Source organism: Candidatus Accumulibacter sp. ACC012 (assembly GCF_907163155.1).
Lineage (GTDB): Bacteria > Pseudomonadota > Gammaproteobacteria > Burkholderiales > Rhodocyclaceae > Accumulibacter > Accumulibacter delftensis.
This window is the reverse complement of the sequence record NZ_CAJQUC010000019.1, coordinates 171639-286981: the sequence shown is the minus strand read 5'-3', so window position 1 is coordinate 286981 and position 115343 is coordinate 171639. Positions and strand designations below refer to the sequence as shown.

The following is a 115343-nucleotide window of genomic DNA, read 5'->3' as shown; positions in this document are numbered from 1 at the left end:
TGTCCCGATGCCGGTGCCGGCAAGCAGGTTGTTCATGTCGTTGTTGGCCTGCGACAAATCGCCGACCTTGGCTTGCAGCTCGCTGTTGACCGTCGCCAGTTCCTCGTTGAGCGATTGCAATTCTTCCTTGGAGGTCTCCAGTTCTTCGTTGGTCGATTGCAGCTCTTCGTTGACCGACTGCATTTCCTCGTTCGACGAGCGGAGCTCCTCGTTGGCGGTCTCGAGTTCCTCCTGCATGCTCTGGAGGTATTCGTCCTTGGCCCGGAGTTCCTCTTCGATGGCCGCGATGCGGGCGTCGCTGTCCGCTTCGCTGTGCTCGCCTGCCGCTTCGGCGCGCCCGGCGCCGGCGCCGATCGGCAGGGCCGCCTGCGGCGGCACTTCGGGATCGGCCGCGGCGGCGTCCACGAAGAGGAGCAGGTACAGGGGCGCCTGCGCTGTCGCGGCCGGGCCGGTGGTCAGCGGGTGAATGCTCAGGTTGACACGCGTAAAATCGCCGTTGCTCTTGACCTGCAGCCCGGTGGCGCGGACGGCGGCCTTGCTGCAAATCGCCTGATGCAGGCCCTTGCTCAGTTCGTGTTGCAGCCCCTGGCGGGCCATCTTGATGACGTTGTTGACGCCAGATTCACCGGGCTGCGGCTCGAGGTAAGCGCCGCAGCGGCCGTGCAGGTAGAGAAGGTCGCCCTGCGCGTTGACCAATGCACAGGCCGGCGCGACGTGCTGCAGGATGGCTTGTTCGGTGACCTCGCGCAGCGGCACCTTCATCGGAAAGGCCGCCCGTGCAGCGCTACGGTAGCGTGCCGGCCGGGACGGCAGAAACCAGCCCAGGCCCGGGCGTGCCGCGCCAGTAAACCCCTCCTTGCGCTGGTAAAGCTTCGCCTTGCTGTCCACCACGGCAAACAGATCGGTGAAATTGCCGATGCTTTCCGACGTGCCGAGGAACAGGACGCCGTCGGGATTCAGCGCGTAATGGAACAGGGGAATGACTTTCTGCTGCAACTCCTGGCCGAAATAGATCAGCAGATTGCGACAGCTGATCAGGTCCAGCCGCGAGAACGGTGGATCCTGGCAGACGTCCTGCTCGGAAAAGATCAACAGGTCACGCACGCTCTTGTTGATCACGTAAGCACTGCCATCCGGTTCCCGGGTAAAGAAACGCGCCAGGCGCTCCGGCGACACGTCGCTGGCGATGCTCGCCGGATAACGGCCAGCGCGCCCGGTCGCCATCGCCCGGGCGTCGATGTCGGTGGCAAAAAGCTGCACGGCGTACCGGCGCTCGATCGCCTCCATCTGTTCGAGCAGCAGGATGGCGATCGAATAGGCCTCTTCGCCGGTAGAGCATCCCGGTGCCCAGACGCGGACCACCTCGCCATCGGGCTTGTTGGCGAACAACGGCGGGATGATCCGTCCGGCAAGGACCTTGAAGGCCTCCGGATCGCGGAAGAAGCTGGTCACGCCGATCAGCAGGTCGGCAAACAGCGCCTCGATTTCTTGCGCTGTCTTCTGCAGGTACTGGACGTAGCCGTCCAGCGCCTCGATCTGGTGCAGGCTCATGCGGCGCAGAATGCGGCGGTGGATACTGCTCATCTTGTATTGCGAAAAATCGTGGCCGGTCTGCGCGCGCACCAGGACGAAGATTTTTTTAAGCGCGTCCCGGATCTTGGGTGCCGGTTCGGCAAGCAGCGGAGCCAGCCGGCCAAAGGCGTGCGTCGCGTAACTGATGATCTGGGCAGGCATCTCGGCCGGCGGCAGCTGCCAATCCACCAGGCCGGTGGCGATGGCGCTGCGCGGCATGCCGTCAAAAGTGCTGGAGCCGGGCTCCTAGGCCATGACCATGCCGCCTTCGGCCTTGATCGCCCGGACCCCCAGCGTGCCGTCGCTGCCGGTGCCGGCGAGCACGACGCCAATGGCGTACTCGTGCTGGTTCTGGGCCAGCGAGCGGAAGAAGAAGTCGATCGGCAAACGCTGGCCGCGTGGTTCGGACGGCGGCAGCAATTCCAGCCGGCCATGGAGGAACGCCATCTGGCGGCTCGGCGGAATGACGTAGACGCAGTTTGGACGTACCTCCATGCCGTCGGTGACCTCGACCACCCGCATGCGCGTGTAACGCTGGATCAGATCGGGGAGGATGCTCTTGTGGTCCGGCGCCAGGTGCTGCACGAGCACGAAAGCCATGCCCGGGTCGCTATCGGCCGGCATCCCGGAGAAGAAGGCTTCGAACGCTGCCAGCCCGCCGGCCGAGGCGCCAATGCCGACGATCGGGAAGGGAGTGTCCGGGGTGCTCTCGGGTGAATCGGAGTCGCTCGGTGGCGTTACCGAAGCTTGCGGCTTGGGCTTCCCCGTCGCTTTTCCACGTTGCATCCGCCGTGCCTCTTGTGTGCTTGTTGTCGCGCCGGAAGATACGCCACCTAACGGCAAAGTCAAACACGCATCTCCTTCAAGCTCATACCAAGGTGGACAAGGCTGCCCCTATTCGGTTGCGGAGCTCCTCGCTAGAATGGCTGGATGCCAAAACAGCTTCCTCCCGCGATCCCGGAACTCAATCGTCGCCGCGCGACGGCTGGCCTGATCCCCATCTATACGTTCGTCGCCGGCCGGCGGCAGTACCGGCACGAAGCGCTTGTTGCCGAGCCTGTCGTCGTAGAGCGCCGGCGTGATGTGCTGCGACTCCCAGCCTCCCACGATGATTCCTCGGGACGAAATTGCCGCTCGCCCGGATCGGGATGATTGCTTCCTTGTAAAGCGAGTTTCCTCACGCTGAACGGTACCGGCCATCCAGTCTTCGTGAGACAAAAAGCAGGCGGCAGATTCTTCCGCCCCTCTCGCGAGCTGCACTTTCTCAAGCAGGCCAATCGCCTAACGATCATGGCAGTCGAGATACCCCGGATGATGAAAGTCATGACCCTCCCCCCTTCCCCCGGCCCTTCTCCCGCAGGGGGAGAAGAGAGGTTCGTGAGTCGCATACGCGACTTTCACGATAGACTGATTGGCCCAAAAGGCGGCAATGAGGAGTAGACAGAAGCAGGTCGCCTCGAAGCGATCTGTCGAGCCATTACCGGCGTTACCCATCGATGCGACTTCAACAGCCTGTTCAGGCTTGCCCCGCGTGGCCATTTTCTTCGCGATGATCTCGTGCAAGCACGTGCAGCCTGTGAAATCACAAGCCAGCAGCGTCGAGCGAGCCAACAGAGAGGTGCTGGAAGCGTCAGGGCCCTCCCCTGACCATAATGAAGACTCGTAGACGGTTCATGGTGCCCCTGGATTTGATGCTTTTCCGGGGCTGCTGCCGTAGGCCGGTTGTTCGGCTCGTTTTGACAGGATTTTCGCTCGCCATCCGCGTGGAGGAAAGACGATGAATTTCAAGGACAAGACCCCTGTCCAGTTCGCGAAGGAAGTGCTCGGTGGCCGCGAGATCTCGGCCGCCGAGTCGCGCAATCTGGTGAAGCAACTCAAGGACGAGCACGCCTTTGGGTACGCGCGCAAGGTCCTGGCGCGCGCGCGCAAGAGCCGGGTCGACGATGCGCAGCTGGCGATCTGGCTGCGCCAGCAACACGCCCTCTGCACCTACAAGGACCCCGACCTGCCGGCGTCGACGCGCTTCGACCTCGCACTCGAGATTCTCGCAACGGGCGAAGACCTCGGCGCGACGAAGGACCAGGAGACGCTGGGGCTTGCCGGTGCGATCCACAAGCGGATGTGGGAGGTCGACGGCCAGCGCGACCACCTCGAATGGTCACTCAGCTTCTACCGCCGCGGCTACGAGCTTGGCGTCGAGCCGGATGCAGGCTACACGGCGATCAACGCCGCCTACGTCGCCGACCTGCTCGGCGTGGAGTCGGCGGCGGACGCTAAAGGCGGGCTGACCTCGCAGGCCGCCGCGGCGTATCGCAAGTTGGCGCGCACCATTCGCGAGGACATCATCCAGACCCTCGTGCCGCTCGCGGAGGAGCCCGCAAACAAACTCATCACTGGGCAGTGGTGGTTCGTCTGCACCATAGCGGAGGCCTACTTCGGCCTTGCTCGCTACGACCAGGCGAGCGAATGGCTGCGCGAGGCGGCAGCGATCGAGAATGTCTCGGAGTGGGAGTTCCAATCGACGGCCCAGCAGCTCACGAAGCTGGCGCGGCTCCAATCCGCGGGCGAAGTGGACAGCGGCGAAACGTTCCGGAGTTCCCCGGCCGGCAGGACCTTGCTCGCCTTCCTCGGCAACGACGCGCTCGGCCTGCAATCGGCATACCTCGGCAAGTTCGGTCTCGCCCTCTCGGGCGGTGGCTTCCGCGCTTCCCTCTACCACATCGGAGTCCTCGCGCGGCTCGCGGAGCTCGATGTCTTGCGCAACGTCGAGGTCATCTCCTGCGTCTCGGGGGGTTCGATTCTCGGCGCCCACTACTACCTCGAGGTCCAGAAGCTGCTCGAGTCCAAGAACGACCTCGACATCACGCGTCAGGACTACATCGATATCGTCCGACGCGTGGCGCGGGATTTTCTGGCGGGTGTTCAACGGAACATCCGTTGGCTTGTCGCCGCGTCCTTTCTCACCAACCTGAAGATGATCTTCCGCCCGAGCTACTCGCGCTCCGACCGGCTGGGGGAACTCTACGAGGAGTGCCTCTACGCACGCATTCAGGACGGCAAGGGGGGGAGCGAACGCTTCATGAAGGACCTGTTCGTGAAGCCGAAGGGCTGCGCGACGGACTTCAACCCAAAACGCGACAACTGGCGTCGCAAGAACAAGGTGCCGACGCTGATCCTCAACGCGACGACGCTGAACACGGGTCACAACTGGCAGTTCACGGCGTCGTGGATGGGAGAATCGCCCTGGTCCGTCGACCCCGCGGTCGACGGGAACTACCGGCTGCGTCGGGTGTACTACGACGACGCGCAGGGCATCGAGATGAAGGATGGCGAGCGACGCGGCGTCCGACTCGGAACTGCGGTGGCGGCTTCGGCCTGCGTTCCCGGCCTGTTCGAGCCGATCGTGCTGCGCGGCGTCTACGCGAACAAGACGGTGCGACTCGTCGATGGCGGCGTGCACGACAACCAGGGTGTCGTCGGCCTGTTGGAGCAGGATTGCAATGTGCTGCTGGTGAGTGACGCGAGCGGGCAGATGGAGTCGCAGGATGAGCCGAGCAACAGCGTCATCGGCGTCCCCCTGCGCTCGAACAGCATCCTGATGTCGCGCGTGCGCGAAGCGGAGTACGACGATCTGGTTGCGCGCCGAAGCACGTCGCTGCTGCGCGGCTTCATGTTCGTCCATCTCAAGAAGGACCTCGACGTGGAGGCGGTGAACTGGGCTGGCTGCGACGAGCCGATCGAGGCTTCGGACGACGCCCGCCCGGCCGAGCTCCGCGGCCCACGCACGCGCTACGGTATTCGCAAGAGCGTGCAGCGGCGGCTGGCGGCCATCCGAACCGACCTCGATTCGTTTTCGGATAGCGAAGCCTACGCGCTCATGGTCAGCGGCTACCGGATGACCGAATTCGAGTTTCCGCGCACCGTGTCGGGCTGCGAAGCACCTGCGGAGGAAGCCGTGCAGTGGCCGTTTCTCGCGGTCGAGCCGGCGATGGACCGCGCCGACGACTCCGGCAAGCTGATGGAGTTGCTCTCGGTGGCTGACCAGGGAGCATTCAAGGTCTGGAAGCTGTACCCGCCACTGAGGATTCTCGCTTGGATCCTTGTTGCTGTCCTCGGTGCCTGCGCCGCGTGGTGGCTGTGGGAGAAGCGCGACGAGGCGGTGATCACCTACCAGACAATCGGCGTTTCGCTGCTGGTCCTGATTGCGAGCACGGTTCTCGGCAAGAGCGTCATGCGCATCGTGCGCTTCCGCGAGACGGTGACGAAGATTCTCTTCGGCATCGGGATGGCGCTCATCGGCTTCTTCGTGGCGAAGATACACCTGGCTTTCTTCGACAAACGCTTCCTGAAGCTTGGGCGCATCAAGCGCTTGCTGCCGTAGCCCGGATTCCTCACCAAGGAGTCGATCAAGCCTTTGCCAAGGGAAAGAGAGTTGCATTCACCGGGAAGAGTGTGCACTTTGCGCACGATCATCGGCGCCCTATCCGTAAAACCGCCTCTGGATCGCCCCCGTGCAAAGCAGCATTTCTTGCACTTTGTAACAGATCAGGGAGAATGCGCGGTTCGCCTGTGAAATAGCGCCCTGCCTTCCAGTGGTAACGGCCACGGGTAAAAGACGTAACGTGTCTAGGCACGAACACCACGAGGGAGCATGACCATCATGCGCCGCCAAACGACCTATCATTCGCAGAACATACGTTCTCAGCTCTGGGCTAATCAACCATGAAAAAAACCATCCACGACAGGAAAATCCGCATCGGCGTTGTCGGTTGCGGCCGCATCGCCAAAAGCCATTTTTCGTCCATCGAAGCGCATTCTGAAAATATCGAACTGGTGGCGCTCTGCGATAGCAATGGCGTAACCCTCAAAGCCCACCAAGAGCAATATCAGGTCCCAGGTTACCGGAGCCTTGAAGAGATGCTCACCTCCGAGCAACTCGATCTCGTCTCCCTTTGTACGCCAAGCGGCCTCCACCCGGAACAGGCCGTTGTTGCCGCCCGACTCGGGGTGAATGTGATGACCGAAAAGCCCATGGCGACGCGCTGGCAAGACGGCATGCGCATGGTCAGGGCGTGTGACGAAGCGGGAGTGCACCTCTTCGTGGTCAAGCAGAACCGCCGTAATTCAACGCTACAGCTTCTCAAACGTGCCGTAGAAGAGAAGCGCTTCGGCAAGATCTATATGGTCACAATCAATGTCTTCTGGACCCGCCCTCAAGAGTACTATGATTCCGCAAAGTGGCGCGGCACATGGGAACTGGACGGAGGGGCGTTCATGAACCAGGCCAGCCACTATGTGGATCTCATCGACTGGCTGATCGGCCCGGTAGATGCCGTGCACGCCATGATGGCAACGCTGGGACGCGACATCCAGGTCGAGGATTCTGGCGTTATCAACATCCGCTGGCGAAGCGGTGCCCTCGGCTCGATGAACGTGACCATGCTCGCCTACCCGAAGAACCTTGAGGGTTCGATCACAATTCTGGGAGAGAAAGGCACGGTCCGCGTCGGCGGCGTCGCGGTCAATGATATCCAGATCTGGGATTTTGCCGAGGGCCGCGACTACGATGAGAAGGTCATGGATGCCAACTACCAGACCACGTCCGTCTACGGTCTGGGCCACCCCCTGTATTACAAGAACGTGGTCGACGTCATGCGTGGCGAAGCAGAACCAGAAACCGATGGCCGCGAGGGTTTGCGCTCGCTGGAAGTATTGATCGCTGCCTATCTCTCGGCTCGCGATGGCCGAACCGTTTCGCTCCCCCTGGAATACTGAGCGCCGGACTGGCGCTTGGCGGCTACCGGAATCGCCGGCGGCCCCAGGCCCAGGCCCAGGCCCTCACCAACCTACTAAAAAAGGAAGCTGCGCAGCAAAATGCATGCACAAATCCATCCTACCGCCATCGTCGACGATGGCGCTGAAATCGGCGAAGGAACCCGCGTCTGGCATTGGGTTCACGTGTCTGCCGGCGCCCGCATCGGCAAAGCCTGTTCTCTGGGGCAGAATGTCTTTGTCGGCAACCGTGTCGTCACTGGCGACAACGTCAAGATCCAGAACAACGTTTCTGTTTACGACAATGTCACGCTGGAAGACGACGTGTTCTGCGGCCCGAGCATGGTTTTCACGAATGTCTACAACCCACGCTCCGCAGTTAATCGGAAAGATCAGTATCGCGATACGCTCGTCAAGCGCGGCGCGACAATTGGTGCCAACAGCACGATCGTCTGTGGCACCACAATTGGCGAATACGCTTTCATAGCTGCCGGCGCTGTCGTCAATCGTGATGTGAAAGCCTATGCGCTCATGGTCGGGGTCCCCGCCCGCCAAGTTGGCTGGATGAGCCAGTACGGTGAACGACTCGATTTGCCTCTCGCGGGCAACGCAAGGATCACCTGCCCGAATACTGGCACGACGTATGAACTAATCGACGGGATCTGCACCTGTCCCGGCCCCTGAGCACACGCGGCACGCAGCGCGCGACCGCGTAACTGCTGCGTACCGCCCTCATCGAGCAGTCTCCGCTTCAGTCTTTCCGGAACAACCGGCCGATCATGCGTTGCCACACCGGCTGCAACAGCGCACGCTCGGCTCGCCAGGCCAGCAGTTCATCGAGCGCCCTCTCGGGTGTCGTGAACCGGCCCGTGGTTCGTGATACGTAGGTGGGATACAGGACGAGCACGCCCGCCACCAGTTCGTCAAGCGTCAAGCGGCGGCTACGGCGAGCCGGCGGCAAATGATCGACCGTCAAACCCCAACCGGCGTAGAACGGTTGCCCGTAGCAGACAACCACCCTGCCCCGCAGGAGCGCTTCAAAACCGGTCAATGAAGTCAGGGTATGTACCTCATCGACTTCTGACAGCAACTCGCCCATGGCCACGTCAATCACCACCTCGTCGCACCAGCGCTTGGCCTCACCCTCCCCCTGTCCCTGCAGGCGAAGCCCGGCGACGACATCGGGGTGTGGTTTGTAGATCACGTAGGCATCCGGGTTGGCGGCGCGCACGGCACTCAACAAGTCAACATTACGGCGAATGACCGGTGCACCATACGCGAGCGAAGCATCCGACTCGACCTGCCCGGGCACCAGGATCACCCGCCGCCACGTCTGCGACGGCTGATCCTGCCGAGCACTGGAGCCGTCGCCCCAACGAGGGTTACCTGCAAGTTGCCGATGAGGCGTCGCTACGGCGATACTCGGTGGCCGCAGCCAGCGGGCGCTGCCAACGTTGTACTTAGTCAGTCCGGAGTTCACCAGGCGCTCGCGTAACGCGCGCGCCCGCACCAGCAATGCTTCGTCAAACGCCGTACTCTGCAAGAGGACTTCCAGGTCCGACGCACAGGTCGCATCGTAGTAGATGCCACGCTGGTCCATCACCCAGGACAGCGGGCGGATGAGATCGGCTCCCAGGCCGACCGAACGCAGGAAGCCGTCTTCCAGCCGGACAAGCTTGTTGCTATTCGGGGCGAGACCTGCCGGTTGTTTTCGCCCCCACACCGCAAGTAGCGCTCCCGCTGCGACCGAATCCGCCGCTCGCGGAAAGTGCACTTCTGATCCCTGAAAAAAACTCCGCACGATCGGCGTCTTCCAGCGCGAAAACTCGAACGCGACCACCTCATTGGGAAAGCGCTCGCGCATCCGGCGCTGCAGTCCCAACCATTCGAGCAGGCGTTCAACGGCACAGCGTGTGCCCGTTTCAGGGTCAATGTAGCGCGGATAGGCAATCAACGCACCGAATACCAGATTCTCGAGGGGCACCGAGCGGCGCCGCTCCGGCGCCACCAATTCGTCATCGGTCAGCCCCCAGCCGGCGTAGAACGGCATACCGAAGGTTCGCACGCGTTTGCCCCACAACAGGCCTTCGAAGCCCATTTGTGAGGTCACCGTGTACACCGCCTGCGCGTGTTCGAGGAGAGAAACCGGGTGCACATCCTGCCCGAGGACCTTTATCCGCGGGTCGATCGAGAGCGCCGCGAGATCGAAATGGCCGCGCTTGTAACCGGCCATCACCTCGGGATGAACCTTGAGCAGTACCAGACAGTCGGGGTTCTCGGCCAGTGCGGCGTCAAGCATGCGCTGAAAGCAGGCTTCGTCGCCCATGCCGAAGCGAATCGAGGCATCGCCCGCAGTCTGGTCCACGACCAGAACGAAGGGACCAAGACTGCTGGGTTCCGCGGTCTCGGATGCGGCGAAATACTCTCGCGAGTGGTTGTATTTCGATACCCGCGCCGCCCGCCACTTCGACAGCAGAACCCGTGCCCGTGCGCTCTGCTCGCTCGTCAGTTCAGTGGCAATCAGACATTCAAGCCGCGAAGCTTGATGCGCATCGTAGTAAATCCCGAGATCGTCAACCACCACTGACAAGGGCGGCTCGTTCCGGCCAAGTCCGAGCGAGCGCAAGAAGCCGTCTTCAAGGCAAATGAAAGGAATCATTCGCCCCTCGGCGACGCGGATGGCACGTCGGGCAAAGCGGCTCCTGCCCCAACCCACGGTCGCCGCCAGTTCAGCCGGCGCTCTGAAGACGCAACGAACCACGGCCCCACCGAGAAACTCCTCCAGACCACGCATTTTTCGCAGTCCGCGGTTGAAAACCCCGTACACGCGCCTAGATCCTTAGCAAACCGGCGGTCAGGCCGAAGCGAAAACGGCGGACGGAAGCCAGCTTGTCTGCGAAATCAGGACTCTGTATTCCGCGCACTACCTTCTCCAAATCACGCCCGTCGAAAACAAACCCGAGATCGTGGGTTCTGACGAGATCCGCCAAGTAGCTGCCATCCGCCGCGACCACGGGAATTCCCACTGCCAGCGCCTGAAAGAACTTGTTCGGCAAGGCTAAGCGATAGCTCAGGCAGACATCGTCCACGCAACACCACATCACACATCGATGTACGGCCACCAGTGAAACGAGCGCGCTTTCGTAGTCGCGTGGGCCAATCACCCAACCGGCGGCAATAGCGAGTTCCGGAAGCTCACCGATAAAGAAGGCGTGCACCGGGACACCGAGCCGCTTCGCCTCGCTCGCCAGCCGATCAAGCTGTCGCCCCCTGATGCCGGCGCCGACGTAGACCAGCGCCAACCGGCCCGGCTCCGGTACGTCAAACGAGCGCTCGCGACAGCGGTTCACGAAATGATCGTTGAGCACGACGCGTATCCGTTCGCGCGGCACGTCGTGCACGTGCTCATAGAGAGCCGCGATCGGGGCATTGACCACCCGCAGTTCGCGTGTTCGATCGAGCACGCTTCTTTCGACTACCACATCGAACGCCGTGCGCAGCCAACTGTTCCTGCGGTTTCGATGAAACTCGACCTCGTGAGCATCATAAACCAGCTCGGCGCCTGAGCACTTCGACAACTCCGCACCGACCACGCCGCAAAAGAGATCGTGCGCATGGACCAGGCGCACGCCGTCAAGCCGGCCGAGGAGGCTTGCGGCCACGCCCTGCGCTCGGACAAAACTGCGCAGAGAAACAGACCAGCCACCGGCAGCGTTCTTGGGGCTCAACCCGTAGTGTCGCCGGAGCAACGACCACAGCCCATGGCCGCGCGACAAAGCCTTCAACAGCATCAACAACGCCCGTAAGCAAACCAAGAAGCCTAATGGCGGGTCGGCAACGTCACCATTTACAAGGTCGACAATTTCGACCAAGGGATAGTCGGCAAGGGAAGCCAGCACTCTCTTGTCGTGCTCGAGTTCCTCACTGATAAGTACCAGAACTCGACCCGCGACCAAACCAGACGCCCCGGTCAAGATGCTAAGTTCCAATCGCAGAAAGCCGGCAATGTGGCAAACGTGTAAGCAAGCTCCAAGATCATGACGGAATCCCTATGTGCCTTTTGCGATGTGATCCCGCCATTCGATCCTTCCCGTAAAGCAAGGGATGAAGTCGAGGCTCGAGGAGAAAACCCGGGCTGGTCACTGTCCACAATTGGCAAAGCACTAACACGAAGACGTGCTCGTGCTGCCCATGTACATCTTATGTTTGCCAAGCGACTTGCCGCCAGGAGGGTGGTCTTCCACAACAGGCGGCACGCCCGACGACTCAGTCAGTCCGAAGTGTGGGCCACCCGCAGGGATTTCCGTGCCGTACACGCACACGCCAGCTAGGCAGCTACGCGCTTTCGGCACGCTTGACAAAAACCCGTTTGAAGTAGCCCTTGCGGTCGTCGCCAATGTCGTCAAAGACCGCGGCTGCGCCGAAGACGTCAGCTGCCAGACTCAGCCAATCTTGATCCCAGTCTCGGTAAACCCGCACCATCAGATCGCTTTGATAGTAGTGCTTCGAAGCCACGTAGCAGTACGCTCCGCCAGGCGCCAAAGCCTCATGAATTGCGCTCAATATACTTCTCGCGGCATTGTAATCCTCAATGAATACCGTTCCTGTCTTATCCAAAACCAGATCAAACAGCCCTGCAACGCTGCTAGCCGATGCCGCTCCGCTCCTCCGCCAGTCCATGAACGCTTCAATCGAATCGGCAACCCAACGACACGCCGGATAGCGCGCAGCGCAGACCCAGATGCCCTCCACCGAACCGTCGACCCCGATACACAATGGAGGAGTGTCCTTCGGTCGCTTCCGAACAACCAGTGTGCGGACGAACTCGAGGAAGTCGCCTTGCCCGCTACCCAGTTCGAGAACGCTGCCAATCGACGCAGCGTTTTGAGACACGTACTGCCCAATAAAGGATGCCACGGATGGAGCGATCGTATACAACTGCGAAGTGCTGCCATACTTCTTGTCATAAAGGTCAAAACGCGGGTTTGCTTTGGCATAGAGGATGTTCTCCCGCCGTTCCAGATGAAGCGACTTGGCGTCCAGCACCTTCGCATGGTAGGCACTGTTGCGGCGCGCCTTGCTCGCCGCAAGCGCAGCTGGATTGTAGTTGGCTAGTGGACTCCAATGACAAGCATGCACCAAACACTGGACATTGCTGGAGACGTCGCGAGTCAGCAGATACTCTTTGACGGCAGCGAGCATCTCGGTGCTTTCAGCGAATTTGTCGAGATAACGCGTCTGGTCGTTCTGCAGAAAGAACCAGCGAGCGGAGCTATCCGAGAGGTATAGTCCGTGTGGCGTAAAATTGGCTTCATACGCAAGACCATAATCAGCCATGGGGAGCGAGAACTTCTCAACGGTGTGTGCGCCGCACATAACCAGCGATGCAAAGAAGCGTTCATGATCGGGGCTGTTCAAGTACTCCTGAAACAACTTTCCTCGCAATTCTCTAAATATCTGATAGTTAAGATAACCGTCGATACGACACCGGCGTGACCCATGGGCAACCGTGCCCCTGATCACAATCCCGTTCTTCTGAAAACTCTCGAGGATCTGTTCCAGGAACTCGCCCGGCTGCCGCAAGGTATTCAGGCTCAAGGTAATCAAGTCGTTGTGCAGAGCCACCTCATGCCCGAGGTCGAGCAGTTGTTTGGCGTAGGAAAAAACCTTCGGGTCGATGTGCAATTGCCCCCCGCTGACGTGACCAAAGTAGTTCGCAGGTAAGTACTGACCGTCAGGATGGAGCAGGAAGTATGACGACCGCACACCAAGCTGCGACTCCAGTGCGGCCATTGCCAGGGCATTTTCGATAGACCAATCGACATCGTGTCGCAGGACGACATGCGGGGTAGTCACTGACAGTGAGTCCAGCACCGAACAAAACGGCAGGCCAAAAGCAGCCAGAAGATCTTCGACGTACCGTGTCCGATCGGTCCACAGAACTGCCTCATGCACATGCGGTAGCACGAGCCCCCCCATGGCGCTCGATGGCATCCCGGGATCGATTCCGTCGACCTGCGCCACGAAACCGTCAACGCCGCTCCTTTCGCCAGCCTCGCGCGCATCTGAAGACCGTTTCTGGCCACGAAACAGCCATATCGTCGAAGTCGGCGACAGGGCTATCGGAGTCACCTGGAAGCCAAGGAAGAGATGCCCGTAGCGTTGCGCAACCTGAGCAGCACTACGGAAATAACGAACGTGACCGAAAGAATCAAAGTTCGGAACGGTCCCAAAAACTTCAACCCCGGTAGGAATCGACTCAAGCAGCAACAGATCCTGATCGATATGCTCCAGCACCTCTGTACACACCACTGCATCACAGTCGAACTGCTGCACAGCCCTCGGATTCGGGAGCGAAACCACTTCAAAGCGATAGTCTGGGCAGCGAACTCTCGCCTGCTGAATTGCAACTTCACTGAAATCGATGCCGGTGTAGGCGAGATTTGCAATGTTCTCGTGCAGGTACTCGGCGAATTGGCCTGGACCGCAACCCAGGTCCAACGCCCGCCGAGTCCCTGCGGAAATCAGCAAGTCGGCCATCGCTCGCCATACGCAGGCATATTCGGACACGCTCCCGTGCTGTGCATACTTGCTCGACGCTCTGAAGATGGCGTCGTAGTAGCTCGCCGAGGCTTCGCCGGCTTCCGCACGCCCGGCGGCATGCTGCCGCTGAACTTCCATCAGAGCCGCCAGTACCGCGAAATCCTCTTTTAGTGCCAAGGAACTGCTGTACGCGTCCACTGCCAGTGACAGCTCGCAAGCGAGGGTAGCGCTGCGCGCCAGGCGATTCCACCAGGCGACCTGCGAGCCATCGAGTAGCAGAGCTGCCTGGTAGCTTTCAATTGCTTCGCGATACCGATTTTGGGCGTAGAGAACCGCGCCACTCGCGGCATGATGTGCTGCTACATCCGGACCTAAGGCAGCGGCACGCTGGAAACCACGCAGCGCCGAATCATGATCAGCCAGCTTTTTGTACAGGCGCCCGCTGAGCGAATGATAAGCAGCAACCCCGGGTGCCGCGATCAGGGCCCGCTCGATGAATTCACGCGCCTCCGTCAGTTCTCCGAGTTGCACCGCCGCTTTGTGGGCCGACGAAAGCAGGAAAGGGTTCGACGGAAAAGCAACAAGGGATGTCCGGCACAGGGCGGCGACACCCGTCCAGTCGGACGCGAGCAAGCTTGCCCGGACGTCCGCAATGATGTCGGCAGATAACTTCGCGTCCATGCCGGGGGCTTCGCCGTCATTCAGCATCATCAACTCACAAAACGTTGGACATCACAACACCTCCTGTTCCGTGCGGAAACCAGAGGCAAGGGCTGGTCACTCGGCCGTCGCACCAGGCAGGCAATTCTTGGCCAGACAACGGCCCGACCCCAGGCGGCCAAGCGATCGTCCATTCCTGACCTGATTCCGCACGTCCGATCCGCTATCCAGCAACCGCACTTTCGGGCCGCGTGGGCATCGATCTACTGGCTCGTACCGCCGACAATGGTCGCCCAAAGCCCAAAAGGCGGGAGCGAACTGGCGCGCGACAAATACTCGCCGCATTGGGAACTGGCCAGCGGGGATTTCTTTCGGAAGGCACAGTGTGCGGCGGTCAGCGTCGCCTGGCATTTTGAAGCATCGCCGCCCCAGAACCTGCAGTTCGCAGTCCGGCACCTTTTATTGTCGCATGTGGCCCATTTCTCCCAAACCCCCAAACCGTGGTCGCGAAACTCCTTCGAAGCAAGCAGAACGCCAATTTGATCGGAGAGCACAGCCATCGCGGCGGCGTGGTTTTCGACATTCTGCGAAGCGTCGGCCTGTTTCGATATCCATTGTGGATCGAGTCGTCCCAGATATCCCTCATTTCCGGCTCGCCGCTCATCGAGTTCCGAGCGCATGGCCCGTCTGGCCAGTTGTGTTGCTGCAGGGTCGCTGGCGGCAATTCCCAACACCGCCGCCCCATAAGCCATGAATACGTTGATATTTCGCACGTAACGCCCGCTATCATTCGAATGGTCGCTATAGAGATAGTAGGCACATCCCGTGCAAGGAACAGCCGCGAGAGTGTACTGCTGCCAGAAGGACAACACCTGCCCCGCCATGGTGAGAAACTCCTTGTTCCCCAAGAAGTCTCCCGCCGTGGCCAGACACGCGATTCCCAGCCCCGTCTGGAACGAGTAAACTGTGTTCGGGGTGTTGCACGTTCCATCGCCAAACGCATCGAGACCACCGTGCGGACAACTGTCGGGACTCTTGCCTTGGTACCTCCAGCCTTTGATTACCCCCTTCGATCTTACGGCCGTGTCGGCAAGTAACTGGGCCGTGGCGCGCAGCTTTGCTCCCGCTCGCTTGTCGCCTGCTTCGAGCAATGCGGCTGCCGCCAGGCAATCCCAGCCCAGGTCGCCAGCGTCCCGGTTTGCCATCGACCGGGTACTGTTCAAGAAGCCCTTGATGAAGGCCACTACCTTGCTCTGGGCGACACCGGGCAAATCGCTGACTGCCGCCGGGCGAAAATCCTCAGGCTTCGCGGAGGGTTCTTCGGCCGCGACTGCGCCGTTCATAAAAATTATGGCTGCCAGCACCAGGCTAGCGACGCACACCACCAAGTGCCTGATGTTCATGTCCATCCTCTCCCTCCTCTCCCGCCTCTCCTTCCAACCTCGTTAATGGCCTTCCGATTGCCGATTGCAAGTCGAAAAGGCTGCTCCTGACCGACAAGCCCGCTGCCGCGCGGCTTATTGTCCTTCGCTCAATCTGGCCAAGGAAGCGCTCGGCAGGGTGCGAGGAAGGTTTACTCATCGAGCCGTTGCCTCGTCTCCGACATAAAGCGGGCAAGGGCCATCGATCCCACCGAGCCGCCAAACCACCCCCTCGGAAACCAGTCCGGACGGCGACCAAACAGCCGAACCAGCTTGCCTCGAATCTCCGGGCGAACGGAGTCGAGCAGGCTGAAGCCCGCTATGAGCATGTACAGCGTCGAGTGCTTCTGGGCCACTTCTCCCGCTGGGCGGATCTTCCGACTGCTAATGTACAGGTTGAGGTCATCGTCCGGCTGTAAGACGTTCTTCAGGAACGAGTCCGCAATCCGCTCCAGGTCCTGCGTTGAAAGGCCCAAGTCAGACCCGTAGGCCGCCGCGGGAAACTCGATGGTGACCGCCGCCTTGTAGAACGCCTCCCCGCCGACACCGTGCTTCAAATTTCTTTCAGCCATCGACATCGGAGGATGCTCTTCCCTCAAGTTGCCCGGAGACGGTGCATAGGCCCACGAATAGCTGCCATTCTCCTCGGCAGCGCACGCAGCCAAAAAGTATCGGGCGATACTTTTGGCATCACGGCGGTATTTCTCGTTACCAGTCAACTGATAAGCCTTCACCAGGGCGGCAGCAAAGGCATGGGTGTGGTTGAGCCCTTCGATCGAATTGTCAAAGGGCGCCCGGAAGTAGCCGCCTTGCACGGTCTCTTCAAAAAGCATTTCTCCGTCAAATTCGTCCAGGCAATCCGTGATCGAGAGTAGCAGCCTCTCGCGCTGCTCACTCGACAAGGCGTCACCCGCCTCACTCAGCAGCAGATCGCAAATGGGAAGAAGTATCAGGCCTGTCGTGGTAACCTCGCAGGCACGCACATGCCCCTCTTCCGGAGTGAACACTCCCCAGCACTTGGTGACTCGCTGGCGCAGGTCATCCACCATGTCCAGACTGTCGTCCCGCTCATTCAACAGCCTTTCGTAGACGTCCACGACAATATCCGCAAAACGCTGCTCACCGGTCGCGCGGTAGGCATAAACCGCACTCCGCCCCCAATAGGTCCATCCCCACGCGAAGACGCGGCCTTTCGTCCCAGGCGTCTTGTCCAGCCGTGCCTGCGTCAAGTCCGTAGCGCACCCCGCCAGGAAACTGTACAGCACGCCACTCCGTGGACGGGAGGCGATGAAGGCAGCGTAGGCTTCTCCCCAACCATTTTCCACGCCGCTTTCGGCGCCGGATAAAGCTAACAGGAAATCGTTGGGATACTCCAGTATGCTGAACACGCTGGCCTGCTCGGCTGCCGCCGAGGTGTCCCGGGCGAGGACGCGCTTGCGGCAGGCCTCATACGCCGTGTACAACGATGCCGCCGGCTCGGGCGGCGGCTGACAACGGCCGAAGGTTTTCCAGCGGCCCGCCCTTCGCAAATCCCGGCCGACTGCCGGCACGCAGTTCTTGGTCCAGGTTTCAACAAATGGCAGCGCATAGACAAGGCCATACCGCGACTTCTCTTCCTTGCCGACTACCTCAATCCTGATCCTTGACTGCTTAGCCCACTCGCCAATTGCCGCTCGCGTGGCGCCGACCAGGCTTTCCTGACTTTCCACCGGTTTGTTCCAGGGCAAAATCCACATCCAACCGGTCGGCTTCAGGGATTTCGCAATATTACCGAGAAATTCCCGCAGGGGCGCGTCATCCTCGGCTATGGCGAACCAATAACAATTGATCGATGCGCGGCAGAAAATGCCATCAAACTTCACACCCTTGAACGGCCAGTCTTTGCGCAGGTTGCAAGAGGTCATGTTGTGCCCACGCATCTCACCAAGCTTCAACACCGCTGGGTCGTAGTCAACGCCAAAGGTAATTGCGCCCTTCTTTTTGACAATATCAAGAAAATCGCACTGCCCCGGTCCTATGTCCAGAATACGCTGCCCATGAAAGTCGACGTGTCCCAGATAAGAGTCCGCGATAGCGCTAATGCCTCGATACACTGCCGGGCTTGATGTTCTCATGTTTGCCTGGATGGCACTGGCCATCACTTCCCGCTCGATGTCGTTATATAACACAGTGATGCCTCGGTCTTGTCAGTAAAAATAACGTTGCTCGTCGCCCTGGCACCAGGAGCTCAGTGCCCAGACAAACTGCGCTGTAGGACCTCCCGGAAAGGAACCCAGTACTCAGCGGCCCGCCCACTCTGGTATAAGTCCCAGAACTCCCTCAGCCATGGGTTGTTTGGAAAGTATTTCTCCGCAGCTTTGCTGTCTTTGGCGAAGTAGTATTGGGGATGAATCAGCACAAAATACCGGTACGTCAGCGGGCGGTCCCTTGTGGACAGATTCGTCATCAGAAATTTCCGCAAATCGAGGCTCGCGTCGCCGCGACTGATCCGTAAGCCCCACCCGCCATCAGAGTAGCGCTGGGCGCTGGGCGCGAACCTGTTGTGAGTCCAGATCAGCCGATGCTGACTAAATGACGGGTAGAAAAAACTATAGTTATTTAACCCATTTGGGCTAGATGCGCCCCCATGCGGAGAAAAATAACGGATATCAAGGCCGTGCGAGCGCAGAAATTCCACATCTTCATTGAAAGCAATAGCGACGTCTGGCTCATGGTATCCGCCTAGTTCGCCGGCATTGCAATGGTACGCAAAGCACATTCCTTTCTCATCCTGCAGGCGCCTGAGAAGAGCGTAGTCAATGTCGTACCTGCGTACCGTGCCATCGTCATCTATTTCGCGACAAAAAATTGCCGTCGTCGACTTCATCCCAGACTCCGCTTCGAGTTCGCAGATATATTGTGTCTCGCGAGGTGCACTGTCCGAGTCGTGCTGAATAAGCAAGTTTAGCTTCGGAACGTCGACACTGCTCAAGCTCTTCTTTCGCCAAATACGGTATTCGTCAGCGTAAAGACTCACCAAGCCCTCTTCTGTGCGGACATCTCTATCGGTTGCAAAGATCAAGTCGTTAAAGTCGAGAAATTCTACCCTGTCACTCTCCAACAAAATCTCGTAAAAACCACGGACGTATTCAAAAGGCAACATCGCGATGCCCGGACGTGGATTCGACGGCAAAGGATTCCGGTCAAGGAAGCCTCTCGCCGCCGCCAGTGCCTCGCTCCCCCGTTTCGGCGCGGAATTAGTCGCGCCAATCACCTTTTTTTCAACAGCAAGGTCACTCGGTAGCCCGCCTGCGTCGGCGAACTCGGAACGATCCAACTCGGCGTCATTGAACTTGCCTTCATGCGTGTAAGCCTCGGTTAGCGCGGACGGGGTATCCTGCGAAGCCGCGGCCGCGGCAGTAGCAGTGGCCGCCGTGGTGCTACACGTTCCCTCTTCAATGGCGCGCAAGCCAAAGGTCCACCAATTCGGATGAACCAGGGCCATACAACGTGCGCCACTGACGCCTTTCAATATGGCAATCAGATTCTGGAAGTCATCATCCGCGGCCAAAGTCAAATCGTCGGCGCGATATCCCTTCGGGCCAGCCAGAACCACGCGCTTGCTGCTATCCGAATAAGCGAAGTCACGTGCCAAGAAATAGGCCTCGTACGAAAGCCCCAAATCGCCCATATCCAGTTGATGCAACTTCGTTTGCCATTCTCCTTCCGAGACAGTTCGACCCGCTTCATGACCACGTCGCTGACAAGCGCTGAACATCTCGTAATTGACGAAGGCGTTTCGTTTGGCGAATTCACTGCCGTGAGAAGCCGACCCAACCACCTGAATGTGATGCGACCGGAACCACGCGAGTTCCTCCCGAAGAAGCGATTCCACTGACCGCCCGGTAATCCATGAAAGCTGCGCGAAGTCATTGTGCAAGCCGACCTCGTGACCATAACCCAACAGCCGCCTAACCGCCGTGAGCAGTTTCCTGCTGTGCCAAACGCGCCCAAAGGCGATTCGCCCGTAATAGTTTGACTTGTGTCCATAGTCCCCGGGCGGGAGTAGGAAGTAGGTAGCCCGCACGCCCATTTGAAATTCGATGGAGGCCATGTTAACGGCAGCATCAAGGTCAGAGTCCACGTCATGGCGTAACAGAAGAATGCTTTTCATGTCGCTTTTGGCCGCGTACTCACGGTGCAATACCGGCGCGAGCCCCGCGTCAAGCAGGGCTTGGAGCAACAGCCGATAGCTGGCGACACGCCCATCCGAAAAAACAGCGTCGAATACCGGCGCATTATCAGTCATGTGAATTCGCCCTAGTTGTTTGGATCGTTGGAGAGGGGCGAGAACCACGGCCACCGGCCCACATCGTAGACAACAAACTGAAAGCGTCATCAATCCATCCGCACCGGGCCTGAATAGCTTCCTCTTGCGGCCGGAAATCAGTTGTTGCGGGGTCCGGTTTCAGAATTCGCAATCCTTCGCCCCATTGCCTCCACTCCACAGGCACGACTGCCAACACTACTGCGATCGGCGTGGCCCGCTTGTAGCTCAGCCCGAAAAATTCAACAACCTCTAACCGAGGGGCATCCGGATTCCCGATCAAACCCAAAAAATAGAGATAGCCAATTGTGTACACACCAAGCCTCATCGTATGAAATAAATCGTCTCGGGACAGCACCTACTGACTCAACCGAAAACTAGTTTCGAGGTGCCTACGGGGTGCGCCTCTGTTCTAAAATAAATATAGCTGGCTGCGTCACTTTTGCGAACAATGCTCTTCACGAGGGTCGTTGCTCATAAGCCAAAAATATCTTATTCACTATCGTACTCTTTTGTGGCAGTCAATTTAGTGGCGATGAACCTCCGCGTAAACACGCACGAAGGTGATTAAACTCAGTATGATTTTGCACCATGGAGTCGATGAATTGCAGCCCAATAAGCGCAACCACTCCAAACTGAAAAATCACCGGGGAGACATCGCCCCGGGGCGATATTGACCTGCAATCAGTCGGATAAACCCTCCGATTGTGAAAGCGCTTTGGACCTCCGAGACACGATGTCCTCGTAAATTTTGTTCAGCTTCTGTACCTGCGCTCGCCAGGAATACTTCTCGTCAAGAACGGCCAACCCCCCGTCCCGCATCTTAAGGCGATCATTTTCTCTGAGCATGCGCGAAATTGTGTAAGCCAGTGACGTCTTGTCTTCGAAGTCAACGATCTCCCCATTTCCATTCTCAACTAGAAACTCCCGAATCTCATCCAGCTCATTGGAGACAATGGGCACGTCGGCAAACGACATTTCGAACAGCTTGTTCGGCATACAGTATTGATACGATAGCGTCACCGGTTCGACAGAAATAATTCCAATGTCAGCGCCACGAATGTAGTCGACCACTTGATCAAATGGTACCGGCAGCATCATTCGAAACCGCTTCCCGACCCCCAACTTGTCTGCCTGACGATGAAGCATGGCATGCGTCTTGACATCGCATGGGCCTACGGTGGCAAAAACGACTCCCTCAAGCTTGGGCAAGAGCGGCAGTATCTCACTAACACCTCTGCCCATCGTTACCTTTCCCACGTAGATAAATAATGGAACTTCAGGGCCAATACCAATTTCACCGCGAATATGCCGCTCGCAGGGATTTATAATGGGAGAGTTGTATAGAATATTGATGTCGGTACGACCCAAGTGGCTAGCCAGGACTTCACCCACTTTCCGCCCGACCGTATTCACTGCAGCCGCCCGCCGTGCGTACTTCTTCTCGACATAGGCCACCCAACGCTTTTGCAGGAACGGGTGCGGCGGGTTCCGGTGCACCTCAAGTTCGTGGGCGTCGTAGACAACTTCAGCGCCGCACTCTTCCGCGGCGTCTTGTGCCGCTGGCAAACAAATCAGGTCGTGCGCGTGAATGATGTCAGGCTTGATGGCCGCCACATGCTTGGCAAACACCCTGCTGAACATGGCGTACTTGGCATACGCCGCCAAGCGTTTGGCGATAAAAGTGCCAATTGGCTTGACGAACCGGTGGCTAAACAGGCTCAACGGGAAAACCCCCATCAGCACCTGAACTGGCCTCCAATCCAGCCGATGGTAGCTAACTGCGCCGCTGTTGTCGAAAGGTTGCGTATCGGACGCGAGCGTCCCGAAGACGTGAACCTCGTGTCCCGCATCGGCTGCGGCGCACGCCATCTTGATGACCCTGGCATCACTAACGCACGGGTTGGAAACGATAACTGCTATTCTTGCCATAGTTCTTGCACACCCCAAATTCTAGTTTGACTGCTCGGACGCAACGTCCGTATTCAACAGCAGTCCGCGCACCGCCTCAAACGTATTGTTCACATTGGACTGTTTGGCATTGATCTCAAAATCCACGTGTTGGGAGGCCACCAAGACGGCGATCCACTGGAATAGTCGGTCCCGTCGTGCGACCCAGTGCGAGAGCGGCTGAACGAGCCTTGATGCCAGCCACAAAGACATCACGCCCGCGGTAACCAGAAGTAGTTCCATTGCCAACCCGTAGCCAAGTCCAGCGATTAGCGCACCGAGTGACACTGCAGCAGTCTGCCGAGCCAACTCTTGAATACCATCATTTCGCATCAAGTCGAAAGCGACGCGCACAATGGCCAGTCCGAGAAAGGCAACACCAAAGCCAGAGATCAGCCAATACCATGCTCTCAGTGAGTTAATATGCCTGGTCAGCGGCGCTACCGCAATCTTCAAACCGTTCACAGCCAAAGTCACTCTCGCCCTCAGTTCCTCCTGCTGCTTGCGCACCGTCTCATGCTCGCGCTTGATCTGTGCTTCGATGAGCGACCGTTGGTCTCTTAGCTGATCAATCTCCGCCTGAGTAGTATCGAAGTCGCTCTCGATAACTGTCTGCCCGCCCCTCGGTTGGCGCCGAAAACGTTGTTGCAGCGCGTCCGATTTGTTGAGCAAATCCTGGAGTTGCGCTTCCAACTCCGGGGAATAGCCAACTCCTGTCGCTCCGCCATCATAAACAGAAGCGTGTGCTGCAATAGCCGCCCATTTCCGTTGCTTGAATAGCCAGCCTCTTTGCTTAGCTGTTAATTTTGCTTTGACCAATCCAGCATAACGTGCAGCATTTTGATCAGTCTTCGCACCGATCAGATTAGATGACTCAAAATCAACGGCGGTGGTTTGGGCCTTTCTGAGGTCTGCCCCACGAAATGAGCAATTCTCCACCGTCGCTCGGGAAAAATTTGCCCCGCACAGGCTAGCACCGTCGAAACGGCTGTTTACAAGGCTGGCTTGGATTAGCGTTGCGTATTCAAGATGCGACAAAGCAAACTTGCTTTGTTCGATCACACAATCACTGAGATCAGCACGGTTGAAACTAGTTATTACGGCGTGCGTATCGCGTAGCGATACCTTGCGTAGCACCGCAGAGTCAAAGCTCGCCCCGTCAAGAATCGCGCGATCCAGCACCGCGCCCTCCAGATTGCTGGACCCGAGCTCCGCCGAAGCCATATTGGCTCCCGAAAAATCAGAGCCCTCCAGCATTGCGTGACGGAATTCCACGCGCTGCAAAGAGGCCCCTTTAAAATGGCAGCCCGAATATTTGACACGTTGCAGATTAGCGCCATCGAGAATGGCTTTTTCAAAGCTAAGCACCGCCGCCGTATCCGAGAGGTTCGCGCCGGCCAGATTCGCACCGGAAAAATCTGTCCCCGTTATGTCGGCAAGGCTAAGGTTGGCGCGCTGCAAGGAGGCTTCAAGAAACTTGCAGCCCGCAAGAGAGGCACGTTCGAGATTGGCTTCGTCAAGAATGATGCCACTGAGGTCCAGACCTGAAAAATCAACAAAACTGAGATCTTTGCCACTCAAATCGGCCGCCCCCCCTTCTTTGCGGTTCGATTCCAGCCAAGTCTTGTGGGCATCCAGGCTCAACAGGATGTCATTAGGGATTTGTACCATAACCTCTCTCTTCAGTCTCCAATTCGGTGGATCAATCACAACCGGCGTAGCCATCCCGCCGCGGCAAGCCAAAACGACGCCACCACCATCACATGCTTATGCGTTCAACATCGATGCCTGCGCTCAATGCCGGCCTGATGACCCTTCTTGAGTCATCTCTCTCCGGCGCGCCTATCCGGGACAGCAGCGGCACTGTTCAATTGGGCATGTGATCACTGAATGCTTGCCGGATTGTCGTGGCTCGACAGCGAAAAGGGACGGCTAACTGCCATGGCCCTGATCACCAGTGAGCGCGCTCCAACGGGGACTACAACGGCGGCAACGCTCTTGCGGCTCATGACGAGGTCGCCCCGGTAAGAGCCGCGATGATCCTGGCCTGAGCGGAAGATGTCAGATACGGGTGCATCGGCAGGCTAACGACACGATTGGCCACGGCCTCAGAAATCGTCAGGGACCCGGAAATCTGGCAAGCGCTTCGATACGCCGCCTGGCGATGAAGCGGCACTGGATAATGCACCGCGCTCGGAACGCCAGCCGCCTTTAGTCTTTCGAGGACAGCTACACGATCATTCACCTGGACGGTAAACTGTCCCCATACGCTGCTACGATCAGGCCGAACCACGGGGGCAACGACTGCGCGGTCGGTGCGACCAATCAGTTCCAGATAGCATTCGCCAGCGAGCGCACGCTGCCCAAGCTCCCATTCGAAACGCTCAAGTTTAGCGAGCACAACCGCACACTGGAGAGTATCCATGCGCCCACCAACACCTACACGGGTATGGTGATAGCGCTTTTCCTGGCCATGCACACGAATCTCGCGCATGGTCTTGGCCAGAGTAGCGTCGTTCGTTAAGATCGCGCCGCCATCACCGTAGCAACCCAGCGGCTTGCTCGGAAAGAAACTGGTGCAACCGATGGTCGACAGATTACAGCTTCGCGTACCGTTGTACCGAGCACCAAAGCTCTGCGCAGCGTCTTCGATTACGGGAATATTGCCGTGCCGAGCAGCAAGCGTGTTGATCTCGCTCATGTCGCACGGTTGGCCATAGAGGCTTACCGGGATGATGGCTTTAGTTCTAGGTGTGATGGCTCCCTCAATCAAGGCCGCGTCAATATTGCAGGTGTCCGCTTCGATATCGACGAATACCGGGGTGGCTCCCAGTAGAGCGATGACTTCGGCCGTGGCAACAAAAGTGAACGGAGTTGTGATCACTTCGTCGCCCCGCCCTATACCAAGCGCCATCAGGCTGATCAGGAGCGCCTCTGTTCCCGAAGAGACCGTGATGCAATGCTGAGCGCCCGTGTAGCTTTCAAGGCTATCCTCCAGTTCGCGTACCTCCGGCCCCATAATGTACTGACCGTGATCCAACACGCGCTGAATGCGCGAATCGATGCTCGCTTTCAGCGCCTGATACTGCGATCCGAGATCGATAAATTGAATGTCCATCCGCGTCATCATCTATTCCTGTTTGTTTACCTAATCTCCAATTGTGTGTCTGCAGAATCACACAACGCCTTTCTACTACCTCATAACGGAGCTATCTCGACCGTCGCACGGGGGGTTTGCGTTACGTCAACGGTAACTCACAAAGAACACCGTCCACCGTCTCCAAAGCAAGCCCTGCGTTTCGAGGAAGCTCCTTCTTCTAAGCGAATTCCACTTCTAGTTGCTCGGTAGGCTCAGAGCGATTCGTCCTGTAGCCGATTAGTTGGTTGCAATCCCGACGATCACCGCAATACGGAACAATGCCTCCACCACATCTCTGAATATTTGACGAGACTTCACGTCAATTTTTGGCAACACCATGATCCGATCGCCAGGACGTACCGTAGGCTGGCTGCCACCAAAAAAGCCGCTCGTGGCCTCGTCAAAGCTGCCATCGCGGTGGGCAACGACCACTCTCGATGCATCGGCATTCTGGGTGTAACCACCCGCGTTCTGGATATAATCCGCAAGCGTCAGAGACGGATCGTAGGCAATGGTATTGGGAAAGATCACCTCGCCGCCTACCAGCACCAAGCCATCCTTCGTCGGAACCCGAAGCCTGTCCCCATTCTCCAGCAGCAGTTGGTCGCGATCAGCCGCTTGGGCTATATACACCTGCCCAGACGGCTCGACCTTCTTACCTCGTTCCACCCACTGAAGCAGCAGCTCTGCCTCTTCCTTGCGTAGTTGCGCCTCTTGGTTAGTTCCCGAGCGCGCCGTCAAGGCTGCATTCTCCAGAAACTGGAGCGTCGTTTGCAGGGCTTCACGCTGCCGTTCCTTCGCACTCAGGCGGAAGAGTTGCAGGTTCTGCGAGTCGGAGCGCTCGGAAAACTCGATCTGGCCGACGAGTGCGCCGAGCTTCGTCCCGTAGGGCAATACGTATTCCTGAACGCTCTGATGTTCGCCCTCGACCCGAACAGCTATAGTGCCCGGCCTCTGGTCGGAAGTGAACTCAAGTCCGTCACCATTGTGTAAGCTGACCACCCGGGCATCGGCAAGCGGAAAATACTCCGTATTCCTTACCGTCCCGGTATTGCGCATCACCCGCACATGAGTAGCCTGAGGGGATGGTTTGGCAAGTTTGATGAGCTCGAAAACCGTCAGCGAATTTGTGCTGAACTCGAACCGCTTCGCATTTTCAGCCAAGCCGCTGACCATCACCGTGTTTAGGCGCGGGCCAACGAAGATGACGTCGCCGTCAGTGAGCTGGATCAGCGGAATCCGCCCCTCGAGCAAGAAATCGTAGAGGTTGATCGAAGCGCGGGTCTGGCTTCCCCGCTTCACCTGGATATTAAGGAAAGACCCTCGCCTGGGGTCGATGCCGCCCGCCTGATCAACATAGTGCAGCAGGCTGTCCATGCTCGTGCCACTGTAGAGGCCCGGGCGATTGACAAAGCCACTGACAAAAATGCGCACCGGTTGCGCAGCGGCCAGGCTCGCATAACTGTACACATTGGCACGAAAGACCTTGCCCGCGCCCGATGCGACTACGCGCTGCAAATCCTGATTGCGCACACCCAATACGTGGACCGGGCCAACGTGCGGGATGAAGACATTTCCCTTTGGATCAACGGTCAACGGTGCATCGAACTCGAAAGCCCCCCACAGTCGCACCTGAATCTTGTCGCCGACGGCTACGGCGTAATCAGGGTTGAACTGCGTCGCACCTTCACGCGCAAAAGCGCCGCTGAAAAGGTTTGCGCCGAAAACGTCACTTTGCACATTCGACGAATAATCAAAGAACTGAGGTGTCGCAGTGCGGATGTCCGGGACCACTGCCGCGGGTACAGCAGTCAGAGGTTGTGACATGGGTACAGGTGTTGCCGTAGATTGACTCCCAGCCGTGCCAAAACCAAGAGCGTCGGTATCGGCAGCAAAAGCCGTCGACCGCAAAGTGCCCAGAAGGAGCATTACCAGAATGAGCAATGACAGCCATCCACTCCAGCACTCCCGCTGGTCCCTGAGCTGTACGGAGGCCTTTGCGGTCGGCGTCTTGGTGATCGGAAAGCTAACAGGCAGCCGCATCATGGGTTTTAGTCCTGGTGGTCGCGAATAATGGCGGAAAGCAGCTGCAATATGCCGGCCAGTACAAGCACGGAGAGAGCAAAAACAATTATGTTGTATATCCTGCGCGGCTCGAGCGGATACTCCGGTAAGGTCGGGCTTTGCACAATGGAGACCTTTTTCAGGTTGCGTGCCGCGTCAATACGCCCTTTTTCCAGCGCTGTCAGCGCAGTCTTGTATACGTCTTGAGAAAATACAGTCTGCATTTCAAGGAGCTGGTATTCCTCTACCGTCCTGTTGAGAGCACCGCCTGTTGGCGAAGTTAGCCGTGCTTTCTCTGCACGCACCTGGCCTTTGATCGCGGCAATCTTGAGGTCGATCTGGGCGACGTCTGGTGCCTTAGCGCTCAAGTAGCCGAGCATCGCTTCTCGGTTAGCCTCAAGCTGAGCGAGCTCACCTTCCAGTCGGCCGATGATTCCGGCAAGGGTTTCAGCGGCCGCCTGCGGAGAAATAAAGCCTTTGGCATTCTGAAAATCAACCAGAGCGCCGCGTGCCTTGAGCACGCGCTCGCCCATATCAGCCACCTGTTTTTCGAGAAACTCGACTTGGTCACGCGCTAGACGGTGGCCGATATCGTTCATGAAGCGCTCGCCCTCTTCAACCAGAGCGTTGCTAATCGCATACGCTTTCTCGGCGGTGTAGGCCTGTACCTTGATTCGCAAGACGCCCGCAATTTCGTCCACTTCGATGCCGACTCGTGCCAGATAGTGCTGATAAAAAAACTCTTGTGGAGCGTCTTCAAACCACATCCGCGAAAGAGGGTCATGCTTCCAGTCGCTGTAATGCGCGCGCAGTTGTAGCTTGGCGTCAAGCTTCTCCAGCATGTCCACCGAAAGCAGGTGGTCTCGCATCAGCCGCAAGTCGCGATCACTTTTGCCGCCAGCGAACAGCGAAGCAAGACTTCCGGCCTGACCGCCAGACATGTCCGTACTGTCCACGACCACATCTGCCTGCGAGACGTAGCGATCCGAGGCAATGACACCCCAGTAGACGATCGCCATGACAATGGCCACCACTGCAAACCGCAAGGCCCGGCGGCGAACCAAATGCGAAGCTAATCGGCCATGCACGCTCCCAATGAGTCGCGGCAACGGATGTTGACGGATGCGGTCTATCACGTGGCGATGCTTTCCTGGTATGCCTTCAGCGCGTCGTCGATGCTGTCGAACCACTGCGCCTGGCCATGATGTAGCCATATTCCAGCTGAACAAAATTGCTTCAGCGTCCCTTCATCGTGAGAAACCATGATCAAACCTGCGTGGCTGGCCAAATTCTTGAAGGCTGTCGCAGCCTTCGCTCTGAATGAGGCGTCTCCCGCAGCGGTCACCTCATCGGAGATGTAGACGTCAAAATCAAAAGCCAATGAGAGAGCAAACTGCAACCGGGATTTCATCCCCGAAGAGTAGGTTTTGACCGGCTCATCAAACGCATCACCCAATTCGGAAAAGTCCGCCACATAGGCGAGGCGATCGGGAATATCGAGCTCGTGACCATGAATCCGAGAGACGAACTTGGCGTTCTGCCGCCCCGTCAGGGAACCTTGCAAACCTCCACCAAAACCCATCGGCCATGACACTCGACAACGGCGCTCGATCCGTCCCCTGTTAGGAGTATCAACCCCGCCAATCAAGCGCAGCAAAGTGGATTTACCGGCACCATTACAGCCTACCAAACCGACGCTAACCTTAGGCTGAATGGTGCACGAAACACCCTGCAGAACCCACTTGCCTGCGCCATGCTCGGTTTGGTAACGCTTATGCACATCTTCAACGATGATCATTGCATTAGTAGCCGGCGAGAAAAGCGAACGTGGAGCGCCAATCCAAAGAAAAGCGACACAAATGCGAAAGCCATCAGATAACCAAGGCCGAGGCCTGTCACCTCTTGGTAACTTGGCGAAAACGCCCCGCGAGCCAATTCCAGCCCTTGCATGATCGGGTTGAGCAACAGCCAATCACGCAGCGCAGGAGGTAACATGGCAGGAGAAAACAACACTCCGGAAAGGAAGTACAAAGGTATAAAGCACAGGTTAGCCACTCTGCCGACTTCAGGGATGAGTGTGCTTCCCACGGAGAGGGCCAACCCAACCCCGGTACCGAAAATCCAGAAAAGAGTGTAGACGAGCATAACCGTTAGGGGGTCGTGCGGAAGTGCGTCGAAACCTGCAAGCGACATTCCAGAAAACATGATAAGCCCGACAAACAATTGAATAACACCTTCAAGAAAAGCACGCACCAAAACAACATCTACCGGCTTGACCTGGCGGTAGGCAAATAATGCACGATTCGCCGATATGGCGGCCATCGAACGCATCGCCGAATGTCGGAAGAGATTGTACCCGAGGATACCAATGGCCAAAAAAAGCGCGAAGTCGAAACCAGGCATAATGCGATGGCGAATGCTGGAAAACATCACCATGAGAATCGTCAAGTGCGCTACTGGCTCCACCAACAACCATAGCCAAGCCGCACGGCCTGCAGATACGCGACTGACCGCTTCCCGTAGAAACAGGGCGCTCCAAGTGGAGAGGGTAATGCTAACTGATGAGCGAGTGCTGTACATGGACCCAGTCATGATTCGCGCCACGGCGCTTTCGATGCATCCGTCTTTCCAACCTTAGAGCCTCATCATCCAAGCAGACTTGACCCTCGCACTAACCGAATATCATAAAGCCGTGTGCCGGCAAGCGTTTGCAACTAGCTGGAAAGCCGAGACCCAACCGTGACTGAGTGGAATTCGTTGCTCCAGCGCCCGTCGTCAAGGGTGTCGTTTAGGCTGACCAACTGCGGGCGGGCGAAGCTCTGGATTCTAGCGACATGCACATTATTGGTCAATTAGATCGGCGACAAATGAGCTGCATCTTCCGGGGCACGAGCAATTGCTAGAGGCAAGAACCACCGTGATACCCGCCCCATAGTCTGGGAGCGCCGCTCGGCCTCACCTCACGTGAAACATCCGCCAAGAAAGTGCCGATGACCGCTGTGACCATCGCCCAGCAGTGCGAACCCGTGCTTGCCTTGTTTCGGAGCCTCAGCGCCCTCGGAGCCATCCCGAGCCCTGACAACGATGGGCCAGGCATGCAATCACGGAATCGAAACGCGAACAGGCCCTGCACTGGTGGATATCGTCCGGGCTGCGTCAGGGGGAGCCAACCCCCTTCGCAAGCGCTCGCCTGCGCCTGACCCACCTCAACGGCATTAGAAGTCAGCCCTGAAGCATGAATGCTGCAGCCCGGTATTTTCAAGGCCTGGCGGTGCGTCGCAAGAAAAAACCTTCGCACAAGGGGGCTAGACAGCCGGGCGGACTTCTGGCCGGATAGGTGGAGCGTAATCAATCTGCGCTTCAGTCGGAGGTTTTGCGATGCTTGCAACGAGTGCGGGGGAATGGGTGCACTGCGGTCGCGTGTTCAGCGCTGCGGAGATTGCCGAGCTCTGCGCGACGGTCGCGTGGCTGCCGGGATTGGCACGCAAGGAGCTGGCGGCGACGGTGTGCGAGCACCGGGGCTGGACCACCCTGACGGGGACGGCGAAGATCAGCGCCTGCCTGGACTTCCTAGAGCGTTTGCAGGCGGCCGGGTTGCTGGTACTGCCTGCGTTGAGGCCCTCGCCGCCGCGCCGTTGCGCGCCGCCATCGGCGTCCGCCGCCCCAGTCGCCCCCGTTGCCGAGCCGGCAGTGCACTGCGCCCTGTCGGCGCTCGCGCCGGTGTCCCTGGAAGTGGTTCGCGACGCGACCCGGGTGGCGCAGTGGGATGCGCTGGTGGCGCGTTGGCACCCGCTGGGTTTCCAGGGGGCCTTCGGCTACCGGCTGCGCTACTTCATCACGGCGGGCGACCGGCGGCTGGGCTGCGTCCTGCTGTCCGGTGCTGCCCGCGCGGTGGCCGTGCGCGATCAGTGGATCGGCTGGACGGCCCAGGCCCGCCGCGAGCACATGGCGCGGGTGGTGAACAACAGCCGCTTCCTGATCTTTCCGCACGTCCGCGTACCCCATCTGGCCAGCCATGTGCTCGGGCAACTCGCGCGCCGCACACGCGCGGACTGGCTCGAGCACTGGGGCTTCGAGCCCCTGCTGCTGGAGACCTTCGTCGATCCGCGTCACTATGCCGGCACCTGCTACCGTGCCGCCGGTTGGCACTTGCTTGGGGCAACCAGCGGGCGCGGGCTGGCCCGCCCTGGCCAGTCCTATCACAGCACGCCTCGCCAGGTGTGGGTCAAAGCGCTGACCTCGGATGCTTGCGCCGCGCTGTGCGCCGCGCCGGGGAGCCCTCGGTCATGAGCAAACATTGCCGCCGCCCGACACGCGTTGCCATCAAGAAGCTGCGCGCAACGGGACAAGTCCCCCACTCAGCCGCTCCCTTGCCCAACAGACGCTCGCTCTTCGCGACCGTCGACGAGGAACACCGCGAGGACGCCGTGAGCAAACAGATGCGTCTCCTGCGCAAAGAGCTGCCCGCCTTGCTCACTAAACTGGAACAAATTCCCGACCCGAGAGACCCCAAAAAGCGCCGGCACAAGCTGACCGTGCTTCTGCTCTACGGCTTGCTGATGTTCGTCTTTCAGTTCTCTTCCCGGCGCGAGACCAAGCGCGAAATATCCCGTCCCCAGTTCATGACCACCCTGCAGCTGCTGTTCCCGGAGATCGACGCCCTGCCACACGCCGACACCCTGTTTCGGCTGTTGCGCGACATGGACCTTGGGCACCTCGAACAGGCCCACGTCGATTTGGTGAAGCGGCTGATTCGCGGCAAGAACTTTCGTCGCTATCTGATCGACCGCTGCTATCCGATCGCCATCGACGGCTCACAGAAGCCCGCTGGCGACACCCTCTGGACGGAGGAACTCCTGTAACGTACCGTCGGCAAGGACGAAACCCGTCACACTCAGTACTTCGTCTACGTCCTCGAGGCCAGCCTGGCCTTCCACAACGGCCTGGTCATCCCGCTGCTCAGCGAGTTCCTCGAACAGGCCCTGGGCGAACCCGAGGTGCAAAAGCAGGATTGCGAACGGCGCGCCTTTGCGCGCTTGAGCGAGCGCCTCAAGACCTGCTTCCCCCGCCTGCGGATTCTGCTCCTGCTCTACGGACTCTACGCCAACGGGCCGGTGATGCAGCGCTGCCGTGACTACCACTGGCCGTTCATGATCGTGCTCAAGGACCAGGATTTGTCCACCGTCTGGCAGGAGTTCCGCGCGCTCCATGCCCTGAAGCCGCAAGCCATGCAGCGCTGCTGGGGACGACGCCGACAACGCTTCCTCTGGGTCAACGCCATCGACTATGCCTTTGGTTCGAACGGGCGTCAGCGTCTCAAACTGCACGTGGTGGTCTGTGAGGAAAGCTGGGAGTGGATCGATCAACAGGCCACGACCGTGACCAAAACCGGGCGCCACGCCTGACTCTCCAGCCAGCCGCTCAGCCAAGACAATGTCCATGAGCGCTGCAACCTCGGCGCCCGCCAGCGCTGGGGCATCGAAGCGGGCTTCCTGGTCGAAAAGCACCAGGGCTACCACTACGAGCATGCCTTTGCCCTCGACTGGAATGTCATGCAGGGCTATCACCTCCTGATGCGCCTGGCGCATGTGTTCAATACCCTGGCACGCTTCACCCGACAGCTACGCGACCTCTATCAGGAACTCGGCGTGCGCGCTGCCATCGCCTTCATCCGAAGCTCCTGCGCCGCCCCCTGGCTCGCGACCCAGCACGCCTTCGCGTCCTTCTCGCCGAGCCATCCCTGCTTCAACTTGAGTGACTTCGCTCAGGCGTCACCGAAACATCCTCTCAAGCGCGGCGTACGCAACCGTCCGGAAAGGCTCGCCTAGCGATCGTCCCGCCGTCCAAAAAACCTTTCGACATCCTCATGACCGACTCCATCCCCCCGTCCCTTGCCGCCAGCCAACCGCAATCTGACCGCCTCGGCCGCAAAAGTGGGCGTTACCGGCAAACCGGCTCGATTCGGCTGGGTCATGCGTCAGGGCTGATTAGAAGTGCTGGCGGTTGCCGCACTGCCTTCCCGCCCAATAGAATGTTTGCGTCCGCGCCGCCGACGCGGCGCCCCAGCCCACCAGGAGCATCCACATGAACCGCCCCCGCGTATTCGCCATCGACGGCATCGTCCCGGTCGTCGACCCCAGTAGCTACGTTCATCCATCGGCGGTTCTGATCGGCGACGTGATCGTCGGCCCTGGCTGCTACGTCGGGCCCTGCGCCAGCCTGCGCGGCGACTTCGGACGCCTGATTCTCGAACGTGGGGTCAATGTGCAGGACAGCTGCGTCATGCACGGTTTTCCCGGCAGCGATACGATCATCGAGGAGAATGGCCATATCGGCCACGGCGCCGTACTGCACGGCTGTCGCATCGGCCGGAACGCGCTGGTCGGTATGAATGCCGTGATCATGGACAACGCCGTCGTCGGCGAATCGTCGATCGTCGCCGCCTGCGCCTTTGTCAGAGCGGGGATGGACGTTCCGCCGAACTCCCTGGTCGCCGGCGTTCCCGCCAAAGTCATGCGCCGGCTCAGCGAGCAGGATATGGCCTGGAAAGTCGAGGGAACACTGACCTATCAGGAACTCACCCGACGCTCGCTGGCAACGCTGGTCGAGACCGAGGCGCTGACCGCCGTGGAGCCGGACCGCAAACGTTTCGACATGCCCGGCGTTAAGCCGCTGATCGAGCTACGCAAGCAGGCGCAAGACGGCGCCGAGCGCGAGTAGTTGGAGGATGGCACTGGATTGCCGCGTCGGCTGCGCCTCCTCGCAATGAACCTGAACCTGCCAGCCAGAGCTCCGACGCCCCCTGTGCCAAAATGGACCTCGATAGGGACGCCCGCACGCACATAAGTGCGAACCCGCATGCGACCACCAATGCGCGCACTATGCGCACAATGCGGACGCCGCGCTGCTGCTCGCCGAACAGACAGCGAGCGCAATTTACAGCCGTGACGCAGCGAGCCAACCGATCGACCTGCAACTGCTCGGCGCTCGCCCCGCTTACTCGCGATTGACGATGCGCGTTCGACCAGATATGGTCGACGGCCACCCCATCTGTCACGGTGCTTATCTGTTCACTCTCGCCGACTCGGCTTTTGCCTACGCCTGCAACAACGACAACCGCAGCACGGTTGCCTCGGCGCGCCATGTCGACTTCCTCAGCCCGGCACGCGCGGGCGAACTGCGCGCAGCCGAGGACAGCGAAGTCGGCTCATCAACCAGTACCGCCGACCTGATGGCGGATACGGTTGAAGGAAACCCGCAATGAGGCCTCGACCTCGACGGTCGCTCCCGGCCCTCCCCCCGCAGCACAGCAGGTCGACGATACACAGCGCAGCACCGCGGTGCGCGCTCGCCTGCGCAACCCCGTACCCCCAGTCGACACCAGCGCGCATTTGTCATGCACGCCCGCAGGCGCTCGACCACATCAAGGAATACCCGTAAATGAACGAAGCTTTTATCTGCGACGCCGTCAGGACTCCGATCGGCCGCTATGGCGGCGCGCTCTCCAGCGTGCGCGCCGATGACCTCGCCGCACTGCCGATTCGCGCCCTGATCGACCGCAACGCCGGTGTGAACTGGGCGCTGGTCGATGATGTGATTTATGGCTGCGCCAACCAGGCCGGCGAAGACAACCGCAACGTCGCGCGCATGGCCGGCCTGCTCGCCGGCCTGCCGGTCGAGGTGGCGGGGATCACGGTCAACCGCCTCTGCGCCTCGGGCATGGATGCCGTCGGTATGGCCGCGCGCGCGATCAAGGCCGGCGAAGCCGAACTGATGATTGCCGGCGGCGTCGAGAGCATGTCGCGCGCACCGTTCGTAATGCCCAAGGCCGACAGTGCTTTCTCGCGCAGCACCGCCATCCACGACACGACGCTTGGCTGGCGCTTCGTCAATCCGCTGCTGAAGAAACTCCACGACACGCACTCGATGGCACAAACCGCCGACAACGTCGCTGCCAAATTCGGCGTCTCGCGCAGCGATCAGGACGCTTTCGCCCTGCGCTCGCAACAGCGCTGGGGTGCTGCGCACGAAGGCGAGCGCTTTGCCGACGAAATCATTCCCGTCCGCCTGTCACAAAAGAAAGGCAGCGCGAACGTCATCAGCACCGACGAACACCCGCGCCCGGACATGACCCTGTCCCGATTGGCAAAACGCGAAGGCATCAACGCTGCGGGCCTCACCGTCACCGCCGGCAACTCGGCGGGCATCAATGACGGTGCCTGCGCGCTACTCATGGCCAGCGAAGAAGCGGCCGTCAAGCACGGCTTGACGCCGCGTGCCCGCATCGTGGCCATGGCCACCGCCGGCGTCGCGCCGCGCATCATGGGCGTCGGTCCGGTACCCGCGATTCGCAAACTGCTCGCCAAAACCGGGCTGCGCCTGGATCAGATGGACGTCATCGAGATCAACGAAGCCTTTGCCGCGCAATGTGTCGCGGTGCTGCGCGAACTGTCGATCCCGATCAACGCCGCGCACGTCAATCCGAACGGCGGCGCAATTGCCGTCGGCCATCCACTCGGCATGACCGGCGCCCGGCTGATCACCACCGCCACCTGGGAGCTGCGTCGACGCTCCGGCCGCTACGCGCTGTGCGCTCTATGCGTCGGCGTCGGCCAGGGCGTGGCGATGATCATCGAGCGCGTCTGAGCCAGCCAGCTAGTTGAACTGCCCGGTGTGTTCAATCTTCCGCATTCAGGTCCGTCATCAGGTCCTTGACGGTGGCGAACGACTTCAGACCACGACTGCAGAAAGGGTAAGTTTTGCGATGGTTTCGCGCGCCAAGGAAATCAACCGCTTGCGCGTCGCAAATGTCTGTTGCAAAACGAGCCGATGAAATACGCCAGGTGCGCGGATCGACCACGGCCGTTTAGGCGACCGTTAGGCGAACCCAAGCCAAACGGCTAACGCGCGATTGACCGCCAGCATGGTTTTGTCATCAACGTGTCCGAAGATGTCACCGACTTTCTCGCAGGGCACGGTCTGAATCTTGTCAATCATTACTTGCGACAGGTGTTTAACCCGTGTTTAACATTCTCAAAAAAACCTCTTGCATAATCAACTGCTTGCAAGGCACTTGAATCTCTAATGGCACAACAAGCGCGTAATTTCGTGTCAGGCGACCAGTTTTCGGGTTCCTCCGGGGTCTGAGTTGACGCCCAAGGCGCGATAGATCGCCATCAGCTCGGGCTCGGCGGCAGTGGCCTTGCGGACGTGCAGCGTGCGGCCATCGCGTTGCCGGAAAGTCGTCGTCACCCGGCGCTGGATCGAGAGGGTTTCGCGCAGGGTCGCCCAACTGTCGGGAATGCCCGCCGCCTTCAGCTTTAGGCGAAGGAACTGCACACACTGGTAAGCCAGCACGGTAATGAACAGATGGCCGTCGGCGCGCTCTTCCTTGTGATGAAAGACCGGCCGCAAGCCCAGCTCACTCTTGAGGCTGCGAAACACACTCTCCAGGTCAGTCAGCAGGGTGTAGGTGCGCCAGAGCCGCTCCTCGTCCCAGTCGAGTTCATTAGTGCGCAAGCAATAGACGCCCGGGTGCGTCGCTTGGCTCCCCTCGCGCGGCACCTTCTGCCAGGTGATCCCGGTGACCCGCTTGCCCGATTCGTCCGTCACCAGGTCCACCGTGTAATGCTGGCTGGTGCCGCGACTCTTCTGCTTCAGCCGGCCGAGTCGTTCGTGCAATTTGTCGGGGCGCTTCTCGGCACGTGGTTTGGCCAGGCCGTCCTGCATTTGCTGCAGTCCGGCTTCGAAGCGCTGGCTGAAGGATTCGAGCATGGCCTCCTCCTTGAGCTGCCGACCCGGTGAATGGCAAAACAACTGCAGCTCTTTCCCGTCTTCACTGAGCGCCTTTTGCAGCCGCAACGGTTGCTCGTCGGCGGTCTCGATCGTGACCGCCTGTGTTTCATCGAACTGCCGGGTCCCCCCGCGACGAACGACCAGGTAGCGATAGCCATGTTCGACCAGCCAGGCGATGTTGGCTTCGGTAGCGATGCCCGCGTCCATGATCACCAGCGCCCCTGCCGGGGCGTCCAGTCCGGTCAGCATGCCAGCAAGCGTGCCGGCTTCGCTGACATTGCCTTCGAAGGTCTGCGAGCGGCGCACAAAGCCACTGCCGTCGAGCACCAGGCCGAGCGTCACCAACGGGCAGTCGCTGCGCTTCTCCTTGGAACGGGCACGCTTGGCCTTGCGATTACTCGGAACTTCGCCTTCAAAATACGTGTTGGTCAGGTCGTAGAGCGTGATCGTCTCTTCCAGGCCAAAGAGCGTGCGAACGGTGCCGAACAAGCGCGCTTCAATCACTTCCCGATGCTTCATCAGGACGTCCGAAGCACGGTAAAGACTCATGTGCGACATCGACAGGAAGTCGACGTCGATCAGCTCGCCCAAGGCGCTCTGCTTCTGCAGCCAGCTCCAGGTCGCCCGCTCGGAGCCCGGGCGGCCCATTCTCCCGATCAGGTTGCCGATAATCGACGCCCGCAGCACGCCATTGACGCCCAACTCTCGCAATTGGTCGATGATGCCCAGTTCGGTCAGCGCATGCAGACCGACGTGCTCGACGCCAACCGAGCGCGGCTGCATCACTTGCAGCGAGTCAATATCGACTTCCTCGAACGTCACCGGCGGACGCGGCTTTCCGCAGGGCTCACTGGCCTCCGCCGCCGGCGGCGAGTCGCTCATCGGCGACCGCACGATCAGTTGCCCCGCGTAGCGCTGGGCTGCGCTTTCGATAGGGCCCGTGCAGGGCAGTGGCAGGAGCGCTTCCTGGGGATGCAGAAGCTGTTCGATGCGACGACACAGCACCGGCCAGTCCTCCTGCTTGATGGCGAAATTACGCCCGAGATTCAGCAGGGTGATCTGACGGACCTTGCCTGCGACGCGTTCGCCCCGCACCAGCCGAAAGGTGAAGTAGCCCTCGCCGGTGACCTTGTTGTTCGTTCGTGTCTGTCGGATATACATGCCCACGATCGTACAAGAAATGCAAGGGGAAAAACTAGGCTTGAAAAACTATTATGGCACAACATTGCGCCTCAGAAATGCGGCCTATTGAGAATCAATGACTTACAATCGCCGCAGCCCGGAAAAGGCCGCAATATGACAAAGAGTTGTTAAAGAGGGGTTAAGGCCGTTTTCGGCGGTCGGCTTGATTTCGACCCGAAATAGCGGGGTCTCCCGCAACTCGCTCGTTACCGGCAGGATGGTGACGGACGGATGCGTTGCAAACAGGTCGGATTGCACGACGAGAGCCGGTCGCGGCTTGCCGTAGGCTCCCTGCAAGACGATTGTCACCAGGTTGCCGCGCTTCATGCCGACCAGCCATCACGGCTGGCGGCTTCGTCGAGGAACTCCAGAATGTCCTTTTCCTGCGGGTCGTGTTTGAGGAGCGCGGATTGCCGCACGCACTCCTGGGCGAAACCGGCGCTGCGCGTATCGGGAACCCAGATTTGAACCGGCCGCAAGCCGCTCTTCCGCAAATTTGTCCTGTGCTTTTGCACCCGTTCGATAACACCTGCCATTTCGCGCCCCATTTGTTACATGCAACACTATACCAAAAATGATGTTACATGCAACAAATTGCTTCTCGAGCCCCCGCCGTAGCGTCTCGCCTCTGCCGTCGGGCGGTCCCTAGTTCTATTGAGAACGGCCACTATACTTGCAGCGCAATGCTCTGTTGGCTCTGTTGGCGGCAGGCGTTGATGCCCGGCCATCTGTACGAGGATCGTGCCTCCGGTGCCAAAGATGATCGGTCTGGCTTGGCTAGGGCGCCCCGCCAGACCCTTTGGCCAGAACCGGCGCAGCTTGCCCGCCGTCGTGTTGCGGCACCAGCAGCGCCTCGATTTCAGCGACATCCTTTTCCGAGAGCACCCCGGCAGCCGTTTTCAGGAGCAAGGTACTGGCAAGGAATTCATAGCGCGCCTGCACGAGATCACGCTGGGCAAAGAACATCTGCCGTTCGGCGTCGAGAACGTCGGTATTGGTGCGGATTCCCGCCCTCATTCCGCGCTTGGTTCCTTCGACCGCGACGATGCTGGCGTCAACTGCCTTGCGATAGGCGGCGACCTTGCCAACCCCGGTCTCGACAGCCAGAAACTGGCGCTTGACTTCGACCATCACCTCATTGGTGGCCAGATCGAGTTCGGCCATCGAGCGCCCACGATTGGCCACCGCCTGCCCGGTCAGGGCATTCACCCGGCCACCGGCATAGAGCGGAATGTTGAGTTGCACACCGACGGTGTTGATCGAGCTTTTCTGGTTGAGGGTCGAGAGCGTCTCGTTCTCCGCTTTCATCGCCCGCGCCACCAGGTCCAACTGTGGCAAATGGCCGGCGCGCGCACGTTCGACTTCCAGGCCAGACAGCTCGACGACCTTCCTGCGTGCCCGGATCTCCGGGTTGTGCTCCTGTGCCAGCGCAGACCATTCATCGAGTTGGCTCGGCGTGATGCCCGTCGGCATGAAATCCGGCCGCAGCACCCACAGATCGCGCAGCGGCGTACCGGTCATGCCTTCCAGCACGCGCCTCGTCACGGCCACCCGGTCGAGCGCCTCGGCACGACCGGCGCGGGCAAACTCGAGCCTCGACTCGGCCTCGGCAATCTCGGTAATCGTCCCTTCGCCGCCGCGCCGCATACGCTCGGCAAGCTCGCGCTGGGCGCCATAGGCGGCAATTTCGGCATCGGTCAGGGTCAGGCGCTCGAGCGCCAGCAGTGCCTCAAAGTAGGCGGTCGACACTTTGCTGGCCAGTTCCGCTTCCTTGCGATCAAACACGGCGTTGCTGTAGGCGGCCTGCACGCCGCCTTGTTGATAGCGCACGTAGCTCTCGTAGTTGAAGAGCGGCTGGCGCAGGGTAATCGCCGCCTGCTTGTCCTTGTAGTCGAGGTCCTGCGTCACATTGGCCAACGTCGACTCGCGATCGCCGGTGTTCTGCGCATAGCTGCCGGTAATCGAAATCGTCGGCAGCAGGCCGGCGCGCCCGATGTCGATCGCGTACTGGCCAGCGTCGCGCTCGAAGCGAGCCGCCTGGAAGGCCGGGTCGTTCTGGCGTGCGGCTTGATAGGCATCGAGCAGACCCACGGCAAAGGCGCCCGAAGACAACAGCGCCAGGCTGCAGGCGCTCAGTGCAGGCAGGCGGTTGCGCATACTCACTCCTCGGTCAGTGCTGCATTCATACGGTCGACCAGCGGCTTGAAGAGGTAGTTGAGCATTGTCCGCTCGCCCGTCTTGACGAATACCTGCGCCGGCATTCCAGGCTTGATTTCATGCATCTTCAGTTTCTTCATGCCGGCTTCGGTAACCAATACCTTGCCGCGGTAGAACGGCGGCAACCTGCCTTGCGGATCGGTTGTTGCGTCGGCGTCGACCTGCACGAACTCGCCGGGTATCTGTGGCGTGGTGCGCTGGTTAAAGGCCGGAAAGGTGATCTCGACCGGCAGGCCCGGGCGGACCTTGTCGATCAGATCGGTGGGAATCTGAACCTCGATGCGCAAGGGCTCATTTTTCGGCACGAGGTCCATCAAGGGCGTTCCCTGCGCCAGAACACCACCGACGGTGTGCACACTCAGGCCAACAACGATGCCTTCACTCGGCGCATGCACGGTGGTGTTGTCCAGCTCAAAAGCCAGGCCTTCAAGGCGACTCTCCAGCGAGCTGGTTTCCTTCTGCACCTCCGACAGGGCGTTCTCGACCTCCTTGTGGTATTCCTGCTGCCGCGCCACCAAGCGCATCCGTGTCTCGCCGATGCTCTGCTGGGCGCGCCCGAGATTACCGAGATCCTCGGAAATGGCTCCATTGAGCTGCGCCAGCAGGCGTTCCTGCTCGGACAGGCGATTGCGCGGCAGATAGCCTTCGGCCGCCAACTCGCGCAACCCCTTCAGTTCTTCAAGGAGCAAGCGCGACTGTTGCTCTTTCGAGCGCCGCGTCGCCTCGAGTCCCTTGGCGTACGACTGCAAGCCCGCCAGCATATTCTGCATGGCAGCCAGTTCGGCTTGCAGTCCCGCCTGCCGCGACCGCAGAAGCTGCGTCTGCACGGCCATCGCGCTGGCCGCTCGCGGATCGTCCTTGTTCTTCAACAGTTCTTCGGGAAAGACGATCTCCGACTGCCCCGCCACATCGGCCAGCAAGCGCGCCTCGGTCGCTTTCGCCACCAACCACTGACTATGCGTCACCTGATGTTGCGAGCGCGCCGTCGTCGAGTCGAGCCGTAGCAGAACGTCGCCTTTACTGACTTCGTCACCGTCCTTGACCAGGATCGCCTCGACCATTCCCGGGCCCAGATTCTGTACGGTCTTGCGATTTCCCGTAACCACCACCTGCCCGCTGGCCGGCACGCCCTGATCGAGCGGCGCCAGCGCCGCCCACAGCATGAAGCCACCGAAACCAAGGGCCACTATCAGCCAGCCGATCCGGGAAACGCGGCGATGATTGATGTCCACACCGCTGGCAGCGGCCTTGGCCGTTTCGGCCGAGACGTCGGTCAGTTCAGTGATTTCGCTGTCGGAAGCGTTCTTGCGCTCGAACAATTTCTTTGCCATCGCCCTCTGCCTGGTAAATCAGACGCCGACGACGGGCGTCGATGGAAGACCACTGGCCGCCGCCGCAGGTGTCGCCGGTCGAGCCGTGCCTGCGCTACGCCCGGCTGGCGGTGACGTTGGGGCATTTGCCGCATTTGCCGCATTCGGTACATTCGGCGCGTTGGCTGAGCGCATCGCCGCCAGGATCTGGTCGCGCGGACCGTGTGCCTTCACCGTCCCCTCGTGCATCACCAGAATGCTGTCGGCAACCGCCAGTGTGGTCATCCGGTGGGTGACGATGACCACCGTCCGCTTTTTCGCTTTCAGGCGCCGGATCGTGTCGGCCAGGGCGGCCTCGCCGAGATCGTCGAGGTTGGAATTCGGTTCATCGAGGACAATAAAAGCCGGGTCCCCGTAAAGTGCGCGCGCTAGACCGATGCGCTGCTTCTGGCCACCCGAGAGCGCGCTCCCCCCATCTCCGAGCGGCGTGTCGTAACCGTTGGGGAGCAGCAGGATCAATTCATGGACACCGGCGGCCTGCGCGGCCGCCAGGACCTGGTCCGAATCGACTTCGCCAAAACGGGCAATATTCTCGGCGACCGAACCGCCAAAAAGCTCGATGTCCTGCGGCAGATAACCCAGATACGGACCCAGCTCGTCCTTGTTCCACTTGAAAATTTCCGAGTTGTCCAGGCGCACCGATCCAGCCAGCGTTGGCCAGATGCCAACCAGCAAACGCGCCAGCGTCGACTTCCCGGAAGCGCTGGGACCGATCACGGCGACCACCTCACCGGCCTGCAGCTTGAAGTTCACATTCCGCAGGATCAGCGTTTTGCTCCCCGGAGCCCCCGTCGCCGCGTTCTCGACGGCCACTTCGCCAAGCGGCCGGGGCAGCGGCATTCCGGCAATGCGCGCCGGGTACATGCCCAGCAGTTCGCTCAAGCGCTTGTAAGCCGAACGTGCCGAAACCAGTTGCTTCCAGTTGCCGATCAGGGCCTCAACCGGCGCCAGCGCCCGACCAACGAGGATCGAGCCGGCGATCATCATTCCCGCCGTCATCTCTCCCTCAATGGTCAGCAGCGCGCCATAGCCCAGCGCCAAGGACTGCAGTGAGATGCGAGCAAAGCGGGTCAGCGCGGTCAGCATACCGGCACGATCGCTGGCCAGCGCCTGTTGCTCGAGGAACTTCTGGTGCAGCTTGAACCAGCGCCCGCGAATCGCCGGCAGCATGCCCATGGCTTCGATCACTTCGGCATTGCGCAGGTTGTTGTTGGCTTGCGCGTTGGCCGCCATGGAGAGCTTTTGTGCCTCGCCAAGGGGCCCCGCCGAGACGCGCTCGTTGACCACCGCCAGCGTCACCAGAAGCAGGACACCGACCAGAGCGAAAATGCCGAGATGGGTGTGCAGCATAAAAATCACGATCAGATAGATGGGCATCCACGGCGCGTCGGTCAGCGCCACCAGCCCGGCACCGGTCAGGGTCTGGCGCATCGAAGCCAGATCGTGCAAGGCCTGCGCGGGATTCTGGCCTGCCTGCCGCAAGTTACGTTCGAAGGTCGCATTGAAGATGCGCTGGTTGACATCGAGATCGAGGCGAGCGCCGACGCGGACGAGGACCATCGAGCGGATCCATTCGAGCAAGGACATCAGTGCCAGCAGGCCGAGCGCAATCAGCGTCAGCATCAGCAAGGTGGTCGGATTGCGACTCCCGAGTGCACGATCGTAGAGCTGCAGCATGTAGATCGACGGCGTCAACATCAACAGATTGGTGAAAAAGCTGAACGCGCCAACGGTCATGAACGCCTGGCGAAACGACAGCAGCACCCGCTCGAGCTCGGGGCGTTGGGAGGGATCAGTCATGCACACTCTTCCTCGGAAACGATGATCCCGGAAAAAAAACCGGACAGGCGCGCCCTACGGCGCGGGCCGCTGTCTGGCTGCCGGAGAGCAAGCGGAAGCACTTGCGCATCCGCGCTTCGGACGGCTGCCTGCGAGTGGATCGCACGTGCCGCAACGGCGCCAGCGGCCAGCACCATGAAATGGGGAACCGTGATACGCATGAAGCTTTCCCAGGGGACGCGCAGGGCCTGTCACGGCTTCGACGAATTTGTTGTTGCATCTTGGCATCAAGAGCCATGCTCAGCAGTCACTTTGGCCGCAGCCTCAGGCATCTCGTGCAGCGGACAGCAGCTGACGCCCAGTCTGGCCAGGCGCAATAATGACATAAGCAGCAAGGGTAATCCAGCCCGCTCCTTGCCTCGATGTGACAATAGTCACCGTTCCCCATGTATTGCTGATGCGCTACTTCCGGCACCTGGCACACACAAGAACGCGGCACGCCAGCTCAATGGCGGCAGCCGACATCGCGGCCAAGAAAATCCTTGACGCCACGGGGTGCTCCCTTGCGCAAAGTGATCGAGGCGAAATCCGTGGGTTCGGAAGCTTTCGTCTGAATCGCCATCCACGGCTAATGGCCGGACAGGGCCAGCAGTGTCGGGTGGCAGCGGATGACCGAGCCTTGACGCTCAAGAACGGCGCTCTTGAGATTGTCGTGCAGGGCGACACGCCTGCAGCCGTCCCAGGCGGCCAGCGCGCCGACGTGGCGACGCAGGACGTTCTCCCTGTAAGCGCCGAGGTAGAAGCGCAAGAAGATCTGCCGCGACCAGGGGAGTACGGCAAAAAAGCCCATCAGCGTCCGGCTTACCCGACCGATCTCCAAGTGGCCGAAGTGCCCCCAGTCGATCTGCATCTGCTCGCCTGGCAGAGTGCGCAAACGCCGGTAGGCGACGGCCGGCTCGAAGACGCCGTCGATGACGCAACAGTCGAAGTGGCCGTGCTCGTTCAGGCTTGAGCCGAACCGATGGATGAAGGCGACCGCCCCGATCCGGGCCGTGGAAGGGCAATCAGGGCACTGTTCGCGCAGGCAGCGGCCTCATGCGGCGATGGGCTGGGTCTCACCATCCGATCGCCCGCCGCACGGCGGCCCAGTCGATCTCGCGCAACAGCGGCACGGCGTCTTCGCACAGATTGCGCTGCGGCGGCTGGCCGCTGGCCAGGGGCAGGCCGCAAAGACGTTTGCGCGACCACGCGGTCAGCAGTCGCACCTCGTCGGTGGGCCGCTTCGGGTCGAACAGATCGGCGCGCACCTGCACCATCGGCACGCAGTCGCGCGACGCGCCGGCAGCACTTTCGTAGCGCAGCGCACGCCGTTGCCGGTCGAGAACGCAGGGTCGACGCGACCACAGGCCGGTGCGTTGCGCGCGGCGGAGTCCAGCCCGGCCAGCGTCGCCTCGGTCGTCGCCAGCGCCAGCCGCGGCCCCCACCAGGCGCTCCTCGGGTCACGCGCCGCCGGTTCGGTCATCTGCGGGCGCTGGCGAGCGGTATCGGCCTCGTCGGTGCGCGCTGCCGCATCCAGTCGCTGGGCCAGCGCCGCCGGATCGCGGCTCTCGGTCTTCCAGCGCTCCTCACGCTTGGCGCGGCGCGCTGCGATGGCCTGTTGCGTCATCGACGCCCCGAGTTGGCGCAGCGAGGAAGCAAAGCCCGCATCCTGCTGGGCCACGAACTTGCGCAGCCGCTGCGCCTCAGCCTCGAGCAGCGGGCCCAGCGCGGCCGCTTCGAGCGCGCTGCGTCCGTCGCGGGTTAAGATGGTCATGTCGGCATAGACCGTGCCGCCGTCGGCTTCACCCAAAACGCGCGGCTGCGCGAAGCTGTCCTGGGGAACGCCGTGGCTGTCGCGGTCGCGGCCGAACTTGCCGCGGGTCGCGCGGTCTTCGAGCTTGCGGGCTTCGGGCACGCGGTTGGTGGTGAAGTACAGCAGCCGGTGTGCCCCACCGAGCACCGACCACAGCGAAGTGTCGGCACGGCGGCGCACATCGTTCGGCGCCGACCAGTAGACGGTGAAGTCCTGCTCCACCAGGCGCTGCGGCCCGACCACGGCCCGGCCCCTGTTTAACCTACCAAAAAAAACCTCTCTCATAATCAATTGCTTGCAGGGGAAATGAATTTCTAATGGCACAACAAGCGCGTAATGGGCTGTCAGGCGATCAGTTTTCGGAGTCCGCCGGGTTGTGAGTGGATGCCCAAGGCGCGATAGATGGCCATTTGCTCTGGCTCGGCGTTGATGGCCTTGCGGACATGGAGCGTGCGGCCATCGCGCTGGCGGAAAGTCGTCGTCCGGCACTGGATCGAAAGGGTCTCGCGCAAAGTCGTCCAACTGTCGTGAATGCCAGCCGCCTTCAGCTTGACGCGAAGGAACTGCACGCACTGGTAAGCCAACACGGTAATGAACAGATGGCCGTCGGCGCGATCTTCCGTGTGATGGTCGATCGGCCGCAAGCCCAGTTCGCTCTTCAGGCTGCGAAACACACTTTCCAGGTCGGTCAGCAGAGTATAGGTGCGCCAGAACCGCTCTTCATCCCAGTCGAGTTGGCCAGGCGACCTTGGCTTCGCTGGCGATGCCCGCGTCCATGATCACCAGCGCCCCCGCCGGGGCGTTTAGCCCGGTGAACATGCCGGCCAACGTGCCGGCTTCGCTGACATTCCCTTCGAAGGTCTGCGAGCGGCGCACAAAGCCGCTGCCGTCGAGCACTAGACCAAGCGTCACCAAGGGGCAATCGCTACGCTTCTCCTTGGAACGGCCACGCTTGACCTTGCGATTGCTCGGGACTTCGCCTTCGAAGTAGGTCTTGGTCAGGTCGTAGAGCGTGATCGTTTCTTCCAGACCAAAGAGCGTGCGAACGGTGCCAAACAAACACGCTTCAATCACCTCCCGATGCTTCATCAGGACGTCCGAACCCCGGTAAAGAGCCATGTGCAACATCGACAGGAAGTCGACGTCGATCAGTTCGCCCAAGGCGCTGTGCTTCTGCAACCAGTTCCAGGTCGCCCGCTCGGAGCCCGGATGGCCCATTCTTCCGATCAGGTTGCCGATAATCGACGCCCGCAGAACGCCATTAACGCCCAACTCCCGCAACTTGTCGATGATGCCCGGTTCGGCCAGCGCATGCAGGCCGACGTGCTCGACGCCGACCGAACGCGACTGCATCGTTTGCAGCGAGTCAACATCGACTTCGACGAATGTCACCGGCGGACGCGGGTTTCCGGCAGGGTCGCTGGCCTCTGTCGCCGACGCGTTGCTCATCGGTGCCCGCACGATCAGCTGCCGGGCGTAGCGCTGGGCCGCACTTTCGATATGACCTGCGCATGGCACGGGCAGCAGCGCTTCCTGGGGGTGCAGCAGCTGTTCGATGCGCCGACACAGCACCGGCCAGTCTTCCTGCTTGATAGAGAAATTGCGTCCCAGATTCAGCAGGACGATCTGACGGACCTTGCCTGCGATGCGTTCGCCACGCACCAGCCGGTAGGTGAAGTAGCCCTCACGTGTTAATGTGAAAGTCGCGCAAGCGACTCACGAAACTCCCTTCTCCCCTCGCGGGAGAAGGGCCGGGGGTGAGGCGGAGAATTCAGGGAGCATGCTCCCTGCCCGTCGAACGATTCCGGCGTGCAAGCCGGAATGCGCACTGCAAGTGAGAGGGCGGACGGTCATGAATTTCATCATCCGGGGTATCTCGACTGACATGATCGTTAACCCCTCTTTAACAACTCTTTGTCATATTGCGGCCTTTTCCGGGCTGCGGCGATTGTAAGTCATTGATTCTCAATAGGCCGCATTTCTGAGGCGCAATGTTGTGCCATAATAGTTTTTCAAGCCTAGTTTTTCCCCTTGCATTTCTTGTACGATCGTGGGCATGTATATCCGACAGACACGAACGAACAACAAGGTCACCGGCGAGGGCTACTTCACCTTTCGGCTGGTGCGGGGCGAACGCGTCGCAGGCAAGGTCCGTCAGATCACCCTGCTGAATCTCGGGCGTAATTTCGCCATCAAGCAGGAGGACTGGCCGGTGCTGTGTCGTCGCATCGAACAGCTTCTGCATCCCCAGGAAGCGCTCCTGCCACTGCCCTGCACGGGCCCTATCGAAAGCGCAGCCCAGCGCTACGCGGGGCAACTGATCGTGCGGTCGCCGATGAGCGACTCGCCGCCGGCGGCGGAGGCCAGTGAGCCCTGCGGAAAGCCGCGTCCGCCGGTGACGTTCGAGGAAGTCGATATTGACTCGCTGCAAGTGATGCAGCCGCGCTCGGTTGGCGTCGAGCACGTCGGTCTGCATGCGCTGACCGAACTGGGCATCATCGACCAATTGCGAGAGTTGGGCGTCAATGGCGTGCTGCGGGCGTCGATTATCGGCAACCTGATCGGGAGAATGGGCCGCCCGGGCTCCGAGCGGGCGACCTGGAGCTGGCTGCAGAAGCAGAGCGCCTTGGGCGAGCTGATCGACGTCGACTTCCTGTCGATGTCGCACATGAGTCTTTACCGTGCTTCGGACGTCCTGATGAAGCATCGGGAAGTGATTGAAGCGCGCTTGTTCGGCACCGTTCGCACGCTCTTTGGCCTGGAAGAGACGATCACGCTCTACGACCTGACCAACACGTATTTTGAAGGCGAAGTTCCGAGTAATCGCAAGGCCAAGCGTGCCCGTTCCAAGGAGAAGCGCAGCGACTGCCCGTTGGTGACGCTCGGCCTGGTGCTCGACGGCAGTGGCTTTGTGCGCCGCTCGCAGACCTTCGAAGGCAATGTCAGCGAAGCCGGCACGCTTGCTGGCATGCTGACCGGACTGGACGCCCCGGCAGGGGCGCTGGTGATCATGGACGCGGGCATCGCTACCGAAGCCAACATCGCCTGGCTGGTCGAACATGGCTATCGCTACCTGGTCGTTCGTCGCGGGGGGACCCGGCAGTTCGATGAAACACAGGCGGTCACGATCGAGACCGCCGACGAGCAACCGTTGCGGCTGCAAAAGGCGCTCAGTGAAGACGGGAAAGAGCTGCAGTTGTTTTGCCATTCACCGGGTCGGCAGCTCAAGGAGGAGGCCATGCTCGAATCCTTCAGCCAGCGCTTCGAAGCCGGACTGCAGCAAATGCAGGACGGCCTGGCCAAACCACGTGCCGAGAAGCGCCCCGACAAATTGCACGAACGACTCGGCCGGCTGAAGCAGAAGAGTCGCGGCACCAGCCAGCATTACACGGTGGACCTGGTGACGGACGAATCGGGCAAGCGGGTCACCGGGATCACCTGGCAGAAGGTGCCGCGCGAGGGGAGCCAAGCGACGCACCCGGGCGTCTATTGCTTGCGCACTAATGAACTCGACTGGGACGAGGAGCGGCTCTGGCGCACCTACACCCTGCTGACTGACCTGGAGAGTGTGTTTCGCAGCCTCAAGAGTGAGCTGGGCTTGCGGCCGGTCTTTCATCACAAGGAAGAGCGCGCCGACGGCCATCTGTTCATTACCGTGCTGGCTTACCAGTGTGTGCAGTTCCTTCGCCTAAAGCTGAAGGCGGCGGGCATTCCCGACAGTTGGGCGACCCTGCGCGAAACCCTCTCGATCCAGCGCCGGGTGACGACGACTTTCCGGCAACGCGATGGCCGCACGCTGCACGTCCGCAAGGCCACTGCCGCCGAGCCCGAGCTGATGGCGATCTATCGCGCCTTGGGCGTCAACTCAGACCCCGGAGGAACCCGAAAACTGGTCGCCTGACACGAAATTACGCGCTTGTTGTGCCATTAGAGATTCAAGTGCCTTGCAAGCAGTTGATTATGCAAGAGGTTTTTTTGAGAATGTTAAACACGGGTTAATGTGAAACAAGGCAACCGTCGGGCGCAAAAAAGCATCGCCGACGATGACGTCGCGATGCCAAGAAAAAGAGCCGGGCGGACCCGCTCTGTTGCCTCGGTCAAGCACCACCCCTGGTGCCTCTAACTTTGGTCGGCGAGCAGGCCGCGCCTTGATATGTTTCATGATACGGGGTGGCTGCCCGTCCCGCAATGACCGTTAATGTGAAAGTCGCGCTAGCGACTCACGAAACTCCCTTCTCCCCTTGCGGGAGAAGGGGCAGGGGAAGAGGGAAAACGGTCATGGCTTTCATCATCGGGGGTGTCTCGACATGTCATGACCGTTAGCTGAGCGCTGCCAGGAAAGCCCCCCGTCTGGCGGGTGAAGAGGCCTGCCAGACGTCAAGGGCAAGCTTCGCACCTCTGCGATGCGGACGATGGCAACAGGAGCGCGCGGACGGCAGGAATTGGGGTGCGATGGCGACTGCGATGGCGGCTCTATAGGCGTTAAGCCGAAGGACTGCCAAGGGCTTGACGGTCCATGCATGTCCATAGGCTAGCAATTAACGACCGCTGGTCGCATGGCCAACGACGTGGCCCTTCCCGTGCTACCGCCAAATAATCGCAGGCCTACTTCTAGGCATACATTTCGCCTGCTCAGCCTATAACGCCCTTGCCTGATAGGCCTATGGCGGAGAGAGCGGGATTCGAACCCGCGTTAGGATATTATCCTAAACACGCTTTCCAGGCGTGCGACTTAAACCACTCATCCATCTCTCCGGAAGACCGCGAATTCTAGCAGAACGTGACGCCAACACCAAATGTGAAACGAGCCAGAAAGGCAGAACACCGGGCCTCGCTAGTCCACGCCAGGCAGCGCCGACAGTTCGGCCGCCTGACGCTGGCGCAGCGTTTCAAAAAGGCAAACGGCAGCGGCGGCGGCGACATTCAGCGATTCGCTGGCAGCAGACATGGGGATGCGCAGATGCCGACTGGTTTGTGCAAGGACTTGCGGCCGGACACCAAGACCTTCGCTGCCGAAAACCCAGGCCAGCGGTCGGCCGAGCGTAGCGCTGTAGAGACTGCTCGATGCGGCGGGGAGCGTGGCAGCAGACTGGCCACGATAGGCGGCTAGAAAGCGGCTCAAATCACTGTTTTCGTGGATGTCGAGTTGAAAATGCGCACCCATCGCCGCACGCAGGGACTTTGGCGACCAGGCTTGCGCGCAATCCGCCGAGAGCAGGATCTGGCGAAAGCCGGCAGCAGCAGCGCTACGCAGAATCGAACCGAGATTACCCGGATCCTGAACGCCATCAAGCAAAACCGCATCGGCTGCATGGTCGCAGCCGCCAGCCGGCTGTGGCTGCGCAACGACGGCCATGATGCCACTGGGCGTATCGACCAGCGCCAGATCGTCGAACAAGGCGTCGGCCAGAACGCTGATGCGACTACCCGCTGGCCGGCTATCGAGATAACGCGCATTCTCCGGCCGCGCAGCACCGCCGTCGCTGACCACGATCTCGTCAGGCACCCCGCAGCTCTGCTCGTAGGCCTCGATGAGGTGCATGCCGTCAAGTAGCGCGCGGCCGCTCTTGCGCCGCTCACGACTGCTTTGCGAGAGTTTCAGGAGTGCCTTGTAATGGGCATTGTCGCGCGAGCCGATTCGTTTCATAAGTCGCTGAGCCGCGCCACCGGTGCAAAGCTGCGGCGGTGCTGCGGACTCGCACCCTGTTCGCGCAGCGCCTGCAGGTGAAATGCGGTCGGGTAACCCTTGTGGCGATCAAAACCGTACTGCGGATAACTAGCGTGCAGCACAAGCATGCCGCCATCGCGATAGGTCTTGGCGAGAATCGATGCGGCAGCGATCGCTGCGACCTTGCCGTCGCCGCCGACGATGGCTTCGACGGAACACGACAGCTGTGGACAATGACAGCCGTCGACCAGTGCATGACTCGGGAATACCGGACCGTGGGCGCCGGTGAGCGCCGCGACGGCACGCTGCATGGCCAGCAGGCTGGCCTGCAGGATGTTGATCTGGTCGATCTCGGCGACACTGGCTTCAGCGACGGCCCAGGCCAGTGCGCTGCCGCGAATCTGCTCGGCGAGCAATTCCCGCTTGCCGGCCGAAAGTTTTTTCGAGTCGTTCAGACCGCTAATTGGCCGACCTGGATCGAGGATCACGGCGGCGGCGACCACGGGTCCCGCCAGCGGCCCGCGGCCGGCTTCGTCGACGCCGCAAACCAGACCTTCAACCGGCAACAGCAAGGGCATCGACGTGTAGCGCTGTTGTTGGCAGGCAGGCGATGACCGCAGCAGCAGCCTTCTCGGCGGCGTTCTGCCGCAACTGCAAATGGATCGCCCGAAATACGGACTTGATGCGCTCGCACGCCTCTTTGTCCGCATAGAGATTGAGCAGTGCTTGCGCCAGATTCTCGGCGGTCGCTTCGTCCTGGATGAACTCCGGAACAACGAATTTGCCGGCCAGGACGTTCGGCAGACCGACATAGGGCAGGTAGCCCATACGGCGCATCATTCGGTACGACAGCGGCGCCATCTTGTAGACGATGGCCATCGGCCGCTTGAGCAGTGCTGCCTCGAGGGTCGCCGTGCCGCTGGCGACCAGGACCGCATCGGCGGCCATCATCGCCTGATGGGCGTGCCCGAAAAGCAGGCGAATAGGCAACTGCTTCGCCCGCCGGCGATGCAGTGCGCTTTCGAACAACACGCGCGTTTCGCGCGTCGTCAGCGGAGCCAGGAAAATCGCCTCCGGAATCTGCTCGTGCATGCGGCGGGCGGTTTCGATGAAAGTCTCCGCCATGTACTGCAGTTCGGACTGGCGGCTACCGGGCAAGAGCGCGAAGACCGGCGTCGCTGGTGAAATGCCGAGCAGCGTCCGCGCCGTATGGCGACCGTCTTCGAGCGGCAGCATGTCGGCCAGAGGATGGCCGACATAGCTCACGGGAATGCCTTGCTTCTCGTAGAGCGCGGTCTCGAACGGAAAAAGTGCCAGCACACGCGAAACTGCCGCACCGATGCTGTGGATGCGTTCGCCGCGCCAGGCCCAGATCGACGGGCTGACGTAATGCACGCAGGCAACGCCGCGCCGCTTGAGCGCCTTTTCGAGCGATAGATTGAAGTCCGGCGCATCGACGCCGATGAAGACGTCCGGCGGGTCAGCAAGCAAGCGGCGTTTGAGATCGCGGCGGATGGCGGCAATCTCGCGATAGTGCCGAAGGACTTCGACGTAACCGCGGACGGCCAGCTTTTCGAGCGGATGCCAGGCCGTAAAACCCGTCGCGAGCATCTTCGGGCCACCGACACCGAAAAAAACGGCCCCCGGAAGCCTCGCCTGCAAGGCCTGAACCAGCTGACTGGCGAGGAGATCGCCCGAGGCTTCGCCGGCGACCATGGCGATGCGCAGCGGTGCCGCAGCGCTCATCGAATGATGCCGCGCTTCGAAGCCGCGAGGAAATCCAGGAGCGGCTGGATCTCCGGATGAACGAGCACCTCTTCGTTCAGTTTGGCGCGCGCCTCATCCAGCATCAACCCCGACTTGTAGAGGGTCCGGTAGGCGCGCTTCAAAGCCAGCAGCGCTTCCGGAGAAAAACCACGCCGCTTGAGCCCCTCGGCGTTGATCCCAAAGGGACTGGCCGTGTTTCCGGCTGCCATGACAAACGGCGGAATATCCTGCAGCACCACCGTCCCGACGGCCGTCATGGTATGGGCGCCAACGCGGCAGAACTGGTGTACCCCGGTATAGCCGCCGAGAATTGCCCAGTCATCAATATGCACATGGCCGGCCAACTGTGCGTTATTGGCGAATACGGTGTGGTTACCCACTTGGCAATCATGCGCAATATGCACATAGGCCATGATCCAGTTGTCATTACCAACGCGGGTGATGCCAACATCCTGGGCGGTCCCCAGGTTGAAGGTGCAGAACTCGCGAATGGTGTTGCGGTCACCGATCTCCAGTCGCGTCGGCTCGCCGTCGTATTTCTTGTCCTGCGGCACTTCCCCCAGCGAATTGAACTGGAAGATCCGGTTGTCACGACCGATGCGCGTCCGCCCGGAAATCACCACATGCGGACCGATCACCGTGTTGTCGCCGATTTCCACGTCTTCGCCGATGATCGAATAGGCACCAACTGAAACATTGCAGCCGAGTTGCGCGCCGCGCTCGACGAGCGCACTTTGATGAATCATGGCACCTGTCACACCCCGGCTCCGCCGACATCGCGCTTGGCGCACATCAGTTCGGCCTCGGCGACGATGTCGCCGTCGACGCGTGCTTCCGCCTTGTATTTCCAGATGCCGCGCATCTGGCGCAGGATCTGTACGTGCAAGTGCAACTGGTCGCCCGCTGTCACCGGCTTCTTGAAGCGCGCGCCGTCGATGCCGACGAAATAGAAAACGGAATTCGCGTCGGGCTTGGCGCCCATGGTCTTGAAAGACAGGATGCCGGCCGCCTGCGCCAGAGCCTCCATGATCAATACCCCCGGCATCACCGGGTGATGCGGAAAGTGACCCACGAAAAATGGTTCATTGACGGTCACGTTCTTGTAGGCATGGATGGACTTGCCGAGTTCGAAATCGAGCACCCGGTCGACCAGGAGAAAGGGATAGCGGTGCGGCAGATGTTCGAGGATTTCGTGGATACTCATTGCGTTCAAGTCGTGTTCTCCCTTTGTTCGAGTTTCTTTTCAAGTTCGGCGACCCGCTCGGCGAGTCTCGCCAGACGCTTGATCTGTGCCGCATTGTGCAACCACTCCTGGTGCCCTTCGAGCGGAAAGATGCTGGTGTATTGCCCGGCTCTGGGCAGGCTCTTGGTCACCATACTGCCCGCCGAGATATGCACGTCGTCGGCGAGTTCCAGGTGACCGATGATCATGCCGGCGCCGCCAACGGTACAGCGACGGCCGATGCGGGTACTGCCGGCGATCCCGACACAGCCGGCCATCGCCGCATGCTCACCAATACTGACGTTGTGACCAATCTGAATCTGATTGTCGAGTTTGACGCCATTGCCAATCACCGTGTCGTCCAGTGCGCCTCGGTCGATTGACGTATTCACTCCGACTTCGACATCATCGCCAATCACCACCCGACCGATTTGCGGGATCTTGACCCACCGCTCACCGTCCTTGGCAAAGCCAAAGCCGTCGCCACCGAGAACCGCACCGGCGTGGATAATCGCCCGCCTGCCGATCACGCAGCCGTCATAGACCACGACATTCGGGTAGAGCACGCAATCGTCGCCAATCACGACGTCATCACCGATCACACAGCCCGGGTAGAGGGTGACATTCTCACCCATGTGCACGCGCTCGCCAATGACGGCATTCTCGCCAACACTCACCGATGGTCGCAATTCCGACTTGACCACTGCACCGTGATGGATGCCGGGCCGACGTTGCCGGAGCGGATTGAGCAAGGCAACCACACGCGCATAGTAGGCGTAGGCATTGGGGTGCACGATTCGCGGCAGTGAGGTCTCGGCTGAAAACTGCGGCGGCACAATGACCGCCGTCGCCCGCGTTGTTTTCAGTTGCTGCCGGTATTTGGAACTGGCGAGAAAGGCGATGCGCCCTTCGCCGGCCGAAAGGAGGCTGGCGACCTGCGAGACAAGCACCGACCCGTCGCCTTCAAGCACCCCGCCGAGAGCGGCGACGATCTCGTCTAGCCGTAGCCCCCTTGACACCTCCACTCCGTTGCCTGGTGAGCTAACGGTCATGACATGTCGAGACACCCCAGATCGCACCCCAGATCATGAAAGTCATGACCGTCCCCTCCACTTGCAGCGCGCATTCCGGCTTGCACGCCGGAATCGTTCGACGGGCAGCGAGCATGCTCGCTGAATTCCCCGCCTCCACTTGCAGCGCGCATTCCGGCTTGCACGCCGGAATCGTTCGACGGGCAGCGAGCATGCTCGCTGAATTCCCCGCCTCCACTTGCAGCGCGCATTCCGGCTTGCACGCCGGAATCGTTCGACGGGCAGCGAGCATGCTCGCTGAATTCCCCGCCTCACCCCCGGCCCTTGTCCCGCAGGGGACGAAGGGTGATTCGTGAGTCGCGTACGCGACATTCACATTAAGGGCTTATTTTCCGTCCCGGGGATCGGACAAGGCCTGGATCACCTTGTCAGTGATATCAAGTTTCGGGCTGACCCAGACCACATCCTGAACGATCAGGTCGTACTTCTCATTTTCAGCAAGCTGCTTGATCGCCTTGTTGGCCTTTTCGATGATTGCCGCGTTCTCTTCGTTCTGGCGCAGGTTCAGATCCTCACGGAACTCGCGTTGCTTGCGTTGAAACTCTCGCGACAACTCACCAAGATCCTTCTCCTTGGTACGGCGCTCGGGCTCGGCCATGGTCACACCATTTTTCTCCAGCGCTTCCTGCAAGCCCTGCACCTGCTTCGCCAGACGCTGTAAATCCTGGTCGCGCTTGGAGAACTCCTGCTCGATCTTCTTCGCCGCGCGCACGGCAGCGGGAGCGTCGCGGAAAAGACGCTGGGTATTCACGTACCCCACTTTGAGTTGATCCACCGCCGACGCATAGGACACCGGCAGCGAGGCCATCAACGCAACCAGCAGTCTGGCAATCGTCTTCTTCAAGCTTGTTCTCCTGGGTTAGAAAGTCGTTCCAAACTGGAATTGGAACTTCTGGAGTTTATCATTACTTTGCTCGTTGATCGGCTGACCGTAGCTGAATTTCAGCGGCCCCAGAGGCGAAATCCACGCCGCAGCGAGGCCGACCGAGGTCCGCAAGCCCTCTTCGGCATAGGTATAGTTATCGGTGAAAACATTGCCGGCATCAAAAAAGGACCGAAGCGGAAGGACTTGTCGACGCCCGGAAACGGCATCAGAATCTCGGAATTGAACACTGCCTTGCGCGTGCCGCCGAGGCGTGTATCCGGATATAGCGGATCTACCGGGCCGAGGCTGGCTGTATCGTAGCCACGTACCGAACCTACACCACCAGCATAGAAATTCTTGTAGAAAGGCAAGGTCTGCCCCGACAAACCGTCCCCGTAGCCAAGGTCGACATTGAGCATCAGCACAAGGTCCTTGACGAGTTCAAAGTAGTGTTGATTCTGATAGGTCGCCCGATAAAAAGTCAGGTCGGCGCCGGGAATCGCCACCTCCACTCCGGCTCGCTGGGTTCCACCTTTGGTCGGATAGATAGCGCTGTCCCGCGTGTCACGAGCCCAGCCCAAGGTCGTCGGCAGGGTAAGATTGGAGTCGCCGTGCTGCGCCTGGAACTGGATATACTGGATTGGCGTTGCCAAGGTAACCGGCGTTATGTCGATATTGGTTTGATCTATCGCCAAACCGAAGGTAAGCGAGTCCACCTCCGTGAGCGGGTAGCCAAAGCGGATCCCACCACCGTAGGACGTGGACTGGAACGCGTAGCCGAGAGAAGTCGGGTTGAGCGTGCGATAGTAGAGATCGAAGCCCTGACTGATACCGTCAACGGTAAAGTATGGATTGGTATAGTTGATCCCCAGAGTACGGTTCAACTTGCCCGTATTCAACTGCAAAGCCAGGTACTTGCCGCTACCAAAAATGTTCGACTGCGATATCGAACCTGAAAGGATGACCTTCTCCGAACTCGAGTAACCGGCGCCGAGTGAGATATTGCCGGTCGACTTCTCGGCCACGTTGATGTTGACATCAACCTGGTCAATGGTCCCGGGCACTGGCGGCGTCTCGACGTTGACTTCGCCAAAGTAGCCGGTCCGGTCGATTCTTTCACGTGATTTCACGACCCGGTTCGCGTCGTACCAGGCCCCCTCCATCTGACGCACTTCCTGACGAATCACCTCGTCGCGCGTTTTGGTGTTGCCGGTGATGTTGATCCGCCGGACGTAGGCACGCTTCCCGGGATCGACGAAAATGGTGAACGCCACCAGATGCTTTTCCTGGTCGAGTTCTGGCGCAGCGTTGACGTTGGCAAACGCGTAGCCTTCAGCGCCGAGTTTGTCGGCAATCGATTTCGTACTTTCGTTAAGTATTTTGCGTGAGAAAACGTGGCCCGGCTTGATCTTGACCGATTCCCTGAACACTTCTTCCGGCAAGATCAGATCGCCAGCGAGCTTCACCGAGGAAACAAGATAAGGCTCGCCTTCCTTGATGCTGATCGTGAGGTAGATGTCCTTCTTGTCGGGACTGATCGAAACCTGCGTCGATTCGATGTTGAACTCCAGAAAGCCACGATCCAGGTAGTAGGAACGCAGCGTTTCGAGATCTGCTGCCAGCTTCTGTTTCGAGTATTGGTCACTCTTGGTGTACCAACTGACCCAGTTTGGCGTTTTCAGCTCCATCACGCTCAGCAGGTCCTTCTCCTTGACGGCATGGGCACCGACAATGTTGATCTCCCTGATCTTGGCAGTGTCACCTTCGTCGACGTTGAAGTTGATCGCCACACGATTACGATCCAGCGGTGTGATGGTGGTGGTGATGGTCACCGCATACCTGCCACGCGACAGATACTGGCGTTTCAGTTCCTGCTCGGCTTTATCGAGCGTGGCTCGGTCGAAGGTGCGCGAGACGGCAATCCCGACCTCCTTGAGGCCCTTGAGCAACTGTTCCTTGTCGAACTCCTTCAGCCCGACAAAGTCGATCTGTGCAATCGCCGGTCGCTCGTGGACGACGACGATCAGCACGTCGCCATTTATTTCAACGCGCACATCCTCGAAGAAGCCGGTGGCGAACAAGGTCTTGATGACCTGTGCCGCCTTCTCGTCATCCATCGTTTCGCCAACTTTGACCGGCAGGTAACTGAACACCGTCCCGGCTTCGACGCGTTGGATGCCTTCGACACGAATGTCCGCGACCGTAAACGGTTCCATGGCCATGGCGCCAGCAGCAAAAAGGGTGGCCAGCAGACCTGTGAGCAGCGATTTGTTCATGAACTCAGCCGGAAAACAGTCGATTGATATCGTTGTAGAAAGCGAAAGCCATCAGCATGAACAGGAGTGCCATACCGATCTTCTGACCGATTTCGATGCTGCGCTCGGAAACTGGCCCACGCTTGATGATTTCGACGAGATAATACAGCAAATGCCCCCCGTCCAGAATCGGGATCGGCAACAGATTCAAGACACCGAGGCTGATGCTGACCAGCGCCAGGAACTTGATGTAATAGTCCACTCCCAGCCTCGCCGATCGGCCAGCGTAGTCGGCAATGGTCACCGGCCCACTGATATTTCGCCACGACACGTCACCGGTGATCATCTTGCCGATCATCAGCAGGGTGAAGGTCGACTTGTCCCAGGTTTCCCCAACCGCCTTGCTCAGTGCCGCCAGGGGGCCATAGCTAACGGTGACCATCAACTCGGCTCGCGACCGATCGCCATCACTCACTGCGACGCCAATGCGCCCGACCTCCTGCCCCTGCTCATCGACCGAAGCCGGCGTCACCGTGACCGTAATCTGCTGCCCATTGCGCAGCAAGTCCAGACTAAGCGGCTTGCCAGGCGAGCCGCGAACGATGTGCACGAAGTCCGACCAGTTGCCGATCGCCTGCCCATCGACGGCCAGCACCTCGTCTCCCGAAAGTAACCCAGCGTCGGCCGCAGCGCTGTTACCACTGACCGTCCCGAACACCGCCGGCAGTTCTGGGCGGAAGAGGCCCAGGCCAAGCCGTCCCAAGGCGTCCCCCTCCCAGCCCGACTGACGGACAGGCGAGACATCGAGGCGACGGAGGCTGATCTCGTGGCGCGCATTGATCACCTCGAGGTCGATGAGATCCTGATCGACCGCCCGCTGCAGCAGCAGCCAGCGCATCTCCTGCCAGGTCTGAACTTTTTCACCAGCCACCTTGAGCACCAACTCACCGTCTTCCAGGCCGGCCGCAGCGGCGGCGCTGGCCGCAACCGGTGCAGACAGCAGCGGCTTGAACTCCTCGGTACCGTGCCAGAAGAGTCCCCAATAGAGCACGATAGCGAGCAGAAAGTTGGCGGCCGGGCCCGCGGCAACAATGAGAATTCGCGACAGCACCGGCTGCCGATTGAAGCTGCGCGGCAAGTCTTCGACAGCAACATCGCCTTCGCGCTCGTCGACCATCTTGACATAACCGCCCAAGGGGAAAGCCGCAATGGCCCACTCGGTGCCGTCCGCCCCCAAGCGCTTCGCCCACAGCGGCCGGCCGAAACCGACTGAGAAACGCAGCACTTTGACCCCCACCCAACGCGCGGCCAGATAGTGGCCGAACTCATGCACCACGACCAAAATTCCGAGGGCCAGAGCGAATGCCGCCAGGTAGTACAGAAAACTGCTCATGGTCGGCCCAGGGTGACGACGAATTGCTCGGCGGCGGCGCGCGCCATGCGATCGGCGGCAAGAACTTCGGCCAGCGAGCCTGGCACCCGGGTTACCGGTAGCTGGTCCATGGCGCCAGCAATGACTCGGGGAATCGCTGTAAAGCCGATCCGCCCGTCAAGAAAAGCTTCGACCGCTATTTCGTTGGCGGCATTCAAGGTCGTTGGCGCGCAGCCGCCTTCCTTGAGCGCACGATAGGCCAGGGCAAGGCAGGGAAAACGCTCCAGATCCGGGCGCTCGAAATGCAGCGACGCGACCTTGAACAGATCCAGAGGCTCGACGCCCGCAGTCATGCGCCGCGGGTAAGCCAGCGCATGCGCGATTGGAGTGCGCATGTCCGGATTGCCAAGTTCGGCGATCACCGAGCCGTCAGCGTATTGAACCAGCGAATGGATGATGCTTTCCGGATGGATCACCACTTCGATGCGCTCGGCCGGGACGTTGAACAGCCAATGCGCCTCGATCACCTCCAGACCCTTGTTCATCATCGTCGCCGAATCGACCGAAATCTTTCGTCCCATCACCCAGTTCGGATGCGCACAAGCCTGCTCCGGAGTGACCGCAGCGAGGTCAGCAAGCGCCGTCAGGCGAAACGGACCACCCGAGGCGGTGAGATACAGGCCGAGCACCCCGCCGTCGTCGATATCACCCGTATAACCACTCGGCAAGGACTGAAAGATCGCATTATGTTCGCTATCGATCGGCAACAGGATGGAAGCACTCTGGCGAACAGCGCGCATGAAGACCGCGCCGGCCATGACCAGAGCCTCCTTGTTGGCGAGCAGGATCTTCTTGCCGGCGACGGCCGCTGCCAAGGTCGGCGGCAAGCCAGCCGCACCGACAATGGCGGCCATGACGGTATCAACTTCCGGCAGGGCCGCCATGCGCAGCAGCGCATCAGGACCGTAGCTAACCTCGGTCTGGCAGCCGACGGCGAGCAAGCGTGCCGCCAGTTCAGTCGCCAGCGCCGCTTCGCCGACCACCGCATGGCGCGGCTGAAACTCGAGGCACTGCTCGAACAGGCGATCGATCTGCCGATGCGCACACAGAGCCACCAGTCGATAGCTTTGCCGATGGCGGCGAATGACGTCCAGAGTATTGGCCCCGATCGACCCGGTCGACCCGAGGATGGTCAGGTTTTGCACGGTGCTGCCAGCGCTGCCAGCCCTCACGAGAAGCTCAACAGCCAAACGAGTGCCACCAGCGGCAGTGTCGAGGTGAGACTGTCGATACGATCGAGAACTCCACCATGGCCTGGCAACACATTGCTGCTATCCTTCAGCCCCGCCTGGCGTTTGAGCAGCGACTCGAAGAGATCGCCGACGACGCTGATCGAGGTCAGGGCGATCAACACCAGGAGCAGCAGCAAAGGCTTCTCGGCCAGCACCACAGGCAGTTTCGATGACAACAGAAAACCGTAGGCGAGGACGGCGATGCCCCCCCCGATCGCCCCCTCCCAGGTTTTTCCCGGGCTGATATTGGCGGCCAGCTTGTGTTTCCCGAAGCGGCGGCCGGCGAAATAGGCAGCAATGTCCGCCAGCCAGACGACGGCCATAATCGCCAGCAGGGCGAGAGGGCCCGCTTGCCGTAGCTGTACCAGGGCCAACCAGGTTGGCAGGATCAAGAGCAAGCCGGTGAGCAGGCCAAACACCGCGTTCGACAAAGGCCAGCGTTGACGAAGCCAGATGGGCACCGCGAGCAGCCAGAAAGCGGCCGCCGGCAAATAGAGGAAAGCACCCAGACGCCACGCTGCCGGCTGAGAAAAACCCGTGCCAAGCCCAACAGCCGCCGGTTCGACGGCACTCAGCAAGGCACACAGCGCGACGGCGAGAACCCCGAGCGCGATCCGTGCCACAGCAGCAAGGCGCATCAACGCCCCCCACTCCCAGGCGGCGACGGCGGCTATCGCCGTGACGAAGACCAGCCAACCCGCGGGCGGCAGGTAGAAAAGGGCGGCAAAGAAAGCGGCAAACAGGAAGGCCGCGGTGATTACCCGCGTCCTAAGCATCTATGCGCCGGCTCGTCGCTGCCGCGGTGGTCGCAGGAGAATCGCCAAGCAGCTGCTCGCTGGTTCGTCCGAAGCGGCGTTCGCGCTGCTGAAAAGAGGCCAGCGCGGCATCGAAAGCCGTCGCATCAAATTCCGGCCAAAGCAGGTCAGTGAAATAGAATTCGGAATACGCCAGCTGCCAGAGCAGGAAATTGCTGATCCGTTGCTCACCGCCGGTGCGGATGAACAGGTCAGGCTCTGGCGCGTAGCTCATCGCCAGATGCGGCGCCATGTCGCTCTCGGTCCACTCGCCGTTCTTTCCCGGCTCGCTAAGCAACATGCGGTTGACTGCCTGAAGAATATCCCAGCGCCCGCCGTAGTTCGCGGCCACCGTCAGGATCAGGCGCTTGTTGTCGGCGGTGCGCTCCTCGGAACTGCGGATCAGCGCCTGCAGCTCCGGCTCAAAGCGCGACAAATCGCCTACCACCCGCAGGCGAACACCGTTACGATGCAGCTTGCTGACTTCATCCTTCAATGCCTTTACGAAGAGTTGCATCAAAAGGGAAACTTCCTCCTGCGGACGACGCCAGTTCTCGGAACTGAACGCAAAAATCGTCAGGAACTCGATACCCCGCTCAAGACAGGTCTTGACCGTGGCACGCACCGTTTCGACGCCGCGATGATGGCCCGCAAAGCGCGGCAACAAGCGCTTCCTGGCCCAGCGACCATTGCCGTCCATGATGATCGCCACGTGCCGAGGCACCACCGACGTCACCGGAACGTCGCGAGTGGAACTGGCGAAAAGAGCCATTTCTATAACTGCTCCGAAAGCCCTAGATAGCCATCAACTCGGTTTCCTTGTGGCTGAGTTGCTGATCGATTTCCGCCACGTGGCGGTCAGTGAGCTTCTGAATGTCGTCCTGGGCGCGGTGCTCCTCATCCTCGGAGCAGTCCTTGTTCCTGAGCATCTCTTTCAGCGTCGCCATGGCGTCCCGCCGCAAATTGCGGACAGCGACCTTGGCACCTTCGGCCTCGGCCTTCACAACCTTGATCAGATCGCGGCGGCGCGCCTCGGTCAGCATCGGCATCGGCACGCGGATCAGATCGCCTTGCGACGACGGATTGAGCCCCAGGTCGCAGTCGCGAATGGCCTTCTCGACCTTTGCCGCCATCCCCTTTTCCCAAGCCTGAACTCCGAGCGCACGGGCATCAATCAAGGTCACGTTGGCGACGGTGTTGATCGGCACCAGCGAGCCGTAGTATTCGACCTGCACATGGTCGAGCAGACCGATGTGAGCGCGTCCGGTGCGTACCTTGGCGAGGTCGCTGCGCAGCGCCTCCAGGGACTTGTGCATTTTCGCTTCTGTCGTCTTCTTTACATCTGCTATGGACATCTTGGTCTCCTTCAGCAATACACCAGGGTGCCTTCGTGCTCGCCCATCGTAACCCGCCGCAAAGCGTCCTTCTTGAAAATCGAGAAGACGTTGATCGGCAACTTCTGGTCTCGGCAAAGTGCGAAAGCCGTGGCATCCATCACCGCCAGGCTCTGGGCGATCGCCTCGTCGAAGCTGATCCGGTCATAGCGGATGGCCAGCGGATCCTTCTTCGGATCGGCCGAGTAGATACCATCGACCTTGGTCGCCTTGAGGACGATTTCAGCGCCGATTTCGGCGCCACGCAGAGCGGCTGCCGTATCGGTAGTGAAGAAAGGATTGCCGGTACCGCCAGAGAAAATCACCGTTCGACCCTGTTCCAGATAGCGAATGGCCTTGGCACGAATGTACGGCTCGACCACCTGCTCGATGTTCAGCGCCGACTGGACGCGCGAGACCATTCCGGCCGAACGCATGGCGTCGTGCAAGGCCAGGCCATTCATCACCGTCGCCAGCATTCCCATGTAGTCTGCCTGCGCCCGGTCCATGCCGGACGCGGCGGGTGCAACACCACGAAAGATGTTGCCACCGCCGATCACCACACCGACCTGGACGCCCATGTCGACAATGCCCTTTATTTCGGCAACGATTCCCGCAATCGTCTGCCGGTTGATGCCGTATGCATCGGACCCCATGAGGGCCTCACCGGAGAGTTTGAGCAGGATGCGCTTGTATTTCGGCGAGTTGTCGGACATCGTCGTCTGGCTCCTTGGTCGGTCTGGGTACGGGTCGTCGTTTACTTCTGTGCAGCGGCAGCCTGAGCAGCCACTTCGGCCGCGAAGTCGTTGCTTTTCTTGGCAATGCCTTCGCCAACCACAAACAGCGTGAAGCCGGCAACCGACGCCGCTTTGGCCTTGAGCAATTGCGCAATCGTCTGCTTGCCGTCTTCGGCCTTGACGAAGACCTGGCCAAGCAGGGTCACCTCATTGAGGAATTTCTGCACCGAGCCCTCGGCGATCTTTTCCAGCATCGCTTCCGGCTTGCCGGCCTCTTTCGCCTTCTCGATGGCAACGCGCCGCTCGCTCTCGATCAGATCGGCGGCAACGCCCGTCGAATCCAGCGCTTTCGGCTTCCCGGCGGCGATTTGCATCGCCAGATCCTTGCCCAGCTGCTCGTCACCACCCACGTAGTCAAGCAGGACGCCGATCTTGGCACCGCCATGAACATACGAAGCGAGCTGGCCTGTGGCTGGCATGCGCACGAAACGCCGAATCGACATGTTTTCACCGATCTTGCCCACCAATGCGGTACGCGTCGATTCAACGGTCCCGTCACCCATCGGCAGGGCCGACAAGGCAGCCACGTCGGCTGGATCATGGCTGGCGACCAGCGCCGCACAATCACTGGCCAGCTTCAGAAAGTCATCGTTCTTGGCAACGAAGTCGGTCTCGGAGTTGACTTCGACCAGCGCGCCCACTTTGCCGTCAGCTGATAGATGGATCGCCACCACACCCTCGGCGGTAATACGACTTGCCGCCTTGCTCGCTTTCGAACCAAGCTTGACGCGCAGGACTTCTTCAGCCTTGCTCAGGTCGCCAGCAGCCTCGGTCAGCGCCCGTTTGCACTCCATCATCGGCGCGTCGGTTCTCTCGCGCAACTCTTTAACCATGCTTGCGGTAATTTCCGCCATTTCATTCTCCACTTGTGAACACGGCCGGTAGTGCCGGCCGTGCCTCACTGAACATTCAGAACAAACAGACCGACGGCGACAGCACGCCGCACGGTCGCAGCAGGCGACGATCAGTCGTCGCTGGCCTCTTCAATGAACTCGTCGCCAGAGACCGCTTCGATGATTTCCTCGACAAACTGGCTACGCCCCTCGAGAACGGCATCGGCGACACCGCGCGCGTACAAACGGATGGCGCGCGAAGAATCGTCGTTACCCGGGATAACGTAGTCAACGCCTTCCGGCGAGTGGTTGGTATCGACAACCGCCACCACCGGAACACCCAACTTGTTGGCCTCGGTAATGGCGATCTTGTGGTAACCCACGTCAATCACGAACAGCGCATCGGGCAAGGTCACCATGTCCTTGATGCCACCGATCGACTTGAGCATCTTGTCCAATTCGCGCGTGGTCATCAGCGCCTCTTTCTTGCCCAGGCGCTCAAGAGAACCATCTTCGACCATGCCTTCCATGTCCTTGAGACGCTTGATCGACTGCTTGATCGTCTTGAAGTTGGTCAACATGCCGCCCAGCCAACGCTGGTCGACGTACGGCGAGCCACATCGCGAAGCTTCTTCGGCCATGATCTCGCGCGCCTGGCGCTTGGTCCCGACAAACAGAATGTTGCCTTTGTTGGCAGACAGCTTGCGCACGAAGGTCATGGCTTCGTTGTATTTGGTAAGCGTTTTTTCCAGGTTGACGATATGAATCTTGCTGCGAGCACCAAAAATATAAGGCGCCATTTTGGGATTCCAGAAACGTGTCTGGTGACCGAAATGGACGCCGGCCTCGAGCATCTGACGCATCGTTGTAGACATATGTTTTTACTCTCTATATTCAGGGTTTGACCACCATCCGCCGAGCTACAGTCTGCCGTGTTATGTTGGCAGGCACCCTTGAACAGGCGAATGTGCGAAATGAGGCGTGCCTCGTCGGCACACCCGCTGCGCCCCAGCGGCGCAGCTTCCCGCTTTGCTGACCGCAGCCAGCAAAACCGGGCGATAGTACCATCAGGGGCCCCTGCATTTCAAATGACTTCGCAGGTCCTTCCCCAGCGGCGCCTCCGACGCGCCCGGGGAATGTCCGCGGCGCACCGAGTGCGCTCGGCAAATTGCCTAAGCCGGTCGCTTCCTTTATCCTTGCCGCTCTTACCCTTGGCGGCGACCCGAACGCATGAGCATTACACTCAAGACCCCCGTGGAAATAGAAAAGATGCGTGTCGCCGGCCGACTCACGGCCGAAGTACTCGACTACATCACGCCACACCTGCGATCGGGAATCACGACCGGCGAGCTTGATCGCCTCTGCCACGACTACATGGTCGATGTTCAGGGCAGCATTCCGGCGCCCCTCAACTACGCGCCACCAGGCTACCGACCCTACCCGAAGTCGGTGTGCACCTCGGTGAACCACCAAGTCTGCCACGGCGTTCCCGGCGATCGGCAACTGAAGAACGGCGATATCGTCAATCTTGATGTCACGGTCATCAAAGACGGCTATCACGGCGACAGTAGCCGCATGTTTCAGATCGGAGAAACCTCGGTTCAAGCGCGGCGACTGTGCGAGATCACTTTCGAATGCCTGTGGCTGGGCATCGCGCAAGTTCGCGCGGGTGCGCACCTCGGCGATATCGGCCATGCCATTCAACAGCAGGCAGAGAAATCGGGCTACTCGGTGGTCCGCGAGTTCTGTGGTCACGGTATTGGCGCCAAGTTCCACGAAGAACCGCAGGTTGTTCACTATGGCCGCCCACACACGGGCCTCCAACTACAGGCAGGAATGGTCTTTACCATCGAGCCAATGATCAATGCCGGCAAGGCGGCGATCAAGACCATGGCCGATGGCTGGACGATCGTTACCAAGGATCACAGCCTGTCTGCGCAATGGGAGCACACTATCCTGGTCACTGAAACGGGTTACGAAGTGCTTACCGTGTCCGAGGGGACGCGGCCACCGCCCGCGGGAATCCGGGCCTAACGGTCATGACATGTCGAGACACCCCTGATCATGAAAGTCATGACCGCCCCCCTCTCACTTGCAGTGCGCATTCCGGCTTGCACGCCGGAATCGTTCGGCAGGCAGGGAGCATGCTCCCTGAATTCCCCGCCTCACCCCCGACCCTTCTCCCGCAGGGGGAGAAGGGAGGTTGGTGAGTCGCATGCGCGACTTTCACATTAAGCCGGTGGACGCCGCCACCGTCGACCCGCTGGCGCTGGTCGCGCAGTACCGCTCACATCTGCAACAAGGCCAGGCGGCGATCCGCGAGCGTTATCTGGCCAGCGGCGATGCGCCGCGCCTGTTGCACGAGCGTTGTTGCCTGATCGATGAAGTTCTCTGCGACCTGTGGCGATCGCTGCAGTTGCCGGCGTCTCTGGCCTTGCTCGCGGTCGGTGGCTACGGGCGTGGCGAGCTCTATCCAGCCTCGGATGTTGACCTGCTGCTGCTTCTCCCCGCACCGCCCGACGGCGATCTGACGACGCAGCTGGAACAGGCGGTCACCCTTTGCTACGACATTGGCCTGGAAGTCGCTCCCAGCGTGCGCACCGTCGACGAGTGCTCGCAGGCTGCTGCCAGCGACCTCACGATCCAGACGGCGCTACTCGAAGCGCGCCTGCTGATCGGCAGCGACGAGCTGTTCCAGGCGTTCTCGGCCGCGCTCGAGCAGGTCCTTGATCCGCTTGCTTTCTTCGAAGCCAAGCGCAGCGAACAGGATGAACGCCATCTGCGCTACGACGATACGCCCTACAGCCTGGAGCCGAACTGCAAGGAAGGCCCGGGGGGACTGCGTGATCTGCAAACCATCCTCTGGATTGCCAGCGCGGCAGGCTACGGCTCTACCTGGGCAGAGCTGGCGCAATACGGTTTTCTGACTCACGAAGAAGAAACCCAGCTGCAGCGCAGCATCAAGTTCCTGCAACAGTTGCGTACCCGTCTGCACGTTCATGTCGGCCGCCGTGAAGATCGCCTCCTCTTCGACTACCAGACGGCGCTCGCGGAGCAGCTGGGCTACCAGGCGACAGCGACCCGGCGGGCCAGCGAACTGCTGATGCAACAGTACTATCGCACGGCAAAAGAAGTCACCCAGATCAACACCATCTTGCTGCTGAATATCGGTGCCGCCATATCACCGCTGCCGGACCAGGCACCAGAGCCAATCAACGAACGCTTCGAGATTACCCACGATTTTCTCGACATCACCGATGACGAGGTCTTTGACCGCGAACCGGCCGCCATCCTCGAAGCCTTCCTGCTGATGCAGAAGCATCCCGCGCTGCAGGGCATGACCGCACGCACCCTGCGCGCGCTGTGGCACGCGCGCACCTTGATCGACGACGAGTTCCGCAACCATCCCGACAATCGCGCGCGCTTTCTCGAAATCATGCAGCAGCGACGCGGCGTGCTGCATGAACTCCGGCGCATGAATCAGTTCGGCATACTTGGCCGCTATCTACCGAATTTCGGCAGGATTGTCGGCCAGATGCAGCACGACCTGTTCCATGTTTACACCGTAGACCAGCACATCCTGCGCGTCCTGCGCAACTTGCGACGCTTTCTCGCCGATGAGTTCACCCACGAGTATCCGCTGTGTAGCGAATTGATGAGCGACTTTCGCCGTCCCTGGGTGCTCTACATCGCCGCCCTGTTCCACGACATCGCCAAGGGACGAGGGGGAGATCACTCGCAGCTCGGCGCGGTCGATGCCGCCAGGTTCTGCGCAGATCACAGCCTCGATGCCGTCGATAGCGAGCTCATTGTGTGGCTGATCGAGCAGCATCTGCTGATGTCGACCGTCGCCCAGAAGCAGGACATTGGCGACCCCGAAGTGATCGGCGCATTCGCTGCGACGGTAAAGGACGAACGCCACCTGGCAGCGCTCTACCTATTCACCGTCGCCGACATACGCGGCACCAGCCCGAAAGTCTGGAACAGCTGGAAGGGGCAACTGCTCGAACAGTTGTTCCGGAGCACCTGCCGGTCACTCCTGGCCGGTGGTGAAGTTCCCGTCAGGCAGGGGCTGATCGAGGAACGGCAACAAGAGGCCTTGCGCCTGCTGCGCTATTTTGCCCTTCCCGACGCGGTACACGAACGCCTGTGGAAACAACTCGACACCGTGTACTTCCTGCGCCATTCCGCAGAAGAGATCGCGTGGCATACGCGTGCCCTGCACTATCGGCCGGTTGTTGAACAAGCAGTCATCAAAGCGCGCATCAACCCGCAGGGCGAGGGCCTGGAGGTAATGATCTACGCGCCGGATCAGCCCGATCTGTTCGCGCGCCTGGTCGGTTTTTTTTCCCGCGCCGGTTACACCATCGTCGACGCCAAGATTCACACCACCCGTCACGGCTACGCCCTGGACAGCTTCATGTTGCTCAAGGTTGGCGAACTCGGCAGTGATCGCGCGATGATCAGCTTCATCGAACACGAACTGGAAGAACGGCTGAGTCACCCGGGCCCGCCGGAGGCCCCGGGCAGCGGACGCATCTCGCGACAGGTCAAGCACTTCCCGATACAACCGCTGGTGACCATCGAGCCCGACGAGAAAGGCTTGCACTACGTGCTTTCGGTAAGCGCTGCCGACCGTCCCGGCCTGCTGTACACCATCGCCATGACTTTGGCCGCGCATGGTGCTAACCTACATACGGCAAAGATCTCCACTCTCGGCGAACGGATTGAGGATACCTTTCTGATCAGCGGCGGCGACCTCGGCATGACTGCCCGCCGGATCAAGCTGGAAACCGAGTTGCTGGAACGTTTGAAACTCTGACTTCCTTCTTGGCGGGCGCGACGACGATGAGCATCTCCAAAACCTCCCTGTAACAAGAGAATCAGAAAAACGCTCGGCGAAAACGCCTGCTCAAGTGTCGGTTTTTTTTACACCGAAACCTTCGAGGATCGATCGACGCCAAGCGACGAACAGGCAATGGCATGATTTATGGGCTTATTCTCTTTTTTAACAGCGCATGGAATAAAGCTTGCTTATAGTTTTCTGAACGGTTATTTTTTGGCTATCGGAAGCAGGATCTCACGGCAGCGATTGCTCGCTGCCAGCTTGGCGCAACCGTGACGCAATTCGCGGTCGGTCCTGACCGAGAACGCTACAATGATTCTGGTCGGGTGGAAGTGGATGTCGGTTCTGGAATGGTGATCGCCGTGGAACGGCGGGCCAGCCTTCACCGGATGGTAGTCGCCGGCGGAGCTGCTGGAGAGGATGACGAGATGCTTACCGACAACGACGAAACAAGAATACTGGATTTGCAGCGTGTGGTCCAAGCTCAGAAAACTTTGGGAGCAGCATGATGAAGACTAATAAATCAATTGACGACTCGCAGGGGTCGATGGATTTATCGCCCACGACTACCGAAGCAGTCATCCAAGGTGCCGCTTCGGCCCCGGAGAACAAGCGTCGACGCCTGGTGCGCGGCGCGGTAGCCTTCGCGCCATTGGTTCTGACTTTACGCAGCGGGGCGCTGGCTGCGGCTTCTTGCACAGGAGCCAGACTGGTGCAGCTTCCCGCGGATGGAAAATTTTCTCCAGCGGACGCGGGGGACGTTTGCATCAACGCAGATTTTCCCCCTGTCTGTCCCGACTATCCAACCACGCCTGGTTCCACAAAGGTGCTGACGCAGCCAGCGTCGGTACTGCCCGTAACCTCAGCAGGCGGCCCCGCCTCAGGCGGCGGCGGACTGTTCTATTGTGGCGACACGGGAAGCCACCTCAGCGACAAGACGGTTGCGATTCTCAGCTCGGCAAGTGCCAGCTCCCTGCAGGGATGAGGTAATCCCTGGCCGGCACATCCGCAGAAGTCTTCGCTGTGGAGTAAAATTCGCCTCAAGACATTCGGGGTAGCTCAGGCGACCTCGGGGGTACCACTTTCCCCTCCGATCAGGTAGAACTGATGATCTTGATGGCAGCTGGTCGCGGTTTGATTTGGCAGGACTGGGGTGATGTCTATCTCGTCTATCAGCCTTCCTCCGCCGAAACACATGTTTTCAACGAGACAACCGCACAGATCCTGAAGTGCCTGGAGCACGGCTCGCTGTCGACGGCCACGGCGAAGGAGCGGACCGAAGCTGCCCTCGGCGTCGACCTGGGTGAACTCGCCGCCGACGATTTTGCATTTGCCACCATGAGGCTTGAGGAACTGGGCCTCGTCGAGTCCGCGGACGATGTCAGCACCGCTCAATGAATGTCGGTGACCTAAATCGCCGGGAATTCGGTGAACAGTTGGCCGGCGACGGGGTCGCGCTGCAGTTTGGTCCCTTCAACCTCCGGCTTCGTTCCGACCTGGACTCCTTCGCCGCGCACGCGCACCAGCTTTACGAACCTTATCCCCTTCCGGAGACCACGGCAATCTGTGACTTCCACGTCCAGATCTGCGCTCCCCGCGGGCTACGTCGCTGGCTGCGCCGCCAGGCATGTTTCGGTGTCGATGGGCAGTTCCCTTTCGCGCCATATACGGTTGAACACGCCTTTCCAGCACTCGAATGGGGAATCAACTGGTGCGTGGCAACGCGAGCGCATCATCTGCTGCTCCTGCATTCGGCGGCAGTCGAGCGTAATGGCCGGGCAATCCTGTTCCCCGCCTCGCCCGGTAACGGCAAATCGACCCTCTGTACTGCGCTCGTCCACTCCGGATGGCGCCTGCTCTCGGACGAATTCGGCCTGGTGCGGCCCGAAGATGGCCTGCTGCTCCCGATACCGCGCCTGATCCCGCTGAAGAACGAGTCGATCGACGTTATCAGAAGATTCAGACCTGAAGCGATCATCGGGCCATCTTTCCTGGCGACCCGCAAAGGTACGGTAGCGCATGTACGGCCGCCGCTGGACAGCATCAGGCGCGCGCAGGAGCCAGCCCGGCCGCGCTGGCTGATCTTCCCGCGCTGGGTTTCCGGCGCGCCGCTCACGCTCGAACCCATGTCCAGGAGCCAGGCCTTCCTGATGGTCGCGACCAACGCATTCAACTACGACGTGCTCGACGAAACAGCTTTTCGACTGGTTACGGACATGGTTCACGCCTGTGATTGCTATTCGCTGGTGTACTCCGATCTCAACGAGGCTATTCCCGCGCTTGACGAGCTTTGCAACAGCATGGATCGCTGATGGCCAAGGTTGCGAACGAAAGGCTGCGGGCGCGGAAGCTCCTGCTCGACGCCCTGAAAATGCCGGAAACGCTGCCCGCTCTGTCCCTCGCCGACTGGGAATTGCTGTTGCGCGTGGCTCGTCGCGCCCGGGTGCTCGGACGATTGGAATCCGCACTGCACCATGCAGGATTGCTTGGCGACATCCCACCACCTGTGGCAGCCCATTTGAGAGCCGCCCGCAACGTCATCAAGCATCGGAAAACACTGATCTCGTGGGAAGTAAACCGTTTGCTCTGGGCGCTCAAGGGAATCGATGCACCGCTGATTCTGCTCAAAGGGACCGCTTATCTTCTCGCCGACCTGCCGCCCGCACAGGGCCGAATCTTTGCCGACGTGGATCTTCTGGTACCTGAAGATCGGGTCAGGGAGATCGAGGAAAGACTGGTCGAACGTGGCTGGTTCAAGACAGAAATCGACCCCTACGACGACCGCTACTACCGCGTCTGGATGCACGAGATTCCTCCGCTCCGTCACCGTGAGCGAGGCACTGAAATCGACATCCACCATCGGCTCTTACCGAAGACCAGCCATCTGGCCTCGGCTCCCGCACCACTTTTTGCGGCCGCCCGGACGCTCGCCGACCCGCGGCTGCGCGTTCTTGCGCCTGCCGACATGATACTGCACGCCCTGGTGCACCTGTTTCTCGAGGGCGATCCCGACGAGGGTCTGCGCTTGCGGGATCTGGCCGATGTCCATGATCTGCTTTGCCACCATGGTCAGGAGCCTGCCTTCTGGGCGAGCCTCGTACCACGAGCACGCGCCTTGGGTTTCCAGCGCCCACTGTTCTACGGACTGCATCATGCGCATCAATTTTTTGGCACACCGATTCCCCCGGATGTGCTGCACGAACTGGAAGACGCGGCGCCTGCCTGGCCGATCCGCAAGCTGATGAATCGTCTGATCCCCCTCGCCCTGCTGCCCGGACACCCGGATCACCCTTCCCACCTGGCGGCTCTGGCCCGCTGGCTGATTTATGTGCGCGCCCATTGGTTGCGAATGCCACCCGGCCTGCTCATCAAGCACCTGTCGCACAAGGCCTGGCTGCGCTTTCGCGGATTCCGCAAACGGGTCGACCTGGCCCAGCTCGATCTCAAACAGCAGTAGCCGGAAAGAGCAGGCAGCAACAAAGGCTGGATAGGACGATATACTGTAAATAAACACAGTTATCGCCATGTCCGCCGCCCTGCCCCCCTATGCCGAACTTCACTGCTGCTCCAACTTTTCCTTCCTGCGCGGCGCCTCGCATCCGGAAGAACTGGTCGAGCAGGCGCAGGAACTCGGCTACAGTGCGCTGGCGATCACCGACGAAGCCTCGTTGGCCGGCGTCGTGCGAGCACATCGCGCAGCCAGTGCTCGCGGCCTGCAACTGATCATCGGTGCCGAATTTCGCCTCTGCAGTGAGCCAGGGAAAGACCTCAGACTGGTCCTGCTGGCACAGAACCGCGCCGGTTACGGCAATCTGTCGGCTCTGACCACCCTGGCGCGGCGACGCTCGCTCAAGGGCCAATACCGCCTCTACCGCGGCGACCTCGAAAGTCCCGGCGACTTTGCCGGCAGCAGCGGCGCCCTGCCGGACTGCCTGGCGCTGTGGATCCCGGACGCTGGCGCCGGGGTGGACGAGGGACGTTGGCTGGCGGCGCGCTTCCCAGCCCGTTCCTGGCTGGCCGTCGAACTGCATGCCGGGCCCGATGACGCGACACGCCTGGCGATGCTGCTCGAACTCGCCACGGCGAGCGGCCTGCCGGCAGTCGCCGCTGGCGACGTGCACATGCACCAGCGCGCGCGCCGCCCGCTGCAGGACACACTGACCGCGATCCGCCTGAAAAGCACGCTCTTTGCCGCCGGTCGCGCGCTCTTTGCCAATGGCGAGCGCCACCTGCGCAGCCGCCTGCGGCTGGCACGACTCTACCCGCCAGAACTGCTCACCGAAACCCTGAGCATCGCCGCACGCTGCAATTTCTCGCTCGCCGAACTGCGCTACGAATACCCTGACGAAGTAGTGCCCGCCGGCCAGACAGCACCAGGCTTTCTGCGCGCGGAAGTCGAAAAAGGCCTGCGCCGACGCTATCCCGACGGAGAAGCCGCCGCGGTGCGCGAACGCGTCGAGCACGAACTCGCACTGATCGCCGAACTCGCTTACGAAACCTACTTCCTGACCGTCTACGACCTAGTCAATTTTGCCCGCAGCCGGAATATCCTTTGCCAGGGACGCGGCTCGGCCGCCAACTCGGCAGTCTGTTATTGCCTGGGCATCACCGAAGTCGACCCGGCACGTTCGCGGCTGCTTTTCGAGCGCTTCATCTCCCGGGAACGCGGTGAACCGCCGGATATCGACGTCGATTTCGAACATCAGCGGCGTGAAGAAGTGATTCAGTACCTCTACCGCCGCTACGGGCGTGAGCGCGCCGCACTGACGGCAACGGTGATCACTTACCGGACGCGCGGCGCCTTGCGCGACGTCGGTCGCGCCCTCGGCTTCGGCAGCGCCCAGATCGACGCCCTGACCTCCTCGCTGGCGTGGTGGGACAAGCGCGAGCAACTGCCCGAACGCCTGCGCGCAGCCGGCCTCGACCCGGAAGCGCCGCGCGTCGACAAATGGCTGGCACTGAGCGAAGCGCTGCGCGGTTTTCCCCGCCACCTCTCGCAACACGTCGGTGGCTTCGTCATCTCGCGCGGTCCCCTGGCACGGCTGGTGCCGATAGAGAATGCCGCCATGCCCGAGCGCACGGTGATCCAGTGGGACAAGGACGATCTCGACGCGCTCGGCTTGCTGAAAGTCGATGTCCTGGCACTCGGCATGCTCTCGGCGATCCACCGCGCGCTGGATCTGGTCGGCATCGCTTTGTCAGAGGTGCCGCCCGAAGACCCGGCGGTCTACGACATGCTCTGCGCGGCCGACACGATTGGCGTCTTTCAGATCGAGTCACGGGCGCAGATGGCCATGCTGCCGCGCCTCAGGCCGCGCAGTTTCTACGACCTGGTCATCCAAGTGGCGCTGGTCAGGCCAGGGCCGATCCAGGGCGACATGGTCCACCCCTACCTGCGTCGCCGGCACGGCCAGGAAGCGATCGAACCGATGCGCCCGGAAATCGCCAGCGTACTCGGGCGCACCTGCGGCGTGCCGATTTTCCAGGAACAGGTCATGCAACTGGCAGTCGTCGCCGGCGGCTTCACCCCCGGCGAGGCCGATCAGCTACGCCGGGCAATGGCCGCCTGGCGACGCAAGGGCGGGCTGGAACCCTTCGAAGAGAAGCTGATCAGCGGCATGCGCCTGCGTGGCCACGATGAAGCCTTCGCGCAGCGCGTCTTCGCGCAGATTCGCGGTTTCGGCGAATACGGTTTCCCCGAATCACACGCCGCCTCCTTCGCCTTGCTGGTGTACGTCTCCGCATGGCTCAAGCGCCACCATCCGGCCGCTTTTCTCTGCGCCCTGCTCAACAGCCAGCCGATGGGCTTCTACTCTCCCTCACAATTACTGCAGGATGCGCGCCGGCATGGCGTCGAGGTACGACCGATGAGTGTCAACGAAAGCGCCTGGGAAGCGCAGCTCGAAAGTTCGGGCTGCGAGCCTGGGACGATGGCCAGCACGCCTGCCGTCCGCCTCGGTCTGAGCAGTATTTCCGGCCTGCCGCAGGCCGCTGCCGCACGCCTGCTCGCTGCCCGCCAACAGCGGCCTCTGCACAGCGTTGCTGATCTTGCGACACGCGCACAGCTGACCCACAAGGATCTCGCACTGCTCGCCGCTGCCGGCGCTCTGGCCAAGCTCGCCGGCCATCGGCGGCAAGCCGCCTGGTTTGCCGCCGGCGCCAACCAGGCCAACGCGCAATTCGATCTGCTGAGCAGCGTACCGCCCGTGGAAGCTGCTGCCGAACTCGCCACGCCATCCGAAGCCGAGGAGCTGATTGCCGACTACGCGACCACCGGCTTCACTCTCGGTCGCCATCCCTTGACGCTACTGCGTAGCCGACTCAGTGCACAGCGTTTCATTTCCGCCAGCGAGCTGCAGAACGCGGCCGACCGCCAGCTCACTCGAGCCGCCGGAATCGTCACCTGTCGGCAACGGCCGGGCACGGCCAGCGGAATCGTTTTTGTCACCCTGGAAGATGAAACCGGGCTGGCCAATATCGTCGTGCACTCGCGACTGGTCGAGCAGCAGCGCCACGAGTTGCTCGGCGCCCGCCTGCTCGGCGTTCTCGGACAGGTCCAGCGCGAAGGCCAGGTCGTCCATCTGGTGGCCAAACGGCTCGTCGACCTGTCTTCGCTGCTCGGTCGCCTACCGACGGCAAGTCGCAATTTTCATTGACCGCCAGGAGGGCCTGGCGGCCGTGCGTCAACTCGCCCTGGCAACGACCTCGGCATAAAGATCGTGCTCGTCGGCATCGACCACGCGCACGCGCAGGAAGTCGCCAGGTTCGGCATCGAAGTATTCGTTGACGAAAACCAGGCCGTCGATTTCCGGTGCGTCCGCCGCTGAACGGGCAATCGTCCCGTCCTCATCGACCTCGTCGACCAGGACTTCGATCTCGCGGCCGATCTTCGCCGCCAGCAACTCGGCCGAAATATCCTCCTGCAGTTCCATCAGCCGCCGCTTGCGCTCCTCGCGAACCTCTTCCGCCACCGCGCCGGGCAGTGCATTGGCCGTCGCGCCATCCACTGCCGAATAGGCAAAGCAGCCGACGCGATCCAGGCGCGCCTCTTTGATGAAAGCCAGCAATTCATCGAACTCGGCTTCGCTCTCACCAGGAAAACCGGTAATGAAGGTGCTGCGCACCGTGATCTCTGGACAAACCGCACGCCATGCGCGAAGCCGCTCGAGATTGTTCTCGGCGCTCGCCGGTCGCTTCATCGCCTTCAGGACGCGGGCACTGGCATGCTGGAAAGGGACGTCAAGATACGGCAGTATTTTCCCTTCGGCCATCAACGGCAGCAAGGCGTCCACGCTCGGATACGGATAGACATAGTGCAGACGCACCCAGATCCCGAGTTCCCCCAGCGCTTCGCAGAGCTCGCGCAGTCGGGTGCGCAGCGGCCGACCATTGGCAAAGCCGGTTCGATACCTGACATCGACACCATAGGCGCTGGTGTCCTGCGAGATGACCAGCAACTCCCGCACACCCGCATCGGCAAGATGCCTGGCTTCCTGCAACACATCGCCAATCGGTCGGCTGACCAGGGGGCCACGCATCGACGGAATAATGCAGAAGGTGCAACTGTGATTGCAGCCTTCGGAAATCTTCAGGTAGGCAAAATGCTGCGGCGTCAGTTTGATTCCCTGCGGCGGCACCAGGCTGGTGAACGGGTCATGCGGCTGCGGCAGATGCGCATGCACGTGCTGCAAGACTTCGTCGGCCGCATGCGGTCCGGTGACCGCCAGCACCTGCGGATGCGCCTTGCGAATGACCTCCTCCCGGGCCCCCAGGCAACCGGTGACGATCACTTTGCCGTTTTCGGTCAAGGCCTCGCCAATGGCGTCGAGCGACTCCTCCACCGCGGCGTCGATGAAGCCACAGGTATTGACGACGACCAGATCTGCGCCTTCATACGAAGGCGAAATCAGATAGCCTTCGGCGCGCAGCTTGGTGAGGATCTGTTCGGAATCGACGAGTGCTTTCGGACAACCCAGCGAAACGAAACCGATGCTTTTTGGCTTTGACATGGCAGACCAGTGCTGTTGAGTAGCCCGCCAGTATACCGCCAGCCCGCAGCGATTCAGAGCTTACGAAATGCGCCTAGCCCTCCGGCGCCAAATTCCTCTGGCGCCACTCCCCGCCGGCTTGCCCGGATCATCGGCGCGAGCGCATGGAAGCGTCCGTCCGCGCTTGGGCGACCAGCAGCAGGAAGCAGCCAATGACCACGCCCGCAATCCCCGCCTGCATCAGCGTCCCCAACTGGAAGCCAGCCAGCCAGTAGTTTCCGAGCAGACGCGCGACAGCAACGACGACGCACAACAGCACACCAGCGAAGCCGGCAGCGCGTCCCAACGACAGCAGAAGAACATCCATTTTATTACCTTTTTTGCATGAAGAACGAATGCTGAGGCTCTGCCATGAAAGGGACAAGCGAGCTGATCCCCGGACAGAAAAGCGCCTTGAGCAAGGTACAAGAGCAGGCGCCGTTCAGTCCGATTGTAGGCAAGAACCGTCCGGAGTCAAGAAGTCTAGAAATCAAGAAATGAAGGATTGAAGGGGGCAGGAAGAGACGAAGCATCCGACAGCGTTCTGCGCCGCTCGCCAACAGCTTACGAATGGTGCACAGTGTGTTATATAAAGAAGTGCCCTTGCTGGTGTCACGGCAGGCGCAGCATTCAGTCCTTCGGCAGGCAGGTGCGCGCTTACGGCGAGAACCTGCACCGCAGACGCGGGCGTGAAGCGGCCAGAGAAAGCCGCGGACCTGCGCTACAGCGAAGCACAACCGACAAGAAAACCAAAGGAGGCCCGTCAATGAGCGAGAACGATACGCCTGGCACAGCAAACCCTGCCAGCCGCTTCCCGGTCATCCGCAGCGTAAAACCCGGCGCTGTCGTCGGTTGGATGCGCGGCGGTTGGCATGACCTGCGCCGAAGCGGTTGGCCCAGCCTCTTCTACGGGAGCTGCTTCGCCATCGCTGGTTGGTTGCTGCAGATTGTTTTTGCCGAAGCCTACGCCCTCTTCGCAGGCCTGACGACAGGCTTCCTGCTGGTCGGCCCGTTCCTGACGCTCGGCCTCTATGATCTCAGTCGGCGCATCGAATTCGGCATGCCGCCGCGACTGTTGCCGACCCTCGCCGCCTGGCGCCCGAACCTGCCCAACGTCGGTCTCTTTGCCGCCCTGCTGGCCATCGTCCTGCTGGTCTGGGCGCGCGCATCGATCATTGTTTTTGCGCTCTTCTTTACGGGCGGATTCCCGACCTTCGGTAACGTCGTGCATACGGTTCTGACTTTCGAGCAGCTCGACTTCGCGCTGGTCTACTTCGCCGTCGGGGGCTTTTTTGCGATGTTTGTTTTTGCCATCAGCGTCATCGCCGTACCTCTGATGTTCGATCGCAAGACCGACGCGGTCACCGCGACCATCGCCAGCCTCGTCGCCTGCAGCCGCAACCTGGTTCCGCTCTTGCTATGGGGAACGTGCATCGGGATCCTTGGCATCATCGGCTTTGCGACCTTCTTTGTCGGCCTGATCATCACCATGCCCCTCGTCGGGCACTCTACCTGGTATGCCTATCGGGACATCGTCGCACCGGAGGAGGACGAAAAGCTCGACGATGCGGATGCAGCGGCCGTAGCCTGACCGCTGCCGCTCGCTACTCCGGCAAGCCGTTCAAAAAGTAGAGGCTTTCCAGGATCGAGCGCCAGGCTGATCAACAAGGCGCGATCCGAGGCGTAGGCACAAGCCACGCCCCCCACTACTCCCAGGCAGCCAGGAACTCCTGCCAGTGCGGCTTGCCGATTTTCTCCAGCTCGCCACGCACGAAAGACATCTCGGCAGCGTATTCGGCGCGCGACAGTTCGCCGCGCAGCAGGCGAAAACGCACGGCAAGCAGGTAGGTATTGAGCACGTCGGTCTCGCAGTAGTCGCGCACTTCGGACATGCCGCCCGCCAGCCACGCCTGCCACACCTTGCCCCCGTCCATGCCGAGCTTGCCGGGAAAACCGATCAGTTTGGCGAGTTCGTCAAGGCGAACGCTGGCACGCGGTTGATACATGGCCAGCAGATCCATCAGGTCGAGGTGACGTGAATGGTAGCGGCTGATGTAGTTGTTCCACTTGAACTCACGGCTGTCGGCGTAATCGCCGTCACCGAGGTCCCAGTAGCGTGGTGCGACAACGCCGTGGATGAGCCCCCGATAGTGCAGCACCGGCAGATCGAAGCCGCCACCATTCCAGGAAACGATCTGTGGCGTGAACTTCTCGACGCCGTCAAAGAAGCGCTGAATGATCTCGCCCTCACCCTGCTCGGGCTCCGCCAGAGACCAGACGCGGAAGTCCTTGCCAGCGCGCAGAGCACACGAAATGACGACTACCCGCTGCAAATGCAGCGGCAGGAAATCGTTACCGTGAGTAGCACGACGATGCTGGAAGGCGAGTTCAGCCACCTCGTCATCGGACAGCGTCGCATCGAGCTCATGCAGCCGCCGCAGACCTGCGACGTCGGGGATGGTTTCTATGTCAAAGGCAAGAACGGGTTTCATCGCGCGCATCCAGGGCCCTCACATTCAGGCAGTCACTGTAGTCAACGGCAGCGAGCGGTTTCACACCGGAAAGACGCCCGTCGACAGGTAGCGGTCACCACGATCGCAGACGATGCTGACGATGGTCGCATTTTCGAGTTCGCCAGCCAGCCGCAAAGCGACGGCCAATGCGCCACCCGACGAGATGCCGGCGAAAATCCCTTCCTCGCGCGCCAGACGCCGAGTCATTTCCTCCGCCTCGCCCTGCGCAACCGATTCGACACGATCGACGCGAGCACGGTCGAAGATTTTTGGCAGGTACGCTTCCGGCCATTTGCGAATCCCCGGGATCTGCGAACCATCTTCGGGCTGGCAGCCGACGATACAGATGCCGGCATCTTGCTCCTTGAGAAAGCGCGAAACGCCCATGATCGTTCCCGTAGTCCCCATACTGCTGACAAAGTGGCTGATGCGTCCCTTGGTCTGGCGCCAGATCTCGGGGCCCGTCCCTTCGTAGTGGGCAAGCGGGTTATCCGGGTTGGCAAACTGGTCGAGGATGATTCCGCGCCCTTCGCTGCGCATGCTTTCGGCGACGTCGCGCGCCAGCTCCATGCCACCGTCACGAGGCGTCAACACCAGTTCGGCGCCAAAAGCGCGCATCGTCTGCCGCCGTTCGACGCTCTGATTCTCGGGCATGACCAGAATCATCCGGTAACCGCGCATGGCAGCGGCCATCGCCAGCGCAATGCCGGTATTGCCGGAAGTAGCCTCGATCAGCGTGTCACCGGGGTGGATATCGCCCCGCTCCTCGGCGTGGACGATCATCGACAGTGCCGGTCTATCCTTCACCGAACCCGCCGGGTTATTGCCCTCCAGCTTGGCCAGAACGACATTGCCACGTGCCTCGCAAGCGGCGCCCGGCAAACGTTTAAGGCGCACCAGGGGGGTGTCGCCGACGCTACTCTCGAGTGTCTTATACACGGCCGTTCAACCATTTGACGTACTGCGGAACTGCTTCCTCGACCTTTGAAAACTCGTCCTTGTAGCCCGCTTTGCGCAGCTTCGCGAGGTCAGCCTGGGTAAAGTTCTGGTACTTGCCGCGCAGATCTGCCGGAAAAGGGATGTACTCGATCAGGCCACTCCTGACCAGTTCGACGAGCGGCAGCGCTTCCTGCCCGGCCAGCGCGCGGCAGGCATTGACGTTGGCGACCGCCAACTCGTTGAAAGTCTGCGCACGACCCGTGCCGACGTTGAAGATGCCCGATTTTTCCGGATGTTCGAGGAAGTGCAGGTTCACTCGCGCAATGTCGTCGATATAGACGAAATCGCGCCGCTGCTCACCATCGGCATAGCCCTCACAGCCTTCGAAGAGCTTGACCCGGCCCGCGCTCTGGAACTGGTGATAGTGGTGAAAGGCCACCGACGCCATCCGCCCCTTGTGCGACTCGCGTGGGCCATAGACGTTGAAATAGCGAAAACCGACGACCTGCGAATTGCACGAGCCGGCAGTTGCCAGGCGCTGGCGGACGATCTGGTCGAAAAGAAACTTCGAGTAGCCGTAAACGTTTAGCGGCGCCTCATGTTGCCGCTCTTCCCTGAACACCCCGCCGCCGCCGTAGGTCGCGGCACTCGAAGCATAGAGAAACTGGGCTTCCTGATCGAGGCACCAGTCGAGAAGCGCCAGCGAATAGCGGTAGTTGTTCTCCATCATGTAGCGACCATCGCTCTCCATGGTGTCGGAACAGGCACCCTGGTGGAGGATGGCATCGACATCGCCATCGAAGTCGCCGGCGGCCAGGCGCTCGATGAATTCGTTCTTGTCGAGGTAATCGGCAATCTCGCAATCGACGAGATTCCTGAACTTGTCGGCCTTGCTGAGATTGTCGACGGCAATGATCTTGAGCACGCCGCGCTCGTTGAGCGCCTTGACCAGATTGGCGCCGATGAAACCGGCTGCGCCGGTGACGATGGTGTACATGGTTCTACCTCAGTTCAGTGCAGCATCGAGCTCGTCACGGCTGACCACCGCCGTCCCGAGTTTGCCAACCACCAGGCCGGCGGCGACGTTCGCCGCATGCACGGCGTCCGCCCAGGCGGCCCCGCCCGCGAGCATCACCGCGAGCGTCGCGATGACCGTATCGCCAGCCCCGGACACGTCGAAGACTTCTCTCGCCACCGCCTGCTCGTGCACTGCTCCGGCGGCATGGTAGAGCGACATCCCTTCCTCGCTGCGGGTCACCAGCAAGGCCTCCAGTCCGAGCTCACTGCGCAGGGCTTCGGCCTTGCGGGCAAGTCCCTCGTCGTCCTGCCAGCGGCCGACCACTTCGCGCAACTCGGCACGGTTCGGAGTGACGATGGTCGCGCCGGCATACTTGGAGAAATCGTCACCTTTCGGATCCACCAGCACTTTTTTTCCGGCAGCGCGCGCCATGCGGATCATCTCGCTGATATGCGCCAGGCCGCCCTTGCCGTAATCGGAAAGAATCACGGCATCGCATTCGCCAAGACGGGCCTCAAATTCGACCAGTTTGGTGCGCAAGACCTCGTGTGAGGGCGTGGTTTCAAAATCAATGCGCAGCAGTTGCTGCTGGCGAGCAATGACCCGCAGCTTGACCGTCGTGCTGATTTCCGCATCGATATGCAGACTGACATCGATACCACTCGCTGCAAGCAGGGCTTGCAGGTTTCGCCCAGCTTCGTCGTCACCAACGACCGACAGCAGGCTGACGCGTGCGCCCAGCGCGGCGACATTGCGGGCGACATTGGCGGCCCCGCCCGGCCGCTCCTCGCTACGCGCCACCTTGACCACCGGCACCGGGGCCTCCGGAGAAATGCGCGAAACGTCACCAAACCAGTAGCGATCGAGCATCACATCGCCGACGATCAGCAGGCGAGCGGCCGACCGACTAGCGACTTGCATCGCGCGCCCTGTTGGCAAGACAAGCTGTGCTCACCGGGCTTGTTAGCCGGGTAGCCAGCACGGTGGCAGGCGACATGGAACTCCTAGGGTGTCAGATCGAACTCTTCGGTGCGCTTCGGCGAGTAGGTCTCCCAACCGCCACAGGCCGGACAACGCCAGTAGAACTGGCGCGCCTTGAAGCCGCAATTATCGCATCGATAGCGAGCCAGGCGACGCGTGTAGCCATGCACGATCCCCTTGGCCAGATCCAGATCGGGGCGGATCTCGGGCGATGCGAAGAGCAGTCGTGCCTCAAGCAACTTGTCGAAGCCAAGCAGAGTGGGATTACGCTTCAGCTCATCGCGAACCAGGCGGTAAGCCGCTTCTGGCCCACTGCTTTCCAGTTCCAGCTCGAAGACGACGTCAAGCAGGTCTAGCGAAGGGTAGTGATCAAGATAGCCGCGCAACAGTTGCAAACCCGCCTCACGCCGATCCTGCTTGCGAAAGGCGTCGAGCAAGCGTTTCGCGACCAGCGCCAAATAGGGCGGAGCCTGCTGTTCAATGCGCTGCCACGAGGCAATGGCGGCAGCAAACTGATCCTGCTGGAACTGCAGGTCGCCGAGAAGCAGGCTGGCGCGAACGCACTTGCGGTTGCGTTCGAGTGCCGTTTGCAGGAATTTTTCCGCCAGATCCGGGCGCGAACGAATCATCTCGGCAGCAGCCAATTCGCAGTAGTACTCGGCGATTTCCTTGTGCGAGGCAAAATCCGGCAGTTCCGAGGCGATCGCTATCGCCTTCTCCCAGTCCTTCTCCAACTGGTAAATCTCGAGCAAATTGCGCTTGGCCTCTTCGGCCATCGCCGAGTCGCGCAGCTTTTCGAAGACCGATTCGGCGCCATCGAGCAGCCCGGCCTTGAGGTAATCCTGGCCCAGCTCGGCCAGCGCTTGCAGTTTCAAATCCTGCGGCAGGTCTTCGCGCTCGACCAGATTCTGGTGCATGCGGATAGCGCGCTCGGTCTCGCCACGGCGACGAAACAGGCTACCGAGTGCAAAGTGAATTTCGATGGTTTGCGGGTCTACCTTGACGGCTTCGACAAAGGCCTCGATGGCCCGATCGGGCTGCTCGTTGAGCAGGAAGTTGAGGCCCTGGAAATACGAACGTGGCAGGGTTCGCGATTCCTTTACCAGATGGCGGATATCAACGCGCGCGGCTGCCCACCCCAAGCCGAAGAACAGCGGGAAAAGCAACAGCTGCCAGTACTCGAACTCGATCATCCGTGAAACTGCAGCCGGGCACGCACAGCGCCGCTGGGCCAGGGCGCGCAGTCAGCAAATGCCGGGCAGCAGTCCAGCGGAGCGCGGCAAGCGGCTCTCTCGAGTCTCGGGAATCGCCTGGCTAGCACCCACTCACCCCGTCGCTGCTTTCCGAGCAGACTCACATCGGACTCTCGCGATGAGCGACGAGGCGTGCACGAAGCTGGCTCAGCTCGCGCTTCAAGCGGGCTAGCTCGCGGCGCCGCCCCAGCAGAGAAGCGAACAGAAAGAGTATGCCAGAGGCGACGCCGGCAGCAAAAGAAACCAAGAGAATAATCGCCAGTGGCGCCTGCCAGGCGGCGTCAAGAAAGAAATGGACGTCTACCGGATCGGTGTTTCTGAGGGCAAACGCACAAAAAAGGAGAAACAGGGCAAATCTCAGGATCCACAACAACCAACGCATCATCAGCTTCCCATAGGAAACGGGCGGCAACTCTCGTTGCCGCCCGCAATAAGACATAGCTTGACCATTCAGACCAATTCCAGCGAGCCATCGACGCGCTCCCGCAATTCCTTCCCGGCCTTGAAATGCGGCACCCATTTCTCCGGGACGTCGACCTTTTCACCGGACTTCGGGTTCCGGCCAACACGCGGCGGCCGGTAATTCAGCGCAAAGCTCCCAAAGCCGCGAATCTCGATGCGATCGCCTCTGGATAAGGCTTCGGACATCGCATCGAGAATCGTTTTCACCGACAAGTCAGCGTCCTTTGCGACCAGTTGGGGAAAGCGCCCGGCCAATTGACCGATAAGGTCCGACTTGGTCATCCTCTAACCCTACTGGGGGTTGTTAAGCTTGGCCTTCAGCAAGGCGCCAAGGTTGGTGGTACCCGCACTGGCACTGCTGTCCGCAGAAAACTTCTGCATCGCTTCGTGCTGCTCGGCCTGATCCTTGGCTTTGATCGACAAGCTGATCGAACGCGTCTTGCGATCGACATTGATAATCATCGCTTCGACGGTATCCCCTTCCTTGTACACCTTGGTCAGATCGTCGATACGATCGCGTGAGACTTCAGAGGCACGCAGATAGGCTTCCATGTCACCATCAAGCATCACCACCGCACCACGTGCGTCAACCGACCTGACGATTCCGCGGACAACGCTGCTCTTCTCGTGAGTGGCAATATAGCTGGTGTAGGGATCGCCATCGAGCTGCTTGATACCCAGGGAAATCCGTTCCTTGTCGGTATCGATCGCCAGCACCACCGCGTCGACCTCGTCACCCTTTTTGAAGTTGCGAATCGCTTCGTCACCGGGCAAGGACCACGAAAGGTCGGACAGGTGAACCAGGCCATCGATGCCGCCGGGCAAGCCAATGAACACGCCGAAGTCAGTAATAGACTTGATGGCGCCGCGCACGCGATCACCCTTCTTGTAATTCATCGAGAAGTCGTCCCACGGGTTGGCAGCACACTGCTTCATACCCAGCGAAATACGGCGACGATCCTCATCGATCTCGAGGATCATCACTTCGACCTCGTCACCCAGCTGAACAACCTTCGACGGGTGAACGTTCTTGTTCGTCCAGTCCATCTCGGAAACGTGAACCAGTCCTTCGATGCCCTGCTCGATCTCGACGAAAGCGCCGTAATCGGTGAGGTTGGTGACCTTGCCGAAGAGGCGGGTCGTCGCCGGGTAACGGCGGGAAATGCCGACCCATGGATCTTCGCCCAACTGCTTGAGACCGAGTGAGACGCGGTTCTTTTCCTGGTCGAACTTGAGGATCTTGGCCTGCAATTCGTCGCCAACGGCGAGAACTTCTGAGGGGTGACGAACACGGCGCCATGCCAAATCGGTAATGTGCAGCAAGCCATCGATGCCACCGAGGTCGACAAACGCGCCGTAGTCGGTGATGTTCTTGACCACGCCTTTGACGATGCTGCCTTCTTTGAGTGCCGCAAGCAGCGCATCGCGCTCTTCGCCAACGCTCGCCTCGAGCACCGCACGCCGCGAAACAACAACGTTATTACGCTTGCGATCGAGCTTGATGACTTTGAATTCGTAGGTCTTGCCTTCGTACGGGGTGGTGTCCTTGACCGGACGCATGTCGACCAGAGAACCCGGCAGGAAAGCACGCACGCCGTTGGTCATGACCGTCAAGCCGCCCTTGACCTTGCCGGTAATCGTACCGGACACCAGGCTGCCGTCGTTGAGGGCCAGTTCAAGCGCGTTCCACGCCGCGACCCGCTTGGCACGGTCGCGCGACAGTCGAGTTTCGCCGAAACCGTTCTCGAGCTGTTCGATGGCGACCTGGACGAAGTCACCAACGCTGACTTCCAGTTCGCCCTGATCGCTCAGGAATTCTTCAAGGTCAATATAGCTTTCCGACTTCAGGCCGGCGTTGACCACGACAAAGTTCTGGTCAATACGCACGACTTCGGCAGTGATGACCTCGCCGGGGCGCATCTCCTGACGTCCGAGACTTTCTTCGAAAAGTTCGGCAAAGCTTTCTTCCATGCTGGGATTATCTGACATATGAATTGAGTTACCTAACCGCAGAGCTGCGGGGTGAGTTAGAAACGATCACCAGTTCCAATCACTCCGCAGCGCTCACCAGAACGGTGAGCGCGGACACTGCACTGGCCGACCCTGAACGGAACAGCCACTGCGCCGACGAAATGAGGCGTGGAACTGGCAACACCTTTGGTGAACGGCAGAGCCGTTTCACCCACTATCGGAGACCTTGTTGACCCATTCCAGCACCTGCGCCACCGCCGTGGCTATGGTCAGGTTTGTCGTGTCGAGCAATTCAGCATCCGCACTTTGCTGCATCGGAGCGACGCTACGTTGGCTATCCCGTTCGTCACGTTCGCGCAGATCCAGCAAGAGGGCTGCAATACTAGCAGCGATTCCTTTTTCGATCAACTGCTTATGACGTCTCTCAGCGCGTATCGCGACGTTCGCGGTGAGGAAGACCTTGGTCATCGAATCCGGGAAGACCACCGCGCCCATGTCGCGCCCGTCGGCCACCAGGCCGGGCAAGCGGCGGAAAGCCCGCTGCCGGAAAAGCAAAGCGGCGCGCACTGCCGGCAGTGCCGCCACCAGCGACGCGCCAGCAGAGATTTCCTCGCTGCGGATGGCGTCGCCGACCTCCTCGCCGGCGAGGCTGATCAGGCCGCCGGAAAAGTCAACGTCGAGATTGGTCGCAATCGCCGCGACAGCCGCTTCATCATCCCAAGCGATCGCGGCCCGGCGAGCCGCCAGGGCGGTCAAGCGATAGAGCGCCCCGGAATCCAGGTAATGCCAGCCCAGCGCTTCGGCAACGCGCGACGCGACCGTCCCTTTGCCGGATGCCGACGTGCCATCGATAGCCACCACCGGCACAGGCCGGGTGACTGCCGCGAAACGCTCGAAGTAGTCCGGGAAGGTTTTGCTGACCACCGCCGGGTCATTGATGCGCAGTGGCGTACCCAACGCCGCCAGCGAAAAGCACATAGCCATGCGATGGTCATCGTAGGTGGCAATCGCCGCCGGACGCAGACCCTGTGCTCGGGCAGGCGGCACGACGCGGATGAAGTCGTCGCCGCTATCGACCCGGGCACCGAGCTTGCGCAACTCGCTGGCCATCGCCGCGATGCGGTCGGTTTCCTTGACCCGCCAGCTGGCGATGTTGCGCAAAGTCGTCGCTCCGTCGGCGAACAGAGCAACGGTCGCCAGGGTCATCGCCGCGTCCGGGATGTGATTGCAGTCCAGATCGACGCCCTGCAGCCGGCCGTCAGCGGCAGCCGCCGCCTCGATCCAGGTGTCTCCGAAAGTAATTTTCGCGCCCATCCCGGCCAGCGCGTCGGCAAAGCGCACGTCGCCCTGAAGCGAGTCGCGAGCCACGCCCTCAACGCGCAGCGGACCGCCGCCAAGCGCTCCCAAGGCCAGGAAATAGGATGCTGACGACGCATCGCCTTCGACTTCAACGAACCCTGGTGAGCGATACGCGCTAGCGGCCGGGACGGTGAAACGCTGCCAGCCCTCGCGAACCACCTCGACGCCAAAGCGCGCCATGCTGGCCAGCGTGAGCTCGACATAGGGTCGCGAAATCAATTCGCCGACCACTTCGACCGTCGTCGCGACAGTGCGCAGGGGCAAAGCCATCAGCAGGCCGGTGAGAAACTGGCTCGACACGTCACCGCGTACTCGGACCACAGCCGCAGAGCCAGGCGTCGGTGACGAAATCAGCAAGGGCGGAAAGCCGTCCTGCGCAGCGTAAGCGATCTCGGCACCCAGCTGCCGCAAGCTGTCAACGAGATCGGCGATCGGCCGTTCGTGCATGCGCGCGACACCGGAGAGTCGATAATCGCCACCGGCCAGGGCCAGCACTGCGGTCAATGAGCGGACGGCAGTACCCGCATTACCGAGAAAAAGATCAGCCTCGCGAACCGGAAAAACGCCACCGACGCCGCTGACCAGAAAGCGCCTGTCGGCCAAGGCCTCGACCTTGACACCCAGGGTCCGCAGCGCATCGATCATGCGTGCCGTATCGTCCGACTGCAGCAGGTCGCGGAGCTCGGTGTCGCCGCTGGCCAGCGCCGCCAGCAGCAACACGCGATTGGAAATGCTCTTCGAACCCGGCAAGCGCACGGTGCCCCGCGCAGCGAGCAGTTGCGGCAGATCGATGAAGTCCACGTTCAAGTCCTTGTTTTGCTCTCGGCCCACTCGCGTCGTGCCGTACGGGCAATGTCGAAAGTCGCTTCGAGGCTGGCACCGTCGCCCCGCTGCAGGGCATCGCGCAGTTCGTCGAGCTGCTCGCGGTAGCGATCGAGCTCCTCGAGCAGTGCCTGCCGATTGGCCAGGCAGATGTCGCGCCACATCTCGGGATGGCTGGCGGCAATGCGCGTGAAGTCTCGGAAACCGCTGGCCGCGTAAGCGAACAGGAGCTCGCGGTTGTCGCGGCGCGCCAGGTCATGCACCAAAGCAAACGACAGCAAATGCGGCAGATGGCTGACCGCCGCAAAAATACGATCGTGTTCCGCCGGAGCCAGCTCGCAGATCAGACCGCCACAGGCTTCCCAGGCCGCGCGTACGCGGGCGACGGTCGTTTCGCTGCTTTCGGGCAAGGGCGTCAGCACCACCTGCTTCCCTTGATAGAGATCAGGCCGTGCGGCGAGTGCGCCACTGTTTTCGGCGCCGGCAATCGGATGCGCCGGAACGAACTGCCCGATGCGCTCGCCAAAGCATGCGCGCGCGGCCTTGACCACGTCTTCCTTGGTACTGCCGGCGTCAGTCACCACCGTCTGCGACCCCAGGCAGGGCGCAATGCGCGCCATGAGCTCGGGAGTCGTCCCGACCGGGGTGGCAATCAGCACCAGGTCGGCATTCGACACTTCCTGGCCGATGTTGAAACCGGCGCGATCGACGATCCCCAACTCCAGCGCCTGCGTCAGTGAGCCAAGCGTGCGCCCGAAACCGACCACCTCCGTGACCTGCCCGGCGGCCTTGAGTGCCAACGCAAACGAGCCACCGATCAAGCCAACGCCGAAGACCACGACCTTGCCCAAGGGAGCCGCGCCGCTCACGGCCGCACACCCGCGCATGAACGACTCATAAGGAGCGCTCCAAAGCCTCGAGGAAACGGCTGTTTTCGCGTTCGCTGCCAATCGTCACACGCAGCCAGTCGGGCATCCCGTAGGCCGCGATCGGGCGAACGATGACCCCGTTCGTGAGCAGCTTGTGGTTCACCGCCGCCGCGTCCGGCACGCAAAAAGTCACGAAGTTACCGTGCGACGGTATATGCCGACAAGCAAGTCGTTTCAGGCCGGCAACGATCTGCTCCATGCCCGCACGGTTCAGGGCGTAGCTCCTGGCAACGAATTCGTAGTCGTCGAGCGCCGCCACTGCCGCCGCCAGGGCCAGGTTGTTGCAATTGAACGGTTGGCGAACACGATTCATCAAGTCGGCAATTGCCGCCGAGCACAGCGCGTAACCGATGCGCAGACCGGCCATGCCGTAGATTTTCGAGAAAGTCCGGGTGATCACCAGGTTCGCATGTTCGCCCAGCCAGGCGGTGGTGTCGACACGCTCGGCGGGCGGCAGGTACTCGTTATAGGCTTCGTCGAGAACTACGACAATATCCTCGGGCACCACCTGCAGAAACGCCTTGAGCTGCGCATACGGCAGAAACGTGCCGGTCGGGTTGTTGGGGTTGGCAATCCAGATTAGTCGCGCATCCGGCCGGATGGCAGCCAGCATGGCGTCCAGGTCATGGCCGTAGTCGCTGGCCGCCACCGCAATCGGCTCGCCGCCCGCTGCAATCGTCGCCAGCGGATAGACGGCAAAAGCGAACTGCGCGAAAATTGCCGAGCGGCCTGGCGCCAGAAAGACGCGCGCCACCAGATCGAGCACGTCATTCGAACCGTTGCCGAGAACGATACGCTCCATTCCCAGGCCCGTGCGCTCGGCGAGCGCCTTCTTCAGGGCGAAGTCATCCGGGTAACGCGACAGGCCGGCGATCGCCGCAGCCACCGCCACCTGCGCCTTGGGACTCATGCCGAGCGGATTCTCGTTCGAAGCCAGCTTGACGATTTTCTCAACATCCAGGCCCAACTCGCGTGCCAGTTGCGTTATCGGCTTGCCCGGCTGGTAAGGTGAAATGGAGCGTATGTACGGCAATGATTGTTCGTGGAGTGGCATCTGCGTTCCTCGAAAAAGTTCGCCCGGCCTAGTAGGCGGCCATCGGGTAGGAGCCAAGGATCTTCAGGTAGGGCGCACGCCGGGCAAGTTCGGCAAGCGCCGCCCCGACCGCGCCATCGTCGCGATGACCTTCGAGGTCGACGAAGAAGACATAGGCCCACAGAGTATGCCGCGCCGGGCGCGACTCGAGCCGGGTCATCGACACGCCAGCATCGGAAAACGGCGCCAGTAGCTTGCTGAGGGCGCCGGTGTGGTTATGTGCCGACATGATCAAGGACGTCCGGTCGCGCCCCGAAGGTCCGGCCTCCTGGCGGCCGAGAACGACAAAACGCGTCGTATTGTTCGGTTCGTCTTCGACATTGCTGGCCAGTTGCGGCAGAGAATAGCGGTCGGCAGCGGCCTGCCCGGCAAGCGCCGCCGCACCCGCCTCGGCGGCCGCCAACTGTGCCGCCTGCGCATTGCTGCCCACTGAAATACGCTGAACGTGCGGCAGGGAACGGTTCAGCCACTCGTGGCATTGCGCCAGCGACTGGGCGTGCGAATAGACTTTCTTGACCTCACCCAGCGACGCCTCGTTCGACAGCAGATGCTGGTGGATGCGCAAGACGACTTCGCCACAGATCTTCAGCGGCGTGGTCAACAACAGGTCGAGCGTACGCCCGATCGCTCCCTCGGTGGAGTTCTCGATCGGGACCACCGCGTAATCAGCATGGCTGGCCTCGACTTCCCGAAAAACATCATCGATCGAAATCTGCGGCATCAAGCGCGCGGCGTGGCCGAAGTGCTTGGTCGCGGCGCTTTCCGAAAAGGTCCCGAGCGGGCCCAGGAAAGCAATGCCCAAGGGCTGTTCGAGCGACAGGCAGGCGGACATGACCTCGCGGAAGAACCAGGTCACGGTCTCATTCGAGAGAGGCCCCGCGTTCTCTTCCTGGATGCGATGCAAGACCTGTGCTTCACGTTCGGGGCGATAAATGAAACCCGCCTCACCGTGACGCGCCTTGATCTCGCCGACCTGCTGGGCAAAGCGCGCACGCTGGTTAAGCAGTTCGAGCAGTTGCCCGTCGAGGCCATCGATCTCCTGGCGGACAAGCGCCAATTCGCGCTGCAGTTCGTCGCTCATCGAACGTGCGCCGCCTGTCCCGCCTGCGGCAGTGACAAGCAAGCGGCCAGCGGGCGCAGGCACGGGACAGCTCGACCGCGGCGATCAAGCAAGCGGGCCATGCATTTCACTCCTGTTCGGGATCAGCAGCAGGATCCGGCTCGGGTTCAGCGGCCGGTTCCTGCTCCGACGGCTCACTGCTGCTCTCATCCAGCTCACTATTCTCATCCAGCTCGCTGCCGCTGTCCTCTTCGCTCTCGACGACTTTTTCCAGGCCGGCGAGCTTTTCACCGGCGTCGAGCGCAATCAGGGTGACCCCCTGCGTTGCCCGGCCGAGTTCGCGGATCTCACGGACCCGGGTGCGGATCAGAACCCCACCGGTGGTGATCAACATGATTTCGTCGTCGTCGGAAACCAGGCGCGCGGCGACCACCTTGCCGTTGCGTTCGCTGGCGGCGATGGCGATGACCCCTTGCGTACCGCGCCCCGAATGGCGGAAATCGGCCAGCGCCGTGCGTTTGCCGAAGCCGTTTTCGGTGGCCACAAGCACCGTTTGCTGATCGCTATCAGCAATCAGCAAGGACAAGGCCTGCTGCTTGTCACCAAGCCGCATGCCGCGCACACCGCGTGCGGTACGCCCCATCGGGCGTACGTCTTCCTCGTCGAACCAGACCGCCTTGCCGGCATCGGAAACCAGGATCACGTCCTGGCTGCCATTGGTGATCTCGGCGCCGATGAGGAAGTCCTCATCGTCGAGGGCGACCGCGATGATGCCACTCTTGCGTGGATTGGAGAAATCAGACAACGGCGTCTTCTTCACCGTCCCCTGCGAAGTGGCCATGAAAATGTAGCGATCGGCGGCGAACTCCTTGATCGGCAAGATGGCGCTGATTTTTTCGCCGTCCTCGAAGGGAAAGACATTGACCACCGGCTTGCCGCGGCTGGTACGCGTTCCCTGCGGCACTTCGTAGACCTTCAGCCAGTAGACCCGGCCGCGGTTGGTAAAGCAGAGAATGGAGTCGTGGGTATTGGCAACGAACAGGCGATCGACGAAATCGTCGGTCTTCATCGCCGCCGCCTGCTTGCCGCGCCCACCGCGCCGCTGCGCACGGTACTCGGCCAGTGGCTGCGACTTGATATAGCCGGTGCGCGAAAGCGTCACCACCATGTCGACCGGGGTAATGAAATCGGCAATGCCGAGATCCTGCGTACTGATGACGATTTCCGAGCGCCGCTTGTCGCCGAACTGGGCGCGGATCCCGGTCAATTCTTCGACGATCATCGCGGTGATGCGCTCGGGTCGCGCCAGGATATCCATCAGATCGGCAATACGCGTCAGCAGTTCGCCAAAGTCGGCAACAATCTTGTCGCGCTCGAGGCCGGTCAGGCGCTGCAAACGCAGCTCCAGAATGGCCTGCGCCTGCGCCTCCGAAAGCAGGTAACCGCTCTCGGACAATCCAAATTCGAGAGCCAGACCGTCCGGGCGAGTCGCATCGAGCTTGGCGCGACGCAGCATCTCGGCAACCGTCGGCGAGGTCCACGTCCTGGCCATCAAGCCCCGACGGGCATCCGCAGGCGTCGGCGACGCCTTGATCAGCGCAATGATCTCATCGACGTTGTCGAGCGCCACCGCCAGACCTTCCTGGATGTGCGCCCGCTCGCGCGCTTTGCGCAACTCGAACACCGTGCGCCGAGTGAGCACTTCACGGCGATGCCACAGAAAACACTCGAGGAGCTGCTTGAGGTTCAACAGCCGCGGCTGGCCATCAACCAGCGCCACCATGTTCATGCCAAAGGTGTCCTGCAGCTGCGTCTGCTTGTACAGACAGTTGAGCACCACCTCGGCGACTTCACCACGCTTGAGCTCGATGACCACGCGCATGCCCGACTTGTCGGACTCGTCGCGCAGATCGGAGATGCCCTCGATGCGCTTGTCGTTGACCAACTCGCCGATTTTTTCGAGCAAGGTCCGCTTGTTAACCTGATATGGCAGCTCGTCGATGATGATCGCCTGGCGGTTACCCTTTTCGAGGTCCTCGAAATGCGTCCGACCACGCATCACCACCCGCCCGCGCCCGGTCCGATAACCTTCGCAGACACCGGCAATGCCGTAGATGATGCCGGCCGTCGGGAAATCGGGAGCCGGCATGATGGCGATCAGCTCGTCGATTGTCACCTCCGCGTTGCCCAGCAAGGCCAGACAGGCGTCCACCACCTCACCGAGGTTGTGCGGTGGAATGTTCGTCGCCATGCCTACCGCGATACCCGACGAACCGTTGATCAGCAGGTTCGGAATGCGCGCTGGCATGACCAGCGGCTCTTGCTCGGAGCCGTCGTAGTTGGGCCCGAAATCGACGGTTTCCTTGTCGATATCGGCCAGCAGCTCGTGCCCGATTCGCGCCATGCGCACTTCGGTGTAGCGCATCGCCGCCGCATTGTCGCCGTCTACCGAGCCGAAGTTGCCCTGCCCGTCGACCAGCATGTAGCGCAGAGAAAAATTCTGCGCCATGCGTACGATCGTGTCATAGACCGCCATATCGCCATGGGGATGGTACTTACCGATGACGTCACCGACGATCCGCGCCGACTTCTTGTAAGCCTTGTTCCAGTCGTTGGACAACTCGTGCATGGCGAAGAGAACACGACGATGCACCGGCTTCAGGCCGTCGCGAGCGTCGGGCAAGGCACGGCCGACAATCACGCTCATGGCATAATCGAGATACGATCGACGCATCTCGTCTTCGAGACTGATGGGCAGGGTTTCTTTGGCGAAGGCTTCCATCTTTTTTCCGCTGTCAACGAGACATTCCGGAGGAATGTCATCGTCTTGATCAAGCCCGTGATTCTAGCACGCCAAGCCCTTCCCCTGGCGCGGCGAGTGGCTGATTTGCGAAGGTTTTGTGCGCACTCCGGTCAAGCAGGGGACGGCAAAGTACACCCGGCAAGCTGAAAGATCGGCTCGCCGGCAGCGATCAACAGATCAGCGCTTTCCGAGTCGCTCGGCGTTGCCCTGCACCTGGCGAAGCACAGGCGCCACGCCCTGGCTGGCGACCTCGGCAAGGCTGCCAAAGACCCGCAACCAACCGACGCTGACGTTGATCAAGGTGGCGCACAGATCCGCCTGCCGCTCGCGAAACTCCTCGGGGCCACGACTGCCGAGCAGTGACATACTGTCGCTGCTGCAAGCCAACATCGACTGCCCGGTGTGCGTCCAGAACTGTTTGACGACAGGAAGCATCGCCACGGCCATCGCAGTTGCGGCTTGCAGAGGAATTTCGACCTTCTCGCGAGTCATCCGGGCCACCTCGTCCCAATCTGCCTGCCGCGAAAATGCGCCTGCGCGCAGCAGGCGGCGAGTACGGTAACTGATGACCGCGCTGCTGCCCGTCATCAAGCGGTTGGTCTGCCGCCCCAGCCGGCTCCACTGGAAAACCGGCGCCAGCAGTTGGTCACGGAGCTCCTCTCGATTCATGCCTGTCTCTCCTGAATGCCTGGTCGATATGCGACGGCATATCCCCGCTGCGGCGATCGTACGATAGCACACCGGACAACTCGAAGGAATCGCCCGCGGCCTGCCCTTGCTGCAGTTGCCGGGCAGGCAGGACGACGGCCCGGCGCTGGGCAATGGCGATGCAGAGCCGATGGTCGCAGCGCTAGGGAACGAGAAGCGCGTGCCAGCTCAGATCAACACAAGCTCAGCTCAGGCGGAATCAGCCCAGCGGATGGCGGTGAACCACCGTCTCGCCGCGCTCCGGCCCGGTCGAAACAATATCGATCGGCACGTCACAGAGCTCTTCGATGCGCGCCAGATACGCGCGCGCCGCAGCCGGCAACGCTTCCATGGTATTCGCGCCGACCGTCGACCCCGACCAGCCGGGCAGGGTTTCGAGCACCGGCTCGCAAGCCGCGACGTCGTCGGCGCCCATTGGCAGCAGATCGACAGATTTTCCGTCGAGCAGATAACCGGTACAGATCTTCAACTCGGACAAGCCGTCGAGGACATCGAGCTTGGTGATGCACAGACCGGTCACCCCGTTGATCTGGATCGAACGCCGGAGTGCAGCCACGTCGAGCCATCCACAGCGACGCTTGCGTCCGGTGACGGTACCAAATTCGCGGCCTTTCTGCGACATCTGATAGCCCGGCAGGCCTTCCTTCTCGATATCCAGTTCGCTCGGGAAAGGCCCCCCACCCACGCGCGTGCAATAGGCCTTGGTAATCCCGAGAACGTAATGCAGCATCCCGGGACCGACGCCGGATCCTGCGGCTGCCTGGCCGGCCACGCAGTTCGACGAGGTGACAAACGGATAGGTACCGTGATCGATGTCCAGCAAGGCGCCCTGAGCGCCTTCGAAAAGCAGGTTATGGCCGGCCTTGTTGAGCGCATACAGCGCCGCCGAGACATCAGTCACCAGGGGCTTGATCGCTTCCGCGTCGGCCATCGCCTGCGCCAGAACGGCTTCACCATCGACGGCCTGAGCCCCAAGGTAGCGGGTCAGAACAAAGTTGTGATAGTCCAGGTTCTCGCGCACGCGCTCGGCAAAACGGGCAGGATAGAACAAATCGTAGACCCGCAGGGCACGCCGTGCCACTTTGTCTTCGTAGGCCGGACCGATGCCCTTGCCGGTGGTCCCGATGCGCAGATCGGCACACTTGGCCGCCTCGCGGGCATGATCCAGCGCCGCATGGTAGCCGAGGATGAGCGGACAACCAGGACTGATCTTCAGGCGCGAACGCACATCGATGTCGCCGGACTCGAGCACCTTGATTTCGCTGAGCAGGTGATGAATGTCCAGCACCACACCGTTGCCGATGAAGCAGTCGACCCCTTCGCGAACGATCCCCGAGGGGACCAGATTGAGCTTGTACACCTTTTCGCCGACTACCAGGGTATGGCCTGCGTTGTGCCCGCCCTGGAAACGAACGACCCCCTTCGCACGATCGGTGAGCCAGTCGACGATCTTGCCCTTGCCCTCGTCGCCCCATTGGGTGCCCACGACTACGACATTCTTGGCCATGCTTGTTATCCGTCCCTGTTGATTGCCTTGATTACCCATTGCCCATCGTGGTCGACCAGTTGCCGGTCACACAACGGTCCGTCGCTGCTTTTTTCGTCCGGCAGCAGTTCGACGACCACCTCACCCTGCGCGCGCAAAACGGCAATCGCGGCTGCCAGAGCACTGCTGCCAGCGGCGTACGGCGCCAGCACTGCCCCCGTCTGTTCGCCGCGCGTGCTCGTCAGCCGCGCCAGCTCGCGCAGGTCCATCGAAAAACCGGTCGCCGGGCGTGCCCGGCCAAAACTCTTGCCAACGCCGTCATAACGCCCGCCGAGCGCGATAGCACTCGGAAAGGCCGCGTGATAGGCCGCGAAGACAACACCATTGTGGTAGCGATAGCCACGCAGATCGCCGAGATCGAAAGACAAGGACAGATCCGGCAGCGCCGCGTGCAGCTCGCGCAAGGCATTCAGGGCCGCCGTGATGGCCGGCAGGGCCGGCAAGACGCTAGCCGCTTCGGCCAGCGTTTCAACGTCGCCGTAGAGGCCGGGCAAAGCCAGCAGTGCCGAGCGCCAGGGCTCAGCAATAGCGCTGCACCGCTCGCGCAAACTCGGCATATCCTTGGCTTGCAGCAACTGCAGCAGAGCCCCCTCAAGTTCGCCATCCAGACCAGCGGCGTCCGCCAGTGCGCCAAACACGCCGACATGGCCGAGGTCTATTCGTGCGGCCGGCACGCCCGCCGCCTGCAAAGCATCGGCCATCAAGCGAATCACTTCGCGATCGGCCGCCAGACCGGCATGCCCGAAGACTTCAGCGCCCACCTGGATGGGTTCGCGGCTCGCGGATAGCGACGCCGGCAGCGTGTGCAGCACGCTGTCGCAATAGCATAGCCGGGTCACCCCCTGGCGATTGAGCAGGTGGGCGTCGATACGGGCGACCTGCGGCGTCATGTCGGCGCGCACGCCAAGCGTGCGTCCCGACAATTGATCGACCAGCTTGAAGGTGCGCAACTTCAAATCCTGCCCGGAACCAGTGAGCAGTGAATCGAGGTGCTCAAGTAGTGGCGGCAGGACCAGCTCGTAGGCATGCACGCGGAAGAGGTCGAGCAACGCGCGCCGCAGCCGTTCAATCTGCGCGGCGTCTGACGGCAGCGCGTCGGCAATATGTTCGGGAAGCAGCCAGTTCATCGGAAAACCATCAACAGGACCAGGCCGATCAGCATCGACGTCAGGCCAACAAAACGGATTTGCCCGTCTGAACAACGGATCAGGCGGCGAAAGGTCTCACGCCAGGCATTCGGTGCCACGAACGGCACCAGGCCTTCAAGCACCAGCATGAGGGCAAGCGCAAGCAGCAGATTGTCGGTCATTTGGCGGTGTTGTCACCACCTCGGCCGATGCTCTTCATGTACTTGAAGAAATCTGAACTCGGCTCGACAACGATCACGTCGCTCTTGCCGTTGAAGCTGTTGCGATAGGCTTCCAGGCTACGATAGAAGGCGTAGAACTCCGGATTCCGCTGAAACGCTTGCGCATAGGTTGCCGCCGCCGTGGCGTCACCCTCACCCTTCAATTTCTGAGCGTCGCGATAGGCTTCGGCGACGATCACCTCGCGTTGCTTGTCAGCGTCGGCGCGAATTTTCTCGGCCTCGGCAGCACCCTGCGAACGCAACTCGTTGGCCACTCGCTTGCGCTCGGCATCCATCCGCCGGTAGACCGATTCGCTGACATCGCTTGGCAGCTCGACCCGCTTGACGCGCACATCGACAATCTGCACACCGATCTTGCGCGCATCAAGGTCGGCTTTCTCGCGCATCAATTCCATCAGCTGATCGCGCTCACCGGAAACGACGTCATGCACGGTTCGTTTGCCGAATTCCTCGCGCAGGCCGGCATTGACCGTTTGCGACAGCCGTGTCTTGGCACGCGACTCGTCACCGGCAACCGAGACGTAGTACAGCTTGGGATCGATGATCCGCCATTTGGTGAAGGAATCCACCAGAACGTTGGTCTTTTCGGAGGTAATGAAACGCTCGGGTTCGGCAGCGTCCAGGGTGAGAATGCGCTTGTCAAAATAGCGCACGTTCTGGATCAGCGGCCACTTGAAATACAGGCCCGGCTCGTCGATGACACTGCGCACTTCACCAAGCTGGAAAACGATCGCGTGCTGGCGCTGATCAACGGTGAAAATCGTCGCCCCGAGCACAACCAGCGCGCTCACCACGAGAGCCGCAAAAACATTCATGCCCGTTCTCATTAGCGGACCCCCCGGTCACGCTGACGCAGGGTTTCGCGCGAACGTCCTTCGCTCATTTGCGGTGGCACCTCGTTGGATATTGGCGCTGACGAACGAGCGACACCAGGCGCCTCCAGGCTGCTGCCCGGACCACCAGGCGCCGCCGCGACCGCGCCGGCGGCCTGGATCAGCTTGTCGAGCGGCAGATAGAGCAGATTGCCCTGCCCCTTGCTATCGACCAGGACCTTGCTGGTGTTCGCATAGACTTCCTGCATGGTGTCCAGATACATGCGGCTGCGGGTCACTTCGGGCGCCTTGGCGTACTCGGCATAAATCTGCGTGAAGCGGCTCGCATCACCCTCGGCCGTCGCGATGACACGCTGCTTGTAACCTTCGGACTCCTCGAACAGGCGCGAGGCCGTACCACGAGCTCTCGGGATGACGTCATTGGCGTAGGCCTGGCCTTCGTTTTTCTGCCGGGCACGGTCCTGCGAGGCCTTCACCGCATCATCGAACGCCGCCTGAACCTGCTCCGGCGGTTGCGCGTTCTGCATGGTGACCTTCGAAATCAGGATCCCCGTCTTGTAGCGATCAAGAATGTCCTGCATCAGCTGCGAAGCTGTCACTGCTACCTGCTCGCGACCTTCGTAAAGGACGAAGTCCATCTTGTTCTTGCCGACGATCTGGCGAATGGCGGTCTCTGCCACCTGCATCACCGCTTCGTCCGGATTTCTGTTGGCAAACACGTAGTCAACGGGGTCCTTGAGAATGTATTGCACGGCAAACTGAATGTTGATGATGTTTTCATCGTCAGTCAGCATCAGGGCCTCTTTGAGGACCTTGTTCCTTTCGGTGCCGCGATAACCGACTTCGAGCGTCCGCACGCCGGCGATGTTGACCAATTCATGCGACTGGATCGGATACGGCAGGCGCCACCTCAGACCCGGCTCAGAGCTCTCCTTGTAACGACCAAACTGGAGCACCAAACCGCGCTGCCCGGCGTCGACAATGTAGAAGCCACTGCCCAGCCAGACGATGAGCACCAGGACCAGGAGCAAGCCAATGCCGCCGCCAAGGAACTTTGGGCTGAACTGTACCGGCGGACGATCGCCACCATCGCCGCCGCGGTCCCCACCGCCGCGCTTCTTGTCGAACATTCCCGACAAACGACGATTGAGATCACGCCACAACTGATCGAGATCAGGCGGCCCCTGATTGGGACGCCGCCCACCGCCATCGTTATCATCGTTGCCGCGATTTCCCCACTGCGGATCATTCAGCGACATAAGTACTCCAAGGCTTGAAATCATGCGGAACCATCTGAATCGAAAACCATATCCATATCCTGTAAAGCAGCGTCGCCGGACACCCGCTGAGGCAGGTTTCGGGTCTTGGCGAGAGCGATTTCTGCCAAGGCTTCGCGCAGCAGCGACAGACCGTCGCCGCAACGAGCGCTGACGCGAACCCGCAGGAGTGTACCATATTCATCCCGTTCGACCGTCGGCGGCAGGCCGGTCAGATCGCGCTTGTTGAGTACCATCAGTTGCGGGACCTCGGCGGCGCCGATCTCGGCAAGCACCTTGTTGACATCGCCCACCTGTTCATCACGCGCCGGACTCGCCGAATCGACCACGTGCAGCAACAGATCGGCCTCGGCTGTCGCTTCTAGCGTAGCGTGAAAAGCAGCCACCAGCGAGTGCGGCAGATCGCGGATGAAGCCGACGGTGTCGGAAAGCACGATATGGCCAACCTCGGCCAGCCACAGCTTGCGCGTCGTCGTATCCAGCGTCGCGAAAAGCTGGTCGGCAGCAAAAACGCCAGCGTGGGTGAGCGCATTGAACAGCGTCGATTTGCCGGCGTTGGTATAGCCGACCAGGGACACGTTCAGCAACTCGCCTCGCCCGCGCGCCTTGCGCTGCACGCCACGCTGACGTTCGAGCTTGACCAGCCGTTCCTTGAGCGACTTGACCCGCAGACCGAGCAGGCGACGGTCGGTTTCCAGCTGCGTTTCGCCTGGACCGCGCAGACCTATACCGCCTTTCTGCCGCTCCAGGTGCGTCCAGCCACGAACCAGCCGCGTCGACAGGTGTTCGAGCTGTGCCAGTTCGACCTGCAATTTGCCTTCGGCGCTCTTTGCCCGCTGCGCGAAGATGTCAAGAATCAGGCTGGTCCGATCGATGACGCGACACTGCAGGGCCTGCTCGAGATTGCGCTCCTGACCAGCGCTCAATTCGTGATTGAAGATTACCAGGTCGGCCTCGTGCGCCAGCACTTCGGCAGCCACTTCCTGGACCTTGCCCTTACCGGCATAAGTCGCCGCATCCGGGCTGTGGCGACGACCATGCACCACCGCACTGATCGATGCGCCCGCAGAAAGTGTCAGCAGACGAACCTCTTCAAGTTGCTCGGACAGGTCGTCGCGGCCGAAATCGAGCTGGACGATGACCGCCCGTTCCTCGCCTGAGGGACGCTCATGCATGCAATTGTTCCAGGAGAATTGGCTCCGACCTGAAAAGATCGGAGCAGGTCAAAAATCGGAAAAGCGGAGCCGGGGCGCGACCTGACGCCCACGTGACCAGAAGCTGATCAATCAGCCGTCGCCGTTGGCATCCTGCTGGATGGTAATCGGACGCGAAGGAACGACCGTCGAAATAGCGTGTTTGTATACCATCTGGGTAACCGTGTTCTTGAGCAGGACGACGTACTGGTCGAAGGATTCGACCTGACCCTGCAGCTTGATACCATTCACCAGGTAGATCGAAACGGGAACCCGTTCCCGCCGCAAGGTATTAAGAAACGGGTCTTGTAGAAGTTGCCCTTTATTATTCATCCTGCGAACTCCATGTTTATTCGTGTTTTGGAGAGGCCAGCATAATTGATTTCAGTGTCGTTTGCCATATCAAGGTCAAAGGGGAATCGACACCCGCTACCTCTGGAGCCCAGTGGCCACCGTTCCGGCGACGATGCTGCGATTTGGGCCAGCGGCTATAGTAGTCTTGCAAAGGCATGCGCCACGTCGTTTTCCGACACGGCCGCTACCTGCCACGAAGCGGCCGCTTGGCGCACACCGGCAAGGTCTTTCATCACGCAAAGGAGGAACAGATGCAGCCAGGGTCATCGGGCGACCTCGATTGGGGAGCCATCGCGCTGCTGGCGCTCATCGTCACAGGCCTGGTGTGGGGCCTGCGCTTCTTTTTTCGGCAAAACCGCAAGGACCTCGAAAGCCTGCAGGAAACGCTGCAGGCCGAAAACGAGGATGACCCGAAGTAGCTCGTCAGGGCTGGCGCGCCCGCATGACCACGTCACCTGCTCGCACCGTCTCGCGCCCGCCCTTGCCTTCTCCTGCCCCGCTACGGCGAATCGCCATTCGAGCGCCCGCTACCCTGGCTGCAATCTCACCGCCCCCTGGAAACCGTCCGCATGATTGGCGCCATCACCCTGCTCCTGGTTTTTCAGCTGATCGGCGAAGTCATTGCCAGGACGCTGGCTTTGCCGATTCCGGGCCCGGTCATCGGCATGGCCCTGCTCTTCGCCACCCTCGTCGCGCGCGGCGGCCCCTCCCCCGAACTGCGCGGTACCGCACAGGGGCTCCTGCAACACCTTTCGCTGCTCTTCGTTCCCGCCGGCACCGGCATCATGCTGCACTTCCAGCGCATGTCCGACGAGTGGCTGGCGCTGGCCCTTTCCCTGCTCGGCAGCACTCTGATCACCATCGCCGTCACCGCCCTGAACTTGCGTTTCCTGGCCCGGCGCCGCGATCACCGGAGCGACGCGCCATGAACGCCCGCTTCGACGAGATCTGGGTATACCTCGCCGCCTCGCCGCTGCTCGGCCTCACCCTGACGCTGCTCGCCTACCAGGGCGCAGTCCATGTAAACAAGCGCTGCCATGGCCATCCGCTGGCCAACCCGGTGCTGCTCGCGGTAGCGACTCTGGTCAGCCTGCTCTGGCTCACCGATACGCCGTACGGCACTTACTTCGACGGCGCGCAGTTCGTCCATTTCCTGCTCGGCCCGGCGACCGTCGCCCTGGCCATTCCGCTCTACGCCCAGCTCGACCGCCTGAAGCGCCTGGCCATCCCGCTGCTCGGCGCCCTGCTCGTCGGCTCGCTGACCGCCGCGCTCTCGGCAGTGGCCATCGGCGGCATTCTTGGTGCCAGCAAGGCGACCCTGCTCTCGCTGGCTCCGAAGTCGGTCACCACCCCGATTGCCATGGGCATCGCCGAACGCATCGGCGGCCTGCCGTCGCTGACCGCCGTCCTGGTGATCACCACCGGCGTCATCGGCGCCATCGGCGCGCGCTACATCTACCGCGCCCTGCACATCGACGACGACAGCGTGCGCGGCTTCGCCCTCGGTATCGCCGCGCACGGCATCGGTACCGCCCGCGCCTTCCAGGACAGCGAACAAATGGGCGCCTTCGCCGCCCTGGCGATGGGCCTCAACGGCCTGACCACGGCGCTGCTGCTACCGGTGCTGATTCCTTGGCTGCTGCTGGGGTAGGGTCCCGGCAACCCCTGCGCCAGCAACGCTGGCGAGCAACATCGGCCCGCCCAATCGTCCGAGGAATCGGGTGACAGCAGGCTGCAGCTCGGCTCCTGCCTGACACCCGTGAGAAGGCTGGCTGCTGCAGCCTGATCGCGCGGTCAACACGCCCTCTCGGACGCACAAGGCCTCCGGTGACATAGCGGTCCGCCGTCTCAATTACCGGCCACGCTTGAACTTGGGCGCCTTCGTCGTCAAACCAGCTTGCGACAAGATGTCACACGACAGCTCATTGCTCGCCTGCGATACTTGCCAAGGGGTCGATCGCAGAGCGAAACGACCCGGTTTCGAATTCGCTTCTTGTTGGAGGTCACCATGAAGTCCCTCAGAACTGTCTTGATTGCTTTGGCGCTGCTCGTTGGCGGTTTCTCGAATCCGGTCCTGGCTGGCGAGACAGATCCCCTGTTCATTGCCCTATCGAGCGATGCGACACGGCGCGTTGGCCACGTACTTCATTTTGCCGAACTGCAGCGCAGCAGAGGACACCCCTTGACGATCTGGCTGAATGAAAGCGGCATCCTTCTCGCTTCCAGCAAGTACACCGAGAAACATGCGGATCACCAAAAGGCACTCGCCGAACTGATGAACAAGGGCGCGAGCGTATTGGTATGCCATTACTGCATGCAGCAGTTCGATGTCCAGGCGTCCGACCTGCTGCCCGGCTTCCAGATCGGCAATCCGGAGCTGCTCGGTAGCGCATTGTTCAAGGACGATACCAAGACCTTGTCGTGGTAAGTGCCAGAGTGAACGCAGGGCATCCATTCCGCCCTTCGTTCAGGCATCGAAACGCGACCGAGCTGCTGGATACCCAGAGCCCAGAGCCCCCATCCCCTGAATCAGTGCACGACCTGTCAGCAAGCGGAAGAATGCCCCGCTTCTGTACACCCGTCCTTAGACCTCACCCTCGCCGGGCTGAACGCTTGCCGGGCAAACTCGACTAGCTGGCAATACCCGCTTACGCGCTTACGCGCTGCGTAGCGCGACAGCCCACAGGCGCCTATCGTGCCAGTTGCCGACGGCACGACCGACAGCAATGGAGCGCTGGCTGCCAGCAGCGCAGATACGGGTGATAGCGCAATTGGGGTGCGAGCAGCCGGCGATCGACAGCGTCCGCGTTCGCCAGGGTGTTCGCGACTTTATCCAGGGGCTGTCGTGGCGCCTTGCGGAGCGAACATGAGTCGAGCAGCGCCTGGCAGGCTGCCCGGGAGGGACGGCGGTGGGCCGCAGCGACCGCGTAGGCGAGGCTTCTTGCTCGATGCGCAAGCACGAGCGCTCGATGCGCCAGCCCCTTTGCTCGATGCGCCAGCCCCTGTGCTCGTAGCGCAAGCCTTTGATCCGCGTTCGTCAGCCCGATGAGTGCTGCAGCGAAGATTTTGGCTTGATCGGCGTCCCGGCGAACTGTCCCGGCAAGGCTCCGAGCTTCGCGGGCAAGGCGCGGCGCTTCACCGACACGAAAAAAAGCCTTTCCCGCAAGCCTTTTTGCTCGACGTGCAAGGCAAGAAAGCTTGCACGGCGAGGCTTTGATCCTTGCGCGCGAAGTACAAAGCCTTGCGCGCAAGGTCGGAAAGCCTGTACTTGCTGCCATTTTTCATCTCGATCGAGCCGCGAAGCTTTGCGGGCAAGGCTTTTTGCCTTGCGGCCAAGCCTTTGTGGCTTGCACAGGGAAGTTCAGAGGCGTGCGGCCAGGCATCGGAAGCTTGCCATCGCAGCTCGGAGCCTTGCGCCTGAAGCTCCGAGCCTTGCGCGCCGAGCGCGACGCCTGTCGCGGCGCTCAGGCCGTGGCGACCGGGGTCGCGTGACGCTTGCGGCTGTAGCGCGCGGCCATTGCTTCCTTCAAGGCATCGAGCCCGGCGCCCTTGCCGAAGACCTTGGCCAGCGCGTAACCTTCGAGCGCGGCCGTCAGGATGTCGCTACCGAGCGCCATTTCGGTGTCATCGGCCTTGCTCACCAGCTGCCTCAGGTTGGCGAGGTGCGGGCGCAAGAGATCGAGGTTGCGAAGATCGCGCTCGGCTTCGGCGAGATCGAGTTCCGGCGGGATGATCTGCTTGTTCTGCGCCAGGACCATCAGCGTCTGTCGGCAAAAGGCTTCCGACTTGTCGCCCATCTTGGTCAGGCTGCGCCGCTGGTCGACCGAAAGTTCGATCAGGCCGCCGAGCTTCTCCTGCAGGGTCGTGATCGCGGCGGCTATCGCCGCCAGGTCGTCGGGGCTGATATGCAGCGTTACGAGATTTTGGCTCATGAGTGTTTTCTCCTTGATAAAACGAGAAAAAGCAACGGCGCGCCGGCAGTATCCCGCGCGCCGAGCAGGGCCGTCAATAGGCTGTGCTCGGCTGCGCTGCGGCGAGTCCCTGCGGGCATGCCGTGCAGCGCGGCAAAGCGCCGCACGAGCGCCGATAGTGCGGCTCCGCACAAGCCATCGCCACGCCGGCTCCTGGCCATTGCCCGATCAATCGGGCGATCCCCATTTGTGCGCCCGCCGCGACGAATGAAGAAGCCAAGGGCCATCTTCGGGCGCCAACGACTCCCCATCGAGCGGGCTCGACGGCCGCGCGTCACGCTCGATTGCTGGTCGATGGCTGCTTTGTAGTAGGATCACCGGGCGCTGTCTTTTGGCATAAAGCCGTCCTTCAGCGCTCCCTTCCAGCTTGCACAATGGCAGGATGTTTCAAAATCTCGCTCGGTCCCCATAAAAAAGCAGACAGCAAAGGGTTCAATGCTGATGGCAAGCAATAACGGTAGAGAAAAATCACTCGAATCCTGGATCTGGGACGCCGCCTGCTCCATCCGCGGCGCCAAGGACGCGCCGAAATACAAGGACTACATCCTCCCCCTCATTTTCACGAAGCGCCTTTGCGACGTCTTCGACGACGAGCTGAACCGCATCGCCACTGAAGTCGGCTCGCGCAGGAAGGCCTTCCAGCTCGCCAAAGCGGACCACAAGCTGGTCCGCTTCTACCTCCCCCTCGTGCCGCAGGATCCCGAGCAGCCGGTCTGGTCCGTCATCCGCAAGCTCGCCGACAGGATCGGCGAAGGTGTCACCAGCCACATGCGGGCCATCGCCCGGGAAAACCCGCTCCTGCAGGGCATCATCGACCGCGTCGTCGCCAACCCCATGTGGAACCAGGACTGGTTCACCGAGGCCGACTACGACAACGACGAACTCGACCGCTTCCCCGCCGGCGCCGGCTTCCCCGGCAAATCCTCCGCCGACTGGGGCTGGGTCCAGCACATGCACGCCAGCCTCAATGCCACCGGCCGCGCCGCCATCGTCCTCGACACCGGCGCCGCCTCGCGCGGCTCGGGCAACGCCGGCACCAACAAGGAGAAGACCGTCCGCCAGTGGTTCGTCGATCAAGACTTCGTTGAGAGCGTCCTCTACTTCTTTCCGACTCTTTGGAGCAAGCGTTGCTAGTCAAAAGGAAAAACCATACGTGTCTGGAAAATACTACTTTATACCTAAAATGGAACATTCAAAAAACACTTCACTGAACCCACGAAGTAAACGCCCACTTCTGATCGCTTCGGACCTCTTCTGTGGGGGAGGCGGGCTAACCCAGGGCTTGAGGGTAGCTGGATTTACGGTGACAGCTGCTGTGGAGATAGAGAAGGAAGCTTGCAGGACTTACGAGCGGAACCATCCAAACACAATACTTTTCAAGAACGATATTAGGGAGTTATCTGGGGAACAGATAAAAAAAACTTCGCCAAGCGGTGAGATTGACCTTATTGCGGCCTGCCCTCCTTGTCAGGGATTCAGCCAGCTTACGTCGAAGCACAGGCGAGAAGACCCCCGGAATAAACTAGTTTTAGAAGTTGAGCGTCTCATTAACGAGATCCGGCCGAAAGTCTTTATGATGGAAAACGTTCCTGGGCTTGCCGCAAAAGGGAAAGACCTTTTTTATAAGGCTATGGGAGCCTTAGAGGATGGCGGCTATACGATTAATTTCGAAGTCCTGGAAGTTGCCGACTATGGTGTTCCGCAACGAAGGAGGCGGCTTGTGGTTCTGGGAAGTAGACTTGGACCGCTTTCTATCCCATCACCAACCCACTCCCGCGATAGCTCCAGTGGGAAACTACCATGGGTTACTTTCAAAGACGCATTGTATCCAAACAAACGAGGGAAGCCCAAAGAGCTGCAAATGTTTGGAAAGGGAAGCGATCCACGAGTTGTTAATTGGCACGTGACCAGAACGATTTCTGAACTAACCAAAGAAAGGTTGCGCGCAACGAAGCAGGGAGTCTCTAGGAGTAGTCTACCCGTGAATTTGAGACCGGATTGTCATAAGGACAGCAATTCTGGTTTCTCAAATGTTTACGGAAGGATGAAACTAAATGAACCCGCACCTACAATCACTGGTGGATGTGCGACTCTTAGTAAAGGCAGATTTGGGCATCCGACAGCACTTAGAACAATCTCGGTTAGAGAAGCGGCGTTACTACAGTCTTTCCCAGAGGATTACGTCTTCGATAGCCCATACATTGACCATGTTTGCAACATCATAGGAAACGCCTTGCCTCCTCTCTTTGCGGAAACGATTTCCCGACACTGCCTCCAACACATCACAAAATATCATGAATAATCGACCGTTTCTACTAGAGTTTTCAAATCGTGTGATTGAGCACCTTGGGATTAAGCTCTACCAAAATAAACCAACGAATGTCATCTCCGAATTTGTCTCGAACTCGTGGGACGCTGACGCTTCAAAAGTTGAAATCCAACTTATATCGAGCGACGATGACAGAATAATTTCAATTACTGATAACGGCAGGGGCATGACTCGCGATGAGCTAATTGATGAATTTCTCGTAATCGCAAGAAACCGAAGAACCCATCCTTCCGAAAAGTCTGCTGAAAATAGGCTGCTTATGGGACGAAAGGGCATTGGCAAACTCGCAGGTTTCGGAATCGCTAAAACGGTCGATATTATATCGGTGGCTAATCCAAAAATGAGGCCCTCAGCGCTCAAAGCAACGGATAGCAAATGTAATTGGCTCAGGTTTTCGCTCGATGATATAGTAGGGTTCGGAATGAGCGGAAAATATAAACCTCATGTAATTGCAGATAATATTGGCTGCGACGACTTCCTTGCGCTTGCTAAGACTCATGATTTGAGCAGTCAGCTTAAATCCTTAATTTCGAGTTTTCAAAAAGGTGAGGGTGGGGTTTGCATTAGGCTCTTCGATACCACCATAAAAAAGTCGATCAATCCAGATGTTTTGCTTAAATCGCTAGCTAGGCGTTTTACTGTGACGATGCTCCGGCCGGATTTCACGGTTACTGTAAACGCAAAACCGATTGATCCCGTTGATGCGCTTCCCTCATTTCATGACTTCTCAATTGGGACGATGGATAGCCCGAGGACTGAGACCGTTGAAATCAATGGTAAAAATCGAGAGATGAAGTTCTGGGTGCGCTTCGTAAATATCAATGATTCAGACTGGTCTATTGAGAATGCAGGTATCGGCATTTACGCTCATGGTAAAATTGCACAAGATCGTCCGTTTTTTTTCGATCTTCGAGGAAAGGAAGTATACAGTCGCTATGTCTATGGTGTGGTTGAAGCTGATTGGATTGATCAACTCGACGAGGATGTTGTTTCGACAGATAGACGGTCAATTGATTGGGAGACAAACGAAACTGAGCCATTTCACGAATGGGGTTTGAAGAAGATGGGTGAATGGGTGAGTGCCTATCAAAAATGGCGCCAGAGTCTTCCTAAGAAAGAAATCATCGAAAAGATTCGTGCGCAAAAAATTAATCTTTCCGGGCAAGAGGAGGAAGCTCTAGCAGGGCTACTATCGGAAGTCTTCGTCGACCTTGGTAATAATGAGGAGGCTAAAGAAAAGGCGATGGTGAGAATTGCGTCAGCTTGGACCCATGAACCCACAAGAATGCTCACTCAGAGCATCTGGAAGGAGATCGTCTCTACGCCCCAGGCTTCGCCTGAACTACTCGCAAAACTTCTCCAAAAATTGAAAGACAGTATGGTTCCGGAGGCAATGAATCTGGCGCTAACGATGGCTCAGAGAATTGGTGCGATAACGTCGATGACGAAAATGATCGAACAGGAAAGAACCGAAACGCATCTTCAAAGGCTCATCGAGAAATTCCCTTGGCTCATTGATCCGAAGAACGAGTTTTTGACGGCAAATCAAACTTTGCGAACATTAGTCAGAAAAAAGCATGTTCCAAACAAAGAAAGCGGCGAGTGGGAAATTGGCTCCGCTGAGGGTAGGTTGAAGCCTGATTTCGTCTTTCTCGCTGATCCAGCTGTCGAAAGAGAGATTGTAATTTATGAGTTGAAAGGCCCGGAGGGGAGTAAGACTCTTCAGCCAGAAGAGTACAAACAACTCAGCAACTACCTTGAAATAGTGAGTCGCGTCTATAACTACGAAGACATTAAGATAACGGGCATCTTAATTGGTCACGAAAAGGGTGGGATTCGTGAATTTGATAATTCAATAACTATCAAGCGGTGGTCTGATGTTTTGGTGGATGCACGGCATCTTCATGTAACTTACCTGGAAGCGCTTTTGCAAGTGTCAATGCCGGGGAAGGACGACCAGCGGATGCAACAAATTGCGAATTTTGGCGGCCCTGAAGCAATCGAGCTTTTGAAACGTTATTCAGAAAAACAGACGTTCCCAGAAGAAATTCTTAGTGAGATAAACTCCGGCGACAGCTCGCCTACGATTTTTTAAACCTGAGCTGATGGAAATTACATGGCCTGAAAGTTGGCTACCAGTTGGGATGGGTGAGCCTTTGGTTATTCATATTTTATGTGTTGAATCTGTTCCCTCTTCTTCGACCAACTGCTTGACGGCGAGCTGCGGGAATTCAACCCGCGCTACGCGGAAGGCCCTGGCGCCTTGCTCGGGCAGTTCCGCCATCTCCACACCGGCATCTACGGCAACCGGGAATTCGTCGAGCAGCTGCGCAACCGGAGCAAGTTCTTCGACCACGAGGGCAAGCGCGAGCGCGACCTGATCCTGATTGATTACGACGACCCGGCGCGCAATGTCTTTGAGGTCACCGAGGAGTGGGCTTTTCACAACGGCCACTACGGCACTCGGGAGGATGTCGTCTTTCTCATCAACGGCATCCCGGTGCTGGTGATCGAGTGCAAGAACGCCAACAAGGACGAGGCGATTGCCCTGGGGGTGGACCAGATCCGCCGTTACCACCGCGAGACGCCCGAGCTGTTCGTCCCGCAACAGCTTTTTACCGCTACGGACGCCATCGGCTTTTCCTACGGCGTGAGCTGGAATACCGTGCGGCGCAATATCTTCAACTGGAAACTGCTTGATCCGCAGATTGCGCAGATTTCCGCAGATTTAAAAGTGATCGAATCAAATCTGCGGAAATCTGCGAAATCTGCGGACAGCTTTTCCGATCTTCCGGGACGCCTCGAAACCAAGGTCAAATCCTTCTGTTCCATTGAAAACATTCTGAGGACGCTGAAGGACTACATCGTCTTTGCCGAGAAGGACGAGGAGCTCAACAAATACATCCTGCGCCAGCACCAGACCGGCGCGGTCGAGGCCACCGTCAGCCGCGCTCTCGATCCCAAGCGCAGGCGCGGCCTCGTCTGGCACACCCAGGGCAGCGGCAAGACCTTCACCATGATCAAGGCGGCGGAGCGGCTCTTCCGCGCGCCCGAGGCGGACAAGCCGACTGTCCTGCTGATGATCGACCGCAACGAGCTGGAAGACCAGATGCTCAAGAACCTCGCTGCGCTCGGCCTGGGCAACCTGGAGCACGCCCGTAGCATCGCCCGGCTCAACCAGCTGCTGCGCGACGACTACCGGGGCATCATCGTGACGATGATGCACAAGTTCCGCGACATGCCGGCGGATCTCAACACGCGCTCGAACGTCTACGTGCTCATCGACGAAGCGCACCGCACCACCGGCGGCGACCTCGGCAACTTCCTGATGGCCGGCCTGCCGAACGCGACCTACCTCGGTTTCACCGGCACCCCGGTGGACAAGACCGTTTACGGCAAGGGCACTTTCAAGACTTTCGGCTGCGAGGACGACCAAGGCTACCTGCACAAGTATTCCATCGCCGACAGCATCGAGGACGGCACCACGCTGCCGCTGTACTACCAGCTTGCGCCGAACGAAATGCTCGTCCCGCACGAGACGCTGGACAAGGAGTTCCTCTCACTTGCCGAAGCCGAGGGCGTGGCCGACATCGAGGAGCTGAACAAGATTCTCGAGCGGGCGGTGAACCTGAAGAACTTCCTCAAGGGCAGGGAGCGCATCCAGCAGGTGGCGCAGTTCGTCGCCGAGCATTACCGCGAGAACGTCGAGCCGCTCGGCTACAAGGCCTTCCTCGTCGGCGTGGATCGCGAAGCCTGCGCGCACTACAAGCACGCCCTCGATCGGTTCCTGCCGCCCGAGTATTCCGAGGTCGTTTACACCGGCAGCCACAACGACTCCGCCCTGCTCAAGGAATTCCACCTCGACCCGAAGAAGGAGCGGCAGATCCGCAAGAGCTTCGGCAAGCTCGAACAGCAGCCGAAGATGCTGATCGTCACCGAGAAACTGCTCACCGGCTTCGACGCACCCGTGCTCTACGCCATGTATCTCGACAAGCCGATGCGCGACCACACCCTGCTGCAGGCCATCGCGCGGGTGAACCGCCCCTACGAGAACGAGGCCCAGGAGATGGTGAAGCCGCACGGCTTCGTCCTCGATTTCGTCGGCATCTTCGACAAGCTCGAAAAGGCGCTGGCTTTCGACAGCGACGAGATCAACGCCATCGTCAAGGATCTGAAGCTCCTGAAGGTGCTCTTCAAAAACAAGATGGAGTCCAAGGCTCCGGACTACCTCGGCCTGATCGAGCAGCAATTCAACGACAAGGACGTGGACACCCTCATCGAGCACTTCCGCGACCCCGAACGGCGCAAGGAATTTTTCAAGGAATACAAGGAGATCGAGATGCTCTACGAGATCATCTCGCCCGATGCCTTCCTGCGCCCGTTCATTGCCGACTATGGAACCTTATCGGCGATTTACCAGGTCGTCAGGAAGGCCTACACCAGGACCGTGATGGTCGACCGCGAGTTTCAGGCCAAGACCAACCATCTGGTGCAGCAGCAGGTCGGCAGCTATGGCGTCGGCGGTTTGGGCGAGATTGTCGCGATCGATGGCAATACTCTTGAGCTGATCAAGAACAAGAGCGGCGGGGATGGCAGCAAAGTCATCAACCTGATCAAGAGCATCGAGAAACTCGCTGAGGAAGGCAGCGATGACCCTTACCTCATCGCCATGGCGGAGCGGGCGAGGGCGGTGCAGGAGAGTTTCGAGCAACGCCAGACGAGCACCGCCGAGGCGCTGGCGGCATTGCTCAAGGAAGTCGAAACAAACGAGGTTCGCAAGAAGGAGCAGGCGGAGAAATCATTCGATGGGCTGACCTATTTCGTCTATCGCAGCCTGCTCGACGCAAAGATCGAGAACGCGGAGGCGGTCAGCCGCAAGATTCGCCAGGCCTTCGCTGATTTTCCAAATTGGCAGCGAAGCGAAAGCTCTCTCCGCGAGCTCAGAAAGAAAGTCACCTTCGCGATCCTCGCCGAAACGGACGACCTCAATCGGGTGACAGCGATGGTGGACGAGCTGTTCACCTTGCTGGAGAAGGCAGATCGGATTTGAAGTGATGACGGCGATCGATCAAAAGCACGCGTTCAAGCAACGCGTCCGTTATTGGGCCGAGAAGTTGGACGCGCAGTTTGTCTCCTTGAGCGTGCGCCCGATGCGCAACAAATGGGCTTCATGCACGACCAGCGGCCATCTGAACTTCAATGACGAACTGCTCGGCCTGAAACCAGAGCTATGGGATTACATCATCGTCCACGAGCTTCTCCACCTCTTTGTTCCGAACCATGGAAGACTGTGGAAAAGCCTGATGCGCGCCTACCTGGGTGAGTATGAGGCACATGAATGCGAGCTAAGGAAGGTGGCGCATGACATTTCGCTACAGCGGGCGCACTGACGTCCGCTGCCGCGCCTATGCTTGGATGCTCGCTGCGGAGCAAACCCGAGGACGGCTGATCAGGCGCGATCAACTCAGCTCGATTTGGGCTTGCCCTTTTTTCCTTTGTTACCAGCAAGCTTGCTCTTTTCCCCGGCCTGCTCCAGCCACAGGAGCGTATCCGCATAGGCGACAAAGCGGCTGAGGTAATCCGGTGACAGCTCCCGCAGAGTCGCCAGGGAGCGGATCACCAGGGCCTGTGGATTCAGGGGACCTGGGGCCTCGGGGCCTTCGCTGATTGCGCGCTTTACCCGCTTGTCGGAACCGTGTTTCTCGAGGAGTTCGCGCAGCTGTCGCGCAGAAGTCGACTCCGCTGCCCGGTGACTGCTGCCGCGGCCTCGGCCGCCAGGACGTTTGGGGCGCCCTTTTTCCAACGCCACCGCATTACTGGATCGTGGCGACGATTTCGCCAGCAAAGAGGACTGCAGCACCGCCTCTTCCTGTCGCTGCAAAAGGTCGACAAAAGACACCTCCTTGTCTTCCTCAGCCGAGCCAAACGAATTCAGGCCAATCTGCCTTGTCAAGCTGGCCAGAGTACTCACCGCTGCGGCACCCTCCTCCCGACCGCCTTCTCTTTTCAGCTTGAGCGCAAGTCGCTGCACCGCGCCGATCTTGCCCGCCTCCAACAAGGAACGAAGCATTTCAGCCGACTCGGGGAATTGCGCGGCGATACCGGCGGCAATGGGCGCGATACCCTCTCGTGCGCTCGCGAAATCATCCTGGTAGTCAACCAGTGCAATGAGCGCCTTCCTTTCCAGGATCAGGCGAACCGATTCTCTTTGCTCCGCGGCTCTCGCGGCCATCGATTCGATGACTCTGAAGCGAATCGGATCGAACTGATCAGCACCGGTTCGCGCCAGATCGGCAATCACCTCCCTGACATCGGCAGCGCCCATTTCCGGCAAGACCATCGGTATCGCAGCTTTCAGGCTGGCAGAATCAGCATCAGCACCCCTATCCATCATCCGACGACTGCGCTTCGTTTCCTTGCTGCTTGGCCCGCGGCACGGGCGCCATCTCGACGCGACGATTCTGCGAGCGGCCCTTCTCGTCCTGATTGGAAACGACCGGTTGCTGCGCACCAAACGCGGCTGCGAAGACCATCGCTGGCGGCATGCCGTCCTCGATCAATGCCCGGGTCACGGTGAGCGCTCGTTCCGCCGACAACTGCCAGTTGTCACTGTAGCGATTGTTGCCGTGCTGAATCGGCAGGTCGTCGGTAAAGCCGCTGACCATCAATAGTTGGTCTCTTTGGTCCAGATAGACCTTGAGCGGTCCCACCAGAGTGCGCAGCAACTCACGCCCTT

95 protein-coding genes, 1 tRNA gene and 3 pseudogenes (2 of these 99 cut by a window edge) are annotated in these 115343 nt (G+C 60.4%); 27 read left to right on the top strand and 72 right to left on the bottom strand.

Going from position 1 to position 115343, the window contains the following annotated elements; genetic code table 11:
* Both QZ648_RS19230 and QZ648_RS25145 read right to left on the bottom strand, forming a co-directional pair.
* On the bottom strand, positions 1-1791 hold the 5' portion of the coding sequence (locus tag QZ648_RS19230; protein ID WP_366144196.1) for a CheR family methyltransferase. Its footprint begins 699 nt before the window's first position; 1791 of the gene's 2490 nt are visible here — the first part of the coding sequence; it begins with the start codon at positions 1789-1791; its stop codon lies beyond the left edge, outside the window.
* Positions 1792-1818: 27 nt separating this feature from the next.
* Positions 1819-2358, bottom strand: coding sequence for a chemotaxis protein CheB (locus tag QZ648_RS25145; RefSeq protein ID WP_366144195.1), 540 nt, complete (start codon positions 2356-2358; stop codon positions 1819-1821).
* Between the two features lie 991 nt (positions 2359-3349).
* Between QZ648_RS25145 and QZ648_RS19225 the strand changes: the two genes are divergently transcribed.
* The 3 genes from QZ648_RS19225 to QZ648_RS19215 all read left to right on the top strand — a co-directional run bounded on the left by QZ648_RS19225 (position 3350) and on the right by QZ648_RS19215 (position 8028).
* The gene (locus QZ648_RS19225; protein WP_291997996.1) at positions 3350-5953 is read left to right on the top strand and encodes a patatin-like phospholipase family protein; all 2604 of its coding nucleotides are present in this window, start codon (positions 3350-3352) and stop codon (positions 5951-5953) included.
* 341 nt (positions 5954-6294) lie between these two features.
* A complete protein-coding gene (locus QZ648_RS19220; protein ID WP_291997995.1) occupies positions 6295-7347 on the top strand; it encodes a Gfo/Idh/MocA family oxidoreductase in 1053 nt (350 codons plus the stop codon).
* A gap of 99 nt (positions 7348-7446) precedes the next feature.
* The gene (locus QZ648_RS19215; RefSeq protein ID WP_291997994.1) at positions 7447-8028 is read left to right on the top strand and encodes an acyltransferase; all 582 of its coding nucleotides are present in this window, start codon (positions 7447-7449) and stop codon (positions 8026-8028) included.
* A gap of 67 nt (positions 8029-8095) precedes the next feature.
* Here QZ648_RS19215 and QZ648_RS19210 read toward each other — a convergent pair whose 3' ends face one another.
* The 13 genes from QZ648_RS19210 to QZ648_RS19150 form a co-directional block, all read right to left on the bottom strand.
* Entirely contained in the window at positions 8096-10138 is a 2043-nt protein-coding gene (locus QZ648_RS19210; RefSeq protein WP_366144194.1) for a capsular polysaccharide biosynthesis protein, read from the bottom strand.
* Between the two features lie 37 nt (positions 10139-10175).
* Positions 10176-11216, bottom strand: coding sequence for a glycosyltransferase (locus QZ648_RS19205; RefSeq protein ID WP_291997992.1), 1041 nt, complete (start codon positions 11214-11216; stop codon positions 10176-10178).
* Between the two features lie 463 nt (positions 11217-11679).
* Positions 11680-14598 carry a methyltransferase gene (locus tag QZ648_RS19200; RefSeq protein ID WP_291997991.1) on the bottom strand — a complete coding sequence of 973 codons (2919 nt, stop codon included), beginning with the start codon at positions 14596-14598 and terminating at the stop codon, positions 11680-11682.
* Between the two features lie 212 nt (positions 14599-14810).
* On the bottom strand, positions 14811-15956 hold the full coding sequence (locus QZ648_RS19195) for a hypothetical protein (RefSeq protein ID WP_291997990.1): 1146 nt from the start codon (positions 15954-15956) through the stop codon (positions 14811-14813).
* A gap of 164 nt (positions 15957-16120) precedes the next feature.
* A complete protein-coding gene (locus QZ648_RS19190; RefSeq protein WP_291997989.1) occupies positions 16121-18136 on the bottom strand; it encodes a methyltransferase domain-containing protein in 2016 nt (671 codons plus the stop codon).
* A gap of 59 nt (positions 18137-18195) precedes the next feature.
* Positions 18196-20256 carry a hypothetical protein gene (locus tag QZ648_RS19185; RefSeq protein WP_291997988.1) on the bottom strand — a complete coding sequence of 687 codons (2061 nt, stop codon included), beginning with the start codon at positions 20254-20256 and terminating at the stop codon, positions 18196-18198.
* A gap of 702 nt (positions 20257-20958) precedes the next feature.
* Positions 20959-22206, bottom strand: a complete 1248-nt coding sequence (locus QZ648_RS19180) for a glycosyltransferase family 4 protein (RefSeq protein ID WP_291997987.1) — start codon at positions 22204-22206, stop codon at positions 20959-20961.
* A gap of 21 nt (positions 22207-22227) precedes the next feature.
* Positions 22228-23895, bottom strand: a complete 1668-nt coding sequence (locus QZ648_RS19175; protein ID WP_291997986.1) for a pentapeptide repeat-containing protein — start codon at positions 23893-23895, stop codon at positions 22228-22230.
* A gap of 334 nt (positions 23896-24229) precedes the next feature.
* Positions 24230-25336 carry a DegT/DnrJ/EryC1/StrS family aminotransferase gene (locus QZ648_RS19170; RefSeq protein ID WP_291998019.1) on the bottom strand — a complete coding sequence of 369 codons (1107 nt, stop codon included), beginning with the start codon at positions 25334-25336 and terminating at the stop codon, positions 24230-24232.
* Between the two features lie 264 nt (positions 25337-25600).
* Positions 25601-27409 carry a polysaccharide biosynthesis/export family protein gene (locus QZ648_RS19165; protein ID WP_291997985.1) on the bottom strand — a complete coding sequence of 603 codons (1809 nt, stop codon included), beginning with the start codon at positions 27407-27409 and terminating at the stop codon, positions 25601-25603.
* Positions 27410-27414: 5 nt separating this feature from the next.
* Positions 27415-28563, bottom strand: a complete 1149-nt coding sequence (locus QZ648_RS19160; protein WP_291997984.1) for a chain-length determining protein — start codon at positions 28561-28563, stop codon at positions 27415-27417.
* Positions 28560-29225: an ABC transporter ATP-binding protein gene (locus QZ648_RS19155; protein WP_291997983.1), complete on the bottom strand. Its 666-nt coding sequence runs from the start codon at positions 29223-29225 to the stop codon at positions 28560-28562. Before QZ648_RS19155 ends, QZ648_RS19160 begins: the two co-directional genes overlap by 4 nt.
* Positions 29222-30007, bottom strand: coding sequence for an ABC transporter permease (locus QZ648_RS19150; protein WP_291997982.1), 786 nt, complete (start codon positions 30005-30007; stop codon positions 29222-29224). Before QZ648_RS19150 ends, QZ648_RS19155 begins: the two co-directional genes overlap by 4 nt.
* A 798-nt stretch (positions 30008-30805) precedes the next feature.
* Here QZ648_RS19150 and QZ648_RS19145 point away from each other — a divergent pair.
* The 7 genes from QZ648_RS19145 to pcaF all read left to right on the top strand — a co-directional run bounded on the left by QZ648_RS19145 (position 30806) and on the right by pcaF (position 36073).
* The gene (locus tag QZ648_RS19145; RefSeq protein ID WP_291997981.1) at positions 30806-31717 is read left to right on the top strand and encodes a DUF4338 domain-containing protein; all 912 of its coding nucleotides are present in this window, start codon (positions 30806-30808) and stop codon (positions 31715-31717) included.
* Positions 31714-32289, top strand: coding sequence for a transposase family protein (locus QZ648_RS19140; protein WP_291997980.1), 576 nt, complete (start codon positions 31714-31716; stop codon positions 32287-32289). The genes QZ648_RS19145 and QZ648_RS19140 overlap by 4 nt, the downstream gene beginning before the upstream one ends.
* A gap of 135 nt (positions 32290-32424) precedes the next feature.
* Positions 32425-32832 carry a hypothetical protein gene (locus tag QZ648_RS19135; RefSeq protein WP_291997979.1) on the top strand — a complete coding sequence of 136 codons (408 nt, stop codon included), beginning with the start codon at positions 32425-32427 and terminating at the stop codon, positions 32830-32832.
* A gap of 147 nt (positions 32833-32979) precedes the next feature.
* Positions 32980-33255, top strand: coding sequence for a hypothetical protein (locus QZ648_RS19130; protein ID WP_291997978.1), 276 nt, complete (start codon positions 32980-32982; stop codon positions 33253-33255).
* A gap of 256 nt (positions 33256-33511) precedes the next feature.
* On the top strand, positions 33512-34147 hold the full coding sequence (gene paaY / locus QZ648_RS19125; RefSeq protein ID WP_291997977.1) for a phenylacetic acid degradation protein PaaY: 636 nt from the start codon (positions 33512-33514) through the stop codon (positions 34145-34147).
* A gap of 184 nt (positions 34148-34331) precedes the next feature.
* Positions 34332-34691, top strand: coding sequence for a hotdog fold thioesterase (locus tag QZ648_RS19120; RefSeq protein ID WP_366144201.1), 360 nt, complete (start codon positions 34332-34334; stop codon positions 34689-34691).
* A gap of 176 nt (positions 34692-34867) precedes the next feature.
* Positions 34868-36073: a 3-oxoadipyl-CoA thiolase gene (pcaF, locus tag QZ648_RS19115; protein ID WP_291997976.1), complete on the top strand. Its 1206-nt coding sequence runs from the start codon at positions 34868-34870 to the stop codon at positions 36071-36073.
* 231 nt (positions 36074-36304) lie between these two features.
* Here the strand turns inward: pcaF and QZ648_RS19110 are convergent, their stop codons facing one another.
* The 12 genes and pseudogenes from QZ648_RS19110 to QZ648_RS19055 all read right to left on the bottom strand — a co-directional run bounded on the left by QZ648_RS19110 (position 36305) and on the right by QZ648_RS19055 (position 47284).
* Positions 36305-36424 carry a hypothetical protein gene (locus QZ648_RS19110; RefSeq protein WP_291997975.1) on the bottom strand — a complete coding sequence of 40 codons (120 nt, stop codon included), beginning with the start codon at positions 36422-36424 and terminating at the stop codon, positions 36305-36307.
* A 114-nt stretch (positions 36425-36538) separates the two neighbouring features.
* Complete coding sequence (locus tag QZ648_RS19105) at positions 36539-38383, bottom strand: IS1634 family transposase (protein ID WP_291995907.1); 1845 nt, start codon at positions 38381-38383, stop codon at positions 36539-36541.
* 102 nt (positions 38384-38485) lie between these two features.
* Positions 38486-38731 carry a type II toxin-antitoxin system PemK/MazF family toxin gene (locus QZ648_RS19100; RefSeq protein WP_291997974.1) on the bottom strand — a complete coding sequence of 82 codons (246 nt, stop codon included), beginning with the start codon at positions 38729-38731 and terminating at the stop codon, positions 38486-38488.
* Positions 38728-38940 (bottom strand): antitoxin MazE family protein, encoded by a 213-nt coding sequence (locus QZ648_RS19095; RefSeq protein ID WP_169066105.1) that lies wholly within the window; start codon positions 38938-38940, stop codon positions 38728-38730. The genes QZ648_RS19100 and QZ648_RS19095 overlap by 4 nt, the downstream gene beginning before the upstream one ends.
* 241 nt (positions 38941-39181) lie before the next feature.
* Positions 39182-40561, bottom strand: a complete 1380-nt coding sequence (locus tag QZ648_RS19090) for a TolC family outer membrane protein (RefSeq protein ID WP_291997973.1) — start codon at positions 40559-40561, stop codon at positions 39182-39184.
* 2 nt (positions 40562-40563) lie between these two features.
* Positions 40564-41952 (bottom strand): HlyD family type I secretion periplasmic adaptor subunit, encoded by a 1389-nt coding sequence (locus QZ648_RS19085; RefSeq protein WP_169066107.1) that lies wholly within the window; start codon positions 41950-41952, stop codon positions 40564-40566.
* A gap of 18 nt (positions 41953-41970) precedes the next feature.
* The gene (locus QZ648_RS19080; RefSeq protein ID WP_291997972.1) at positions 41971-43791 is read right to left on the bottom strand and encodes a type I secretion system permease/ATPase; all 1821 of its coding nucleotides are present in this window, start codon (positions 43789-43791) and stop codon (positions 41971-41973) included.
* 610 nt (positions 43792-44401) lie between these two features.
* Positions 44402-44815: pseudogene (locus QZ648_RS19075) on the bottom strand (transposase); the annotation flags it as partial.
* 70 nt (positions 44816-44885) lie between these two features.
* Positions 44886-45077 (bottom strand): hypothetical protein, encoded by a 192-nt coding sequence (locus tag QZ648_RS19070; protein ID WP_291997971.1) that lies wholly within the window; start codon positions 45075-45077, stop codon positions 44886-44888.
* Positions 45023-45865 carry a hypothetical protein gene (locus QZ648_RS19065; protein ID WP_291997970.1) on the bottom strand — a complete coding sequence of 281 codons (843 nt, stop codon included), beginning with the start codon at positions 45863-45865 and terminating at the stop codon, positions 45023-45025. The genes QZ648_RS19070 and QZ648_RS19065 overlap by 55 nt, the downstream gene beginning before the upstream one ends.
* Before the next feature lie 101 nt (positions 45866-45966).
* Positions 45967-46296 carry a hypothetical protein gene (locus QZ648_RS19060; protein ID WP_248595305.1) on the bottom strand — a complete coding sequence of 110 codons (330 nt, stop codon included), beginning with the start codon at positions 46294-46296 and terminating at the stop codon, positions 45967-45969.
* 46 nt (positions 46297-46342) lie between these two features.
* Positions 46343-47284: an RNA polymerase subunit sigma gene (locus QZ648_RS19055; protein ID WP_248595195.1), complete on the bottom strand. Its 942-nt coding sequence runs from the start codon at positions 47282-47284 to the stop codon at positions 46343-46345.
* A 394-nt stretch (positions 47285-47678) separates the two neighbouring features.
* On the opposite strand from QZ648_RS19055, the gene QZ648_RS19050 reads away from it, so the two are divergent.
* On the top strand, positions 47679-49523 hold the full coding sequence (locus QZ648_RS19050) for an IS1634 family transposase (protein ID WP_291995907.1): 1845 nt from the start codon (positions 47679-47681) through the stop codon (positions 49521-49523).
* A 763-nt stretch (positions 49524-50286) separates the two neighbouring features.
* Here QZ648_RS19050 and QZ648_RS19045 read toward each other — a convergent pair.
* The 18 genes and pseudogenes from QZ648_RS19045 to rpsB form a co-directional block, all read right to left on the bottom strand.
* A tRNA-Ser gene (locus tag QZ648_RS19045) sits at positions 50287-50377 on the bottom strand.
* A gap of 79 nt (positions 50378-50456) precedes the next feature.
* Positions 50457-51269, bottom strand: coding sequence for an RNA methyltransferase (locus tag QZ648_RS19040; protein ID WP_169065108.1), 813 nt, complete (start codon positions 51267-51269; stop codon positions 50457-50459).
* Positions 51266-51868 (bottom strand): ribonuclease HII, encoded by a 603-nt coding sequence (rnhB, locus tag QZ648_RS19035; protein WP_291997969.1) that lies wholly within the window; start codon positions 51866-51868, stop codon positions 51266-51268. The genes QZ648_RS19040 and rnhB overlap by 4 nt, the downstream gene beginning before the upstream one ends.
* A complete protein-coding gene (gene lpxB / locus QZ648_RS19030) occupies positions 51846-53036 on the bottom strand; it encodes a lipid-A-disaccharide synthase (RefSeq protein WP_291997968.1) in 1191 nt (396 codons plus the stop codon). Before lpxB ends, rnhB begins: the two co-directional genes overlap by 23 nt.
* Positions 53033-53803 carry an acyl-ACP--UDP-N-acetylglucosamine O-acyltransferase gene (gene lpxA, locus QZ648_RS19025; RefSeq protein WP_169065176.1) on the bottom strand — a complete coding sequence of 257 codons (771 nt, stop codon included), beginning with the start codon at positions 53801-53803 and terminating at the stop codon, positions 53033-53035. Before lpxA ends, lpxB begins: the two co-directional genes overlap by 4 nt.
* Before the next feature lie 8 nt (positions 53804-53811).
* A complete protein-coding gene (gene fabZ / locus QZ648_RS19020) occupies positions 53812-54261 on the bottom strand; it encodes a 3-hydroxyacyl-ACP dehydratase FabZ (RefSeq protein ID WP_169065177.1) in 450 nt (149 codons plus the stop codon).
* A gap of 5 nt (positions 54262-54266) precedes the next feature.
* Entirely contained in the window at positions 54267-55331 is a 1065-nt protein-coding gene (gene lpxD / locus QZ648_RS19015) for a UDP-3-O-(3-hydroxymyristoyl)glucosamine N-acyltransferase (protein WP_169065111.1), read from the bottom strand.
* Positions 55321-55602: a hypothetical protein gene (locus QZ648_RS19010; RefSeq protein WP_291997967.1), complete on the bottom strand. Its 282-nt coding sequence runs from the start codon at positions 55600-55602 to the stop codon at positions 55321-55323. Before QZ648_RS19010 ends, lpxD begins: the two co-directional genes overlap by 11 nt.
* Before the next feature lie 93 nt (positions 55603-55695).
* Entirely contained in the window at positions 55696-56178 is a 483-nt protein-coding gene (locus QZ648_RS19005) for an OmpH family outer membrane protein (RefSeq protein ID WP_169065112.1), read from the bottom strand.
* A gap of 51 nt (positions 56179-56229) precedes the next feature.
* A pseudogene (gene bamA / locus QZ648_RS19000) lies at positions 56230-58511 on the bottom strand (outer membrane protein assembly factor BamA).
* Between the two features lie 4 nt (positions 58512-58515).
* On the bottom strand, positions 58516-59883 hold the full coding sequence (gene rseP / locus QZ648_RS18995) for an RIP metalloprotease RseP (RefSeq protein WP_169065113.1): 1368 nt from the start codon (positions 59881-59883) through the stop codon (positions 58516-58518).
* Positions 59880-61094, bottom strand: a complete 1215-nt coding sequence (gene ispC / locus QZ648_RS18990; RefSeq protein ID WP_291997966.1) for a 1-deoxy-D-xylulose-5-phosphate reductoisomerase — start codon at positions 61092-61094, stop codon at positions 59880-59882. Before ispC ends, rseP begins: the two co-directional genes overlap by 4 nt.
* Positions 61091-61930 carry a phosphatidate cytidylyltransferase gene (locus tag QZ648_RS18985; RefSeq protein WP_169065114.1) on the bottom strand — a complete coding sequence of 280 codons (840 nt, stop codon included), beginning with the start codon at positions 61928-61930 and terminating at the stop codon, positions 61091-61093. Before QZ648_RS18985 ends, ispC begins: the two co-directional genes overlap by 4 nt.
* Positions 61923-62720, bottom strand: coding sequence for a polyprenyl diphosphate synthase (gene uppS / locus QZ648_RS18980; protein WP_211203600.1), 798 nt, complete (start codon positions 62718-62720; stop codon positions 61923-61925). The genes QZ648_RS18985 and uppS overlap by 8 nt, the downstream gene beginning before the upstream one ends.
* Positions 62721-62742: 22 nt before the next feature.
* The gene (gene frr, locus QZ648_RS18975) at positions 62743-63303 is read right to left on the bottom strand and encodes a ribosome recycling factor (protein WP_169065115.1); all 561 of its coding nucleotides are present in this window, start codon (positions 63301-63303) and stop codon (positions 62743-62745) included.
* A gap of 11 nt (positions 63304-63314) precedes the next feature.
* A complete protein-coding gene (pyrH, locus tag QZ648_RS18970; protein WP_169065116.1) occupies positions 63315-64037 on the bottom strand; it encodes a UMP kinase in 723 nt (240 codons plus the stop codon).
* A 41-nt stretch (positions 64038-64078) separates the two neighbouring features.
* On the bottom strand, positions 64079-64972 hold the full coding sequence (gene tsf, locus QZ648_RS18965; RefSeq protein WP_169065117.1) for a translation elongation factor Ts: 894 nt from the start codon (positions 64970-64972) through the stop codon (positions 64079-64081).
* A gap of 110 nt (positions 64973-65082) precedes the next feature.
* The gene (gene rpsB / locus QZ648_RS18960; protein WP_291997965.1) at positions 65083-65826 is read right to left on the bottom strand and encodes a 30S ribosomal protein S2; all 744 of its coding nucleotides are present in this window, start codon (positions 65824-65826) and stop codon (positions 65083-65085) included.
* A gap of 355 nt (positions 65827-66181) precedes the next feature.
* On the opposite strand from rpsB, the gene map reads away from it, so the two are divergent.
* Both map and QZ648_RS18950 read left to right on the top strand, forming a co-directional pair.
* The gene (gene map / locus QZ648_RS18955; RefSeq protein ID WP_169065118.1) at positions 66182-66985 is read left to right on the top strand and encodes a type I methionyl aminopeptidase; all 804 of its coding nucleotides are present in this window, start codon (positions 66182-66184) and stop codon (positions 66983-66985) included.
* 181 nt (positions 66986-67166) lie between these two features.
* Positions 67167-69773 (top strand): [protein-PII] uridylyltransferase, encoded by a 2607-nt coding sequence (locus tag QZ648_RS18950; protein WP_169065119.1) that lies wholly within the window; start codon positions 67167-67169, stop codon positions 69771-69773.
* Positions 69774-70003: 230 nt separating this feature from the next.
* Here QZ648_RS18950 and QZ648_RS18945 read toward each other — a convergent pair whose 3' ends face one another.
* Positions 70004-70279, bottom strand: coding sequence for a hypothetical protein (locus QZ648_RS18945; protein WP_291997964.1), 276 nt, complete (start codon positions 70277-70279; stop codon positions 70004-70006).
* A gap of 625 nt (positions 70280-70904) precedes the next feature.
* On the opposite strand from QZ648_RS18945, the gene QZ648_RS18940 reads away from it, so the two are divergent.
* From QZ648_RS18940 to QZ648_RS18925, 4 genes are all read left to right on the top strand, one after another.
* Positions 70905-71195 carry an HPr-rel-A system PqqD family peptide chaperone gene (locus QZ648_RS18940; protein ID WP_169065121.1) on the top strand — a complete coding sequence of 97 codons (291 nt, stop codon included), beginning with the start codon at positions 70905-70907 and terminating at the stop codon, positions 71193-71195.
* Positions 71192-72109, top strand: a complete 918-nt coding sequence (locus tag QZ648_RS18935) for an HprK-related kinase A (protein WP_169065122.1) — start codon at positions 71192-71194, stop codon at positions 72107-72109. Before QZ648_RS18940 ends, QZ648_RS18935 begins: the two co-directional genes overlap by 4 nt.
* Complete coding sequence (locus tag QZ648_RS18930) at positions 72109-73254, top strand: nucleotidyltransferase family protein (protein WP_169065123.1); 1146 nt, start codon at positions 72109-72111, stop codon at positions 73252-73254. Before QZ648_RS18935 ends, QZ648_RS18930 begins: the two co-directional genes overlap by 1 nt.
* A gap of 67 nt (positions 73255-73321) precedes the next feature.
* A complete protein-coding gene (locus QZ648_RS18925; protein ID WP_291997963.1) occupies positions 73322-76453 on the top strand; it encodes an error-prone DNA polymerase in 3132 nt (1043 codons plus the stop codon).
* A 27-nt stretch (positions 76454-76480) separates the two neighbouring features.
* Here the strand turns inward: QZ648_RS18925 and rimO are convergent, their stop codons facing one another.
* Both rimO and QZ648_RS18915 read right to left on the bottom strand, forming a co-directional pair.
* Positions 76481-77806, bottom strand: coding sequence for a 30S ribosomal protein S12 methylthiotransferase RimO (rimO, locus tag QZ648_RS18920; protein ID WP_169065124.1), 1326 nt, complete (start codon positions 77804-77806; stop codon positions 76481-76483).
* Positions 77807-77933: 127 nt separating this feature from the next.
* Positions 77934-78152: a hypothetical protein gene (locus QZ648_RS18915; RefSeq protein WP_169065125.1), complete on the bottom strand. Its 219-nt coding sequence runs from the start codon at positions 78150-78152 to the stop codon at positions 77934-77936.
* A 438-nt stretch (positions 78153-78590) separates the two neighbouring features.
* On the opposite strand from QZ648_RS18915, the gene QZ648_RS18910 reads away from it, so the two are divergent.
* On the top strand, positions 78591-79415 hold the full coding sequence (locus tag QZ648_RS18910; RefSeq protein WP_169065126.1) for a DUF2189 domain-containing protein: 825 nt from the start codon (positions 78591-78593) through the stop codon (positions 79413-79415).
* 115 nt (positions 79416-79530) lie between these two features.
* Here the strand turns inward: QZ648_RS18910 and QZ648_RS18905 are convergent, their stop codons facing one another.
* From QZ648_RS18905 to hfq, 21 genes are all read right to left on the bottom strand, one after another.
* Positions 79531-80316, bottom strand: a complete 786-nt coding sequence (locus tag QZ648_RS18905) for a 3'-5' exonuclease (protein ID WP_169065127.1) — start codon at positions 80314-80316, stop codon at positions 79531-79533.
* Between the two features lie 60 nt (positions 80317-80376).
* Entirely contained in the window at positions 80377-81276 is a 900-nt protein-coding gene (gene cysM / locus QZ648_RS18900) for a cysteine synthase CysM (RefSeq protein ID WP_291997962.1), read from the bottom strand.
* Entirely contained in the window at positions 81269-82273 is a 1005-nt protein-coding gene (gene rfaD, locus QZ648_RS18895) for an ADP-glyceromanno-heptose 6-epimerase (protein WP_169065128.1), read from the bottom strand. Before rfaD ends, cysM begins: the two co-directional genes overlap by 8 nt.
* 9 nt (positions 82274-82282) lie before the next feature.
* The gene (gene rfaE1, locus QZ648_RS18890; protein WP_291997961.1) at positions 82283-83215 is read right to left on the bottom strand and encodes a D-glycero-beta-D-manno-heptose-7-phosphate kinase; all 933 of its coding nucleotides are present in this window, start codon (positions 83213-83215) and stop codon (positions 82283-82285) included.
* A gap of 83 nt (positions 83216-83298) precedes the next feature.
* Entirely contained in the window at positions 83299-84468 is a 1170-nt protein-coding gene (gene lapB / locus QZ648_RS18885; RefSeq protein WP_211203601.1) for a lipopolysaccharide assembly protein LapB, read from the bottom strand.
* A 160-nt stretch (positions 84469-84628) separates the two neighbouring features.
* Positions 84629-85048 (bottom strand): LapA family protein, encoded by a 420-nt coding sequence (locus QZ648_RS18880; RefSeq protein WP_248595197.1) that lies wholly within the window; start codon positions 85046-85048, stop codon positions 84629-84631.
* Positions 84979-85272: an integration host factor subunit beta gene (locus tag QZ648_RS18875; RefSeq protein ID WP_169065129.1), complete on the bottom strand. Its 294-nt coding sequence runs from the start codon at positions 85270-85272 to the stop codon at positions 84979-84981. Before QZ648_RS18875 ends, QZ648_RS18880 begins: the two co-directional genes overlap by 70 nt.
* 9 nt (positions 85273-85281) lie before the next feature.
* Positions 85282-86979, bottom strand: a complete 1698-nt coding sequence (gene rpsA / locus QZ648_RS18870) for a 30S ribosomal protein S1 (RefSeq protein ID WP_169065130.1) — start codon at positions 86977-86979, stop codon at positions 85282-85284.
* 189 nt (positions 86980-87168) lie between these two features.
* Positions 87169-89121, bottom strand: coding sequence for a bifunctional 3-phosphoshikimate 1-carboxyvinyltransferase/cytidylate kinase (locus tag QZ648_RS18865; RefSeq protein WP_169065131.1), 1953 nt, complete (start codon positions 89119-89121; stop codon positions 87169-87171).
* 2 nt (positions 89122-89123) lie between these two features.
* On the bottom strand, positions 89124-90029 hold the full coding sequence (locus QZ648_RS18860; protein WP_169065132.1) for a prephenate dehydrogenase/arogenate dehydrogenase family protein: 906 nt from the start codon (positions 90027-90029) through the stop codon (positions 89124-89126).
* 7 nt (positions 90030-90036) lie between these two features.
* The gene (gene hisC / locus QZ648_RS18855) at positions 90037-91125 is read right to left on the bottom strand and encodes a histidinol-phosphate transaminase (protein ID WP_169065133.1); all 1089 of its coding nucleotides are present in this window, start codon (positions 91123-91125) and stop codon (positions 90037-90039) included.
* A gap of 28 nt (positions 91126-91153) precedes the next feature.
* Positions 91154-92245 carry a prephenate dehydratase gene (gene pheA / locus QZ648_RS18850; protein ID WP_169065134.1) on the bottom strand — a complete coding sequence of 364 codons (1092 nt, stop codon included), beginning with the start codon at positions 92243-92245 and terminating at the stop codon, positions 91154-91156.
* Positions 92246-92351: 106 nt separating this feature from the next.
* Positions 92352-95006 carry a DNA gyrase subunit A gene (gene gyrA, locus QZ648_RS18845; protein ID WP_291997960.1) on the bottom strand — a complete coding sequence of 885 codons (2655 nt, stop codon included), beginning with the start codon at positions 95004-95006 and terminating at the stop codon, positions 92352-92354.
* 198 nt (positions 95007-95204) lie between these two features.
* On the bottom strand, positions 95205-95696 hold the full coding sequence (locus QZ648_RS18840) for a hypothetical protein (RefSeq protein ID WP_291997959.1): 492 nt from the start codon (positions 95694-95696) through the stop codon (positions 95205-95207).
* Positions 95697-95934: 238 nt separating this feature from the next.
* Complete coding sequence (locus tag QZ648_RS18835) at positions 95935-97242, bottom strand: adenylosuccinate synthase (RefSeq protein ID WP_291997958.1); 1308 nt, start codon at positions 97240-97242, stop codon at positions 95935-95937.
* A gap of 5 nt (positions 97243-97247) precedes the next feature.
* Entirely contained in the window at positions 97248-98408 is a 1161-nt protein-coding gene (locus tag QZ648_RS18830) for an ATP phosphoribosyltransferase regulatory subunit (protein ID WP_291997957.1), read from the bottom strand.
* On the bottom strand, positions 98405-98590 hold the full coding sequence (locus tag QZ648_RS18825; protein ID WP_042330770.1) for a DUF2065 domain-containing protein: 186 nt from the start codon (positions 98588-98590) through the stop codon (positions 98405-98407). Before QZ648_RS18825 ends, QZ648_RS18830 begins: the two co-directional genes overlap by 4 nt.
* Positions 98587-99477, bottom strand: a complete 891-nt coding sequence (gene hflC / locus QZ648_RS18820) for a protease modulator HflC (protein ID WP_169065137.1) — start codon at positions 99475-99477, stop codon at positions 98587-98589. Before hflC ends, QZ648_RS18825 begins: the two co-directional genes overlap by 4 nt.
* Positions 99477-100742 carry an FtsH protease activity modulator HflK gene (hflK, locus tag QZ648_RS18815; protein WP_169065138.1) on the bottom strand — a complete coding sequence of 422 codons (1266 nt, stop codon included), beginning with the start codon at positions 100740-100742 and terminating at the stop codon, positions 99477-99479. Before hflK ends, hflC begins: the two co-directional genes overlap by 1 nt.
* Before the next feature lie 20 nt (positions 100743-100762).
* Positions 100763-101935, bottom strand: a complete 1173-nt coding sequence (hflX, locus tag QZ648_RS18810; RefSeq protein WP_291997956.1) for a GTPase HflX — start codon at positions 101933-101935, stop codon at positions 100763-100765.
* A 111-nt stretch (positions 101936-102046) separates the two neighbouring features.
* Positions 102047-102286, bottom strand: coding sequence for an RNA chaperone Hfq (gene hfq, locus QZ648_RS18805; RefSeq protein ID WP_169065140.1), 240 nt, complete (start codon positions 102284-102286; stop codon positions 102047-102049).
* 176 nt (positions 102287-102462) lie between these two features.
* Here hfq and QZ648_RS18800 point away from each other — a divergent pair, with 176 nt between their 5' ends.
* From QZ648_RS18800 to QZ648_RS18785, 4 genes are all read left to right on the top strand, one after another.
* The gene (locus QZ648_RS18800) at positions 102463-102726 is read left to right on the top strand and encodes a hypothetical protein (RefSeq protein ID WP_169065141.1); all 264 of its coding nucleotides are present in this window, start codon (positions 102463-102465) and stop codon (positions 102724-102726) included.
* Between the two features lie 150 nt (positions 102727-102876).
* The gene (locus QZ648_RS18795; RefSeq protein WP_291997955.1) at positions 102877-103236 is read left to right on the top strand and encodes a CidA/LrgA family protein; all 360 of its coding nucleotides are present in this window, start codon (positions 102877-102879) and stop codon (positions 103234-103236) included.
* Positions 103233-103958 (top strand): LrgB family protein, encoded by a 726-nt coding sequence (locus QZ648_RS18790; RefSeq protein WP_291997954.1) that lies wholly within the window; start codon positions 103233-103235, stop codon positions 103956-103958. Before QZ648_RS18795 ends, QZ648_RS18790 begins: the two co-directional genes overlap by 4 nt.
* A gap of 357 nt (positions 103959-104315) precedes the next feature.
* The gene (locus QZ648_RS18785; RefSeq protein WP_291997953.1) at positions 104316-104735 is read left to right on the top strand and encodes a DsrE family protein; all 420 of its coding nucleotides are present in this window, start codon (positions 104316-104318) and stop codon (positions 104733-104735) included.
* A 1036-nt stretch (positions 104736-105771) separates the two neighbouring features.
* On the opposite strand, the gene QZ648_RS18780 is transcribed toward QZ648_RS18785, so the two are convergent.
* Complete coding sequence (locus tag QZ648_RS18780) at positions 105772-106239, bottom strand: hypothetical protein (RefSeq protein ID WP_291997952.1); 468 nt, start codon at positions 106237-106239, stop codon at positions 105772-105774.
* 480 nt (positions 106240-106719) lie between these two features.
* Between QZ648_RS18780 and QZ648_RS18775 the strand changes: the two are divergent.
* The 5 genes and pseudogenes from QZ648_RS18775 to QZ648_RS18755 form a co-directional block, all read left to right on the top strand.
* Positions 106720-107409 (top strand): annotated as a pseudogene (locus tag QZ648_RS18775) (N-6 DNA methylase); the annotation flags it as partial.
* Positions 107410-107431: 22 nt separating this feature from the next.
* Positions 107432-108580 (top strand): DNA cytosine methyltransferase, encoded by a 1149-nt coding sequence (locus tag QZ648_RS18770; RefSeq protein ID WP_291997951.1) that lies wholly within the window; start codon positions 107432-107434, stop codon positions 108578-108580.
* Positions 108573-110702 (top strand): ATP-binding protein, encoded by a 2130-nt coding sequence (locus tag QZ648_RS18765; RefSeq protein WP_291997950.1) that lies wholly within the window; start codon positions 108573-108575, stop codon positions 110700-110702. Before QZ648_RS18770 ends, QZ648_RS18765 begins: the two co-directional genes overlap by 8 nt.
* A gap of 87 nt (positions 110703-110789) precedes the next feature.
* Complete coding sequence (locus QZ648_RS18760; RefSeq protein WP_291998017.1) at positions 110790-113657, top strand: HsdR family type I site-specific deoxyribonuclease; 2868 nt, start codon at positions 110790-110792, stop codon at positions 113655-113657.
* Between the two features lie 4 nt (positions 113658-113661).
* Positions 113662-113997, top strand: a complete 336-nt coding sequence (locus tag QZ648_RS18755; RefSeq protein WP_291997949.1) for a M48 family metallopeptidase — start codon at positions 113662-113664, stop codon at positions 113995-113997.
* Positions 113998-114071: 74 nt separating this feature from the next.
* On the opposite strand, the gene QZ648_RS18750 is transcribed toward QZ648_RS18755, so the two are convergent.
* Positions 114072-114947: a DUF2894 domain-containing protein gene (locus QZ648_RS18750; protein ID WP_291997948.1), complete on the bottom strand. Its 876-nt coding sequence runs from the start codon at positions 114945-114947 to the stop codon at positions 114072-114074.
* A 43-nt stretch (positions 114948-114990) separates the two neighbouring features.
* Positions 114991-115343: the 3' portion of an OmpA family protein gene (locus tag QZ648_RS18745; RefSeq protein WP_291997947.1), read on the bottom strand. 304 nt of this gene lie beyond the right edge of the window; 353 of the gene's 657 nt are visible here — the last part of the coding sequence; the start codon falls outside the window, past its right edge; the stop codon is at positions 114991-114993.

Excerpts from the sequence above, each read along its gene's own strand:
- tsf (WP_169065117.1), bottom strand. The coding sequence starts at position 64,972 with ATGGCGGAAATTACCGCAAGCATGGTTAAAGAGTTGCGCGAGAGAACC.
- QZ648_RS19185 (WP_291997988.1), bottom strand. The coding sequence starts at position 20,256 with ATGACTGATAATGCGCCGGTATTCGACGCTGTTTTTTCGGATGGGCGT.
- QZ648_RS18765 (WP_291997950.1), top strand. The coding sequence starts at position 108,573 with ATGAATAATCGACCGTTTCTACTAGAGTTTTCAAATCGTGTGATTGAG.
- QZ648_RS19110 (WP_291997975.1), bottom strand. The coding sequence starts at position 36,424 with ATGATTGACAAGATTCAGACCGTGCCCTGCGAGAAAGTCGGTGACATC.
- QZ648_RS19040 (WP_169065108.1), bottom strand. The coding sequence starts at position 51,269 with ATGAAACGAATCGGCTCGCGCGACAATGCCCATTACAAGGCACTCCTG.
- QZ648_RS18930 (WP_169065123.1), top strand. The coding sequence starts at position 72,109 with ATGGCCAAGGTTGCGAACGAAAGGCTGCGGGCGCGGAAGCTCCTGCTC.
- QZ648_RS19005 (WP_169065112.1), bottom strand. The coding sequence starts at position 56,178 with ATGGCCTCGCTGCCGGTGTCCTATGCGTCGGCGGTGGATCAACTCAAA.
- lpxD (WP_169065111.1), bottom strand. The coding sequence starts at position 55,331 with ATGACCGTTAGCTCACCAGGCAACGGAGTGGAGGTGTCAAGGGGGCTA.
- hisC (WP_169065133.1), bottom strand. The coding sequence starts at position 91,125 with ATGCCACTCCACGAACAATCATTGCCGTACATACGCTCCATTTCACCT.
- QZ648_RS19050 (WP_291995907.1), top strand. The coding sequence starts at position 47,679 with ATGTATATCCGACAGACACGAACGAACAACAAGGTCACCGGCGAGGGC.
- QZ648_RS18915 (WP_169065125.1), bottom strand. The coding sequence starts at position 78,152 with ATGGATGTTCTTCTGCTGTCGTTGGGACGCGCTGCCGGCTTCGCTGGT.
- QZ648_RS18795 (WP_291997955.1), top strand. The coding sequence starts at position 102,877 with ATGATTGGCGCCATCACCCTGCTCCTGGTTTTTCAGCTGATCGGCGAA.
- QZ648_RS19155 (WP_291997983.1), bottom strand. The coding sequence starts at position 29,225 with ATGATCATCGTTGAAGATGTGCATAAGCGTTACCAAACCGAGCATGGC.
- uppS (WP_211203600.1), bottom strand. The coding sequence starts at position 62,720 with ATGGCTCTTTTCGCCAGTTCCACTCGCGACGTTCCGGTGACGTCGGTG.
- pcaF (WP_291997976.1), top strand. The coding sequence starts at position 34,868 with ATGAACGAAGCTTTTATCTGCGACGCCGTCAGGACTCCGATCGGCCGC.
- QZ648_RS18910 (WP_169065126.1), top strand. The coding sequence starts at position 78,591 with ATGAGCGAGAACGATACGCCTGGCACAGCAAACCCTGCCAGCCGCTTC.
- QZ648_RS18950 (WP_169065119.1), top strand. The coding sequence starts at position 67,167 with ATGCGCGACTTTCACATTAAGCCGGTGGACGCCGCCACCGTCGACCCG.
- QZ648_RS19165 (WP_291997985.1), bottom strand. The coding sequence starts at position 27,409 with ATGATGCGGCTGCCTGTTAGCTTTCCGATCACCAAGACGCCGACCGCA.
- QZ648_RS18785 (WP_291997953.1), top strand. The coding sequence starts at position 104,316 with ATGAAGTCCCTCAGAACTGTCTTGATTGCTTTGGCGCTGCTCGTTGGC.
- QZ648_RS19200 (WP_291997991.1), bottom strand. The coding sequence starts at position 14,598 with ATGATGCTGAATGACGGCGAAGCCCCCGGCATGGACGCGAAGTTATCT.
- QZ648_RS18940 (WP_169065121.1), top strand. The coding sequence starts at position 70,905 with ATGATCTTGATGGCAGCTGGTCGCGGTTTGATTTGGCAGGACTGGGGT.
- QZ648_RS18830 (WP_291997957.1), bottom strand. The coding sequence starts at position 98,408 with ATGAACTGGCTGCTTCCCGAACATATTGCCGACGCGCTGCCGTCAGAC.
- rfaE1 (WP_291997961.1), bottom strand. The coding sequence starts at position 83,215 with ATGCAAGTCGCTAGTCGGTCGGCCGCTCGCCTGCTGATCGTCGGCGAT.
- QZ648_RS18750 (WP_291997948.1), bottom strand. The coding sequence starts at position 114,947 with ATGGTCTTGCCGGAAATGGGCGCTGCCGATGTCAGGGAGGTGATTGCC.
- QZ648_RS19220 (WP_291997995.1), top strand. The coding sequence starts at position 6,295 with ATGAAAAAAACCATCCACGACAGGAAAATCCGCATCGGCGTTGTCGGT.
- QZ648_RS18880 (WP_248595197.1), bottom strand. The coding sequence starts at position 85,048 with ATGGGTGCCGCATTTCAAGGCCGGGAAGGAATTGCGGGAGCGCGTCGA.
- QZ648_RS19095 (WP_169066105.1), bottom strand. The coding sequence starts at position 38,940 with ATGGCAGGTGTTATCGAACGGGTGCAAAAGCACAGGACAAATTTGCGG.
- QZ648_RS19180 (WP_291997987.1), bottom strand. The coding sequence starts at position 22,206 with ATGGCAAGAATAGCAGTTATCGTTTCCAACCCGTGCGTTAGTGATGCC.
- QZ648_RS18875 (WP_169065129.1), bottom strand. The coding sequence starts at position 85,272 with ATGACCAAGTCGGACCTTATCGGTCAATTGGCCGGGCGCTTTCCCCAA.
- hflK (WP_169065138.1), bottom strand. The coding sequence starts at position 100,742 with ATGTCGCTGAATGATCCGCAGTGGGGAAATCGCGGCAACGATGATAAC.
- QZ648_RS18905 (WP_169065127.1), bottom strand. The coding sequence starts at position 80,316 with ATGAAACCCGTTCTTGCCTTTGACATAGAAACCATCCCCGACGTCGCA.
- QZ648_RS19080 (WP_291997972.1), bottom strand. The coding sequence starts at position 43,791 with ATGACTGATCCCTCCCAACGCCCCGAGCTCGAGCGGGTGCTGCTGTCG.
- lpxB (WP_291997968.1), bottom strand. The coding sequence starts at position 53,036 with ATGAGCGCTGCGGCACCGCTGCGCATCGCCATGGTCGCCGGCGAAGCC.
- QZ648_RS19150 (WP_291997982.1), bottom strand. The coding sequence starts at position 30,007 with ATGTACAGCACTCGCTCATCAGTTAGCATTACCCTCTCCACTTGGAGC.
- QZ648_RS19010 (WP_291997967.1), bottom strand. The coding sequence starts at position 55,602 with ATGCTCGCTGCCCGTCGAACGATTCCGGCGTGCAAGCCGGAATGCGCG.
- QZ648_RS19145 (WP_291997981.1), top strand. The coding sequence starts at position 30,806 with ATGCTTGCAACGAGTGCGGGGGAATGGGTGCACTGCGGTCGCGTGTTC.
- lpxA (WP_169065176.1), bottom strand. The coding sequence starts at position 53,803 with ATGATTCATCAAAGTGCGCTCGTCGAGCGCGGCGCGCAACTCGGCTGC.
- QZ648_RS18800 (WP_169065141.1), top strand. The coding sequence starts at position 102,463 with ATGCGCCACGTCGTTTTCCGACACGGCCGCTACCTGCCACGAAGCGGC.
- QZ648_RS18790 (WP_291997954.1), top strand. The coding sequence starts at position 103,233 with ATGAACGCCCGCTTCGACGAGATCTGGGTATACCTCGCCGCCTCGCCG.
- rseP (WP_169065113.1), bottom strand. The coding sequence starts at position 59,883 with ATGAGCAGTTTTCTGTACTACCTGGCGGCATTCGCTCTGGCCCTCGGA.
- fabZ (WP_169065177.1), bottom strand. The coding sequence starts at position 54,261 with ATGAGTATCCACGAAATCCTCGAACATCTGCCGCACCGCTATCCCTTT.
- QZ648_RS19090 (WP_291997973.1), bottom strand. The coding sequence starts at position 40,561 with ATGCGCAACCGCCTGCCTGCACTGAGCGCCTGCAGCCTGGCGCTGTTG.
- rpsB (WP_291997965.1), bottom strand. The coding sequence starts at position 65,826 with ATGTCTACAACGATGCGTCAGATGCTCGAGGCCGGCGTCCATTTCGGT.
- map (WP_169065118.1), top strand. The coding sequence starts at position 66,182 with ATGAGCATTACACTCAAGACCCCCGTGGAAATAGAAAAGATGCGTGTC.
- QZ648_RS18985 (WP_169065114.1), bottom strand. The coding sequence starts at position 61,930 with ATGCTTAGGACGCGGGTAATCACCGCGGCCTTCCTGTTTGCCGCTTTC.
- hflX (WP_291997956.1), bottom strand. The coding sequence starts at position 101,935 with ATGCATGAGCGTCCCTCAGGCGAGGAACGGGCGGTCATCGTCCAGCTC.
- gyrA (WP_291997960.1), bottom strand. The coding sequence starts at position 95,006 with ATGGAAGCCTTCGCCAAAGAAACCCTGCCCATCAGTCTCGAAGACGAG.
- QZ648_RS19175 (WP_291997986.1), bottom strand. The coding sequence starts at position 23,895 with ATGGTACAAATCCCTAATGACATCCTGTTGAGCCTGGATGCCCACAAG.
- QZ648_RS19105 (WP_291995907.1), bottom strand. The coding sequence starts at position 38,383 with ATGTATATCCGACAGACACGAACGAACAACAAGGTCACCGGCGAGGGC.
- hflC (WP_169065137.1), bottom strand. The coding sequence starts at position 99,477 with ATGAGAACGGGCATGAATGTTTTTGCGGCTCTCGTGGTGAGCGCGCTG.
- lapB (WP_211203601.1), bottom strand. The coding sequence starts at position 84,468 with ATGATCGAGTTCGAGTACTGGCAGCTGTTGCTTTTCCCGCTGTTCTTC.
- rimO (WP_169065124.1), bottom strand. The coding sequence starts at position 77,806 with ATGTCAAAGCCAAAAAGCATCGGTTTCGTTTCGCTGGGTTGTCCGAAA.
- QZ648_RS18840 (WP_291997959.1), bottom strand. The coding sequence starts at position 95,696 with ATGAATCGAGAGGAGCTCCGTGACCAACTGCTGGCGCCGGTTTTCCAG.
- paaY (WP_291997977.1), top strand. The coding sequence starts at position 33,512 with ATGAACCGCCCCCGCGTATTCGCCATCGACGGCATCGTCCCGGTCGTC.
- QZ648_RS19195 (WP_291997990.1), bottom strand. The coding sequence starts at position 15,956 with ATGGACATGAACATCAGGCACTTGGTGGTGTGCGTCGCTAGCCTGGTG.
- QZ648_RS19100 (WP_291997974.1), bottom strand. The coding sequence starts at position 38,731 with ATGAAGCGCGGCAACCTGGTGACAATCGTCTTGCAGGGAGCCTACGGC.
- QZ648_RS19225 (WP_291997996.1), top strand. The coding sequence starts at position 3,350 with ATGAATTTCAAGGACAAGACCCCTGTCCAGTTCGCGAAGGAAGTGCTC.
- rnhB (WP_291997969.1), bottom strand. The coding sequence starts at position 51,868 with ATGCCCTTGCTGTTGCCGGTTGAAGGTCTGGTTTGCGGCGTCGACGAA.
- QZ648_RS18935 (WP_169065122.1), top strand. The coding sequence starts at position 71,192 with ATGAATGTCGGTGACCTAAATCGCCGGGAATTCGGTGAACAGTTGGCC.
- QZ648_RS18860 (WP_169065132.1), bottom strand. The coding sequence starts at position 90,029 with ATGCGCGGGTGTGCGGCCGTGAGCGGCGCGGCTCCCTTGGGCAAGGTC.
- QZ648_RS25145 (WP_366144195.1), bottom strand. The coding sequence starts at position 2,358 with ATGCAACGTGGAAAAGCGACGGGGAAGCCCAAGCCGCAAGCTTCGGTA.
- QZ648_RS19215 (WP_291997994.1), top strand. The coding sequence starts at position 7,447 with ATGCATGCACAAATCCATCCTACCGCCATCGTCGACGATGGCGCTGAA.
- pyrH (WP_169065116.1), bottom strand. The coding sequence starts at position 64,037 with ATGTCCGACAACTCGCCGAAATACAAGCGCATCCTGCTCAAACTCTCC.
- hfq (WP_169065140.1), bottom strand. The coding sequence starts at position 102,286 with ATGAATAATAAAGGGCAACTTCTACAAGACCCGTTTCTTAATACCTTG.
- QZ648_RS19140 (WP_291997980.1), top strand. The coding sequence starts at position 31,714 with ATGAGCAAACATTGCCGCCGCCCGACACGCGTTGCCATCAAGAAGCTG.
- frr (WP_169065115.1), bottom strand. The coding sequence starts at position 63,303 with ATGTCCATAGCAGATGTAAAGAAGACGACAGAAGCGAAAATGCACAAG.
- QZ648_RS19210 (WP_366144194.1), bottom strand. The coding sequence starts at position 10,138 with ATGCGTGGTCTGGAGGAGTTTCTCGGTGGGGCCGTGGTTCGTTGCGTC.
- rfaD (WP_169065128.1), bottom strand. The coding sequence starts at position 82,273 with ATGTACACCATCGTCACCGGCGCAGCCGGTTTCATCGGCGCCAATCTG.
- pheA (WP_169065134.1), bottom strand. The coding sequence starts at position 92,245 with ATGAGCGACGAACTGCAGCGCGAATTGGCGCTTGTCCGCCAGGAGATC.
- QZ648_RS19085 (WP_169066107.1), bottom strand. The coding sequence starts at position 41,952 with ATGGCAAAGAAATTGTTCGAGCGCAAGAACGCTTCCGACAGCGAAATC.
- QZ648_RS19130 (WP_291997978.1), top strand. The coding sequence starts at position 32,980 with ATGCAGGGCTATCACCTCCTGATGCGCCTGGCGCATGTGTTCAATACC.
- rpsA (WP_169065130.1), bottom strand. The coding sequence starts at position 86,979 with ATGTCAGATAATCCCAGCATGGAAGAAAGCTTTGCCGAACTTTTCGAA.
- QZ648_RS18835 (WP_291997958.1), bottom strand. The coding sequence starts at position 97,242 with ATGGCCAAGAATGTCGTAGTCGTGGGCACCCAATGGGGCGACGAGGGC.
- QZ648_RS18925 (WP_291997963.1), top strand. The coding sequence starts at position 73,322 with ATGTCCGCCGCCCTGCCCCCCTATGCCGAACTTCACTGCTGCTCCAAC.
- QZ648_RS18780 (WP_291997952.1), bottom strand. The coding sequence starts at position 106,239 with ATGAGCCAAAATCTCGTAACGCTGCATATCAGCCCCGACGACCTGGCG.
- QZ648_RS18755 (WP_291997949.1), top strand. The coding sequence starts at position 113,662 with ATGACGGCGATCGATCAAAAGCACGCGTTCAAGCAACGCGTCCGTTAT.
- QZ648_RS18825 (WP_042330770.1), bottom strand. The coding sequence starts at position 98,590 with ATGACCGACAATCTGCTGCTTGCGCTTGCCCTCATGCTGGTGCTTGAA.